General features: G+C 43.3%; 101 protein-coding genes (2 of these 101 running past the window's edge). 62 read left to right on the top strand and 39 right to left on the bottom strand.

Features of this window, described 5'->3' with window-relative positions:
- Positions 1-363, top strand: partial view of an EAL and HDOD domain-containing protein gene (locus GQR89_RS19305; RefSeq protein ID WP_158771681.1) — the final stretch only. 879 nt of this gene lie to the left of the window's left edge; the window shows 363 of its 1,242 coding nt (coding positions 880-1,242); its start codon lies beyond the left edge, outside the window; it ends in the stop codon at positions 361-363.
- Positions 364-421: 58 nt separating this feature from the next.
- Here GQR89_RS19305 and ftsX read toward each other — a convergent pair whose 3' ends face one another.
- The 3 genes from ftsX to ftsY form a co-directional block, all read right to left on the bottom strand.
- Positions 422-1,402, bottom strand: a complete 981-nt coding sequence (ftsX, locus tag GQR89_RS19300; RefSeq protein WP_158771679.1) for a permease-like cell division protein FtsX — start codon at positions 1,400-1,402, stop codon at positions 422-424.
- Between the two features lie 63 nt (positions 1,403-1,465).
- Positions 1,466-2,140, bottom strand: a complete 675-nt coding sequence (gene ftsE, locus GQR89_RS19295; protein WP_158771677.1) for a cell division ATP-binding protein FtsE — start codon at positions 2,138-2,140, stop codon at positions 1,466-1,468.
- A gap of 7 nt (positions 2,141-2,147) precedes the next feature.
- Positions 2,148-3,542 (bottom strand): signal recognition particle-docking protein FtsY, encoded by a 1,395-nt coding sequence (ftsY, locus tag GQR89_RS19290; RefSeq protein WP_158771674.1) that lies wholly within the window; start codon positions 3,540-3,542, stop codon positions 2,148-2,150.
- An 84-nt stretch (positions 3,543-3,626) separates the two neighbouring features.
- On the opposite strand from ftsY, the gene rsmD reads away from it, so the two are divergent.
- On the top strand, positions 3,627-4,214 hold the full coding sequence (gene rsmD / locus GQR89_RS19285) for a 16S rRNA (guanine(966)-N(2))-methyltransferase RsmD (RefSeq protein ID WP_158771672.1): 588 nt from the start codon (positions 3,627-3,629) through the stop codon (positions 4,212-4,214).
- A gap of 74 nt (positions 4,215-4,288) precedes the next feature.
- Here rsmD and GQR89_RS19280 read toward each other — a convergent pair whose 3' ends face one another.
- On the bottom strand, positions 4,289-4,879 hold the full coding sequence (locus GQR89_RS19280; protein WP_158771670.1) for a YjaG family protein: 591 nt from the start codon (positions 4,877-4,879) through the stop codon (positions 4,289-4,291).
- Between the two features lie 22 nt (positions 4,880-4,901).
- On the bottom strand, positions 4,902-5,492 hold the full coding sequence (locus GQR89_RS19275; RefSeq protein ID WP_158771668.1) for a YhgN family NAAT transporter: 591 nt from the start codon (positions 5,490-5,492) through the stop codon (positions 4,902-4,904).
- Between the two features lie 219 nt (positions 5,493-5,711).
- Between GQR89_RS19275 and GQR89_RS19270 the strand changes: the two genes are divergently transcribed.
- Complete coding sequence (locus tag GQR89_RS19270) at positions 5,712-5,894, top strand: helix-turn-helix domain-containing protein (protein ID WP_158771666.1); 183 nt, start codon at positions 5,712-5,714, stop codon at positions 5,892-5,894.
- Between the two features lie 113 nt (positions 5,895-6,007).
- On the opposite strand, the gene pepB is transcribed toward GQR89_RS19270, so the two are convergent.
- Complete coding sequence (pepB, locus tag GQR89_RS19265; protein WP_158771664.1) at positions 6,008-7,291, bottom strand: aminopeptidase PepB; 1,284 nt, start codon at positions 7,289-7,291, stop codon at positions 6,008-6,010.
- A 68-nt stretch (positions 7,292-7,359) separates the two neighbouring features.
- Between pepB and sfsA the strand changes: the two genes are divergently transcribed.
- From sfsA to panC, 7 genes are all read left to right on the top strand, one after another.
- Entirely contained in the window at positions 7,360-8,064 is a 705-nt protein-coding gene (sfsA, locus tag GQR89_RS19260) for a DNA/RNA nuclease SfsA (protein ID WP_158771661.1), read from the top strand.
- A gap of 166 nt (positions 8,065-8,230) precedes the next feature.
- Complete coding sequence (gene dksA / locus GQR89_RS19255) at positions 8,231-8,680, top strand: RNA polymerase-binding protein DksA (protein ID WP_007104228.1); 450 nt, start codon at positions 8,231-8,233, stop codon at positions 8,678-8,680.
- A gap of 56 nt (positions 8,681-8,736) precedes the next feature.
- Positions 8,737-9,666 carry a tRNA glutamyl-Q(34) synthetase GluQRS gene (gene gluQRS / locus GQR89_RS19250; protein ID WP_158771659.1) on the top strand — a complete coding sequence of 310 codons (930 nt, stop codon included), beginning with the start codon at positions 8,737-8,739 and terminating at the stop codon, positions 9,664-9,666.
- 138 nt (positions 9,667-9,804) lie between these two features.
- Positions 9,805-11,106, top strand: coding sequence for a polynucleotide adenylyltransferase PcnB (gene pcnB / locus GQR89_RS19245; RefSeq protein ID WP_158772331.1), 1,302 nt, complete (start codon positions 9,805-9,807; stop codon positions 11,104-11,106).
- On the top strand, positions 11,103-11,591 hold the full coding sequence (folK, locus tag GQR89_RS19240) for a 2-amino-4-hydroxy-6-hydroxymethyldihydropteridine diphosphokinase (protein WP_158771657.1): 489 nt from the start codon (positions 11,103-11,105) through the stop codon (positions 11,589-11,591). The genes pcnB and folK overlap by 4 nt, the downstream gene beginning before the upstream one ends.
- An 86-nt stretch (positions 11,592-11,677) precedes the next feature.
- Positions 11,678-12,475: a 3-methyl-2-oxobutanoate hydroxymethyltransferase gene (gene panB, locus GQR89_RS19235; protein WP_158771655.1), complete on the top strand. Its 798-nt coding sequence runs from the start codon at positions 11,678-11,680 to the stop codon at positions 12,473-12,475.
- Positions 12,476-12,482: 7 nt separating this feature from the next.
- Positions 12,483-13,334 (top strand): pantoate--beta-alanine ligase, encoded by an 852-nt coding sequence (gene panC / locus GQR89_RS19230; protein WP_158772330.1) that lies wholly within the window; start codon positions 12,483-12,485, stop codon positions 13,332-13,334.
- An 87-nt stretch (positions 13,335-13,421) separates the two neighbouring features.
- Here the strand turns inward: panC and panP are convergent, their stop codons facing one another.
- Positions 13,422-15,038, bottom strand: a complete 1,617-nt coding sequence (gene panP, locus GQR89_RS19225; RefSeq protein WP_158771653.1) for a pyridoxal-dependent aspartate 1-decarboxylase PanP — start codon at positions 15,036-15,038, stop codon at positions 13,422-13,424.
- Positions 15,039-15,270: 232 nt separating this feature from the next.
- On the opposite strand from panP, the gene GQR89_RS19220 reads away from it, so the two are divergent.
- Positions 15,271-15,984: an EAL domain-containing protein gene (locus GQR89_RS19220; RefSeq protein ID WP_158771651.1), complete on the top strand. Its 714-nt coding sequence runs from the start codon at positions 15,271-15,273 to the stop codon at positions 15,982-15,984.
- 8 nt (positions 15,985-15,992) lie between these two features.
- Here the strand turns inward: GQR89_RS19220 and GQR89_RS19215 are convergent, their stop codons facing one another.
- Genes GQR89_RS19215 through GQR89_RS19205 form a run of 3 tightly spaced genes read right to left on the bottom strand, consistent with a single transcriptional unit; the run spans position 15,993 to position 18,417 of the window.
- Entirely contained in the window at positions 15,993-16,670 is a 678-nt protein-coding gene (locus GQR89_RS19215) for a tRNA (guanosine(46)-N(7))-methyltransferase TrmB (protein ID WP_158771649.1), read from the bottom strand.
- 18 nt (positions 16,671-16,688) lie between these two features.
- Positions 16,689-17,459 (bottom strand): ABC transporter permease, encoded by a 771-nt coding sequence (locus tag GQR89_RS19210; RefSeq protein WP_158771647.1) that lies wholly within the window; start codon positions 17,457-17,459, stop codon positions 16,689-16,691.
- Positions 17,452-18,417 (bottom strand): ABC transporter ATP-binding protein, encoded by a 966-nt coding sequence (locus GQR89_RS19205; protein WP_158771645.1) that lies wholly within the window; start codon positions 18,415-18,417, stop codon positions 17,452-17,454. Before GQR89_RS19205 ends, GQR89_RS19210 begins: the two co-directional genes overlap by 8 nt.
- 265 nt (positions 18,418-18,682) lie before the next feature.
- Between GQR89_RS19205 and GQR89_RS19200 the strand changes: the two genes are divergently transcribed.
- Both GQR89_RS19200 and GQR89_RS19195 read left to right on the top strand, forming a co-directional pair.
- Positions 18,683-19,273: a carboxymuconolactone decarboxylase family protein gene (locus GQR89_RS19200; protein ID WP_158772329.1), complete on the top strand. Its 591-nt coding sequence runs from the start codon at positions 18,683-18,685 to the stop codon at positions 19,271-19,273.
- Between the two features lie 230 nt (positions 19,274-19,503).
- Positions 19,504-20,304, top strand: coding sequence for an RMD1 family protein (locus GQR89_RS19195; protein ID WP_158771643.1), 801 nt, complete (start codon positions 19,504-19,506; stop codon positions 20,302-20,304).
- 181 nt (positions 20,305-20,485) lie between these two features.
- On the opposite strand, the gene GQR89_RS19190 is transcribed toward GQR89_RS19195, so the two are convergent.
- From GQR89_RS19190 to GQR89_RS19155, 8 genes are all read right to left on the bottom strand, one after another.
- On the bottom strand, positions 20,486-21,133 hold the full coding sequence (locus GQR89_RS19190; RefSeq protein ID WP_158771641.1) for a PolC-type DNA polymerase III: 648 nt from the start codon (positions 21,131-21,133) through the stop codon (positions 20,486-20,488).
- 235 nt (positions 21,134-21,368) lie between these two features.
- Positions 21,369-22,340, bottom strand: coding sequence for a protein translocase subunit SecF (secF, locus tag GQR89_RS19185; protein WP_370460972.1), 972 nt, complete (start codon positions 22,338-22,340; stop codon positions 21,369-21,371).
- Positions 22,341-22,351: 11 nt separating this feature from the next.
- Positions 22,352-24,241 carry a protein translocase subunit SecD gene (gene secD / locus GQR89_RS19180; protein WP_158771637.1) on the bottom strand — a complete coding sequence of 630 codons (1,890 nt, stop codon included), beginning with the start codon at positions 24,239-24,241 and terminating at the stop codon, positions 22,352-22,354.
- A gap of 154 nt (positions 24,242-24,395) precedes the next feature.
- Positions 24,396-24,965 (bottom strand): hypothetical protein, encoded by a 570-nt coding sequence (locus GQR89_RS19175; RefSeq protein WP_158771635.1) that lies wholly within the window; start codon positions 24,963-24,965, stop codon positions 24,396-24,398.
- A 220-nt stretch (positions 24,966-25,185) separates the two neighbouring features.
- The gene (locus tag GQR89_RS19170) at positions 25,186-27,360 is read right to left on the bottom strand and encodes a glutamine synthetase III (RefSeq protein ID WP_158771633.1); all 2,175 of its coding nucleotides are present in this window, start codon (positions 27,358-27,360) and stop codon (positions 25,186-25,188) included.
- A 438-nt stretch (positions 27,361-27,798) separates the two neighbouring features.
- Complete coding sequence (locus GQR89_RS19165; protein ID WP_158771631.1) at positions 27,799-28,230, bottom strand: 3TM-type holin; 432 nt, start codon at positions 28,228-28,230, stop codon at positions 27,799-27,801.
- A 38-nt stretch (positions 28,231-28,268) separates the two neighbouring features.
- Positions 28,269-29,663 (bottom strand): N-acetylmuramidase domain-containing protein, encoded by a 1,395-nt coding sequence (locus GQR89_RS19160; RefSeq protein WP_158771630.1) that lies wholly within the window; start codon positions 29,661-29,663, stop codon positions 28,269-28,271.
- A 248-nt stretch (positions 29,664-29,911) separates the two neighbouring features.
- Positions 29,912-30,802: a LysR family transcriptional regulator gene (locus GQR89_RS19155; RefSeq protein WP_158771628.1), complete on the bottom strand. Its 891-nt coding sequence runs from the start codon at positions 30,800-30,802 to the stop codon at positions 29,912-29,914.
- Between the two features lie 205 nt (positions 30,803-31,007).
- On the opposite strand from GQR89_RS19155, the gene nhaA (GQR89_RS19150) reads away from it, so the two are divergent.
- From nhaA (GQR89_RS19150) to GQR89_RS19125, 6 genes are all read left to right on the top strand, one after another.
- Positions 31,008-32,213 (top strand): Na+/H+ antiporter NhaA, encoded by a 1,206-nt coding sequence (nhaA, locus tag GQR89_RS19150; protein WP_158772328.1) that lies wholly within the window; start codon positions 31,008-31,010, stop codon positions 32,211-32,213.
- A gap of 14 nt (positions 32,214-32,227) precedes the next feature.
- Complete coding sequence (locus GQR89_RS19145) at positions 32,228-32,755, top strand: Rap1a/Tai family immunity protein (protein ID WP_158771626.1); 528 nt, start codon at positions 32,228-32,230, stop codon at positions 32,753-32,755.
- Positions 32,756-32,849: 94 nt separating this feature from the next.
- Entirely contained in the window at positions 32,850-34,022 is a 1,173-nt protein-coding gene (locus tag GQR89_RS19140; protein ID WP_158771624.1) for a lipopolysaccharide assembly protein LapB, read from the top strand.
- Between the two features lie 367 nt (positions 34,023-34,389).
- On the top strand, positions 34,390-34,764 hold the full coding sequence (locus GQR89_RS19135) for a PA2779 family protein (protein WP_158771622.1): 375 nt from the start codon (positions 34,390-34,392) through the stop codon (positions 34,762-34,764).
- A gap of 29 nt (positions 34,765-34,793) precedes the next feature.
- The gene (locus GQR89_RS19130) at positions 34,794-35,783 is read left to right on the top strand and encodes a PA2778 family cysteine peptidase (RefSeq protein WP_158771620.1); all 990 of its coding nucleotides are present in this window, start codon (positions 34,794-34,796) and stop codon (positions 35,781-35,783) included.
- A gap of 144 nt (positions 35,784-35,927) precedes the next feature.
- The gene (locus GQR89_RS19125; protein WP_158771618.1) at positions 35,928-37,058 is read left to right on the top strand and encodes a serine hydrolase domain-containing protein; all 1,131 of its coding nucleotides are present in this window, start codon (positions 35,928-35,930) and stop codon (positions 37,056-37,058) included.
- 487 nt (positions 37,059-37,545) lie between these two features.
- Here the strand turns inward: GQR89_RS19125 and hslU are convergent, their stop codons facing one another.
- The 4 genes from hslU to priA form a co-directional block, all read right to left on the bottom strand.
- Entirely contained in the window at positions 37,546-38,877 is a 1,332-nt protein-coding gene (gene hslU / locus GQR89_RS19120; protein WP_158771616.1) for an HslU--HslV peptidase ATPase subunit, read from the bottom strand.
- Positions 38,878-38,949: 72 nt separating this feature from the next.
- On the bottom strand, positions 38,950-39,474 hold the full coding sequence (gene hslV, locus GQR89_RS19115; RefSeq protein WP_158771614.1) for an ATP-dependent protease subunit HslV: 525 nt from the start codon (positions 39,472-39,474) through the stop codon (positions 38,950-38,952).
- 197 nt (positions 39,475-39,671) lie between these two features.
- Positions 39,672-40,202, bottom strand: a complete 531-nt coding sequence (locus tag GQR89_RS19110; RefSeq protein WP_158771612.1) for an SPOR domain-containing protein — start codon at positions 40,200-40,202, stop codon at positions 39,672-39,674.
- A 144-nt stretch (positions 40,203-40,346) separates the two neighbouring features.
- Positions 40,347-42,524 (bottom strand): primosomal protein N', encoded by a 2,178-nt coding sequence (gene priA / locus GQR89_RS19105; protein WP_158771610.1) that lies wholly within the window; start codon positions 42,522-42,524, stop codon positions 40,347-40,349.
- A 226-nt stretch (positions 42,525-42,750) separates the two neighbouring features.
- Here priA and rpmE point away from each other — a divergent pair, with 226 nt between their 5' ends.
- Positions 42,751-42,966, top strand: a complete 216-nt coding sequence (gene rpmE, locus GQR89_RS19100; protein ID WP_158771608.1) for a 50S ribosomal protein L31 — start codon at positions 42,751-42,753, stop codon at positions 42,964-42,966.
- 321 nt (positions 42,967-43,287) lie between these two features.
- The gene (locus tag GQR89_RS19095; RefSeq protein WP_158771607.1) at positions 43,288-44,535 is read left to right on the top strand and encodes a malic enzyme-like NAD(P)-binding protein; all 1,248 of its coding nucleotides are present in this window, start codon (positions 43,288-43,290) and stop codon (positions 44,533-44,535) included.
- Positions 44,536-44,583: 48 nt separating this feature from the next.
- On the opposite strand, the gene GQR89_RS19090 is transcribed toward GQR89_RS19095, so the two are convergent.
- On the bottom strand, positions 44,584-45,195 hold the full coding sequence (locus GQR89_RS19090; RefSeq protein WP_158771605.1) for a TetR/AcrR family transcriptional regulator: 612 nt from the start codon (positions 45,193-45,195) through the stop codon (positions 44,584-44,586).
- Positions 45,196-45,350: 155 nt separating this feature from the next.
- Here GQR89_RS19090 and GQR89_RS19085 point away from each other — a divergent pair, with 155 nt between their 5' ends.
- The 5 genes from GQR89_RS19085 to GQR89_RS19065 all read left to right on the top strand — a co-directional run bounded on the left by GQR89_RS19085 (position 45,351) and on the right by GQR89_RS19065 (position 52,074).
- Positions 45,351-46,763 (top strand): FAD/NAD(P)-binding protein, encoded by a 1,413-nt coding sequence (locus tag GQR89_RS19085; RefSeq protein WP_158771603.1) that lies wholly within the window; start codon positions 45,351-45,353, stop codon positions 46,761-46,763.
- Position 46,764: 1 nt separating this feature from the next.
- The gene (locus tag GQR89_RS19080) at positions 46,765-47,850 is read left to right on the top strand and encodes a DUF2855 family protein (RefSeq protein ID WP_158771601.1); all 1,086 of its coding nucleotides are present in this window, start codon (positions 46,765-46,767) and stop codon (positions 47,848-47,850) included.
- A gap of 214 nt (positions 47,851-48,064) precedes the next feature.
- A complete protein-coding gene (locus GQR89_RS19075) occupies positions 48,065-48,625 on the top strand; it encodes a DUF6436 domain-containing protein (protein WP_158771599.1) in 561 nt (186 codons plus the stop codon).
- 136 nt (positions 48,626-48,761) lie between these two features.
- The gene (locus GQR89_RS19070; protein WP_158771597.1) at positions 48,762-50,258 is read left to right on the top strand and encodes a methyl-accepting chemotaxis protein; all 1,497 of its coding nucleotides are present in this window, start codon (positions 48,762-48,764) and stop codon (positions 50,256-50,258) included.
- Between the two features lie 211 nt (positions 50,259-50,469).
- Positions 50,470-52,074: an ABC-F family ATPase gene (locus GQR89_RS19065; RefSeq protein WP_158771595.1), complete on the top strand. Its 1,605-nt coding sequence runs from the start codon at positions 50,470-50,472 to the stop codon at positions 52,072-52,074.
- Positions 52,075-52,139: 65 nt separating this feature from the next.
- Here GQR89_RS19065 and GQR89_RS19060 read toward each other — a convergent pair whose 3' ends face one another.
- The gene (locus GQR89_RS19060) at positions 52,140-52,361 is read right to left on the bottom strand and encodes a histidine kinase dimerization/phospho-acceptor domain-containing protein (RefSeq protein ID WP_158771593.1); all 222 of its coding nucleotides are present in this window, start codon (positions 52,359-52,361) and stop codon (positions 52,140-52,142) included.
- A complete protein-coding gene (locus GQR89_RS19055) occupies positions 52,354-53,397 on the bottom strand; it encodes a diguanylate cyclase (RefSeq protein ID WP_158771591.1) in 1,044 nt (347 codons plus the stop codon). The genes GQR89_RS19060 and GQR89_RS19055 overlap by 8 nt, the downstream gene beginning before the upstream one ends.
- 321 nt (positions 53,398-53,718) lie before the next feature.
- Here GQR89_RS19055 and GQR89_RS19050 point away from each other — a divergent pair, with 321 nt between their 5' ends.
- Positions 53,719-54,795: an LD-carboxypeptidase gene (locus GQR89_RS19050; RefSeq protein WP_158771589.1), complete on the top strand. Its 1,077-nt coding sequence runs from the start codon at positions 53,719-53,721 to the stop codon at positions 54,793-54,795.
- Between the two features lie 48 nt (positions 54,796-54,843).
- Here the strand turns inward: GQR89_RS19050 and GQR89_RS19045 are convergent, their stop codons facing one another.
- Genes GQR89_RS19045 through nagB-II form a run of 3 tightly spaced genes read right to left on the bottom strand, consistent with a single transcriptional unit; the run spans position 54,844 to position 58,320 of the window.
- Positions 54,844-56,193: a sugar MFS transporter gene (locus GQR89_RS19045; RefSeq protein WP_158771587.1), complete on the bottom strand. Its 1,350-nt coding sequence runs from the start codon at positions 56,191-56,193 to the stop codon at positions 54,844-54,846.
- Between the two features lie 11 nt (positions 56,194-56,204).
- The gene (gene nagA, locus GQR89_RS19040; RefSeq protein WP_158771585.1) at positions 56,205-57,335 is read right to left on the bottom strand and encodes an N-acetylglucosamine-6-phosphate deacetylase; all 1,131 of its coding nucleotides are present in this window, start codon (positions 57,333-57,335) and stop codon (positions 56,205-56,207) included.
- Position 57,336: 1 nt separating this feature from the next.
- Positions 57,337-58,320, bottom strand: coding sequence for a glucosamine-6-phosphate deaminase NagB-II (nagB-II, locus tag GQR89_RS19035; RefSeq protein ID WP_158772327.1), 984 nt, complete (start codon positions 58,318-58,320; stop codon positions 57,337-57,339).
- Positions 58,321-58,467: 147 nt separating this feature from the next.
- Here nagB-II and GQR89_RS19030 point away from each other — a divergent pair, with 147 nt between their 5' ends.
- The 7 genes from GQR89_RS19030 (at position 58,468) to GQR89_RS19000 (ending at position 66,566) form a co-directional block, all read left to right on the top strand.
- Positions 58,468-59,640, top strand: a complete 1,173-nt coding sequence (locus GQR89_RS19030; protein WP_233269023.1) for a DUF819 domain-containing protein — start codon at positions 58,468-58,470, stop codon at positions 59,638-59,640.
- A gap of 12 nt (positions 59,641-59,652) precedes the next feature.
- Positions 59,653-61,044: an NlpC/P60 family protein gene (locus tag GQR89_RS19025; protein WP_158771583.1), complete on the top strand. Its 1,392-nt coding sequence runs from the start codon at positions 59,653-59,655 to the stop codon at positions 61,042-61,044.
- 6 nt (positions 61,045-61,050) lie between these two features.
- On the top strand, positions 61,051-62,631 hold the full coding sequence (locus GQR89_RS19020; protein ID WP_158771581.1) for a sodium:solute symporter: 1,581 nt from the start codon (positions 61,051-61,053) through the stop codon (positions 62,629-62,631).
- Entirely contained in the window at positions 62,628-63,515 is an 888-nt protein-coding gene (locus tag GQR89_RS19015) for a BadF/BadG/BcrA/BcrD ATPase family protein (protein ID WP_158771579.1), read from the top strand. The genes GQR89_RS19020 and GQR89_RS19015 overlap by 4 nt, the downstream gene beginning before the upstream one ends.
- Positions 63,516-63,531: 16 nt before the next feature.
- Complete coding sequence (gene murQ / locus GQR89_RS19010) at positions 63,532-64,452, top strand: N-acetylmuramic acid 6-phosphate etherase (RefSeq protein WP_158771577.1); 921 nt, start codon at positions 63,532-63,534, stop codon at positions 64,450-64,452.
- A complete protein-coding gene (locus GQR89_RS19005; protein WP_158771576.1) occupies positions 64,452-65,627 on the top strand; it encodes an exo-beta-N-acetylmuramidase NamZ domain-containing protein in 1,176 nt (391 codons plus the stop codon). Before murQ ends, GQR89_RS19005 begins: the two co-directional genes overlap by 1 nt.
- A gap of 420 nt (positions 65,628-66,047) precedes the next feature.
- Positions 66,048-66,566, top strand: coding sequence for a PepSY domain-containing protein (locus GQR89_RS19000; RefSeq protein ID WP_158771574.1), 519 nt, complete (start codon positions 66,048-66,050; stop codon positions 66,564-66,566).
- A 93-nt stretch (positions 66,567-66,659) separates the two neighbouring features.
- Here GQR89_RS19000 and GQR89_RS18995 read toward each other — a convergent pair whose 3' ends face one another.
- The 5 genes from GQR89_RS18995 to GQR89_RS18975 form a co-directional block, all read right to left on the bottom strand.
- Positions 66,660-69,509, bottom strand: coding sequence for a TonB-dependent receptor domain-containing protein (locus GQR89_RS18995; protein ID WP_158771572.1), 2,850 nt, complete (start codon positions 69,507-69,509; stop codon positions 66,660-66,662).
- Positions 69,510-69,854: 345 nt separating this feature from the next.
- Positions 69,855-70,706, bottom strand: a complete 852-nt coding sequence (locus GQR89_RS18990) for an SIS domain-containing protein (RefSeq protein WP_158771570.1) — start codon at positions 70,704-70,706, stop codon at positions 69,855-69,857.
- Positions 70,707-70,934: 228 nt separating this feature from the next.
- On the bottom strand, positions 70,935-71,336 hold the full coding sequence (locus GQR89_RS18985) for an NUDIX hydrolase (protein WP_158771568.1): 402 nt from the start codon (positions 71,334-71,336) through the stop codon (positions 70,935-70,937).
- A gap of 89 nt (positions 71,337-71,425) precedes the next feature.
- Positions 71,426-73,309, bottom strand: coding sequence for a glycoside hydrolase family 3 protein (locus GQR89_RS18980; protein ID WP_158771566.1), 1,884 nt, complete (start codon positions 73,307-73,309; stop codon positions 71,426-71,428).
- Between the two features lie 133 nt (positions 73,310-73,442).
- Positions 73,443-76,469 (bottom strand): TonB-dependent receptor, encoded by a 3,027-nt coding sequence (locus GQR89_RS18975; protein ID WP_233269022.1) that lies wholly within the window; start codon positions 76,467-76,469, stop codon positions 73,443-73,445.
- Positions 76,470-76,952: 483 nt separating this feature from the next.
- On the opposite strand from GQR89_RS18975, the gene pbp4b reads away from it, so the two are divergent.
- From pbp4b to GQR89_RS18930, 9 genes are all read left to right on the top strand, one after another.
- A complete protein-coding gene (gene pbp4b, locus GQR89_RS18970) occupies positions 76,953-79,427 on the top strand; it encodes a penicillin binding protein PBP4B (RefSeq protein WP_158771562.1) in 2,475 nt (824 codons plus the stop codon).
- 53 nt (positions 79,428-79,480) lie between these two features.
- The gene (locus GQR89_RS18965) at positions 79,481-81,112 is read left to right on the top strand and encodes a serine hydrolase (RefSeq protein ID WP_233269021.1); all 1,632 of its coding nucleotides are present in this window, start codon (positions 79,481-79,483) and stop codon (positions 81,110-81,112) included.
- Positions 81,113-81,373: 261 nt separating this feature from the next.
- Positions 81,374-82,840, top strand: coding sequence for a RimK family protein (locus GQR89_RS18960; protein WP_158771560.1), 1,467 nt, complete (start codon positions 81,374-81,376; stop codon positions 82,838-82,840).
- A gap of 1 nt (position 82,841) precedes the next feature.
- Positions 82,842-84,041, top strand: a complete 1,200-nt coding sequence (locus GQR89_RS18955) for a GNAT family N-acetyltransferase/peptidase C39 family protein (protein WP_158771558.1) — start codon at positions 82,842-82,844, stop codon at positions 84,039-84,041.
- Positions 84,042-84,419: 378 nt separating this feature from the next.
- Entirely contained in the window at positions 84,420-85,751 is a 1,332-nt protein-coding gene (locus GQR89_RS18950; protein WP_158771556.1) for a sigma-54 dependent transcriptional regulator, read from the top strand.
- A 3-nt stretch (positions 85,752-85,754) separates the two neighbouring features.
- On the top strand, positions 85,755-85,988 hold the full coding sequence (locus GQR89_RS18945; RefSeq protein ID WP_158771554.1) for a histidine kinase: 234 nt from the start codon (positions 85,755-85,757) through the stop codon (positions 85,986-85,988).
- 54 nt (positions 85,989-86,042) lie between these two features.
- Entirely contained in the window at positions 86,043-87,524 is a 1,482-nt protein-coding gene (locus GQR89_RS18940) for an ATP-binding protein (RefSeq protein WP_158771552.1), read from the top strand.
- A 1-nt stretch (position 87,525) separates the two neighbouring features.
- Positions 87,526-87,984 (top strand): response regulator, encoded by a 459-nt coding sequence (locus GQR89_RS18935; protein WP_158771550.1) that lies wholly within the window; start codon positions 87,526-87,528, stop codon positions 87,982-87,984.
- A 21-nt stretch (positions 87,985-88,005) separates the two neighbouring features.
- A complete protein-coding gene (locus tag GQR89_RS18930; protein WP_158771548.1) occupies positions 88,006-90,003 on the top strand; it encodes a response regulator in 1,998 nt (665 codons plus the stop codon).
- Positions 90,004-90,400: 397 nt separating this feature from the next.
- Here GQR89_RS18930 and GQR89_RS18925 read toward each other — a convergent pair whose 3' ends face one another.
- Positions 90,401-92,830, bottom strand: coding sequence for an RND family transporter (locus tag GQR89_RS18925; RefSeq protein ID WP_158771546.1), 2,430 nt, complete (start codon positions 92,828-92,830; stop codon positions 90,401-90,403).
- Positions 92,831-92,837: 7 nt separating this feature from the next.
- The gene (locus tag GQR89_RS18920; RefSeq protein WP_158771545.1) at positions 92,838-93,794 is read right to left on the bottom strand and encodes a VacJ family lipoprotein; all 957 of its coding nucleotides are present in this window, start codon (positions 93,792-93,794) and stop codon (positions 92,838-92,840) included.
- Positions 93,795-94,159: 365 nt separating this feature from the next.
- Here GQR89_RS18920 and GQR89_RS18915 point away from each other — a divergent pair, with 365 nt between their 5' ends.
- Positions 94,160-94,732, top strand: coding sequence for a YSC84-related protein (locus tag GQR89_RS18915; protein ID WP_158771543.1), 573 nt, complete (start codon positions 94,160-94,162; stop codon positions 94,730-94,732).
- Between the two features lie 28 nt (positions 94,733-94,760).
- Here GQR89_RS18915 and GQR89_RS18910 read toward each other — a convergent pair whose 3' ends face one another.
- Positions 94,761-95,258, bottom strand: coding sequence for a MarR family winged helix-turn-helix transcriptional regulator (locus GQR89_RS18910; protein WP_158771541.1), 498 nt, complete (start codon positions 95,256-95,258; stop codon positions 94,761-94,763).
- 309 nt (positions 95,259-95,567) lie between these two features.
- Here GQR89_RS18910 and GQR89_RS21390 point away from each other — a divergent pair, with 309 nt between their 5' ends.
- From GQR89_RS21390 to GQR89_RS18885, 6 genes are all read left to right on the top strand, one after another.
- Positions 95,568-95,741, top strand: coding sequence for a hypothetical protein (locus tag GQR89_RS21390; RefSeq protein WP_199271342.1), 174 nt, complete (start codon positions 95,568-95,570; stop codon positions 95,739-95,741).
- Between the two features lie 10 nt (positions 95,742-95,751).
- Entirely contained in the window at positions 95,752-97,245 is a 1,494-nt protein-coding gene (putP, locus tag GQR89_RS18905) for a sodium/proline symporter PutP (protein ID WP_158771539.1), read from the top strand.
- An 11-nt stretch (positions 97,246-97,256) separates the two neighbouring features.
- Positions 97,257-98,363: a glutamate 5-kinase gene (gene proB / locus GQR89_RS18900; RefSeq protein WP_158771537.1), complete on the top strand. Its 1,107-nt coding sequence runs from the start codon at positions 97,257-97,259 to the stop codon at positions 98,361-98,363.
- A 2-nt stretch (positions 98,364-98,365) separates the two neighbouring features.
- Complete coding sequence (locus tag GQR89_RS18895) at positions 98,366-99,607, top strand: glutamate-5-semialdehyde dehydrogenase (RefSeq protein ID WP_158771536.1); 1,242 nt, start codon at positions 98,366-98,368, stop codon at positions 99,605-99,607.
- 227 nt (positions 99,608-99,834) lie between these two features.
- Positions 99,835-101,217, top strand: a complete 1,383-nt coding sequence (nhaA, locus tag GQR89_RS18890) for a Na+/H+ antiporter NhaA (RefSeq protein ID WP_158771534.1) — start codon at positions 99,835-99,837, stop codon at positions 101,215-101,217.
- Positions 101,218-101,284: 67 nt separating this feature from the next.
- Positions 101,285-102,478, top strand: a complete 1,194-nt coding sequence (locus tag GQR89_RS18885) for an MFS transporter (protein WP_158771533.1) — start codon at positions 101,285-101,287, stop codon at positions 102,476-102,478.
- Positions 102,479-102,508: 30 nt separating this feature from the next.
- Here GQR89_RS18885 and GQR89_RS18880 read toward each other — a convergent pair whose 3' ends face one another.
- On the bottom strand, positions 102,509-103,675 hold the full coding sequence (locus GQR89_RS18880) for a mechanosensitive ion channel family protein (protein WP_158771531.1): 1,167 nt from the start codon (positions 103,673-103,675) through the stop codon (positions 102,509-102,511).
- A gap of 118 nt (positions 103,676-103,793) precedes the next feature.
- Here GQR89_RS18880 and GQR89_RS18875 point away from each other — a divergent pair, with 118 nt between their 5' ends.
- From GQR89_RS18875 to GQR89_RS18820, 12 genes are all read left to right on the top strand, one after another.
- Positions 103,794-104,753: a YihY/virulence factor BrkB family protein gene (locus GQR89_RS18875; RefSeq protein ID WP_158771529.1), complete on the top strand. Its 960-nt coding sequence runs from the start codon at positions 103,794-103,796 to the stop codon at positions 104,751-104,753.
- A 125-nt stretch (positions 104,754-104,878) separates the two neighbouring features.
- Positions 104,879-105,037, top strand: coding sequence for a YqaE/Pmp3 family membrane protein (locus tag GQR89_RS18870; RefSeq protein ID WP_158771527.1), 159 nt, complete (start codon positions 104,879-104,881; stop codon positions 105,035-105,037).
- 134 nt (positions 105,038-105,171) lie between these two features.
- Complete coding sequence (locus GQR89_RS18865; protein ID WP_158771525.1) at positions 105,172-106,311, top strand: DUF748 domain-containing protein; 1,140 nt, start codon at positions 105,172-105,174, stop codon at positions 106,309-106,311.
- 60 nt (positions 106,312-106,371) lie between these two features.
- Complete coding sequence (locus tag GQR89_RS18860; RefSeq protein ID WP_158771523.1) at positions 106,372-107,349, top strand: endonuclease/exonuclease/phosphatase family protein; 978 nt, start codon at positions 106,372-106,374, stop codon at positions 107,347-107,349.
- 195 nt (positions 107,350-107,544) lie between these two features.
- Positions 107,545-107,721, top strand: a complete 177-nt coding sequence (locus tag GQR89_RS18855; protein WP_006991544.1) for a DUF1328 domain-containing protein — start codon at positions 107,545-107,547, stop codon at positions 107,719-107,721.
- A 46-nt stretch (positions 107,722-107,767) separates the two neighbouring features.
- Positions 107,768-107,962, top strand: a complete 195-nt coding sequence (locus GQR89_RS18850) for a hypothetical protein (RefSeq protein WP_158771521.1) — start codon at positions 107,768-107,770, stop codon at positions 107,960-107,962.
- A 182-nt stretch (positions 107,963-108,144) separates the two neighbouring features.
- The gene (locus GQR89_RS18845) at positions 108,145-108,327 is read left to right on the top strand and encodes a hypothetical protein (protein WP_158771520.1); all 183 of its coding nucleotides are present in this window, start codon (positions 108,145-108,147) and stop codon (positions 108,325-108,327) included.
- A 68-nt stretch (positions 108,328-108,395) separates the two neighbouring features.
- Positions 108,396-109,730, top strand: coding sequence for a DUF2254 domain-containing protein (locus GQR89_RS18840; protein WP_158771518.1), 1,335 nt, complete (start codon positions 108,396-108,398; stop codon positions 109,728-109,730).
- A gap of 184 nt (positions 109,731-109,914) precedes the next feature.
- Entirely contained in the window at positions 109,915-110,721 is an 807-nt protein-coding gene (gene dkgB / locus GQR89_RS18835; RefSeq protein ID WP_158771516.1) for a 2,5-didehydrogluconate reductase DkgB, read from the top strand.
- A 277-nt stretch (positions 110,722-110,998) separates the two neighbouring features.
- On the top strand, positions 110,999-111,565 hold the full coding sequence (locus tag GQR89_RS18830) for a BON domain-containing protein (RefSeq protein ID WP_158771515.1): 567 nt from the start codon (positions 110,999-111,001) through the stop codon (positions 111,563-111,565).
- A 327-nt stretch (positions 111,566-111,892) separates the two neighbouring features.
- Complete coding sequence (locus tag GQR89_RS18825) at positions 111,893-113,053, top strand: iron-containing alcohol dehydrogenase (protein ID WP_158771513.1); 1,161 nt, start codon at positions 111,893-111,895, stop codon at positions 113,051-113,053.
- 92 nt (positions 113,054-113,145) lie between these two features.
- Complete coding sequence (locus tag GQR89_RS18820) at positions 113,146-113,604, top strand: thioesterase family protein (RefSeq protein ID WP_158771511.1); 459 nt, start codon at positions 113,146-113,148, stop codon at positions 113,602-113,604.
- Positions 113,605-113,705: 101 nt separating this feature from the next.
- Here the strand turns inward: GQR89_RS18820 and GQR89_RS18815 are convergent, their stop codons facing one another.
- Positions 113,706-114,896 carry a hydroxymethylglutaryl-CoA reductase gene (locus tag GQR89_RS18815; protein WP_158771509.1) on the bottom strand — a complete coding sequence of 397 codons (1,191 nt, stop codon included), beginning with the start codon at positions 114,894-114,896 and terminating at the stop codon, positions 113,706-113,708.
- A 124-nt stretch (positions 114,897-115,020) separates the two neighbouring features.
- On the bottom strand, positions 115,021-115,343 hold the 3' portion of the coding sequence (fdxA, locus tag GQR89_RS18810; protein ID WP_158771507.1) for a ferredoxin FdxA. 1 nt of this gene lie beyond the right edge of the window; the window shows 323 of its 324 coding nt (coding positions 2-324); only part of the start codon is in view: it crosses the right edge, with 2 bases visible at positions 115,342-115,343; its stop codon occupies positions 115,021-115,023.

The following is a 115,343-nucleotide window of genomic DNA, read 5'->3' as shown; positions in this document are numbered from 1 at the left end:
GCGAAATTTTGTGATTTAGTCGCCTGTGAAGCAAAGAAAGGCGACAATCCCCCGGTTGGCTTTTTGGTTGGGTTATTTTCGTTACTTGATGCCGTTCTTGATCAGCATATGGACACGCTGCTTAATCAATTACCTATTGATGATGAAGTGAAGTTTGCGTTAAGTGGTGGACAGAACGATTTGTCTATTTATTTGGTTTTAGCTAGAGCGTTTGAAAGCGCGAACTGGTTAAAGGTTATCCGGATAGCAGGATTACTAAAAATTGACCAAAAACGACTACACAGTATGTTTAACCAAGCGATAGTTTGGGGGAATGGATTACGTCAATCTGTGTCAGCTCACTTTCCAGAAACGCAACCTTAATTACTTGTACTACAAAGGTGACTAAGATTGGGGCGCGCCCCAATCTTAGTCACCTAGCTTATTTAGGTTCAATGGCGCTCACGTGACGCTTAACCGATATAACAGAGCCCGCTAAGCCCAACAATACAGAGGTAGAAAGCATTACCATTAAGGTGTTGAAATCGACGCCGGTTAAATTGAACTGCTTTTGATATAACTCACTTACTGCCGATACGCTGGCGCTCATCCACCAAAGTAAGCAAATAACTGCGAACCAGGCGAGTAAGCCACCGAGTAAACCATACCAAAAGCCCGTGTACATAAATGGCCTTTGAATAAATGCATCTGTTGCACCGACAAGTTTCATCACTAAAATTTCATCTTTCTTGCTTAAAATATTCAATCGTATTGTGTTGCCAATAATCAATACAACGGCTAAAAACAATAACAGCGCAATGACTGTCACTAATTCTTTGGCTACCGTAAGCATAGCGTCTAAGCGCTTTAACCACTGGACATCAAGCTTTCCTATATCGACTTCGCGTTCTTTACGTAATTTCTCAAGGAGCTGACTGGCGGCAGTAGGACCAGAGTATTTCTCAGTAGGCGACACCAGCACCACCGACGGCAAAGGATTCTTATCAAGATAGGCGATGGCATCGCCAAAGCCAGAAAGCGTCTTAAATTCCGTTAAGGCGTCATCTGCGGGAATATAAGTGACCTTGGCTATCTCAGGCCATGAATTTATGCGAGTGAGTAACTGATCGATATGTTGTTTGGACGTTTCTGTCTTTAGAAATAAGGAAATTTCTGATGCTTGCTCCCAACCTGAGCTGACTTGCTCAACGTTCTTTAGCAGAATATACAAGGTGCTTGGCAATGTAATACTCAACCCTAATACACCTATAGTCATAAGCGAGGCTGCTCCAGCGCGCCACATTTCTCCTAAACTGCCCAGGGCTTGACGCACATGGCTAAGAAAAAACATTTGAATACGCTGAACAATTGAGATCTGACTTAGCTGTGCGCCTTGAGCCCGTCCCTTAAATAATAAACTCATTCTTCAAACTCACTTATCATTGCGTGGCCAGAACGATAGAACTCTGTATAGGCTACGACTGGGTTAAAAATCTTGTGAAAGACCATCAGTGATCATCTGGCCACTTTTTAAGGTGAGCGTGCGATATTTCATCCGAGCGATTAAGCCAAGATCATGAGTAGCGATAAATACTGATACCCCTGCTTGATTGAAATCCTCAAACAAGCGGATGATTTCCATCGATAACTTAGGATCTAAGTTTCCCGTAGGCTCATCGGCTAATAGCAATGGTGGTTTATTAACGACGGCTCGGGCGATACCTACCCGTTGTTGTTCACCACCTGAAAGCATAATGGGCAGGTTCTTAACTTTATCCCGTAAGCCAACCATTTCAAGTGCTGCATGCACCCGTTTACTGGTTTCTTTGTGAGAGTATCCTTCGATAATTAAGGGTAGGGCGACGTTATCGAATATGCTTTTATCCATTAACAATTGATGACTTTGAAATATCATGCCAATGTCACGGCGAATATAGGCTATCTGTCGACGACTAATTTCATTTAAATCGTGACCATTAATTAGAACTCGTCCTACGGTCGGTCGCTCCATCAAGCTGATTAATTTCAGCAAGGTACTTTTCCCTGCGCCAGAGTGCCCAGTTAAGAACGCCATCTCTCCAGGCTCAATATGAAAATCGACCTTGCGCAGAGCTTGCTGACCACCTGGGTAGGTCTTACTGACTTGCTGAAATTTAATCATAGGATAACTATTCGCTTAACCGATTATTATCAACTGACGTGCTCTTTGATGTTTTGGTTTCAGTGTTATTTTCAGAAAATAAGGCCTCTACAAATTCATCACTAACGAAAGGACGAAGATCGTCAATACCTTCTCCCACACCAATATAACGAATAGGAATTTTAAACTGATCGGCCAGTGCGAAAATGACGCCGCCTTTCGCAGTGCCATCAAGTTTAGTCAACGTGATACCCGTTAGGCCTACCGCTTGGTTGAATAGCTTCGTTTGGCTTATCGCGTTTTGGCCGGTCGCCGCATCTAACGTTAACATTATCTCATGTGGGGAAGCAGGATTGATCTTGCGCATCACGCGAACCACTTTTTTAAGCTCTTCCATCAAATGATCTTTGTTCTGAAGGCGCCCAGCGGTATCAGCAATAAGCACATCGACGTTACGGGCTTTGGCTGATTCCAGCGCATCGTAAATAACCGAAGCACTGTCTGAGCCCGTTTTTTGCGCTATCACCGGAATATTATTGCGTTCGCCCCACACTTGCAGTTGCTCTACGGCTGCGGCTCTAAAAGTATCACCTGCAGCCAGCATTACTTTTTTGCCTTGAGCCTGAAATTGCTTCGCCATTTTACCTATTGTGGTCGTTTTACCCACCCCATTTACCCCTACCATCAGGATAACAAATGGGCCATCTTCGCTTTTAGGCTCAAGTGGTTGGCTGACTTCTTGTAAAATATTACTCATTTGTTGTTTAAGCAATTGATATAGGGCATCACCATCTTTCAATTGGTTACGCTTAGCGCCGTCTGTGAGCTTGGCAATAATTTTACTGGTGGTATCAATTCCAACATCGGCGATAAGCAGTTGCGTTTCTAGCTCTTCAAATAATTCATCATCAATCGCTTTGCCGCGAAACAAACTAACAAGACCACTTCCCAAACTTTCTTTAGTACGCGAAAGGCTTTGCTTTAATTTGGCAAACAAGCCTATTTTTGCAGGTTTTTCTTGGTTCTTTTCAGGTTCTGGCTTTATCGCCTCGAGCTGAGGCTCTGGATTATCATCAGTCAGAACTGGCGTTTTAACCTCAGGAGCTTGCGCAGCAGCATCTTGCTCAACTTTTGAGACTAATGGTGTTTCGCTAACCTCTGGGCTGACGATTTCTTCATCAGATCTATTTTCTTCATGTAGCGCAATTTCCACCTCGATAGGTGAATGGGGTAGCGATGATGTTTCTACCTCAGTGGCAACCACATCTGAAACAAGAGTACCTTCTTCACTTCCCTGATGCTGAGCACCTTGGTTTGTGGCCGGTTGGTGCTCTACTTGGGCTTCTTGTGGTGCGCTCTTGGAGGGATCTTGCGGCTCTGACTTGGGCTTGTCTTTTTTGAGCCAACCGAAAAACTTGGACATATTGACTAGAAATCCTTGGAAAATCGTTGAGTTAATTGAGTACACTTACGTATGTTTGCAGCAATCATAACATTTCTAATATAAATGAAGCGAGACGTAAAAAAGACTCAAGCCGCCAATGGCGCAATTCGTATCATAAGTGGCCAGTGGCGTGGGCGTAAATTACCGGTCATGGACGTACAAGGGCTGCGTCCTACAACGGATCGTAATAAAGAAACGCTATTTAATTGGCTAATGGCACATACCCAAAATAGCCGTTGTTTAGATGCTTTCGCCGGAAGTGGCGGTTTAGGGTTTGAAGCACTATCCCGCTACGCTAAGCATGTGACGTTTATTGAGCTGGACAAAAAGGTTGCGGCTAATTTGCGCAATAATCTCGCCCACTTAAAAGTGTCAACACTAAGCGCCGAAGTGATATGCGCAGACTCGTTACGTTATCTAGCAAAACTAGAAGATTCATTTGATTTAATTTTTCTCGACCCTCCGTTTAACAAAAACTTGTTACCAGGGGCTATAGAAAAAATTCAACAGCAAGGTCTACTGAATGAAAATGGTTTGATATACATCGAGTGTGAAACACAGAATGCTCAATATATGGTGCCATCAACTTGGCGGTTATTGAAACAGAATCAAAGTAGTCAGGTTACCGCGAGTTTATACCAAGTCGATTAGACGCTAAATCTAACCCCTTTGAGGTTCAATTTGTCAAAGGGATTAGCAGGGCTTTTAACACGCGGGGCTTATTGTTAGGGAGCGATATCAATACCAATGTTGCTCATGCCTTCCCCGATGGCAATTTCACGTAGATCTTTGCACGTTTGGGCGCTTTTAGGGCTGCTTGCTAAGAGCGTTAATAGTTCCTGCTGAGTCTCGATTTCCCATTGCATCAATGGATGTTGCTTTATTTCTTCATCGCTTAGTTCGACTTCAGAGGTCGCTTCAATAAACGCTTCAACGGTACCTTGTGCAAGCTTACTAACCACAACAGCACCTTGTAAATCTTCTTCCATTAACAATAAAATAATAGCGGACATAGACATGGCTGTATCAATAGCTGGGTAAACACCAATACTGTCGAAATCATTTGGATCAGGCACCGCTGATTCAACTTTTTCTAATTGGGCAGCAAAGTTGATTTTAGTTTTAGGGTGTGCCAACCACTCCCAGATAACGTTCAAACTATTGCGATACTGACTCGGGTCGGCGAACTCTGTAGCTTCACAAAATAGTTGGTAATTTGGCAGCATTCGTTCTAGTAATGCTGCTGAGAAAGCCACTGCCTGCCAGCTTTCTAACTCTCTAACCTGTTGAAAAATAGTTAGTTTATTGTCTTTCATTGTTACCCCATTGTTTCGCAATCTACACTAGCGAATAAAATTGTCCGATGCCATCTAATAGCATTTGAATTGAAATCATGATTAGGATCATACCCATTAACCGTTCGATGGCGATGAGTCCTCGTTCGCCGAGTACGCGATGAAATAAGTTGGAAAACATCAAAATAATGGCCGTCACAAACCAAGCAGCGAGAAGTGCAAGAGACCAGTCAAGCATACGGCTATGGTCTTGATTAGCTAATAAGATCAGCGCAGCAAGAATAGACGGTCCGGCAATCATAGGAATGGCTAGCGGAACAATAAAGGGCTCTTCACCTGCAGGTAAACCCGTAACACCGCCAGGTTGTGGAAAAATCATTTTAAGTGCAATCAAAAATAAAATAATGCCGCCAGCAATGCTTACTGTTTCTTGCTTCACACTGAGAAAATCTAATACCGCTTGACCACTAAATAAAAAGCCCATCATGATGATCAGCGAAAATAACAACTCTCGAATCAATACGACACGACGACGCTTTGGTTCAATGGATTTCAATACTGACATGAATACAGGCAAATTGCCTAAGGGGTCCATGATCAAAAATAATGTAATGGCCGCTGACCAAGTATCCATAGTGTTACTCTGATGGTGGCTGAATGTTGAATATAATATGGTTGTCAGTGTATAACATCTGGTAGGCACAACCCATCTGATTGAAACATTTATCTATTTTTTATTTTGTGGCTTAAAAAAACATTTGGGTAAATTATTTGCTATGGTTGATTGAGTGTCATTTACTGAACGACAGTGCGTTTGCCATTGCTGGCATTTTAATTTAACAAGGAGCAAAAAATGAGTGTGATGACAGTTGACGAGGTCGCTACATTTTTGGGTATTGAAGCCATTAGAGTGGAGCGATTAGAACGTGAACGCCTGCTAATTGCCACTGAAAAGAACGAGCAGGGCAAACCTATTTTTAATTCTGCAGATGTTGAAAAGTACAAAGTGCTCGCTGAGCGATTAGGTGGCTTATAACAAACATAAATCCTGCTGCACACTTTCGTAAGGTATAAACCTAGGGCCGGTTTTAATGGCGCCTAGGTAAAACATAGAAACGTGTGTGTTTTATAGAGATATTCGCTAATGTATTATTCTTCTAACAACGCTTTAGCGATGGTGCGAATTCCCATGGCGGATGCGCCAGCAGGTGAATAAGCATCAGCACTGTCATTAAATGCTGCCGCTAGATCCATATGCAACCAACCTTGACCATCATTCCCTACAAAACGTGACAAGAAACCCGCAGCATTCGATGCTCCACCTGCACCACCACCTTTTTGTACCCGACTGTTCGCCGTATCCGCGTAATTAGAAGGACATTTTTCTTGATGCCATGTTTCTAGCGGTAATGGCCACGCAGGTTCATTTTCGTCTGTTGCGTAACCTAGCATACGTTGCATAAGGTTTTTGTCTAATGCAAAAAATGCGTTGTAATCTCGACCTAGCGCCACACTTGCAGCGCCTGTCAGTGTCGCCGCATTGATGATTAAAGGTGCCTGAGTTTCAGTTGCTGCAATTAAACCATCCGCCAATACTAAACGGCCTTCGGCATCAGTATTGACTATCTCTACTGTGGTACCATTTTTATAGGTGATAATATCCCCTAGTTTGTATGCATGACCGCTAATCAAATTCTCAGCACAGCATAAGTAGAGTTTTACGCGCTTATTCAAGCCTTGCATAATCGCCAAACCAAGACCGCCAGTCACCATGGCCGCCCCGCCCATATCACATTTCATATGCAGCATGCCTTCACTACTTTTAATGCTATAACCACCGCTATCAAATGTAATGCCTTTACCCACTAACGCTGCACTCACTGGTGCGAGCGGATCGCCTGTTGGGTTATAATCCACTTCCAACATCACAGGAGGGCGTGCACTGCCGCGACCTACGTTGTAAAGGCCGTGCCATTGCTGTTCAACTAATTCTTCACCGGTCCATTGCTTCGCACTGACGTAGCTAGGGCTTAAGCTGGTTAACCACTCAGTGCTGCTGCTAGCCAACTTTTCGGGGGATAAATCCTCAGGTGTGGCGTTGGTTTGATTACGGGTGAAAACCAATGCTTGATAGCGCTGCGTTAACGTATTGCTATTATCGTCGTCAGCCCATTGAATACGATGTTGTTTTTTTGTGTTGCTGAAACTGCAGGCAAATGCCCATTGTTGTTCGATATGCCATTTGCCGCATAAAGTAACGAAATCTAACGTCAAACCGTCTAGAATGCGGGCAGCACGGCGAATGATTCGATGTTGAGGATCATCAGATAACAGGTGGATTGTAGCGCTTTCATTGTCGAACGACAGCAAAGCATTCTTGCCCCAATGAGCAGGTGCGGCTGAAGTAGACAGTTGAATAGAAAGTCGAGACATAAAACACTCCTAAGAGAAAGTAAGCCAATATCATAGCAATTTTGTGACGATTAACAGTATGGTGATAAATGCAATTTAATAACAGTTTGATTGAAGGCGTATTAATAAAACGTTACAAACGGTTCTTAACAGACGTGACATTGTTAAATGGTGAAGAGGTAATAGCGCATTGTCCTAACACGGGCGCCATGACCGGCTGCGCTGAGCATAATATGCAAGTTTGGTTATCACCAAGTAATAATCCAAAACGAAAACTAAACTATACTTGGGAGATAGGGGTAACGGCAAAAGGACATTGGATTGGTATTAATACTAATAATGCCAATAAAGTCGTTGGTGAAGCTTTGCAGCGTGAACGGGTCGCCGAACTTGTTGGGTATGATAACATTCGACCTGAAGTTCGTTTTGGCCATGAAAACAGCCGTATCGACTTCTTACTTACCGGGGTGGGACAAAAAGATTGTTACCTTGAAGTGAAGTCAGTGACGTTACTTGAATCGGGTCAGGGATATTTTCCTGATGCCAAGACTGTGCGTGGTCAGAAACATTTGCGTGAATTAGCTGCTATGGTGGAACAAGGTAATCGTGCTGTTTTACTGTTTTGTGTTCAGCACACGGGTATCGATAGTGTCAAAGTCGCGGAGCATATTGATCCTAAATACGCAGAATGCTTCAAACAGGCTATTGCTGCAGGAGTCGAAATTTTGGCATACTCGTGTGTCATCGACGAACAAAATATTACGCTAAATCAACGGCTCTGTGTAATCGACTGAAAATAAAAGTTGATTTTTTCGCCGACATCGCCATATTGCCCGTCGGAAATTGGTTTTTAGCAAGTACAGTAGGTCAGTGCGCAAAATTGCCAGCGGTATTTCTTTCTGTTATACATATCCGCTTGCACAAAATCGTCCTGTGCTCGTAGTTAAGGAGAATTGGCTGATGCCAACAGGAAACACCATGAAAACACTCGGATTATTAGCCTTAGCTGGACTTACTCCCTATCAGGAGAAAGCAGGCGAGGAATACATGAATGACAAACAAATGGAGCATTTCCGTTTGTTGTTAAAAGCATGGCGCGACCAGTTACGTCAAGAAGTAGATCGCACAGTTCATCATATGCAAGATGAAGCGGCAAACTTTCCTGATCCTGTCGACAGGGCAGCTCAGGAAGAAGAGTTCAGTATTGAACTTCGAACACGTGACCGTGAACGTAAATTGATTAAAAAAATCGAAAAAACCCTTAAGCGTATTGAAGAAGATGATTTCGGCTTCTGTGATACCTGTGGTATTGAAATTGGTGTGAGACGTTTAGAAGCGCGCCCCACTGCTGATTTATGTATCGATTGCAAAACATTAGCTGAAATAAAAGAAAAGCAGCTTCAAGGGTAACTCCTCGAATTGCTAAAAAAGCTGCTCAATGCAGCTTTTTTTGTGCATATGAATTAATGAAACTGCCTTTCGCTGAAAATAGCGCCAATCAAAATGAGCGCTATGTGGGGCGGTTTGCACCGTCTCCCTCCGGACCTCTGCATTTAGGTTCTTTAGTGGCCGCACTGGGCAGTTATTTGCGTGCCCGTCAAATGGGTGGCAAGTGGTTACTGCGCATTGAAGACATTGACCCGCCCCGAGAACAAAAGGGCGCGGACACGCTTATTAAAAATACGTTGGAGCAGCATGGGCTTTATTGGGATGATAAGGTCATTTACCAGCACGATAGCCACCAGTACTATGAACAAGCATTAAGCGCATTATTTAACAATGGCCATAGTTACTATTGTCAATGTACGCGAAAGCAGCGTTTAGCTAATCCTAAGGGTCAACCCTGTCCATGTTCAGAATTAACTCTTGCTTCTCAGGGCTGCGCCGCAGTATTGCGCAATACTGTCGGTGTTAGGGAAATGATCGATATAGCGTTAGGGCCAATTGTTTTTAACGATGAGGTGAACGAAGACTTCATTCTGCGTCGAAAAGACGGTTTATATGCATATCAACTTGCCGTTGTGGTGGACGATATTCACGCTGGGATCACCGAAGTAGTGCGAGGTGCAGACATTTTGCCTGCTACAGCCTTTCAGTTAGCGTTGTATAGGATTTTCAAGCTACCTGCGCCGATTTATATGCATCTGCCATTAGTGTTAGGCGAGAATGGCCAAAAATTAAGTAAACAGAATCACGCGCCGGCATTGATAAATGAACGTGCTGCGAGTAATTTATGTTCCGCTTTGGGTATTCTTGGTTTAAATGTGCCGCATAACATGACTAATGCCACTGTAGAAGAAATACTGCGCTGGGCACAAAGCAACTGGAACGAAGCGCTAATTGCCAATAGGGCGAATGCGTTTGACAATAGAATTGACGCGCCAGACAGTATATGATCGCACGCGTCAAAATCCCCAGTATGGGTATTCCTTAATCATGGAGCTGAACTTATTATTTCTCGCGTAATCAACAAGGTTAAAGAGGCGTTTAAAAGCACGCCGAGCACGGCTAAAACCACTCTTGTTGCCAATATTATTCCTCGTGCTGAACATCCGGTATCACGCAGTGATATCAGTGATAATGCGCTAAAGGTTCTATATCGACTGCATAACAATGGCTACCAAGCTTATTTGGTTGGTGGGTGTGTACGTGACATCTTATTGGGTAAGAAACCCAAAGACTTTGATGTGACAACCAACGCAACGCCTGAGCAGGTCAAGGAGTTGTTCAGGAATTGCAGACTAATTGGACGCAGATTCCGGCTTGCTCACGTGGTTTTCGGTCGTGAAATTATTGAGGTGGCGACTTTTCGTGGTCATCATCCTAGCCAAGATGATAACGCTGAAGAGCAACATTTAAGTAAACAAAGCGATCATGGTCAGTTATTACGCGATAACGTCTTTGGCAGTATTGAAGAAGATGCTGAGCGCCGAGATTTCACCGTTAATGCCATGTATTATAATATTGCGGATTTCAGTATCCACGATTTTGCTCAAGGCATGCAGGCCATCAAAAACCGCGAAATAAGTATGATCGGTGACCCTGCAACACGCTATCGTGAAGACCCAGTTCGTATGTTACGGGCCGTACGTTTTGCCGTTAAGCTAGGGATGAAAATCAGCCCTGAGACAGCGAAACCAATGTATGAACTTGCGCCTTTAATGGCAAATATTCCGCCTGCTCGTTTGTTTGAAGAAGTATTAAAATTATTATTATCAGGACAAGGCTTAGAAACATACAAGTTGTTGAATGAATTTAATTTGTTTGAACAATTGTTCCCACAATTAGGGCCTTTGCTGAAGACACAAAACAGCCGCGAATTAGCCTTTATTGAACAAGTGCTGATGAATACCGACAACCGAATCAATTCAGATATGAAAGTGACACCTGCTTTCATCTTTGCAGCTTTGTTGTGGTATCCCCTAGAAGAGCGTTGTCAGCAACATATGGTTGAAGGCGGCTTGAATCATTTTGATGCCTTTAATTTAGCCTTGAGCGATGTACTACATCGCCAAATTCAGCGCATTATGATCCCTAAACGCTTTACCATTACCGTACGTGAGATTTGGCAACTTCAACAGCGCCTACCAAAACGTTACGGACGTAGAGCGTTACAAATGCTTGAACATCCGAAGTTTAGGGCAGCCTACGATTTCTTATTGATCCGTGCGCAGATAGAAGGTGGAGAGTTATTAACGCTTGCTCAGTGGTGGACTGATTTTCAAGATGTTGACCCCGAAGAACGTCAAACTATGATGAAAGCTTTACGTGATAAAGAAGGTGGCGGCCCTAAGCGTAGAAGTCGTTATCGAGGCAAGAAGAAAGCCACGCAATGAGCCGTGTATTCGTTGGGCTAGGTAGTAACCTAGCCGAGCCAGAACAACAAATATCGAACGCCTTGCAAGCAATAGAGGCGATTATTGATACGCATATATCGGCAACATCGAGTTTGTATGTTAGCCGTCCTATGGGTCCGCAGGATCAGCCTAGCTATGTTAATGCCGTGGTCGAGTTGCAAACTGACTTACCTCCTGTAAAATTTCTTCACTGCTTACAAAAAATTGAATTAGACCACGGGCGAGAGCGTAAAGCTGAACGTTGGGGGCCCCGTACTTTGGATCTGGATATCCTACTTTTTTCAGATCAAGTTATTGATTCAAAAGAACTTACTGTTCCGCATTATGGAATGAAGCAAAGAGAATTTGTTTTGTATCCCTTACATGAAATCGCTTCAGATCTAACCTTGCCTTGTGGTACAAAATTGACCTCTATGCTCAATAATTGCCCATTAAATGGGTTGGAAAAATTACCGTATAAATGAGTGTGATAGAAATCCGTTAAAAAATCCGTATAGTGCCTGATTTACTCAAGCTCTATTTAGTGTTCATCGTACTGGAGTGATTCAAAATGAAAAAAGTCACAACTTCCACGTTGTTGAAAATGAAGCAACAAAGCGAAAAAATTAGTGCGCTTACCGCCTATGATGCGAGCTTCTCAAAGTTGTTTGATGAGCAAGGGATAGACGTACTGTTGATTGGTGATTCGTTGGGCATGGTCCTGCAAGGCTGTGACGACACACTAGGCGTAAGTATTGATGATGTGGCTTATCACACACGTGCTGTGCGTAAAGGTGTTGAACGTGCATTTGTTATAGCGGACATGCCTTTTATGTCATATTCCACTCCACAACAAACTTACCTTAATGCAGCAAAGTTAATGGCTGCTGGCGCAAGTATGGTTAAGCTTGAAGGCGGACGTTGGTTGCTTGAAAGTATCAAGGGTTTGAACGAGCGTGGCGTCCCAGTATGTGGTCACTTAGGATTAACGCCACAATCGGTACACGTTTTTGGTGGCTTTAAAGTACAGGGTCGTGACGACTTACAAGCTGAGCAAATGCTTGAGCAAGCCAAAGAAATGGCCGCTGCTGGAATACAGTTGTTGGTACTCGAGTGTGTTCCGACAGAATTAGCCGCTGCGATTTCACAAGCGATCGATATCCCGGTTATTGGTATTGGCGCGGGGCCTGATACGGATGGACAAATCCTTGTCATGCACGATATGTTTGGTATAAGTGCCAACTACATGCCCAAATTCTCCAAAAACTACCTGCAGGAAACGGGCGATATGCGTACCGCAGTTAGCCAATATATTCAAGAAGTGAAGGACGGAAGCTTTCCGTCTGATGCCCACAGTTTTAGTAAGTGAGTTAAATATGCGAGTGATTAGTAATATCGCTAGTTTACGCGACGTGCGTCGCAGCTGGCAGGCTGAGTCTAAGGTTATTGCCTTTGTACCGACCATGGGTAATTTACACCAAGGCCACCTCAATTTAGTTAAAGAAGCCAAATTAAAGGCTGATGTTGTGGTGGTGTCTATCTTTGTTAATCCACTGCAATTTGGTCCTGATGAAGATTTAGAAGCTTATCCGCGCACATTAGAAAATGATCGCAAAGTATTAAGCGAGATGGGCGTAGACGTTTTGTTTACCCCGCAAGTAAAAGACATCTATTCGCGGGGTCTTGAACAGCAAACCTTTGTCGAAGTGCCTGGTATTTCATATATGATTTGCGGTGCTAGCAGGCCAGGTCATTTCCGCGGTGTGGCCACCATTGTCTGTAAGCTGTTTAATATGGTGCAGCCGAACATGGCTTTTTTTGGTGAAAAAGATTTTCAGCAATTACAAGTCATCAAAGCTATGGTCACTGACTTATCGATGAACTTAACGGTTCATGGTGTGATTACGACTCGAGAAGAAAATGGGTTAGCGTTGAGTTCACGTAACCAATATCTTAACGCAGAACAGCGAGTTTTAGCGCCTACCTTGTACCAACGCCTACAAGAGATGCGTCAAAAAATTGAATCCGGAAGACGAGACTTTTCACGTATTACCAGTGAATGTTGCGAGATGCTCGCACAAGCAGGATTTAGTATCGATTACATCGAAATTCGCTCGGCAGATACACTATTACAACCAGGTCATGAAGAGACTAAGGTTGTAATCCTAGCGGCTGCGTTTTTAGGCCGTACCCGCTTGATTGATAATATTCAGGTGTCATTAACCTAGTCGTTATTGGATTTTACTTGAATCATTAAAAAGGCTGTTAGTGAAAACTAACAGCCTTTTTAATTGTTAGCGGTAAAGAGTCTAACGCTAACTAAGAAAAGGATTTTTAGTTAATTCAGCCCAGTCTTCACTCTTGTTAGCGATTTCCATTTGCTCATCAAGAATATTCTGTAAATCTTTCTCTGTGGTTAGCGGATTGGCCAATACCACACGAAAAACCGTCATAGTTTGATCGCCATAAGCTTCTGTTTGTAAGCGTGTACGCGATACAAACGACTTACCTGCTTCACGTTGCTGCTTTTGTACATAAACAGTGAGCTTATCTAATTTCTTATTAAACCCAGGGCTCAATGAAGGATCAGCTTTGATCTGCTGTTGTATTTCTTGTGGATTTATCCGATAGGTAAGCAAAGATAACGTTGGATGTGTGATCAATTCAAAGTCAGGATGCGATTGAATCATACGCGCGAATATCTTAGCTTTTTCTATGCTTTGATCGATCAATAACTCATAGCCCTGTCGACCAAAGATATGCAAAGACGAATATACCATCATAGCCATACCATTGCGCGAACCCTCTAGCGTCGTGGCACCTAAGTCTTTTGAACCTGCCCGCAATATGTAGTTGGCGTGATGTCGTACCGCATTACTATCATTAGGATCTTTAAATAAGACCATGCCAGCACCCATAGGTACGTACATTTGCTTGTGTGCATCTATGGTCACTGAGTCTGCGCGCTGAATACCTTTAAGAATATTTCTATGGGTATTCGAGAAAAGCGTTGCGCCGCCCCAGGCTGCATCAACATGGAAATGGCAACCTAACTCCTCGGCTACATCAGCTAGTTCGTCTAACGGGTCTACATGGCCTGTCTCGGTGGTACCTGCAACCCCAACTATGCTTAAAATTTTGTTACCTTGCTCGGCGTATTGTTTGCCAAACGCTAAGGCTTTCTCTGGTGATAGTCGCTGGGTAGGGCAGTCTAGGGTAATTAATTGCTCTCGGCCTAAGCCGAGTATGTCAACTGATTTGGATAGCGAATAATGGCCCCTACGAGATGACAAAATTGCCATTTTCTTATAACCGTAATGTGTCAGGCCAGCGGCAAGACCTTCACGAGCAACACCTTTAAATTTGCCATCAGCAGCAAGTGCTTTGTTTCGGGCAACCCACAAAGCGGTGACATTGGCGATTGTTCCGCCAGAGCAAAAGGCGCCCAACGCATGATTGGCGCTGTGCAGATAGGTGTTATAAAACTCGGCATTCTGGCCATACACCAATTCGTGCATCATACCCAGCACTTGACGCTCCAAAGGCGTAAAGGCTTTAGATGTTTCAATTTTGACCAAATTTTGATTCAACCCGACTAATAATTTAGCCAGAGATAAATGAAAATAAGGTAAAGCAGACGTCATGTGCCCGATAAATGTTGGCGAATAGGTATTAACGGAATTTGCGACTACTTTTTCAAGTAAGTTCGCCGCGTGCTCAGAAACGAACTCTGGGTGCTCTGGCACATTAAATTCTGCAAAACTTTGCTCTATTTGCTCAAGCGATGTGACTTTGGTCACCACATGTTGAGACAAAAAGTCGGCCAAGTTATCTGACAGATGCTGCTCAATCTGAGCTAACTTAGAATCTTTACCTTCAGGCATAGTAAAAACTCTAAACAAATGCTCTAAACTGACTTCAGCTACAGCCACGCTTGACACCTCATATGAAAACTTTCGGGTCGCGAACTTTACATTAATTTTCCAGCCATACCAACATAAAGACCCATAAAATAGAGGGCTAAGGTAAGATTTCACGACATATTTTTACGTAACAAAGTGTGATATTTGTTTGATCTGCAAGCACAAAGCACAAAAGTTGTTCGATTGTACCTAGCCTTAAAGCGCTAACTTGCTATAGTATAAAGAAAAAACATTACCCATTATGAAAGTTTCTCAGGTCACTGAAAGTTTTAACCTTGATAACGTCGTGCCGTTTTTTCAGCCGATTATGGATTTGTCTAATAATCAGGTTTGGCGTTACGAATGTCTAGCGCGCCTTATTACGTTTGGCGAACATCCTTTTATTCCAACTGAATTTTTGTATTTAGTTGAGCGCCAAGAAAGCCAATCCCAGCTAACGGAGACCATATTTAATCGCAGCGCCCAGTATTTTCGCGAGCTAAATATGCCTTGGAATATCAATATTAGTTTGGCCGATATGCAGGATGAAAGTATCCATCGCTTTTTGGCAGCACAAGTGCAGAATTATCCTAATCCGCAACGCGTTGCATTAGAGGTCACCGCGCAAAATGTTTTTTCTGATACGAATACCTTCGAAGCATTCTCACTATTATGCAAAAAGCTGCGATTAAACCTATTTGTAGATAATGTTGAGCCACAACTTGGCAGTATTGAACATTTATTGGCGTTGCCGATAAGCGGTTTGAAAATGTCGGGCGCAACCCTAGCGACGCTGTCGCAAGATGCTCCGGCTCAATCTGTTGTGAAGCAACTTTGTGAGCAAGGTCGGCGCAAAAATATCGCGTTAGTTGCACAGCATCTTGAGAGCGAAGAGCAATTGGTGTTACTCAAACAATTAAATGTGCGTTATGCCCAAGGTTTCTACTTTAGCCAACCTAAAGCTCAGGCGCACTAGTTTACACGCTATAACTGCGCAATAACCTGCCAGCTATGTTGTCCGCTCGCCCAGTATTTACGCTCAAACGGTGTGATTGCTTGCTTGTCGTGATACTGATGGGTATCGCCGCTGAATCCTGCGATGTCTAACGCCATGGAAAATTCCTGAATATAAATTTGCCAGTTGCTGCGCACCTCAAGCTGCCCTCCCAATTTTAGGATATCTGCAAAGGCCGGACTAGCGTGCCAACGTCTCTGCACATGAGCTGACTTAGGATAGGGATTCGGATAAAGCAAAAAGTGTCTCGCTAAGCGCCAGTTAGCTTGAACGGCTAAGCGCCAAAAGTCATTTAAATCCGCGCGTAATATCAGAGCGTTGTCTTGCTTAAGACTATAATGTTCATGCTTACCAATTCGATGAGCTGATTTGTCAACCCCAATCACTTTTGCTTCAGGATACTTATTGGCAATATGGGTGGTACTTTCACCCACGCCGCAACAGGCATCCAAGATTAGCGGTCCCTGCCAATCATTCAGCCAGTCTTGCGCTTGAGCAAATGCTTGTAGGGTGTGTTCAGTAAACGGACGTTGACTTGTGTGTTGCAGATGACGTGCGACCAGCTCTGGGATCTTCTCGTGGATCCCCGTTTGATTACTGTCAATATGCCTAGAGTTGCCGCCAGATGTTGAATTGCAATTGTTCATTATACTTACCGTTTCCGTCTAACTTCTTATACCTACACCGCGGTTGATAAGCGAGTATGCGAAACTGAGTAAAATGACATTAAAAACAACCAACAAACCTAATGAATACAGGTAATCAACGTCAGACACGCCTAAAAATCCGTAACGAAAGCCATTAACCATATACACAATGGGGTTTATCTTACTGACCCATTGCCAGAATTCAGGTAGCAAAGTCAGCGAATAAAACACCCCGCCTAAATAGGTAAGAGGGGTTAATACGAACGTAGGTACTACACTGATATCATCAAAAGATTTAGCAAATATGGCGTTAATCAAGCCCGCTGTAGCAAATAAAGTTGAGGTTAATAGCAAGGTGATGATGATAATGGGGATGCTATGCAAGGTGATGTCTACAAATAACATGGATACAAAGGTGACGATTATGCCAATTAGAATAGCCCGAGCCACACCGCCTCCAACGAAACCGGCGATGATTACCCAGTTAGGAATAGGGGCCACTAAAAGCTCTTCAATGTTGTGCTGAAATTTAGCACTGTAAAACGACGAAGACACATTGGAGTAAGAGTTGGTGATAACAGCCATCATAATAAGGCCCGGCACAATAAACTCCATGTAGCTAAAGCCTCCCATTTGACCAATGCGACTGCCGATTAAATTACCAAATATGACGAAATACAACGACATAGTAATGGCTGGTGGTACTAGCGTTTGTATCCAAATACGCAAGAAGCGCGTGCATTCTTTTATCAACAGTGTTTGCAGGGCAATTATAGTGCGATTATTCATTGGCTAGCGCCTCTTTCTTTGCTGAGTCATCTTTTACCCGCTGTGCTTCTCGACCTGACTCGACCAAACGCACGAATAACTCTTCTAAGCGATTGGATTTATTACGCATACTCAAAACCTGTATCTGCTGGTTTGAGAGCTGTTCGAATACATTGTTTAGGCTTTCTTCTTTAGCTACATCTACTTCTAGGGTGCGAACATCAAGCAAACGGTGTTCGAATCCTGTTAAGGTGATATTTTGATGCTCACCGGCTAAATCTAGAATAAACGTTTCAATATTTAAAGTGGCTAAAAGTGATTTCATGCTGGTGTTTTGCACGATAATGCCTTTGTCGATAATGGCTATATTACGGCACAACATTTCAGCTTCTTCGAGATAGTGGGTGGTAAGGATGATGGTTATCCCTTGCTCGTTAAGTTCTTTTAGAAATGTCCACATCGAGCGGCGAATTTCAATGTCTACCCCAGCGGTGGGTTCATCCAGAATGAGCATTCTGGGTTCATGCATTAGAGCTCTGGCAATCATCAAGCGGCGTTTCATTCCACCGGATAAATTTCGTGCAGGTTGATTACGTTTTTCCCATAAATCGAGTTGCTTAAGATATTTCTCAGCACGTTCTTTTGCTATGTTGCGCGGCACACCGTAGTAACCCGCTTGGTTAACCACAATTTGCATCAAGGTTTCAAACTGATTGAAATTAAACTCTTGAGGAACCAAACCTATACATGATTTAGCTTCGACGGGTTGGGTATCTAATGAGTACTCGAAAATATCGGCGCTACCGTCTGTCTTATTAACCAATGAGCTAATGATACCAATTGTTGTCGATTTACCCGCCCCGTTGGGGCCGAGTAGGGCGAAAAAGTCACCTTGTTTTACCTGTAAATTGATCCCATTGAGGGCTCGGGTTCCACCTTTATAAACTTTGGTCAAACCTTTGATATTCAGTGCATTCATGCTTGATTTCCGCGCGTGTCTTTGAATTTAGGATATGCAATTTATTGCGTTAGCTGCCAACTTAAAAGGACAAAAATAATGATTAAAGTCGTCGACTGGATGTACTAACACCACAAAATATGCATCATACCATGGCGATGAATGAATAAAATTCAAGGTTTTTAGTTTGTTAGCAAATAACACGCATCACCTCAAAGTTGCTATGCAGATGAAACCTGTTTGTGCTTACCCTAGTCACACAACCCATATCAATAAAGAGAAAATCATGGCCCATATGGCTCCCCTACCAAAAGACACCACTCCCCAATTAGCGGATGATTTTGCTATTTTCGAACAAATTCTCGGGTTCGTACCCAATAGCTTATTAACGATGCAACGGCGTCCAGAGATTGTGCGCGGCTTCGGCGTACTTACCAAAGCCGTTATGGCTCAAGAAGGAATCGTTGATTTAGGATTCAAGCGCCTGTTGGCACACTTTTCAAGCCGTGCTGCTGGCTGCCAATACTGTGAAGCTCATTCGTTAATCGCAGCCAAAATTCACGGTATTACGGATGAGAAAGTTGCAGCTGTTTGGGAATACCAAACCAGCCCGTTGTATTCTGATGCAGAGCGCGTGGCATTAGACTATGCATTAGCAGCTGGTTCAGTGCCTAACGCCGTAGATGAACCGTTAATGGCGCGCATGCGAGTACATTGGGACGAAGATGAAATTGTTGAAATATTAGCAGCCATATGCCTATACGGTTTCTTGAATCGTTGGAATGATTCTATGGCAACTGATTTAGAAGCAGCACCCAAAGCATTGGGCGAAGAGGTATTGGCTCAAGGCGGCTGGACAGGTGGTAAGCACGTTTAGTATCTATCACTAATAAAAAAATTTTTATCCATGAGGGAAGAGCATAGATTTCATGGTAATAAAACGGTGATTTAAGGATTTGATAGGGTGTAATAAAGTAGAGTTTTTTATCGTTTTCAGGTGGTTAAAATTATTTTCAAATTGTGCAAAAATTCTACTGTACAAGTGTTGAATTCGGACTTACATTAGCGCCGATTTTCTCTTACTGGCCGTGGGCCTACCGGATTTTTGTGAATTTTAGTAATAATCGTATTTCAGCTATTTATTTAGGCAATGAAGAGTCTATTTTAAGCTCTGAGCAAGATTGGCTGAATGCGGAGCGCGGTGCTCGTTATCGTGATGCGGTACATATCGCATTACCCGGTGGTGAGGTATGGTTATTTGATTACGGCATCGCAATTTTCTGGGGTGTTGATGAAGATGAACGCCTAGCGTTATTGCACCGTCTTAGTTTGGCTGAAGGTTTGTTGACGTCGGCAAGTCAGGAGCATTTTCGTTTTACGCTTAACGCGCCGGAAGCACGTATTAGTCGGGACAACATTAGTCTGACTCAGGATGATCCGCTGTCCAGGCTAGCTATTAGTCATGCACTTGCTCAGTCTTTGAAGTTAAATGAATATGAAAGCCAAGCACAGCAAACTATCCAAGATCATGCGCATATTCCTCAGGCATTGGCCGATACTGGTAAAATTGAGTTATCTAGACGCAATATAGCGAAAATTCGTGGTCGGTTGTTTAGTACTAAAAGCGACATTATTTTGCATTACGGTTTACTAGATACACCTGAGTTTTTCTGGGAATACCCAGAATACGAAAGCACCTATAACTTGGCTGCCCGCTATTTAGAGATTCACCAACGGGTTGAATTATTATCGAAAAAGCTGGCTACCATCCATGAACTATTTGATATGTTGGCCGATGAGCAAAAACATCAGCATTCTTCATTTTTAGAATGGATTATTATCATTCTGATAGCAGTAGAAATTGTTATGTTCGGTGCGAAAGAGTTACAGATAATGCTCGGTTTGTAGGACCTCTCTTTTTAGGTATGCTTTGCGTTAAAAATGCCCACATCTGTGGGTGTTTGTTTCTCTGTCGGTATACAAAAATAGGCTTAATGATAGCGTAAAACACATAACGAATATTTGTGTCATATCTGTTTAACGATTTACTTTTCTATTTGCACAAGGTAAGTCACAGAGTGATGTTTAATTATGGTAATGGTGTCACTCTCTCGTTCGAGGTTATCGAAGACAATAATCTACTCACCGCTTTTTTCGGCGTTTTACTCAGCTTTTGAATTAATGCAAAAGGCACGTCTACTTGTGCTGTTTGTTGGGCAATATCTTCAAGCATGGCCATCCATAATTTTGCAGTCATCTCGGAGTCGAACAACGCCCTGTGAAAGCCCCCCAGTGAAGGAATGTTTTTGTAGCTAATTAGCGAGCCTAGCTTGTGATTAGGGGCACGTTGATATAAACGTCTTGCGACCAATAAAGAACAAGCAAACGAGCCGTCATATGTTTTAGCAATCCGGCGTAATTCGGCATCTAAAAAACGTTTATCAAAAGATGCATTATGCGCCACAAGGTTACTGTTGCCCATAAAGTTAGCAAATTCCTCCATTACTTCATCACAGGGCGCGGCTTTGCTTAACATTTGGTTAGTGATACCCGTGTAATTTTCAATAAAACCACTGACCCGCTTTCCTGGATTCATTAAAGCTTGAAAGCGATCAACTACCACGCCTTTTTCTAGACGAACGGCCCCTATCTCGATAGCTCTATCGCCCATATCTGGTGACAGTCCAGTGGTTTCGAAATCAAGCACGATAAGTGAGTCGGCGCTGTTTTGTATCATCGATATATTACCTGTTTGTTGGCAGGCTGGCATATTAACAAAAAACTATTGGGCTCAGGTTAAAATAATGGAGGCAGGTTTCTTTGACTGAGAGGTTAAAAAATGGAATTTAGAGCTCTCGCTACATGGATTATTACCGTTCTAAATGGACGAAGATCCGTTGCGTCATATATATCAACAAAACGCCCATTAATATGGGCGTGTTGTATCTTAAGTTAATTAATTATTGTCGTGCTTATGGCTCGTCGTTAACCAATAATTCTTGAGCGCGATGCTGATAGAATTCTGGTTTTAAACCAATCAGTTGCGGAATAGTTGCCGATACCGCGATTGACGATAACGTACCGAACACCACGCCGGCAAAAAGACCGATAGCAAAGCCTTGCAAAGGCTGACCGCCGAATATCCAGATTGCGCCTATGGTCGCCAATGTAGTGCCTGACGTTATAAGCGAACGAGTCAGGGTCGATTTAACAGCAGTATCGACTATATCACTCATGTTCATATTGGTTTTAGCGCGCATAACTTCGCGTAATCTATCGCCGATGACAATAGAATCGTTTAATGAATAACCGATGATCGCCAGCACACTGGCAAGTACGGTTAAATCGAACGGTAAGCCAAGCCAGGCGAACAATCCTAGTACGACCAATACGTCGTGAACTAATGCGACTAATGAGCCACAAGCCAAACGCCACTCGAAGCGCCAGGTCAAATACAGCATCATGGCTATTGCGGCTACAAGTAGCGCTAGACCGCCATTGTCGACTAACTCTGAACCCACTTGCGAGCCTATAAACACCGAGTCTTGGGGTGTAATATCGTAGCCAGTTTGCGTGGCGAAATTATTTAGCCAATCCTTGTTTATTACGTGCGCAGTGTCATCTGCCTGACGGATGGTCCATTGGGTATCAGCAGTGCGGCTATTTAGCTCAAAGTCACCGGTTAAATACGTAGCTAATTGATTTTGCATTTGCCCTTTATCGATACTTTGTGACGTAGTGAACTCGGTCATATAGCCACCGGTAAAATCTAAACCTAAATTTAACCCTTTAAATCCAAGCCCTAATGCAGAGAGTACCATCAAGGTAATGGCAAGATAAAAACCTGCCAAACGATATTTACTGAACGTGGCTAACGGTGCAGCGAGCGCTTCGGTTTTGTTAAGAACATTTGCGTCGTTGCGTATAATTGATTTACTGCTCATAGATCTTCCGTTCATGAGGTTAGCTCCTGATGTTTAACCGTGATTTTCGGTTTAACGATATATGTCAGTACGTGGGCGACAAATACGCCAGTAAACATACTGGTTAGAATGCCTAAACTTAAGGTCATGGCGAACCCTTTGATTGGGCCGTAACCAATGCTAAGTAAAATTAGCGCCGTGATCATTGTGGTCACGTTGGCATCCAAAATAGTGGCGAAGGCTTCTTTGTAGCCAGCCTCAATAGCCATAAAGTTACTCCGACCTCGTGAACGTTCTTCTTTTATTCGCTCAAAAATCAACACGTTGGTATCGACTGCCATGCCAACGGTTAATACCAGTCCGGCTATACCAGGCAGCGTCAGCACAACATTTGGTAATAAGGCCATTAAGCCTAACAAACACACTAGGTTAAGCACCAAGCTGACATTGGCGATAAGGCCAAGTTTGCGGTACCACAAGCCCATGAAAACCAAGGTGATACCCAAGCCAATGGCTAATGCCATGATGCCGTTGCTGACATTTTCTTTACCAAGCGATGCTTGAATTGTACGTTGCTGAACAATGGTAATCGGCGCATCTAACGAGCCAGCACGTAACAATAATGCAAGATCAGAAGCGGCTTGAGGGCTGTCTAAGCCGGTAATGCTAAAGCGATTTCCTAGTTGACTTTGAATCGTCGCTACACTGATCACTCGACTATTTTTAATCATCTCATCAGCATTGTTTTTGTGGTACTCGGAAAAAATAGTCACCATGGGGTTACCAATATTATCTCTGGAAAACTCAGACATCTTTTTACCACCGATACCATCTAGTGACAGATTTACCAGTGCAATACCCATTTCATCCCGCCCTGAGTTAGCGTTTTCAATGTTAGAACCAGTAAAAATAGGTTTTGGAGCGACGCGCAAACGGCGACCGTTTTCATCAGTAAAACTTTTCGCACCTACAGTGCCGCTACTCGCCATTTCGTAAAAATCCAATGAGGCGGTGGCACCAATAATACGTTTGGCCTGTTCAGGGTCTTTTACACCAGGTAATTCGATACGAATTCGGCTTTGCCCTTGACGCTGAGTAACCGCTTCTGTAATACCTAACTCTTCGATACGGCCACGCAAAGTAGTCAGCGCCTGTGCCATAATTTCATGATGAAAGGTACTAATACTCTGTTCTGAAAAAGCTAAAGTAGCGCTGCGATCACCTGTTTGCGCGTATGTAATGCCCGGCAAACGTTGTTGTAATTCACTGACCATCGCTTTTGTTTGGGAGGCTTGATGGCTGAGAAAACTCAGTTCAATTTTGCCGTCAGTATTGGCTTGACTTGCTGGTGGCAGGCTTGCTTTGAGCGAACCGTCAACAACTTTGTTATCGAAGGCGGTGACTTTAACACTCATACCGCGTAGACCTTGGTCATGGATGATCTGTAACGCTTCATCTTTAGCATTACTAAGGCGTTCTTGATCGGCTTTGTTGGTATCAACTTCTAACACAAACAGCACGCCACCGCTTAAGTCTAAGCCTAACTTAATAGGTGACATGCCTAGTCCTTGAAGCCATTTAGGTGCGGCCGATTGGTTGCCTAAGCGTACTTGATAGCCATCACCTAAGCTATTTTTAAGCTGCTGTTGGGCGCGCAAAAGTGCTTCATCATCACCACCGATAACAATCTTACTATCAGCATCGCCATTTATGATTTGCTCGACTTGAATATTTTCTTGCTGCATTAAATTGCGCAGTTGTTGCGTGTTAGGCAGCGATTGAGTTGGGTTAATGCCACTGATTAGCAAGGCATTATTATTGCCGTATAACGTGGGAATGGCATTTAATCCCAGAATGACCACAGTGATAATGATCACCAGTATTTGCCAAGTATGTTTGGGCTTTGTATTAGTTTTACGCATTTTCGTTCTCATATTTACCCATATGACGTAAATGATTAGCTGAAAAGCGTCTCGGTCAAATGGGGAGCGCTGGTGCAGTAATACGCACGCGCAAAATTAAATTCTATATAGGTGTACTAACAAGAAATGTGCACTTTATAAGCGCGAGAACGTACTAACTTGAGTAGGTGAGGGTGCCGGTATACTGAGTATTTCCGTCTTTCCAGCCAGCTAGGCGGCTGTGAGTATTCGGTGCGTCTGGTCGTAGATACCATGGCACTGCATTATTTGCTGTTAATGGCGCTAAGAAATATTTTAGGTCTAAAAATTCAGGCAAAAATTCATGCACTAAGACAAATATAGGCTCACTTTGAAATGTAGATCCAAAGGCACTGGCAGCTTGACGCTCGAAAGGCGGTAAGCTGACATTGTGGTTAAACCTGACTTCATAGACGGGAGTTTTATGGTCGTTTTGGTCACTATCATTTCGATCGTTAGCGCGCTTGACTGGCGTCTTCGTGCATTCAGATAAGCTAAATTCTGACAGCAATGCATGAAACATCTGATCGGGAGATATATGCGCGTTTACACTTTCGTAATCGCTCCCATCCCTATGCACAGTAGTTTTCACGAAAACGGTATAATCTGTGAACTGACCTAGATTTTCTGTTGCGCGGGCAGGACTAATTATCGCTGCAAAAAGAGCAATACTTAAGCTGAAAATAAACGCGCGCCAAACCCACATGGAAATCAATTCAATCCATCAATAAAAGTGACGCTATGATAGTGACGAATGACGTAAATACAAGATAAAGAGTGTGACAAAATAAGAAAAGATCGAACGCATTATCAGAACTGATATTAAAAAAGGAGCCGAAGCTCCTTTTGTTATTTTTTTATCATTTTGCTATTTATAGTCGCCTTTCTTGCTAAAGACACAATGTTTTTAGCGATACAAAGTAAGCTTATTTGATAAATAGCATTTCTTGATACTTAGGTAATGGCCATAAGTCGTCAGCGACCATTGTTTCTAATTTATCTGCGTGCTCACGTACTTTAACTAATAGAGGGCACAGCGTTTTTGCACTGAAGCTCATATGGGCTTCAGTGCTGTCAAAATCGTGTTCCTCCAATGCGGCTTTAAGTTCGTTAACCGCGCTCATCATTGCGTTAGCTTGGGTAACCGCTTCAGCTAAATCTGTATTTTCCAGTGTTAAGCTCAGACCTGAAAGTGTTTGGCTAACATCGGCTAAATGCGTTAGGTGTTGGGTTACCGCAGGATATATTTGTGTGGTTGCCATATCGATGACTAGCTTGGATTCCACTTCAAGGGATAAGATATACTGCTCTGCGTAGACCTCGAAACGACTTAACAGCTCATCTTTTGACAATACACCTGTTTTGATAAATAAATCGACTACCGCTGGGTCTTTAAACTCAGGCAATGCATCAGCGCTGGTAGGTAAGTTTTTAAGTCCGCGCACTTCAACAGCTTCTTTGTGCCACGCTTCGCTGTAACCGTCACCGCCGAAAATTACGTTACCGTGTAATTCCATTAGCTCTTTAAGCACTATGATAACAGCTGCCGTTTTATCGGTGCCGTTAGCTAGAGCTGCTTCAAGTTTTTCAGCTATCCAGTCGAGTGAATCGGCTAGCATAGTGTTCATTGCAACCAAAGGACCTGACACAGATTGAGATGAGCCTACTGCACGGAACTCGAACCGGTTGCCGGTGAAAGCGAACGGTGAAGTACGGTTACGGTCACCCGGATCTCTTTCAAATTTTAAAATTTGCGACAAGCCTAAGTCCATTAAGCCGCCTTTGGCTTTCTCAAGCAATTTGCCAGCTTTGATATCATTAAATACGCTTTCTAATTGGTCGCCTAAATAGACAGACAAAATTGCGGGTGGGGCTTCATTGGCACCCAAACGGTGATCGTTTGATGCAGAGGCAATAACCGCGCGCAGCAAACCACCATGTTTATGTACGCCGCGGATAACAGCACCACAAAATAACAAGAAGTTAAGGTTATCATGGGGGGTACTACCTGGATCAAGCAAGTTACCTTGAGTGGCATTTCCTACTGACCAGTTAACGTGTTTACCTGAGCCATTTACGCCTGCAAATGGTTTTTCATGTAATAAACATAAAAATCCGTGTTCCTTGGCAGTGCTTTTCATCAGAGTCATCATTAATTGTTGATGATCAGCTGCAACGTTAGATGATTCGAAATAAGGTGCTATTTCAAACTGTCCAGGGGCGACTTCGTTATGATGCGTTTTCGCTGGAATGCCTAAGCGATATAGTTTGTCTTCATAAGCTTGCATGAAAACCTGTACACGGGCTGGAATTGCACCGAAGTAATGATCATCGAATTGTTGACCTTTCGCCGGAGGAGCACCGAATAAACTACGTCCAGCAAGTAATAAGTCAGGGCGTAGGTTGGCAAAATGTTCATCAATCAAGAAATACTCTTGCTCGGCGCCACAACTGGCATTAAGCGTGGCGATTTTATCTTCGCCCATGAGGGTGAGTACTTTACGTGCGGCTTTGTCCATTGCCGCATTTGAACGCAAAAGTGGGATTTTTTTATCTAGGGCTTCACCGGTCCAAGAGAGAAAGACACTTGGTATCATCAAGGTTGCACCATTGGCAGTATGCATGATGTATGCAGGGCTCGTAGGATCCCAAGCGGTATAACCTCGAGCTGCATTGGTCATACGTAAACTGCCGTTAGGAAAAGATGACCCGTCGGGTTCGCCCTTAATAAGTAGGCTACCGGTAAATTCTGTGATTGCCGCACCTTCAGGGTTAGTAATAATAAAGCCATCATGCTTCTCAGCGGTGATATTGGTCATAGGGTAAAAAACATGCGAGAAGAACTTTGCACCTTTACTGATTGCCCACGTTTTCATTGCTGACGCCACAACGTCTGCAGTAGCCGGATCAAGAGGAGCACCAGTAATAACGGTGTTTTTAATGGCTTTAAACGCATTCTTGGACAAGTCTTCTTCCATTTTTGCTAAGCCGAAAACGTCCGTTGCCCAAATGTCAGTCAAAGGTGGTGGAACTTCGCACTGTATTGGTGCTCTGTTGGTGATTTGCGTAATAGCGTTTAAGCGTGAAGCGTGACCGGACATAGAGTTTCCTTAGGCGTAAAATAGGTGTTTGTAAGCTGAGTCGCTTTCATAGCGTTGAAGTGCATCCTCAGAATAGATTCTTAACTATTCAATAAGCGCGCCAAAAAATGCTGTTTTTATCACCAATATTGAGAATAGCTTAAAATGTCTTGTTAACGCTCTCATTTACTGACTAAAACCAATGAAAATGACCCTTGTGGGCAAGATTCTATGACATTTTCAACTACCCTCAAACAGCAATCAGATCGAGAATATTGGAACTAAGCGTTCTATTTTGGTGCGAATTTTGATCTTGTTGGTATTTTTGCTTATTTTTGGTGCGACGCCTATCGACAATCAACTATGCGTTCGGGATGCTCGCCTAACGAGTAGGTCCGGCATCATTTTTTGACCTGTGGATGTATAGACCATAAAGGTAGGCCTAGCGAGTTAAAAAGACTATCCTTTAGCCGTTGGTGCTGTTTTACTGTCAGCCGGTCTGGCCTGTAAATACTGCTGAGTGATCTTCTCGGCTGAACGTCCTGCTACATATCCCCCCAAGCCAATCTGAAGTAAAATCCAAGCTTCTTTAGCCAATGGATTAGGTAACCAGCCAAAGCTGTCCATTACAACTAGCGCCAAAAAGGTCAACATAGTAATAGGGCGCCAATTACGCTGTATCCAAGATTGTCCAGTGGCTTCCGCGGTGATAATGGCAGTTTTGCTCTGCAATAATTGACTTTCGTAGTCAATTACCTTGGCAAGCAATTCGTTTTCCACCGCTTTGATCTGACTTTGCAGTTGTAAGCGTTCTTCGTCGCTGGTGTGAAGTTCGTCAACCAACTTCACAGCGGGTTCAAATAAATTACTGATAAAAGAAAATACGTTCATGATCTTGCTCCTAGCATAACTTGATGGGCATAAAGGGGTTAAGCGTTCGGGAGTAACTTATTGAACGCGTGGTAATGATTGGCGATTAGTCGCCCGTACAGCTCTTTTTGTCCGCTGCCGTTATATAGTGCGGCGAAGTTTTCAAAAGCTTGGTCTCGTAAATGTTGGCGCATGGTGTGATTGAAAAATTCAAATAACCCGTCAATATGCGCAGGAATACCTAAAGAGAAAGCATCAAACATTTCTACAACGGACTGATAACCTATGCGTTCAAAATGAAATCCCATGATTTGCGGTGCACCCATGCTTATTGACTGCATTGCGGCGTCTTCATCCAGACTGCGGGCAAATTCAAATACCTGCCACTCTCTAGATTGCTCGCCGTGAAACCCTTGCCAGGGATCAGCAGGATTGGCTCGCCATTGATGCTTAGTCCATACCTTTTTCGAATTGTAAGTGAAATGCTGTCGATATTGCTGAGCGTGGTGTTTTCCCCAAAATTTCCAAAATTTGTGATTCTCGAAACGGATAATAAGTCGGTCGGCATTATTTTGCTCAAAACCCTTACCTCGACTCTCGACGCACAACACGGCGACTGCGCAGGCTACCTCTAACTCTTTCTCAGAGCATAATTGACTAAGTAAAGCACCCCAACGATTCCATGTTGCTGCTACGGCGCGCTGCTCTTTAGTGCCTACTACGGCCAGAATAATATCGGGGGTTAAACGTGGTTGCGGGTCATGCAGTGGTGTCAGTGGGCTTACCTCGTCGTCAATTTGCTCCTGTGCTGTCTCGTCAAATAATTCATCGCCATGATCACTTGAGATTGCAGGATATAGCTCAGAGACTGGGAGAGTGGGCTGCAAGTATGCACCTGCCACATAGCCACGATTTCCGTTAAAACGAATTTGACACCAGTTTTGTTGCTCGCCTTCTACCCAAACGGTACTGTCAGCAGCTAATTGACCAAAAACGCTACCCTGTTGATTGGGCGCACTTCTGACGTTTAATGTGGTAGCCGTTACGATGGCGTAGTAGCCGTTATTTGCGTAAACCAAGTCTACATGTTTTGCCAAGGTATAGGCTTGATGGCCGTTGAACTCTACTTCTAGCCAATCGCCTATGACTGCCAATGTTTTGATCGATGCACCAAGGGCGACAGTCGCTATTACTTTTGCACTAGCATTTGGACCTTGACGTATATTCAATAGGTTTGTATTCACTGTGCCTGTCAGTCGGGTGAGATCGTTAACAGGTTGTAAGTAATGCCCCGCGGCAAATCCAAATGTGCCACTGAATCGAAATTGTACCCAATCATGTTGCATGGGCGTGGCAACAATGACCATTCCCTTGGTTAATTGACCAACAACTGCGCTGGTGATCGTGGGCATGCTGCGCACATTGAGTAAATCTGCACTCACTGCTCCTAACATGATAATGACTCATTACTTAAAACAACGGGCTTTGGCTTGTTGATAAAGCGTAGTGTGTAATTTTGGGGGATTAGCAACGTAACTAAGTGGTGTAGTGCTAAAATAGAGGGTTTTATCCGAAAGAACATGATGTGCCTCCTGCTATCTATTCATTCCTCTTAAATTGATAGCAGGTTTACAGTACTTTACTAGTTTTTTGGTTAAAAAATATACAGCTGGCAACTTTATATCAATGCGCTCGAGGGGCGTTAAATTTTGACAGCCCGGGTCATAAAGGGGGTAAGCAAAGGGTTGCTGACCTTGCGCTCAGGAGAAATGAGATACAAGCGTTCCGTTAGCGAATCAGTTCTGCCGATCACTTTCACTTTATATTGTTTCTCTATATCGATTTCGACGGATGTGGGTGCGCAAAATACGCCATAGCCACGTTGAGCAAATATCTTCATAAGTGCACCATCTTCAAATTCAGCAGATATTTGAGGGGTGATCTTATGTTTGGCAAACCAGGCCAGAATCGATAGTTTTTGTGCAGATTTATCGCCTGGAATTAAAAACGGTTTACTGTCTAAACATTGCGGGAAATTATCGATATATTCATGGGCCTGATTTTGAGCGACAAAAAAGCTTAATCCACTACGCTCCAATAGATGGTTGAAGGCTTTAATATTGCTCGAGCGTGGTAACGGCCTGTCAGACAATATGCCATCAATTTTATTCAATGCCAGTTCCGCGCTGAGACTATTTAAATCGCCTTCTTTACATATTAGCCGCACATCAGGATGTTGAGTAAGACAACGCTGAAACATATCAAAGGCGAGTACTTTTGGTAGCACGTCTGTTACACCAACTGATAACACTAATTGCTGATTTTGCCGTTGGTTTTTCACTGACATTAATAACTCGGTTCCCAAACTAAAAATGTCTTTGGCGAAATTGTAAGTCAATTTTCCCTGACTATTTAATTGCAGACGTTTACCTACTCGGTCAAATAAATCAAAGCCAAAGTAGGCCTCGAGTGTCCGAATTTGCTCACTGATGGTTTGAGGGGTGAGGTGCAAAACACTAGACGCCTTTATTATACTGCCTTGTTTAGCTGTCACGTAAAAATAGTATAAGTGCTGATAATTCAATTGATTCATGGTTGATACCTTGCGAGTTCGTTATCAGGAAATACCTGATTAAAAATCAACAATAAACGACTATACCTAATTTGACTTGGCGCTTATATTAAATACTTGAAACACCTCAGGTAAAGTCTAAAATATTGAGGTGGCATAGGACTAACCCTAAACCAAATATGGAAGAATATGACCGTGCCACCTACTTATAGGGAAGAATATGACCGTGCCAACCTACTTAAGTAAATTAATACAACACGAAGCTGCAGGTGGCGTGATCCTGGTTATTGCCGCTGCGGTTGCAATGATTTTGGCTAACTCTCCAGCGTTTGGTTTTTATAATGGACTGCTGGAAATACCAGTCAGCATTCGCTTTGGTGCATTCGAAATCGCCAAGCCGTTACTGTTATGGGTCAACGATGGACTCATGGCTATATTTTTCTTCTTGGTGGGACTTGAGGTCAAACGAGAAATTCTTGATGGACAACTGTCGTCTATTTCACAGATCACCTTGCCGGCCGTTGCCGCAATAGCAGGAATTGCATTTCCTGCCCTTATCTACGTGTGGTTTAACGCTGACGATCCGGTTGCGGTAAATGGTTGGGCAATTCCATCTGCTACTGATATCGCCTTTGCCGTCGGTGTTTTTACTATATTCGGCAAATTTCTGCCATTGAGCTTAAAGTTGTTTCTGCTCAGCGTCGCTATCTTTGATGATATAGGTGCGATCGTGATTATCGCCCTGTTTTACTCACAGGACTTATCTACCACCTCGCTGATTGTCGCCTTTGTCGGTTTATTTGCGCTGTTCTTACTTAATCATTTCAATGTGCGTCGCCAGGCTGCCTATGTCTTAATTGGCGTGGTGGTTTGGGCTGCGGTACTTAAATCCGGGGTTCACGCAACTTTAGCCGGTTTTGCTCTAGCTTGGTTTATTCCCCTTAAGTTGAGAAACGAAGATGGCCACCCTATGTTGCCGCACCTTGAGCATAAGCTTCATCCTTGGGTCGCCTTTGTGGTGCTGCCAATATTTGCCTTTGCCAATGCGGGAGTATCATTATTTGGAGCAAGTTTGTCTGACTTACTCAACCCTATTACACTGGGGATCGCTGCCGGTCTGTTTGTGGGCAAGCAGCTAGGTATTTTTGGTGTGTGTTGGTTAACCGTAAAAATGGGTTTAGCCAAATTGCCAGATGGGGCCAACTGGGTCCAGTTATATGGTGTGAGTTTGCTGTGTGGTATTGGCTTTACCATGAGTTTATTTATCGGCAGTCTGGCATTCGAGGAGCAAGGTTTAGCGTATCAAACTAGCGTAAAAGTGGGTGTGTTGCTTGGGTCGTTGATCTCTGCCGTGCTGGGGGCTGCTTTGCTGGCCAGAAGTAACGCTAAATCTAAAGAACGTATTGAGCGTGAAGCCGCTCAACAGACTTAACTGTGGAGAATGCTATGCACAATTTATCGATCAAAAATTTTGTAAATAATAAATCTTATCAGGTTATTTTTCTGAGCCTAGGGCTAGCGGTTTTACCCAATGTATCTTCCGCTATGATGGATACCAAAGCCTCGAGAGGCAATGACGCTACGCATGGAGTGTGGCAGAGTTGCCAAGTGCTGAAATCTGAATCCGCTAATCAGCAAAATATAAAGCAATTACCCAGCTCAACTTGTTACCAATTTATTAAGGGCTTCTTACACGGAGCTGTGCTCACAGACACTCAGATAATGCGTGGATTAGAAGACAATAAAGGGATGAGTTCGTTTTCTCAACGAGCTATACGAACCCGAGTAGGTAACTCAAGAGCGACTGATGCCGAAACCTATTTAGCTAAATTTTGCTTGCCCGATGCGGATGTCGATCATGACGTGGTTGTGTCGGTAGTGAATGCTTTACCAAATGAGCTAAACCATAGGCAGACTATGGAAAGTGAGGTATACGAAGCCGTTAAAAAAGCCTACCCATGTGAGGGAAATTAGCAGAAGGAAACTCTGTCATTAGGGGGATTGTGTTTTGTGTGCAAATAGCAAATACTCGTTTTAAGTGTTATCTCCATTGAAAACAGGATGTTAAATGCGGTTTATTTATGACAGGTGTTTAGCTGCGATTATATTAGCCGTTCTTGTATTAGTTGGGTGCAGTAGTCATACACCTAGCAAAGCGGTTTATGTTGAAACAGCTAAGAATACTGATTTAGAAATCCCTAAAGACTACTTCAAACTGCAAAACGTCCCCAGCGTTGTAGATATATTCTCTCTTACTCCTAGTCAGCAACAGAATTTTTTAAATTACTATAACGACCCAGCAAATGCCGATGTGAAAGGTCATGAACGCTTATATGATTATTTGAGTCAATATACGGCTAGCTTTGATTTTCGTGGTGATACTTTCATGGCAGCACAGAGTTTGACTAACCAAGCTGGGAATTGTTTATCGTTGGCTATTTTGACCACGGCTCTTGCTGAACTGGTTGGCGTTGATATCGAATATCAAAAAGTCAACTCAGCGCCTATTTATCAGCGTTATAGCAGCGTAATGACGCTGTCTTCTCATGTGCGGACTGTGTTACATGAGCCGAATTTTGTTAAAGACCCGGATTTCATTTATTTCAGAACTCCCCAGTTAATTGTTGACTACTTTCCTCAACAGGGTGACGTAGTAGGGAGTTCCGTTTCTCGCCAGAATTTTGTTTCGATGTTCTATCAGAATCTAGCCAGTGAAGCACTCATTAACCATGCATATGATCGCGCGTTTTCGCTTTTAAACGCAGCGTTATCTCAGTCAAAATCTAACTCCGCTACGCTTAATACGCTCGCTGTTTTGTATAAGCATGCAGATAACTTTGCGCAAGCAGAAAAAATATATCGGTTCGCCATCGATCATGAGCTTCAGTCGATCGACATGATATGGAATTATGTAAACCTATTGGAAGAAGCGGGACGTTTTGAGGACGCCACTCATTGGCGTGGGCTGATTGAGAATGCAGATGATGACAACCCCTATAGTTGGATTGACCTTGCTGACCAGAACTATCAACAAGGTCATCATAGGAAAGCAGCCCGTTATTACCAAAAGGCCGCTCTTATAGCGCCATACTTACATGAAAGCTTTTTTGGTTTGGCGAAAGCGCAATATCAGCTAGGCGAATTGGGTCATGCCAAAGCATCGCTGAAAACAGCGATGCAGATTTCGTATCTGTCTGACGATAAAAAGCTATATCAAGCGAAAATCAATACACTACATTAGTTAGCCCATAACCTGCGGTCGATTCTGATTGGCCCCTAGCGTGGATTTGTGTACCGTGAACTAATTACATAAGTCACGTAGGCTTTTCTTTTTTCGTTGGTTATTTGCGACAGCCGCTAAACCTGCATATTATTTTAACCTTATTAACTTATTGTTATTTAAACAATTAATCCGTGCGTCTTAATCGCTTACTCTATTGGCACAGTACTTGTAAATGTGCTTGAAGTAGATCAGTCATAACAATGTGTTGTTACCTTACTGACCGACAGGTGTATCCTCACCGATACTGATAAATACAAGTGTTGGAGCCTCGTGAATATGTCACGATCGAATTGGCCCACATTTAATAACTTAAAAAGAGAACACCATGACTAAACTAATCACACTCATTAGCGCATTATTGTTAACTATCAGCCTAGGTACAGCTTCAGCTGGTGTGTATACCTCAAATGACGTACTGAATCAGGCGCAATATCAATTTAGTAAGCAGCAAGTGCTGGCAATGGTTGATAGCCAAGATGTGTTAGCGCAGCTTGAACAACTAGGCGTTAATCCAGTTGATGCCAAAAACCGCATCAATAACATGACACAAGGCGAGTTAAATTCACTGAACGAGCAGATGAATACCATGCCCGCAGGTGGCATCGTCGGCGCCATTATTACGGTGTTAGCCGTGGTTGCTTTACTTGATTTATTCGGTGTGACTGACGTTTATCCCTTCATTCGACCAATTAATTCTTAATATTGGCTTTATCGAGAGACATCAATATTATGCTTAATGGTTGGAGGGCTGGCATCATTGTCAGCCTTTTAGGTATATTGTGCGCGTGTCAAAGCGCCCCACAAACCCAGCAGCTACTCGCTAATGAGCACAACTTTGCTGATAAATATGAAATTGCCAATGTGCCGTTTTATTCCCAGCAAGCGTTCTATTGCGGCCCTACCACATTAGCCGAAGTGTTTAATTTCTATGGTGCGGATTCAACGCCGCAAGACATTGCGCCTAATTTATTTGTACCCGCATTAGAGGGTAGTTTGCAACTTGAAATGGTCTCTGCGAGTCGCCAACAGGGCCTATTGGCTTACGCCAAAAGAGGAAGCTTTCAACAGTTATTGGGGCTTATTCGCGATGATATTCCAGTAGTCGTTTTGCAAAACGTGTCTATTTCTTGGTTACCTATGTGGCACTATGCAGTCGTTATCGGTTACGACATAAGCGCACAAGAAGTCATTCTGCATACAGGGGAAACTAAGCGACATAGACTTAATTTTACTACCTTTGAGCGTACTTGGGCTCGAGGGGATTATTGGCTTTTGGCAGCGGTTCCTCCTGACAAAATAAGCAGTCAATTTACGCCACTTGCTTATACCCAAGCTGCTCAAGATTTGTTAAGTACTGGGCAAAAGCAAGCTGGGCGTACCTCCCTACAAACTGCTATATCGACGTGGCCAGACTATTGGTTAAGTTACTTTTTACTCGCTAATGATTACCTAACGGTTGACCTACAACAAGCTGTCATTTGGTATCAAAAGGGCTATGAATATGCACAAGATAATGTGCCTTATTTGAATAATTACGCTTATGCGTTAGCTCGATTGGGCTGTGTGAGCCAAGCAAAAATTATGATTGATAAAGCGTTAGCTTACCAACCAGATGATGTTAATGCGCTTGATACGCAGCAACAAATTTCTACCTTGACCCATGATGCAGCAATTTTAAGCAACAAAGCGGCGACGCAATGTCCGTTAGTTCGATTGTAGCTAAAGTCGCGGTTCTGCATCTACTGAGCGGCTAATAAATAGACATAAAAAACGCTGATATTACATAAGCATTTAACCGTGTTAAAAAGGTTCAATAGCAAGGTGATTACGCACTGATAGTTGCCATTACAGTGGGAGTATTTTATGTCATCAATTGAAATAAAAGGTATTTGGGAGCCTGAATTTAATTTAGTGGTTGACGCATTCAAAGCTAATTTTGAGCCACAAAGCGCAACGCCCGAGCAAGGTGCGGCATTTACCCTTTTTCATCAAGGAAAGCTTGTCGTTGATATACACGCCGGTACTCGAAACGCAGCGCTCGCTCCTTGGCAACAAGACACCCTAGTCAATGTATTCTCAACGACTAAAGGCATAGCTGCACTGTGTATTGCGCATTTAGTCGAGCTGGGGCGTTTGCGGTACAGTGATTGTATCGCTGCGCACTGGCCTGAATTTGCCAACAACGGCAAGCAAGACATAACTTTAGCGCAAGTGCTGTCACATCAGTCAGGTCTGAACGCATTTGAAACGCCCACCACTTTAGATGATTTACTTGATTGGGAACTATGTTGTACGAAACTTGCGGCTCAAACACCGTTCTTTCCACCGGGTTCTAGAACATGCTATCAAGCGCTTACGTTTGGATTCTTAGTGGGGGAAGTGGTTCGCCGAGTATCGGGATTGACCATAGGCGAATATCTCCAACAAAAAATTTGTCAAACAAATAACATCGACTTTCATATCGGTTTACCGGAAAGTCAACATGCTAGAATCGCTGACTTATTTGCCCCAACGCGTGCTCCTTCAATGCCTAAAAATATGCCTAGTTATGCGCTCGCGAGCATGACGAATCCAGTGTTACGAGCTGATTTTATGCTAAAAAGCCAAACTCGCTGTGCTCAATTACCGGCAGTAAACGGCCATGGCAGCGCAAATGCGGTGGCTAGCCTGTATGAATTATACAGTGCTGATAAAGGCCTAATTAGTGCTGAAATCCTAGCTAAAACTACCGAAGTACAGAGCACCCGCTCGGATGACTTAATTGGCTTGCCTGTACACTGGGCGATGGGTTTGGTCGTTAATTCGTTAGCCAATACTTATGGTAAAGAGCCCAAGACCTTTGGACATAGCGGATGGGGCGGTTCGTTTGGCTGTCATGATCCAATTAACCGTTTATCTATGGGCTATGTGTGTAATCAAATGAGCCCAGATTTAGTTGGTGACGCACGCAGCCAAAACTTGATTAAGCAAGTTTATGCTTGTTTGGGTAAGTAAGCCGCGTAAACGTATTTAGAGGCGCGGTCGCGGTTAGTATTTTGCGGCAATGGATATTTTTTCACCCTCTTGATAAAGAGTAAGTTCTTCTATTTCACCATTGCTCCAACGCACTTTAGCAGAATCTATTTAGTCGCATGTTCCTAAGCCCACATGTAAGTATGTGTTTATACTTTGCGAAAAAGCAGCCGAATTGGAGCCAACTCTGCGCTGATAGATTTGTCTACACGCTTGAATACTAAGTAAAACGCCTTGAGCGCTGGCTATTTGACCTGGTGAATTGCCTACCTCTGTGGACAAAATACCGTGGTTTGCAGCACGCTCGAGACCTTTACCTTGTTGGTTCAAATAAACATAGTATGTTTAATGTTGTGGCTAAATATTCTATTGGTAAAACAGATAGGGCAGGTTCGATGGGCAAAAAAAAGACGGAGCCATTAAGCTGACTTCGTCTTTAGGATTTCTGTTGATAGTTGTTTTAAGTCGATTATAAAATAAAGCGGCTTAAATCTTCGTTTTCAACCAGCATTTCTAGGTGATCATTCACGTATTTCGCATCGACGGTGAGCTGTTCGCCACTTTTTTCAGAGGCATCAAATGAGATATCTTCCATTAGACGCTCCATTACTGTGTGCAAACGACGAGCGCCAATGTTTTCAGTACGTTCATTAACTTGCCATGCAGCCTGAGCAATACGCTCAATACCTTCTTCGGTAAACTCAACGTCAACGCCTTCAGTTTTAAGCAAAGCGATATATTGCTCAGTAAGGGACGCGTTTGGCTCCGTTAAAATACGTATGAAATCATGAGCTGTTAGAGCTTCTAACTCAACACGAATAGGCAAACGGCCCTGCAACTCTGGGATTAAATCAGAAGGCTTGACCATCTGAAATGCACCTGATGCAATGAACAAGATGTGGTCGGTTTTCACCATACCGTGTTTAGTGGATACCGTTGAGCCTTCCACTAAAGGCAACAAGTCACGCTGAACACCTTCGCGAGAAACATCGCCACCACTGGTAGAGCCTTCGCGTTTACAAATTTTGTCGATTTCATCGATAAAAACAATACCGTTTTGTTCAAGGGACTCAATGGCGTTGGCTTTCAAGTCTTCTTGATTGACCAAGCGCGCGGCTTCTTCCTCAATTAATAGTTTGAAGGCCTCCTTGATCTTAAGCTTTTTCTTTTTCTTCTGGGATCCAGATAGATTTTGGAACATGCCTTGTAATTGGTTGGTCATTTCTTCCATGCCTGGAGGGGCCATAATTTCTACGCCGACCTGAGGTAAAGCCACATCGATTTCGATTTCTTTATCGTCTAGCTGACCTTCTCGTAATTTCTTACGGAAAGTCTGGCGGGTGCCTTTATCTTCACTCTTTTCTTTTTCGCCCCACTGATTCTCTGCTGGTGGCAATAATACGTCTAAAATACGCTCTTCAGCGGCTTCTTCAGCGCGGTATTTAACTTTTGTCGTTTCTTGCTCTTTGGCCATTTTCACCGCGATATCAGCAAGATCACGAATAATAGTTTCGACTTCTTTACCGACGTAACCCACTTCGGTAAATTTGGTCGCTTCCACTTTAATAAACGGCGCGTTAGCCAATTTTGCTAAACGACGAGCGATTTCAGTTTTACCCACACCTGTGGGGCCGATCATCAAAATATTTTTTGGCGTGACTTCTTGGCGTAAATCACCGTCTAACTGCATACGTCTCCAGCGGTTACGTAAAGCAACTGATACGGCACGTTTTGCATTTTTTTGGCCAATGATATGGCGGTCCAATTCGTGGACAATTTCTCTTGGGGTCATTTCTGACATAAGTTAACCCTTATATGTTTGGACTTGAACAGCCGCGTGTACGGCGTCTGGCTCGTCTAAAAACAACGAACGTTAGTAATCAATTTTTTCTATGGTTTGGCTATGGTTGGTAAACACGCAAATGTCACCGGCAATAGTTAAGGCTTTTTGGGCTATTTCCTCTGCGGTTAATTCAGTATTTTCTAGTAGGGCACTCGCAGCAGCTTGAGCGTAAGGTCCACCTGAACCGATAGCAATTAGGTCGTTTTCTGGCTGAACAACGTCACCGTTCCCGGTGATAATAAAAGAAGCCGTCTCGTCGGCTACAGCCAATAAAGCCTCGAGTTTGCGCAGCATGCGGTCAGTTCGCCAATCTTTGGCTAATTCGACTGCTGCACGTGTTAGGTTGCCCTGATGCATTTCTAATTTTGACTCGAAACGTTCGAATAAAGTGAAGGCGTCAGCAGTACCGCCAGCAAAGCCAGCAATGACTTTGTCATGATAAAGACGGCGCACTTTCTTTGCGTTGCCTTTCATTACGGTGTTGCCAAGTGAAACTTGGCCATCGCCAGCGATAACAACTTGGTTACCGCGACGTACAGATACGATTGTAGTCACAGAAATTCCTCAATGGTTTAACAGCAATGCACACTAAAATGGGATTGGGCATTACAACAATTGCCTTAGATGTGGGGAGCAATCATAAATTTTCAAGTAACGAAGAATAGTCAAAACGTAAACGCCCCGAACTAAAAAGAGCTACCAAACAGCAGCTCTTTTATCGAGAGGTTACATAAGCGGTATGAAGGATGCGTTTATAAATTCCACAACCAGATTTGGCAGCCGTTTATTTTTGCTCGCTGTAATGTATGACGTTGCTTTTCGGCTAATCGTTTGCTTTCGTATGGACCAATAATAACGCGATACCAGCGTCCTGATGAGCCATCACTGGCACGCACTTGTGCTTCCAAACCTTGAAAGGCAATACGTGCCTTTAATTCCTCTGCCTGGCCTTGTTTTCTAAAGGATCCACACTGCATCAAATAACGTTTTTCTGATGCTTCGCGTTCTTCTACGTCAACTTCAACACTATATTCAGGCAAGGTTTTGATGAATTCCCATTCTTCTTCTGGTGCATCAGGTAAAGGGTCAACTTGTTCACTTTTGGTACTGGCTTTTTTATGGGCAGGATCTTCCGCTTTGTCATTTATTGACCATAAAAAGTAGCCAAAACCGAAGAGCAATGCCAACGTGACGACAATACGAACCCAAGGTAAAGCGCGCTTTTCTGGTTCTGGAGGGGTTTTAGGGTTACGCCCTCGGGCGACATAATCTTTGTGAGCCATCTTTAACATCCGAATACTAAGGCTAGAAGAGTCGCGGATTTTACCCTGCTCAGATTAATCCTCAATCACAATTTAGTATTAAGGTGAAATAACATCAGCTATTGACGGTTGTATTGTTGATTGAAGCGTTTATCCCCAAGGATGTTACATGAAATCTTGTGGGTCGACGTCCAATGCCCAACGTACTTTAGTCGCCAGAGGCAGTTGTTCGATATTAGGCATGGCGTGTGCCAAAGCATGTTGCAGTGCGCCACGATTGTTGCTCATTAATACTAACTGCATGCGAAATTTACCTTGGCGCTTTTCCATCAAAGCAGGCAGCGGGCCGATGCACTGGACATGTTTTGAATAGCTAAATTGAGTCGCGATATCAATTAGCAATTGATTGGCTAAGCGAGCATCAGTTGATTGAGCTCGAAACAGTGCCTGATAAGTATGAGGTGGCAACATTGCTTGCTGGCGTTCAAGTAATGCATAGCGAGCAAAGTGAGAATAACCATTATTGAGCAAATCTTGTAGCAAGGGATGACTAGGGTCATGAGTTTGTAGCCACATTTCGCCGGGTTTTTCAGCACGCCCAGCACGCCCAGCTAATTGCGTGACCAGTTGGGCAAGATGCTCTGCTGCCCGATAATCAGCGCTAAAAAGAGCGCCGTCTACTTCTAAGATTACCACCAACGTAACGTTTGGGAAGTGATGTCCTTTGGACAATATTTGTGTGCCGATAAGAATTTGGTATTCGTTACGATTAATTTTATCCAACATGTCGTTAAGACGGTTTTTACCCCTAGCACTATCACTGTCGATGCGCACACTCTTATATTGCGGGAAAAGCTGTTGTAAACCTTGCTCTAGTTGTTCTGTACCGACACCCATGGCGCCAAGTTCAGTACCACCACAGCTTTGGCAGCGCTTGGGAATCGCTTTGGCGCTGCCACAGTGGTGGCACTGTAATTTGTAAAGCTGCTTGTGCAAGGTATACGGTTTATTACATCCTGGACATTCTTCCACATGACCGCATGTGTGACAGACTAATGCTGGAGCATAACCGCGACGGTTAATAAATAACATTACCTGACTTTCTTGTGCTAAATGCTGACCAATGCGCTCGATAATGCCTTTTGCTAGGCCAAATTCTAAAGGTTGGTTACGGATATCCAGCACTTGCTGTTTTGGGTGCGAGGCATTGCCCGCCCGCTCATTCAAAATAAGATGTTCATATTTACCATTCAGTGCATTGTTGAGTGACTCAAGTGCTGGGGTTGCAGAGCCGAGCACTAGAGGAATATTTTCTTGAACGGCGCGCATAACGGCTAAGTCACGAGCATGATAACGCAGACCATCTTGCTGCTTATAAGATGCGTCGTGCTCTTCATCAACAATTAACATACCTGGGTTGCGCATGGGGGTGAAAATGGCTGAGCGCGTACCAATAATAATGGGAAGCTGACCAGCATAACTTTGTTGCCAAACGAGTAAGCGCTCATTGTCAGTCAGATTTGAATGCAAAATACCCACAGGTACATTAAAACGCTCAGCGAAACGCTGCACTGTTTGTGGGGTCAAACCTATTTCCGGTACTAAAATAAGCACCTGTTGCCCTTTGCTTAACACACTTTCTATGGCTTGCAGATAAACTTCGGTTTTTCCGCTTCCTGTTACCCCCTCAATTAAAAAACTGGCATATTGACCAATTTTTCCAGTGATTTGGCTAATGGCGATGGCTTGTTCAATATTCGGTGTGGGTTTATCGCCAATACTCAAATGCGCCAGCCAATTGGTATCTAGTGACGGTACCCGCTCTAATTGGCTAACAAACCCCTTTTCCACTAGTGCCTTGACGGTAGTGCTAGCATATTCGGACATTACACTGGAATAGCGTATTTCACCTTTTTGTAATTGCACGAGTAATTGTTGTTGTTTGCGTGCTTTCCCCAAGCTTTCTGGGGACGTTTGCTGACCTTCTTCTGTGATGCGCAGATAGCTAACAGGTTTAGGTTGACTTGAGCCGCCCTTACGCAGCGAAACAGGCATGGCGCTATGCAGTACATCACCAATAGGGTGTTGATAGTATTGACTTAGCCATTGGCAAAGCTTGAGCTGAACAGGACTGAAAATTGATTCGCTGTCGAGTACCTCAATGATGGCTTTTATCTTATTGCTTTGCCATTGCGAATGCTCGGTTGTATCGAGTACGACTCCAATTAATTGACGAGGCCCGAATGGCACGCGTACCCGAATACCTGGTTCAAGGGCGCTTGTATGATGGTATTCAAAAAATTGGCGCTTGGGAACAGGAACAGCAACGCAGATAATGGGCATAACAGGCTAATCGTCTTTTAAGTTGGTGGTTTTTAAGGGCATGGGCAGTTGAAGTTTGTATAATTGTCCATATATTCAGCAATAGAGCTTGATCGGGGCAAGGTGTTACATTAATATGCCCGGCTCTTTGCGGCAAGCCGCATTGATCGCATAATTTGAATTTAATTTGCGTATGGTGTTCAACTTCGGGTTGGATAGCGATACGGCCTTACTTTAAGGGTAATCCATGAAACAAGGTATACATCCAGACTACCAAGACATGACTGCAACATGCTCATGTGGAAACAAAATCGTCGTTCGCTCAACTTTGAAGAAAGATATCAACTTGGACGTATGTTCAGCTTGCCATCCTTTCTACACTGGTAAGCAGCGTAACGTTGATACTGGTGGTCGTGTTGACAAGTTCAACAAACGTTTTACCGCACTTAGCACTAAGAAGTAAGCGAAAAAACGTAATAAAAAAGGCGCTTTTAGCGCCTTTTTTTGTGTCTGCAATCTATCAACCTTAATTCTTTTCCATTCTTTGAGACAAACATTATTCATCATTCATAACGGTTATTAGCTTTGGCTATCTTAAGTAAATTATGATGTAGTTGAATTTATCGGGTAGAGATACCTGATAAGTGGATGTTTAGCGGATTTTCGCCATGATAATAATTCTGTGTTCGGACAAATAGTTTCGACAAATTGAAGCTAGGAACATGATAAAGCGAAAACTGAAAACTACTCTGATTCAACCCTACATTTAAGGATCTAGACTAAGATGTCTGATTTTCGTCAACAAGCACTGGATTATCATGCCAAACCTATCCCAGGAAAAATAGCGATTCAGCTAACCAAGTCAGCAGAAACAGTGACAGATTTAGCGTTAGCATACAGCCCAGGCGTAGCTGAACCTGTTCGAGAAATTGCTGCTGATCCAAATGCTGCTTATAAATATACCGCCAAGGGTAATTTAGTGGCGGTTATCACAAACGGTACCGCTATTCTCGGCCTAGGTAACTTAGGCCCTTTGGCCTCTAAACCAGTTATGGAAGGTAAGGCTCTGTTATTTAAGCGTTTTGCCGGTATTGACTCTATTGATATCGAAGTTAATCACACGACAACTGAAGATTTCATCAATACGGTGGCAAACATAGCTGATACGTTCGGTGGCATTAATTTAGAAGATATTAAAGCTCCTGAGTGCTTTGAAATTGAACAAGAGTTGATTAGGCGTTGTAAAGTCCCAGTGTTTCATGACGACCAACACGGTACAGCGATTGTGACTGCAGCGGGTATGCTTAATGCACTGGAAGTACAGGGCAAAGACCTGACAGACGTGACGATTGTGTGTATGGGCGCGGGAGCCGCCGCTATTGCCTGCATGGAGTTATTGATTAAATGTGGCGCCAAGCGCGAGCGTATCTATATGCTGGATACCAAAGGTGTTATTCATACACGTCGAGATAACCTTACGCCGCATAAGAAGTTGTTCGCAAATAATACCGATAAACGCACACTTGAAGATGCGCTTGATGGGGCAGATGTTTTTGTCGGTGTATCTGGGCCAAATGTATTGCCGCCAGAAGCGCTAAAATTAATGGCAGCTAACCCTGTTATTTTTGCCTGTTCAAATCCTGATCCTGAGATTAAGCCAGAGTTAGCCCATGCTGTGCGTGATGACGTTATTATGGCCACAGGGCGTTCTGATTATCCGAATCAGGTGAACAACGTACTGTGTTTCCCCTTTATTTTCCGTGGGGCGCTCGATGTCAGAGCATCAGAAATTAATGATGAGATGAAGATAGCCGCAGTTGAAGCCATTAGAAGTATTACCAAAGAACCCGTGCCACCAGAAGTGCTGGCGGCGAGTAACTTAACGAGCTTAACGTTTGGCCGAGAGTATATTATTCCGAAACCGATGGATCCACGCTTGTTAAAGCGGGTTGCTACCGCAGTTGCTCAAGCAGCTATCGATTCAGGCGTGGCAGTACTTAAAGAGTTACCATCAGGCTACATGCAAGATTAAAGTATTGTTTAGCTATTATAAAAAAGCGCTGAGCGCTTTTTTATAATATCAGAGTGGCCTATCGTTCAATGTTAGGGGCACTGCGTATTTGGCAAGAATAGCATCAATGTGCATTGCCAGTGCTTCTTCAGCCAATGAGTACCAGTTAGGTGTTTGGAATACACTGGCAACAGCATGGTGTTTCAAACTGACATAACCATGCAAAAACGCCCATATTTCTAACGCATTTTTTTGCTTTAAAGCCAAGTTGGCGTCTTGGGGCAATAGTAAGGCTGTGACTTTAATAAGTGTACCAAACGCAGTCTCTGCCACTGCTTTGGCTTCATCAGAGGGGGCGTATCGGCTGTCGCTTTCCCCAAAAATTAATCGGTAATGACCTTCATGGGCTTCGGCCATGGCAAAGTAACCCTTTATGGCTTTAAGTAAAATTTGCTTAGCTGTTAGTTTTTCTTGCTCGAATTGAATGGCCTGCATAACCAGCTCAAACCCTTGAATGTATAACTCATCCAAAATTCCTTCTTTGCCGTTAAAATGACTGTATATGCCTATCGTCGATACGCCTGCCTGTTTTGCAATAGAGCGTACACTCAAGGCCGCAATACCACCGGCTAAAAATAACTCAGATGCAGCGCTCAGTATTTTACGTTTGGTAATATTCAATTAACATTCTCTTGACATCTATAACGCTGTTATTATTTAATATAACAGTGTTATGTACAATTGATATTTTGTCTATGGCTATATCCGAAAAAATATTGCACCTGCGCTTAGACCCGTGTGCAAACGAAATTAACCCGTGAGACACAGGAATAAGAATGACAACTATAACCCATGAAACTGATTATTTAATTGTTGGTGCTGGTGCCATCGGTATGGCTTTTGCCGATGTTTTACTGAGTGAAACTGACGCCAATATTATAATTGTGGACAAGTATCAAAAGCCTGGAGGTCACTGGAATGTGGCATACCCTTTTGTCACATTACATCAACCATCTGCATTTTATGGGGTCAGTTCTACCGAATTGAGCAAAGGTTGCATTGATCAAGTGGGTTTAAATAAAGGCTTAAATGAATTAGCCAGCGGTGCAGAAGTCAGTGCATATTTTGATAATATTATGCGCGAGCGTTTTTTAACATCCGGACGCGTAAGTTACTTCCCTATGTGTGACTATAAGGGTGATGGTAAGTTTATTTCCATGCTAAATGGTGATGAGCATCAAGTCACAATAAAGAATAAAATTGTCGATGCGACGTATCTTAAAACGTCAGTGCCTAGCACCCATAAACCCAGCTTTACTATTGATAATAACGCCCAGTTTATACCTATCAATGATTTAGTGAAAATTACTAACAAACCCGCTGGTTTCGTTATCATTGGTGGCGGTAAAACAGGCATCGATGCGGTGCTGTGGCTATTAGAGAATAACGTTGACCCAGATGATATCCAATGGATTATGCCAAGAGATGCATGGTTAATCGATCGTAAGACCACCCAGCCAACAGTGGAATTCTTTAATGACGCGATTGGCGCTCAGGCGTCGCAAATGGAAGCCATTGCTCAATCTACTTCGGTACACGATATGTTTGAGCGCTTAGAGAAAGCAGGGGTGTTTTTGCGCTTAGATAGTAACGTATGGCCAAAAATGTTCCACGGCGCCACCATCAGTAAGATGGAACTGGCTCAACTACAAAGAATTAAAAATATGGTTCGAATGGGGCGTGTGACCCATGTTGGTCATGACAATATACAACTCGAGCAAGGTGAAATAAAAACCAGTCCAGAACATATACATGTTGATTGTTCAGCCAGTGCAATTACCAACTTAACTGTGAAGCCTATTTTTGCTGGCAATGTTATTACGCCGCAAACCGTACGTTCATATCAACCGGCTTTTAGTTCAGCCTTTATTGCCCATATTGAGGCTGCCTATCCTGATGAAAAAACTAAAAATCATATTTGTGGTGTCGTCCCTTTACCAAATGATGTTATGGATTGGTTGCGCATAACCGTGGCATTTATGCGTAATCAGCATATTTGGTCTCAAGATAAAGAACTTAAAAAGTGGCTGTTAAACAACAGATTAGATGGATTTAGTCAATTAGTGCGTAGCGTTGATAAAACGGACATGGAAAAAATGATGATTTTGAATCGCCTGCGTGAGAACGCTATGCCTGCTATGGGCAAATTGCAGCAATATTTAGCAGCTGATGCTGCACAAGGAGCGTAATGTGAGTGAATTTCAGGTCAAGCAACAAGCATTATTGACCCATAGGTTGGTTGAAACTAGCTCTATAAAAGAGGTCGCAGATGGGCAGATATTGTTAAAAGTTGAAAGCTTTTCATTTACTGCAAATAACATCACATACGGCATGATGGGAGACAGGTTAGGTTATTGGCAGTTTTTCCCGCCAGCGGATGATAACGACAAACAATGGGGTATCATCCCGGTTTGGGGGTTTGCCCAAGTGACGCAGTCTAAGGTTGCGGATGTTGAAGTTGGAGAGCGTTTATTTGGTTATTTCCCTCCTGCTGATCAGTTGGTAATGACGCCAACGAATATCTCATCTCAACGCTTGGTTGATGGCTCAGGGCACCGGATGAAGTTGCCTCCAGGATATAACAATTATAAGCGGGTAAACAACGAAGCGGGTTATAACCCTAATTTCGACAAAGAGCGCATGCTGTTGTTTCCATTGCATATAACTTCTTTCTGTTTATGGGATCGGTTACAGGACAATAATTGGTTTGATGCGAAACAAGTCGTGATCATCAGTGCGTCGAGTAAGACCAGTTTGGGCTTGGGTTATGCGCTAGATGCAGATGATAAGGCGCCCTGCAGCGTGGGGTTAACATCAAGTGGTAATATGTCATTTGTCGAACAAGTTAATGTGTACGACCGAGTGGTTAATTACAATCAGTTGAGTGATATTGATGCGGCTGTACCCACCGTCATTGTGGATATGTCTGGCAGCGCTGACATTTTAGCTAAACTGGGTAAGCATTTGGGTGATAACCTTAAATATTGTATCAATGTTGGGCTGACGCACTGGGATGAATTTTCAGCTGACAGTGCAAAAGAATCCCAATGCAGTGAGTTTTTCTTTGCGCCTGGGCATATTCAAAAACGCTTACAAGACTGGGGCCCTGCTGGGTTTGAACAACGTACCTCGCGCTTTTTATCTGATACAGCGATGAAATGTCGGGATTGGTTAGAGGTTAAAGAACTTAAGGGACTCAAAGAGCTAGATAAAATGTATGAGCAAGTCTGCGCTGGAAAAATCCCCCCCCAACAAGGTTTAATTATTAAGCTTTAAACCTTTGTGTCCGATATCTAGTATAAGTATTAAGGGGCTAAGTGATTTCTTAGCCGCTAACAGACAGTATTTATCAAAAGCATTGCTTCACGGAAAAACTTAATTTCTCAAGCGAACAATAATTATTAGGTTCATTCATTGAAAAATCGATTTCAATTCATTGAATTTACAAGCTTTACGCTCTGGTGAGGTAAATGGGCACAAGGGGGATAAAATGGCAACGCAGTCAAGTTCGTTTCAACGCGTGCTTGTTGTTATCGGGTTAATTAGTTGGGTTGGGCTAACCATTGGTGGTCTTGCATACTGGAGTATGCAGAGCCAGAGGGATTTTGATCCACAACAGACGTTTGCATCTGCGGCCATGGCACCTGAATATCCTCAGGCTATTGTCGCTAGCATGAGTAAGCAATATCCGGGGTTAACAAAGACGGTGGTTCATATACAGCAAGAAGGTTGTAGTTGTAACTTTTCGAATAATATTCATGCAGACCGAATAGACTATAAACTAGATAAATTTCAATATCATTCGCTACATGTGTCCGCCAGTAGTTTACCCAGCAATATTATTCTGCCTTCGTTACCGGCCATTATGATTTTTGATGAACAGGGAGAATTAGGTTATTTCGGGCCTTATTCATCAGGATATTTTTGTTCGACTAATTCAGCTATCGTTGATCGGTTTTTAGATAATATCTTGCTGAATACTCACCTCGGAAGCGCGGTGATCAGTGAAGGTTATGGTTGCTACTGTCAAAATACGCTCGCGGAGTCATAATTGCATGGCAAATAGCTTATTCATTTTGTGTCAATAATCGCTATTTCTCAGTGGAGAAATAATTAAATCCAATTGACGAGTATTAAACTTGGTCAAAATATCGACGTAGGGACTGTGTAATACTGTGGAGAAAATCATGTCAAATCCTAGTTATTCTTGGGTAAGTAGTGCAAATAAGAATATGCAATTTACCTTTATTGCATTAGCTGTGATTAGCCTAGGGTTAGCCAGTGTTAATCAGACGTGGATTGAAGCGCTCTTATTTGGAGGGTCAACCACGGCTATTTGTTTAACGTTCATTCATATGCGCCCTCAATCGACAGTAACCCAGCACGTTGTCGCTATCGGCTTGATGTTATTTAGCGCCCTACATATTCATCAGATGCATGGTTTAGTCGAAATACATTTTGGTATTTTTGTACTACTTTCATTTTTAGCTTATTACCGAAATTGGCAGCTTTATATCACAGCCATAACCGTTGTTGTTGTGCATCATTTAGCATTTTTTGTTATGCAGTCCCAAGGCATGCCGGTTTATGTATTGGCAGACGGCGGCTTGCTATTCTACTTGATTATTGTGCACGCTATTTACGCGTTAGTGCAGGCTTTAATGTTGGCAAAAATGGCCAAAGATACTCGGATGGATTCGCTGTCGGCAGTGGCTATAACCGATAGTATCGACATGATTATGCGTGATAAGACGGCCATTGATTTGAAAATTAGAGCTGATGAATCCCTTGATGCAAAATCGATAGTGGCCTTCAATAGTTTGCTGGGCATGTTTGATAACTTAATCGTTGATATGCGCGGTGCCGCAGAACAAATTGATAGCACATCTAAAATTACGAGTATTAATAGCGCTGAGCTACACGTGACTAAACAAAAAAGTATGACTGAGGTTGAACATATAGATACGTCGTCTGCTGCATTAACCCAATCATCACGTACTATGAATGAAGACACCCAAACGGTAAAGATTGAGTCAGACAAAGCGCAAAATAATGCTCGAGAGGCAGAGCAAACAGTCGAAAAAGCCAAAGAGGATGTGACAAATTTAGGAACCAAGCTCGGCGAAACCAATGATAACGTTAAAAAATTAGCGCAGAACTGCCAAGACATTTCACAAGTACTAGATACCATTAAATCTATCGCTGACCAGACTAATTTACTTGCGTTAAATGCCGCGATTGAAGCCGCTAGAGCAGGGGAACACGGAAGAGGTTTCGCTGTTGTCGCTGATGAAGTCAGAACACTCGCTTCTCGAACAAAAGTGAGCACTGAAGAAATCAACACAATTATTGATAACCTTTTGTCTTCGTCCAAGCTATCTAGCGACTCGATGGCTGATTGTTTAGCCCTAAGCGAAACAACGAACACGAGAACACAAAAGGCAAGAGAGTTGATGGCCCAAGTGCAGACTAATATTTTGCAGGTCACGGAAGCCGTTGATGTCATGGCGCGTTCTTGCGAGCTGCAAACACAAAATAGCGAAGCAATCCAAGACTCTGCAACACGTCTAAAATTAATTAAGCAAGATGAATTATCAATGATTGCTGCGATAGATAACGAGGCTAGTTTACTATCAGGTAGAACAAAAGATCTGAGTGTTCAGCTGTCCAAGTTCTCTGTTTAATTTTCCTTGTGCTTTTGAACAAAATTAAACTTATACCGTCCAATATAGTTAGTGTTTTGAGCACTATTGGCGGTATTTTTGTTGATAAAATAAGCAACTTACCTCGACTTATCCCTCGTGTTTCTTTATAGTGCGCCCCGCTAACCATATATAGCGTTAGTGTGACGCCCTCTTTACTTGAATTACTGACACCATCCCTAGGAATTTTCTTTTGATATCTACCGCAAACATCACCATGCAGTTTGGCGCTGAGCCTTTATTTGAAAACATTTCGGCCAAATTTGGTCACGGAAATCGTTATGGCCTAATCGGTGCCAACGGCTGCGGAAAATCGACATTTATGAAGATTTTAAGCGGTGAATTACAACCTTCATCCGGTAACGTATCAATCACACCTGGTGACAAACTGGGTATTTTAAGCCAAAACCAATTTGCGTTTGAACAATACTCAGTTGTAGATGCGGTCATCATGGGTGATATGGCGCTGTGGAAGGTTAAGCAGCAGCGTGATGCTATTTACGCCAAACCCGAAATGTCAGAAGAAGACGGCATGTTGGTCGCACAACTTGAGACTGAGTTTGCAGAAATGGATGGCTACACGGCTGAATCTCGAGCGGGTGATATTTTACTCGAGGCGGGCATTGGCGAAAGTTATCATTATGGCTTGATGAGTCAGGTAGCGCCGGGCCGTAAGCTACGGGTGTTGCTTGCCCAAGCATTATTTTCTAACCCAGATATTTTGTTATTAGATGAGCCAACCAATAACTTGGACATTTTTACCATTTCTTGGTTGGCCGATGTGCTAAATCAACGAAAATGCACCATGATCATTATTTCTCACGATCGTCATTTCTTGAATTCAGTCTGTACGCATATGGCAGACATCGACTATGGCGAGTTGCGTGTTTATCCTGGAAATTATGAAGCATTTATGGAAGCATCTTCATTGATACAAGAGCAATTATTGACCAGTAATGCTAAGAAAAGCGCAGAAATGGAAGACCTACAAGGCTTTGTGGCGCGCTTCTCGGCAAACGCTTCGAAGGCAAAACAAGCCAGTTCACGTGCTAAGCGCCTAGAAAAAATTCAGCTCGATGAAGTTAAATCATCTAGTCGTCGTACCCCTACGATTACCTTAAAGCAGCACCGTAAATTACATCGCCAGGCGCTGATTCTAGAAAATTTAGGTCATGGCTTTGATGGCCAAACGTTATTCAGTGGCGGTGAACTGATCCTTGAAGCAGGCGCTCGCTTAGCGATCACTGGTGAAAACGGTGTAGGTAAAACCACTTTACTACGTTGCTTGATGGACGAATTAAGCGTCAATGAAGGTAGAATAAAGTGGTCTGAAAATGCGGTTGTCGGTTATTGCCCTCAAGACAGCTCTGCTGACTTTGCGGTTGATATGACATTGTTCGATTGGATGTCACAATGGCGTACACCAAAACATGATGATTTAGCCGTACGTGGCATGTTAGGGCGTTTATTATTCACAGCCGATGATTTTAATAAAAAGGTCAATGTTTGTTCTGGCGGCGAGAAAAACCGTTTGATATTCGGTAAGTTGATGATGTCAGATATCAATATTTTGATTATGGACGAGCCAACCAACCACATGGACATGGAAGCGATTGAAGCCTTGAACAAGGCGCTTAAAAAATTCGATGGGACGTTAATTTTCGTTAGTCACGACAGAGAATTTGTTTCTTCTTTGGCGACCAGGGTGATTGAGATTAAAGACCAAGAAGTGATTAACTTCCAAGGCACCTACGATGAGTACTTTGCTAGTCGCAAAGAAGCCAGCGCTGCCGCGTAAAGCGGCTAAGTAACTAGCTTAAAAACCAAAAGCACCATAATGTTATATTACTAATACGTATCACTTTATGGTGTTTCCAAACTTGCTAATTTACGTATTTCACCCAGTACTCGGTCACATTCTCGGCACTGCTGTAAAATAACAGTGAAAGCGTTTGCAAGTTTGTCACTGCTCGTTTGGCCTTCAAGTAGCATATTGCCTAACTCAGCGTGTAATGCGATGCTGTTTAACGGATTACGCACATCATGGATATGTTGACGTATCAGATTTGCCTCTTTGTTATTCATGCTCGTTATCGGCCTTCGACTGTGATGATAGTTGAGTGGATGGATCATAGCTCACTCTGTTTTTACCGCTACGTTTTGCGATATACAGCTGTTTATCCGCCAATTCAATAAGCGCTTCAACCGAATGGTGGCTAGATTGATCGCCTTTAGCCTCAAATACAATTAAGCCTATACTAATAGTGACTCTATCTGTCTCACTGGCGCCTTGGTGCTCAATATTTAGCACTCTTACCGCTTGCAATAACTTATTAGCGACAACTAGGCCACCTTCTAAGTCGGTATCTGGCAACACCATGGCAAACTCTTCACCGCCATAGCGTCCAACGAAATCAGTTTCTCTGCGTCGCACGGATTGTAGGGCCTTTGCAACCCGCTTTAAACAGTCGTCTCCTTGCATGTGTCCGTACAAATCATTGTAAGGTTTAAAGTCGTCGATATCGATCATCATCAAGGTCATAGAGTGGCCAAAACGGATCGTTGAGGCATAATGCTGGAGTAACACAGTATCTAATTGACGACGATTAGCCACGCCAGTTAAGCCATCTACACTGGATAAAATTTCCAGTTTTTTACGGTAATACACCAGTTCCATATGATTACGCACGCGGGCGCGTAAGATGGTTAAATTGACTGGTTTGGTGATGTAATCTACCGCGCCAAGCAGTAGGCCTCGGGCTTCATCGTCGCTACTGTCTGATGCAGTAACGAATATCACCGGAATATGCGCTGTTAACGGGTTTGACTTTAACTCGGTGCAAGCATCGTAGCCGTGCATATCAGGCATATCTAAATCTAATAGAATCAAATCTACAGAGCCTACTTGCGCGAAGGCTAGCGCCTCTTTGGCGTTATCAAACATAACCACTTGGTACTGAAATTCAAATAAGGCATTCATGGCCTGTAAATTACTTCGGTAATCATCTACTACCATTAGGGTTTGCTTGCGCAGTTCACTGTTTGCCACCGAAGTACCCGCTGTTAATAGTTGCGTTTGAGGTTCGAATTCTCGGTTAGGGCGTAACTCAGATACGCTCATGGTTTTTTCCCCATTTTTTTTAGTTATGCTTTTGCGTAAAAATCGATTGATATAAGCAGCTTAGATGCCAAGTTATAGATTACTAGATAACTTATTGATATATCGTCTATTTTGAATTTACGTTAGCGTAATTTTTTCTACATTCCCTTTTGTGGGTATAGGTAACAGTGGCAAGTTATTTTGTAGTATTTACACTATATTCACTAATTGTGAATATAGAATAGTGATTATATTATTCATATATTATCAATATTTTGTAATAAAAATTTCTTTTTGCTAGCGCCGTTATTTGCTAAGTTAAACAAAAAAGAGAGAGATTACATGTTAGAGCGTCGTTCGTTAATTAAAGCGTTTATTTCTTCAACCTTAGCGGCGGCATTGTTGCCTTCTGTATTGGTTAATGCCCATGCGTCTACGAAGTCTGCCGCTACGGTTAAACTCCGGGGGGTATATAAACCTAAGCGTTTGCAGGCTGGCCAAACCATAGGCTTAATAGCACCGAGCAGCAACACTTGGGAAGATCAGGAAATCTACTTCGCTATGGACATCATTCGTTCTTTTGGTTTCAAAGTAAAAACCGCAGAACACCTGTTTGAGCGCACTGCTTATTTAGCCGGTAGCGATCAAGATAGAGCGAGTGACTTAAACGCCATGTTCGGTGACGACAGTGTCGATGCTATTTTCTGTTTGCGCGGTGGTTATGGTTCGCCACGCATTCTACCCTATCTTGATTATGAGCTTATCCGTAAAAATCCTAAGGTTTTCCTAGGTTACAGTGATGTCACCGCTCTATTAAATGCAATTTATGCTCGTAGTCAAATTATGACTTTTCACGGACCTATTGCCAAACAAAGTTTTACTGATTACACCTTAGCACAGTTTAAAAGTGTACTGTTTGATCCCGTGTCGCATACTGTGTTAGCTGCACCACCTCCTTTTGAAATCGTTGAAGGGCAAGCTGAATTGGCTAATCGCTTAACCACAGTGAGCAAGGGAAAAGCTTCAGGAGTATTGATTGGCGGTAACTTATCTCTGATGGTGAAACTGGTAGGTAGCCCATATGAGCCTGATTACACTGATAAAATCTTGTTTCTAGAGGATGTGGAGGAAGCGCCTTATAGAATAGACGGCATGTTAACGCATCTTAAATTGGCCGGTCGTTTAGACAAAATTGCCGGTCTAGTTTTTGGTAAGTGCACGGATTGTGAAGTAGGCAGCGGCCCATCGTTTAGCGTAGAACATGTGTTAAACGATCGTTTGGGTGATTTAGGTGTGCCAGTACTAAGCGGCGTGATGATCGGGCATATTGAAGATATGGCAACCGTGCCCATTGGTGCAATGGCGACACTTGACGCCACCAATCAGAAACTGACGTTAGATGAACCCGCGGTAGTATAACCACCGCGGTTTAACCTTTATTATTACGCGTTATGTTGGCGGTTAGTCTTAGTTTTTACCGATCCAGTTGCGCATAGTGTGCCCATAAAATGCGTAAAAACCGATGATTAAGTAGCCAGGTAGCAATATCCAATAAGCTTGCTGGTTGCTACTTGATTGCGCAAGGTGACCGTATATTAATGGCATTAACGCACCCCCAGCAATACCCATAATAAGGATTGCAGAGCCCTTGGCTGTATAACGTCCCAGTTCTGCTAACGCCAATGGCCATAGAGTAGGCCAAACCATTGCATTGGCTAAGCCGAGTAAAGCAATCAGTGCCACACTATTTGGTAATGTCGCTATCCCCGTCCAGCCCCATAATAGTTGTGAAATTTGGCTTTGTTCGTTGGATGAAAGCAGTAGCGCGATTGAGATAATAAAACCTATTATCGCACTTAAACGTAGCGCATTAGCTTGAGAAATAAATCGCGGAATACAGACCAGACCAAGTATATAACCGAGTACCATAAAGGCCATAGTATAAGAAGTTAACGTGGTGGCATTAGCCACACCAATACTGGCGCCATATAAACCAATAGTATCTCCGGCGATAACCTCGACACCCACATAAAAAAACAAGGCTATTGCTCCTAGTATTAGTTGAGGGAATTGCCAAATTGTACTTTTATCTATGTATCCTTGATTCGCTTCCCCTGCATAAGCCTCGTTATTTTCAGCGGGTGCTAACAGGGCTAAATCGGGTAAGCTGATGCGTGATAGTCCGCTAGCTAATATTAGTAAAGCAATCGCCATACCTACGTAAGGTGTGATCAACTGATGAGCCATACTTTCAATTTGTAGTTGTTGCTGTTGCGCGGGCATTTCGTCAATCAACGCGAGATTAATATCGCTAAATCCGCCTAATACCCACGCAGTAAATAATACGGGCGCGAGTATTCCTGCCCCTTTATTGAGTAGTCCCATTATCGCAATTCTTGCCGCGGCACTGCTGGTTGGTCCTACATTAACAACGTAAGGATTAGCTGCGGTTTGCAGTATTGTTAAGCCGCTACCGATAACAAACTGGGCCAATAAAAATATCCAAAACTCTTGTAATAACGCTGCAGGAATAAATCCTAATAAGCCAAGAGCGATGATGCTTAGTCCTAATACCATAGAATACTGATAACCGACTTTTTCTAAGATCATCGCCATGGGAAGTGCCATTACTACGTACGCAAAGTAAAAACACGAAGCGATCATCAAAGCTTGCGGATCACTCAGTTGGCACACGACTTGTAAAAAAGGGATCAGCGCGCCGTTAAGCCAAGTGACAAAGCCGAATATAAAAAACAGTAACGCGATAATGCACATAGGCATAAAGCTCGAGCGCGGTGCAGATGTAGCGTGTGTCATAGGGTTGTCCCTTACGTTATTATTATTGGTTGTCCAGACTGCCAAAGCGCAGTGATATTTAAATCGTCGTCGAGCAATACCAAGTCTGCTTGCTGGCCCACAGCAATATCGCCGTGACTGGCTCGTAAGCCCAAATAATTTGCAGGCGTTGTACTGGCCATTGCGATGGCATCTTCAAGGGGCAGATTTAAGTCATTTACCGCATGTTTCACCGCACTTAACATGTCTAAGTGAGAGCCCGCTAAGGTGCCATTATCCGTTGTTAATTTGTTACCTATTCGGGTGATTTTCTGATCGCCAAACATAAAGCTATCATCATCTGTTCCGATTAAGCCCATGGCGTCAGTGACCAGCATTATTTTATTTATCCCTTTGATTTTTATTGCTATTTCACTGCAAATAGGATCGATGTGATAATGATCTAGAATGAGCCCTGCATAGGTTTTAGGTGTATTAAGTGCAACGCCTACCATACCCGGTGCACGAGATTGCATTGCCGACATGGCATTAAATAAATGGGTGAAACCATCAGCACCGGCTTCAATGGCCTTTAGTACGGTATCTGCGTCGGCATTAGAGTGTCCTAAAGACACTTTTATGCCGTTTTCAGACATTAGCGTAATGATATCAGGAGCAACATTTTCAGGGGCGATAGTGACAATGACTCTACCCAAATCTTTGCGCATATAAAGCGCGAGCTCATCGTCGCTTAGGGGGCGAATAAAAGAAGCGTCATGCACGCCTTTCTTAGGTCTACTCAAATGGGGCCCTTCAAAATGAACACCTAAAATACCGGCTGTATTTTGACTAACGGCATCGGCAATCGCTTGGGCTGCTTGGCGCATTACGGGTAATTCGTCGGTTATTAAGGTAGGCATCAATCCTGTGCTACCAAACCGCAGATGAGCTTGACTCATCTGTGTCAATGCAGCCACGCTAGGCTGTTGGTTAAACAATACACCGCCGCCGCCATTAACCTGCACATCAATAAAGCCCGGTACTAATGAACCCTGACAAAGGGGCAGATGGGCATCATTTTCGGTGGTCGGTCGGATGCTGATAATTTTATCGTGTTCGATGCTCAGGGTTTGATTGTTTAACCAAATATTTGATGAGAGTAAGCGCTCACATTTTAGTTGCATTTTAATGGGTCTCGGTTACTTTTTTAAGGCCTTGTGGGCGATCTGGATCTCGTCCGTAGGCTTGGGCAATACGCTCAACATCTACGTAGAAACGCAGTACGACCAACAAAGGTAAGCAGCGAGGATGCACTGTGAGTTGAGAATGCGAAAGCGATACCACACGTCCACCTTGTTGGGCGAAAGTTTGTATTTGACTACTATGCACTGGGGCAGATTCATCTTCAACTTGAACATCAATTACTTGGATGTGATTCGCGAGCATAGCAGAAGGACCATGCATAAACTCCGCGCTACTAAAAGCTTCACAGTGAATGGCGAGCACTTCTTTGAGCTTCAATGCCATCTCGCGACTAATAGCATAACCAAAACCACGCCCAAGCATGACACCGTGCTGCACATTGCGCAGAGTGTCGGGTGTTAGCTGTGCAGGTTCAGCTAACACCTGGTTAAGTGCCTCAGGTAACGAATTCAAGCTGCTAAGCAACGCGCTGTTGTTATTCCAATGTGCAGCTAACTGCAGTAGGGCACTTAAACTGGCTAAGTAACTTTTAGTGGCAGCAACGGATTGTTCTAATCCCGCGTGCATGGGCAACACCCAGTCAGCTGCTTGCGCAAGGGGAGATTGCTGGTCATTCACCAACGCCACACACATTGCACCGCTGGCTCGAGCTGATTTAACTTGATTGACGATATCTGGGCTGCGACCTGACTGTGAAATAGCGATGACGAGGGCATCCTTGTAATCCACTGACTTATGATAGATACCAAACACCGAAGGTGAAGATGCCATGACAGGCATACCTAGTTCAATTTCAAGCAGATATTTGCCAAATACCCCTGCATGATCAGAGGAGCCCCGTCCTATCATCAAAACGTAACGAGGTTTTCTAGCTTTTATTTCAGTGACCAATTGCTGACACAACTGAGCATTGTTGATGAGTTGTTGACGGATCACTGTGGGTGTTTGCGCGGTCTCTTGTGCCATGAAGCTATTCAATGTAATTCCCGTGTGTTGATTATTTGTGCGATGAGACCAGAATAATAAATTATTCTATAATTTTCTATATTTTATAATAGTTATTTACAAATACCCCTCAACTGGTTACTGTTTGACTACTGCAAACTAACCTTAATGTTTATGATCACAACCGCCTTTCCATACGTCAGTGTGTTGCTCTTTATTGCAGGTTCATTAGCGCTTGTTGAAGAGAAAACTCGCTGGAAATTATTCAATTATCTGCCGGCGATTGTACTGCTGTACTTTACCGTTATGTTGTTGTCTACATTAGGGTTGTGGAGTAAAACAAGCGAGATCAATCAAGCTTATTCGTCGTTAAAAGGAAATATCCTGCCAGCGATGATTTTTTTGATGTTGCTGGATGCCGATTTGCGCCAAATCAAGCGTTTAGGGAGCAAGATGCTATTGGCCTTTTTTGCTGCAGCGCTCAGTATTGGGTTTGCGTTCATTATTGGTTTTGCCTTATTCAAAGGCTTTTTGGCACCAGATGCATGGAAAACGTTAGCTGCGTTAAGTGGCAGTTGGATGGGGGGGACTGGCAATATGGCCGCAGTGCAGGCGGCACTAAATGTACCAGACTCAAGCATGGGCTATACCCTATTAATTGACTCAATCGATTACGCCATGTGGGTTATGTTTTTATTGGCCTTAGTTCCGCTAGCGGGTCGTTTCAATAAGTGGACTAAAGCAGACGGTAAAGCATTGGAAGAAGTCAGTGCTAATTTAGCCAGCAAGCAAGGGCAATATAGTGGTAACAAGACCACTTCGATGTTGATTTTATTATCTGGCGCCATGCTGGTATCCGTCGCGTGTCAAACCCTTGCTGACATATTGCCCGTGAGTGAGTTTTTTACGAAAACGGCTTGGACTGTCATGTTGGTCACCATTTTAGGGGTGATTTGTGCGGTGACACCTATTAGTAAAATGTGGGGTGGCAAAGAACTGTCTTCATTGATGCTGTACCTGATCATTGGATTGATTGCCTCTCGAGCAAATTTCAACGAGCTCACTCAAGCGCCAATTTATATCGTGTTAGGTATGTTTATTTTGCTCATTCATGGCGTCTTGATGTTGCTGGTGGCGAAGGTGTTCAAACTGGATCTTTTCACCTGCGGCATTGCTTCTTTAGCCAACATCGGTGGAGTCGCATCGGCACCCATTTTGGCAGCAGCTTATTCTCGTGCATTGATACCTGTGGGCGTCTTAATGGCATTACTGGGTTATATCGTAGGAACCGGCGGCGGTTTACTTGTAGGGCGAGTATTAGCATGGCTAAGCGCAGCGTAAACGGAGAACATTATGAAAAATTTAATACCAATAACGTTGTTAATGATCAGCGCGTTGAGCATAACGATATCGCCTGTCAGGGCTGAGCAACAAAAGTGGGGGTCAGACGTCATGCATGTTTCGCAGACTCAGTTACAGGCTGAGCATTGGCTGAAAAAGCTGCAGGGCTCTGAGCAAGTTCTGATGAGTGGCGCTCAAATTTCGTCGCATAATCGTGCGATGGTTGAGCATAACCGTTTTATAAGCGACCCTTTGTTAACCCATGAGGTACTCAGTGACAAACAACTCAAGGGTAAAATTCATTTAATCAGTAAGGTTCCCACAAGCGCGCGATATTATATTGATGGCCGAAAATTAACACCGAACGATTACGCAACATATCAAGACAATATGCAATTTACGTCCACAGAGCAGGGGCATAAAGTTGAGTACGGCCTTATCGTCAAACGGGCCGCTATGCGCACTTTTCCTACTGATGATCGCGTGCTCAATTCAGGTATGGACGCAGACCTAGACCGATTTCAAGAAAGTGCGTTATTTCCAGGTGATGCAGTCGCAATTTTAACCCGCAGCCAAGACAGCCAATGGGCGTTGGTGCAAGGGTTTAATTACCTAGCCTGGACACGCGTTGAGAACGTTGCCCTAGCCAGCAAGGAACAAGTACAGACATTTACTAAAGCGGCAGATTTTATCGTGGTAACAGGGGCTAAAGTATTCACGCAATATGTACCTGAGCAAGCTGCCGTATCTGAACAGCAATTAGACATGAGTGTACGCCTGCCATTAGTGACACAAAATGAAGTGCCGAACGCGTTGTATGGGCAAAATCCATACGCTAACTACGTGGTTTGGTTGCCTACCCGTACTACACAGGGACAATTAAGTTTACAAAAAGCCTTAATTGGCCGTAGTCAGGACGTCCATTTAGGCTATTTGCCTTTCACCAAAGCCAACGTGATAACCCAGGGATTCAAATTCTTAGGGGAACGTTATGGCTGGGGACATGATTTTAATGGCCGTGACTGCACGGGATTTGTGGGAGAAATATATCGCTCGTTCGGCATACTTATGCCACGCAATTCCGGTGATCAGGGTGGCACGGCTTACGGGATTGATCATCACTTTACCAAAACTACAGCATTGGCAGATAAACTCGCCGCCATCGAGCAACTAGAGGTAGGCGACCTGCTGTATATTCCTGGCCACGTTATGCTGTATTTAGGTGAAGAGAATGGGCAACCATTTGTTATTCATGATGTAAAAGGGTTGGCTTACTTCGACGATAAGAAGAGGCTTTATAAAGGAACATTAAACGGGGTTTCTGTTACGCCATTATTGCCCCTCAGATTATCAGTGAAAAACAGCTATGTTGATCGTCTATATAACATTAAGCGGATACGGTAGTTGTCCATGAGCGCACAATATTCAGGCTTTGATTGGTTGGTGTTTGCCGCATATGGGTTGTTATTGCTGGGGTCTGGTTGGTTTTTTAATCGGCGCTCCGCAAATAGTCAAGATTATTTCCGTGGTGGTAATGCCATGCCAGTGTGGGCGGTTGCTATATCAGTGTTGGCTACCTCGCAATCTGCGGCGACATTTCTAGGTGGACCCGATCAAGGCTATCGGGGGGATTTATCCTACTTAGCCACTAATTTGGGGGCCTTTGTAGCGGCTTTCTTTGTCGCGGCATTTTTGATCCCTAAGTTCTATCAATACAATGTGTATACCGTCTATGAGTTGCTTGAAGTACGTTTTGGGCCGAAAGCTAAGAAACAAGCCGGCTTGATGTACTTATGTGGTCGAGTGTTCGCTAGCGGTGCTCGTTTATATATGGCTGCTATTGCTGTTTCGATGATTTTATTTGCCGATATTCAAGCTTCCCATGTGATCACCGCGACGTGTATTTTAACCATTGCTGGTCTGCTATATACCGTTTATGGAGGCATTAAAACGGTGATTTATAGTGACGTGATCCAGTGCGGCGTATATGTAAGTGCAGCGGTGGCGGTTATTTACTGTTTAGTCAATGCGATACCAAGCGATCTATCTGCAGTCATAAATGTGTTGAATAATCCAGGGCCGGGGGAAGCATCGAAGTTAGCGTTATTCAAATTCGACTGGGATTTCAGTCCTAGTGGCGTTTTTAACATATGGTCGGTATTTACAGGATTTGTGTTGTTGAATATTGCCGCCTTTGGTTTAGATCAAGATATGACGCAACGAGTATTGACGTGTAAAAATGCCAAAGAAGGCAGTAAAGCGATGCTTTATTCCATCGTCATGGTCATCCCCATTATGCTGCTATTCATTGTAATTGGCTTGTTATTGTATATTTATTATCAGCGTCCAGACCTAATGCACAGTGGCGTCACAGGCGAAGTTTTACCTACATTTGAAGGCGAGCCCGTGACTATTTTTATGTACTACGTATTGAATCATATTCCCTCCGGAGTAAGGGCACTAGTAACTGTTGGCATAGTGGCTGCAGCGTTATCAACACTTAATTCCGGGCTGAATTCTATGGCTTCGGTATTGGTACAAGATATTTACGCTCCGTGGCAGAAAAGTAAGGGGAAAAGCCACAGCGATATGCATTATGTGGGAGCTGGTCGAGTCGCTATGGGCTTAGTGGCAGCATCATTAGGCGCCATGGCTTGTTTGTGTTTTTATTGGCAACAGTACACAGACACGCCATTATTACAGTTTGCATTGGGGGTCATGGTGTTCTCATATAGTGGCTTGTTAGGGGTTTACTTCACCGCAATATTTACCAAGCGGGGTAGCCCTGCCACGGTACTAGCAGCGCTTATATGTGGCTTTATGACTACGCTATTATTTCAACCATATGTAATGACACTGTATTTACCACAAGAATGGATTGTGCACATCGGATTCACTTGGCAACTGTGCATTGCTACTTTGGTTGCGACCTTAGTGTGTTTATCGACTAAGGGCAGCGACAACCTGATTTTTCAAGGACAGAAAATATGAATAACACAATTGAATATATTCTTGGTTTAGACGGAGGCGGCACTAAAACAGTGGCTCGCCTTGTCAATTTAAGTACGTCTATGCAATGGCAAGTGAGCGTGGGCCCATCGTCTCTGAGTAATGATTATTCATTAGCGCTAGCGAGTATTACCAATGCCTGTAGACAATTATTAGACGAAGCTGGATGTAAGTCGCAGCATGTTTCGGCAGTTTTTGGTCTCGCAGGAGCAGGTGACAGACAACTTGTTGCAAAGTTAGAACAAGATTTTCCCTTCGACTTTGCTTATCTGGATGTGGTGTCTGATGCTAAAACATCATTGTACGGTGCCAATGCAGGTCAACCCGTTGCAGTTGTTGCCTTAGGTACCGGATCAGTTGGCATGCGTATGGACCTTGATGGCACCGAAAAGATGATAGGTGGATGGGGATTTTGCATTGGAGATGAAGGTGGCGGTGCCAAACTAGGCTACCTAGCGGTGCAAAAATTATTATTAGAAATGGATATTAATGGCGTGGCAAAAAGCACCCTGAGTTTGTACGTAGCCAGTCAAGTTGGCTACAGTCGTCAAACTATCTTACAGTGGTTAGCGATGGCTAAACCTGCAGATTATGCGAAGCTTGCTCCGCATATATTTACCTTAAAAGATGACTGCATTGTAGCGTTAGAAGTGTTGACCGCTCACGCCAACATGATCGAAAAATTGATTAAACGAACCTGTGGTACAAGTAACTTACCCTTAGTCTTGATGGGCGGGTTAGCTGAACCGAGTAACGAATTACTCAGTACCACTTATCGTAATTTAATTATGCCAACTAAGGGGAATTCCCTAGATGGCGCTTGTTTGTTGGCGAAACAACTGTTTTCGCCTTCAGCGACTAACTAAGCGTAAGTAAAACCTTATGACTCAAGCAAATTTACTCAGTGAATTGAACACGATCGCCTCAGAGGGGCGTAACCAGGACACGCTCAATATCGATACCTTATCGACACTGGCGATCTTAGAAAAAATCAACCTTGAAGACTATAAGGTTGCCGCAGCGGTTAATGCTGTGTTGCCTAATATCGCGCTTGGAGTCGATACGATAGTTGAAAGCTTTACGCAAAAGGGACGTTTAATTTATATGGGCGCTGGCACCAGCGGGCGTTTAGGTATTCTAGATGCGGTTGAATGTATGCCGACCTTTAGCGTGCCACAGGGCATGGTAATCGGCCTTATTGCCGGTGGTGAAAAAGCGGTGACACATGCAGTTGAGGGGGCTGAAGATAATCGTGAGATGGCGGTGGATGATTTGAAGGCGATAGAGCTGAATTCAAAAGATGTGCTAGTGGGTATTGCTGCTAGTGGCCGTACACCCTACGTGGCCGCCGGACTTGAATATGCCAAGCAGTGCGGGGCAAAAACTATTGCTCTTAACTGCAGTGCCAAATCGTTAATTGGTCAGATAGCTGATATTGATATTTGCGCCCAGGTAGGCCCTGAAGTACTGACTGGCTCTACCCGCTTGAAATCAGGTACTGCCCAGAAGCTTATTCTCAATATGTTAAGCACGGCTAGTATGATCCGTATCGGTAAAACCTACCAAAACTTGATGGTTGACGTAAAAGCCAGCAATCAAAAGCTGTATGCCAGAGCGATACGTATTGTGATGCAGGCCACGGATTGCGATGAGCAAACCGCATCAGAGGCGCTGGTTCAAGCCAACAAAGAAGTAAAAGTTGCGATTTTGATGATCCTCACCAGTAGCAGCGTAGAGCAGGCCCGTGAGAAGTTGACCCAGCATAATGGCTACTTACGCCATGCTGTGTCTAAAGACAAATGATGAGAATATTACTTTTTATTGCGTTCGGAATATTGCTAAGCGCGTGTGCCAGCCAGTCCAATAAAGCAGTCACTGTTAGCGCCGGTATTAAAGTTGCTGCCGAGCGCCCTGATGCTTACTTAGCTCAGTTAAAAGGTCAGCGCGTAGGGCTACTGGTTAATCAAACATCTATGGTCGGTCAGGCGCACCTAGTGGACTATTTGATAAAGAACAATATAAACGTAGCGCGTATATTTGCCCCTGAGCATGGTTTTCGTGGTGATCATGATGCAGGAGCTCACGTAAACAGTGAGATTGATGCTAAAACGGGGATCCCAATTACCTCGATTTATGGGAAATTTAAAAAACCTCCGATTGAAATGCTGAAACAGCTTGATGTGGTGGTATTTGATATTCAGGACGTAGGGGTGCGTTTTTACACCTACATTAGCTCGATGCATTACATGATGGAAGCAGCTGCAGAGGCAGGTATACGTTTTATGGTATTGGATCGTCCAAATCCAAACGGTCGCTTTACCGATGGGCCGATCCTTGAACCTGAGTTTCGTTCATTTGTGGGCATGCACCCTATCCCTGTCTTGCACGGTATGACGGTGGCTGAACTGGCTCTTATGATTAAAGGTGAAAAGTGGATAAATCAAGCGCAGAGCCTTGATTTAGTGACCATACCTGTGGCCAATTATACGCGAGATATGCCCTATTCATTGCCTGTCGCCCCGAGCCCCAATTTACCTAATGATCAGGCGATAGGTTTGTACCCCAGTTTGTGCTTTTTTGAAGCAACGCCCATTAGTGTTGGGCGAGGGACCGACTTTCCTTTTCAAGTATTTGCTTTCAATGAGATTGCGCTAGGGGCATTTGAATTTAGCCCTGAATCTCGCCCCGGCAGTGCATTGCACCCTAAACTCGAAGGCAAAATACTCCATGGCGTAGATTTACGCGAAAGTCCACAAAGAGGGTTAGATGTAAACTGGCTAATTACGGCCCAAGCACAATTTGCCAAGCGTGGCATGAGGCTGTTTGACCGAGCAAATTTTATGGACAAACTGGCAGGCACCGATCGTATGCGCAAAGCAATTGAAGCAGGTCAAAGCGCAGAGCAAATAAAGCAAAGTTGGCAGGCTGGGCTCGATGAGTTTAAAGTGCAACGTCAGCCTTATTTGCTCTATAAATAAGTGCCCTCCAATGCTTGAAGAGTCTGACACTACTGCGTTTACTGGGGCTGCATACACCCGCTTACCATCGAAAATGGTTTTCATGACTTGTATATCAGCAATCGTCTTAGGTAAAACCTGACGAGGATCCGCTGACAGTTGGAGCATGTCAGCACGCTGATTTCTCCCAAGTGTGCGGTGTCTGTCCATTGCTAGCTGATTTCCTGTGGTATAGAAAAATCACGATCTATTATCGCCTAACTCACAAGTTGTGACGGCGAGCAAAGTGTAAATGCGCTATATCAGGGAGATCGAAAGTCCAATTATGTGCAAACAAAGGTAAAGTTATCAGACAACTACTCTGCTGTGTGGTTAAATACGGCGATTTCACCTGTGTAGCAGGTAAAACTTATTTTGTTAAAACCGATTACCGAGGGCGTCATGGCATCACCCAAATTTCACAATACTTTTAGGCAATATCACAGATGGTTGGGGTTTTTCCTCGCGGGCATTATGTCGGTTTACGCAGTGAGCGGTATTTTACTGATCTTTCGCAGTACTGACTTTATGAAATTCGAGTACACCACGCAGCACACCTTAGCTGCTCAGCTTGATCCTCAGGCATTGGAGAAAGCGTTGCATGTAAAAGGGTTTAAAGTCACCGGCGAAGATGCCAGCGAAGTACGCTTTAATTATGGTGTTTATAATAAAGATACCGGTGAAGCTATGGTGACCAAAGATGATTATCCATTGGTGTTGGGGAAATTAGTCAATTTACACAAAGCCACAACCAACAGCCCTTTATTTATCTTAAATATTACCTTTGGCATCGTGCTGTTGTTTTTTGTGGTATCTGCATTTTTGATGTTTATGCCCAAGGCCAAAGTGTTCAAAAATAGCATTAAAATCGCTGGGATAGGTTTTATATTTGCGTTGTTGGTGGTGGTATTTGGTTCATAGCGCCTAGTGGGGCCGTGAGATGAATTACAGCAATTAAAAAGGCCTCAATTGAGGCCTTTTTAATGTGTTATTTTCTACTGAGATAAAGGGCGATTACATCGCGTATGAAAGCGTTATATAGCCAAAGCGACCAATGTTTTCATAAGCACCTGTCTTCTCGCCTGTTCCGGTTGTTCCGTAAGGAAGTTCACGGTTGAACACGTTATCTACGCCGACTGTTAGTGATAAGCCATTTTCAAATGCATAGCCTACAGTGACGTCAGAAACTGCGTATGAGCCATATTCCATCAAGGTGCTACGGTTAGGATTAACCGCAAGCTCTTGGTTATCAAAGATGCTTACACGCTCTAAATAACGAGTTTTGATACCGGCTTGCCATGCATCAACCATATAGTTCACGCTTACCATACCTTGCCACTCTGATTCGCCTGCAGTACCTGCATATTCAACATAGTCAGAGGTATCTTCTTGGAACGGATATTCTTTACGCTCAATAAGGTAAGTACCGATTAGGTTAGTTTTGAATGACCCGCCAAACGCATCAAAGTCATAACCAAGTTCGAAATCCACACCCGCAGCATCTTGACCTGAAAGGTTAAGGGCAAAGCTTCTGATTTGTGAAATTTCACCGCTTGCATCACGGGAGATAAGCGAGCAGTAATCATTGCTCACACCGCTAGTGTTATCGACACAACGATCAAGAATGGTTTGAGAGTCTACTGAAGAAATGGCGTTAGTCAGCTCAATTTTCCAGTAATCTACTGTGGCAACAAAGCCTTCAAGGTAAGACGGCTGATAAACCACGCCCACAGTGGTACTTTTTGATTCTTCAGCGCGAAGGTTAATGTTTCCGCCTTGCTCGCCTTCAATAGTTGCTTGATCGTAATCTGAATCAAATTCAGTTGGCACACCTAAAGCGGCACAGTTCGTGGTACGTGTCGATGCGTCAGCCAGTTGACCTAACTCAGAGGTTTTACAAGGATCGTCGATGCTGAAAAACGTCTGGCTTGCTTCACCAAACAATTCGCTGATGTTAGGTGCGCGCAGGGCTGATGAGTGGGTAGAACGAATACGTAAGTCATCATACACTTGCCAATCTAGGCCTAACTTCCAGCTTTTTGCATTGCCGATAGTGCTGTAATCTGCAATACGTAGTGCGGTTTCAAAATTCAGATCTTGAATGCCTGGCAAGTCAGCCAACAAGGGGACTGAGAACTCTACATAGGCTTCTTTAACATCGAAATCCCCCTTGTCTTCGCCTAATACGTTGAAGAAAGTTCCTTCGGCGTTGTCTGGCTCTTCAATTTCACTTTCTTCTTTGCGGTATTCAATACCTGCAGCAAAACCCACATAACCTGCTGGTAATTCATAAATACCAGAGTTGTTTACCGAGCCGCCTACAACCGTTTGAGTGATGGTGCTGTTACCAACAGAGGTGGTGTTAACGTAGTTACGAGCGGCTTCGCTTGGCGCGCCGTCACCTAATAAGTTCAATGGTACACAACCTGCTGCTTGAGCTGCCGTGTCACGACACACAATGGAACCGTCATCAGCTGCAACAGCATCTACTGCGTTATAAAAGTTAGCGAGTACTAGGTTGTTCTTGTTTGCACGCGCAAGCTTGGTTTCACCGCGAGTAATGTAAGTTTCAAAACCCCAATCATCGTTGATATAACCTTCAAGACCGGCAACAAATGCTGTGGTTTCACGCTCATCATCTTCTGTACGCCGGCCAACATCGGTCAACATACGGTCGATAGTAATTTTAGTAAGATTATTTGCACCCATTAGAGCGCGTAAGTCCTCGCCTGCGTAAGGGTTATCGTTTTGGATAGTGATCGCATCTGCGTCGCTTTCAAAGAAGAAAAACGCAGGCTGAGCAATATTAGTAGAGCGCGTTCGAGCGTACTTGCCTTCCACATAACCACGAATGTTGTCGGTTAGGTCGTAGCTCAACTTAAGGTTATAGTTAGTACGGTCAAACTCAGGTTGAAGCTCGGTGAACTGATTCAAGTTGATAAAATCACAATCCTCACAGGCAATACCATCAACGTTATCGCCAAGGTATACATCACGTACTGAGCCGTTCGGGTTAAATGAGTAGTAATCATCCCCTATCGCAAAGGTACCTGCGTTGCTGAGTGCGTAAATACCCGCATTTGGGGTATAAATATCATCTGGGAACGCTAAAGAATCTTTATTTTCATCAGTTTGCGCGTTGTTTGTTAAATTACGGTATGAAGTGGACGTCCACGGGTTATCAAGGGCGTTCAGGCTTTCTTGGCTGCTATGCTCAACCGAGAAGGCGATGTTACCGCGATCATCGTTGAAGTTAGTACCGTAAGAGAATGAATACTTATCGTTACTGTAATCATGGTTATCGGCATAGCCTTTAGTGGCGCTGACTTGCAGGCCTTCAATTTTGTCTTTAAGAATAAAGTTAACCACACCGGTTACTGCGTCAGCTCCGTAAACAGCTGATGCGCCGCCAGTGATGATTTCAACGCGTTCGATCCAGCTGGTAGGGATGGTGTTGGTATCTACCGAAGAGGTGCCCGCACTGCTTGCGACGTGGCGCTTGCCATTAACCAATACTAGGGTTCGTTCAGTGCCCATTCCACGTAAATCAAGAAGGCTCAAACCTGCCGTACCAATAAACTGGCCAGAGTTTGATAAAGAGTAAGTACTCGCTAATGCGGGCAGTTCGTTCAACGCTTCACCGATATTCATGGCGCCAGTATTAAGTAAACTTTCGCCACTAAGCACTGTCACAGGTGAAGGGGCAATGGCGCCTTCACGTAAAATGCGAGAACCTGTAATCTGAATTTTTTCTACTGTGTCTGCGTTTTGCGAATTCTCGCTTTGCTGAGCTAAAGCACTGTTGGTCATAGCAATGGTGCTACCTAACAACGCAACCTTAACGGCGTGAGTGATTTTGTTCATAAGTGTCCCTGAAGAGGTATCTATTAGAAAATAAGGAATCTATCTGCTATAAGTGCAGATTGCAGCGGATTGTATTGGTGATAAGGTGATATTTCAAACAAATATAGCGTAAATATTTTGTTAAATAGTGTTAATAACTTTTAAATTGGTTGTGGATTGCCCGTTTATTGTTTGCAGTTTGTACAAATAGAGTGACTTTTGAACGTGTAATACTGACGAGGGTAGCGGTAGATGGGAAATATGTTTAGTTACATCAGTTAGTTATACTAAGCAGGCGAGGGGGCAAGGCTAAGAACTGACTAATTGAAGCGAATAAGCGGCGAAAATATACGTTTTGCGCCGATTTTATTCAGAGGATTGCCGAAAGTCACTGACAACTGAGTTAGTTTTTTCCAATAATTGCCTGCCTTGCCGTGATGACTGGGTAATCGCAATAAATAGTATGTCGATAATAAACTCTTGGGCGGTACGGGCTAAAATTGACGATAAGCGTGCCGATTCTTCTTCAGCCACTGAATACAGTTTAATGTCAGCCAAATCTGATACGGGTGTTGGACCATAGCGCGTTACAGTAATGACTTTGCATTTATTCTGCTTAGCCTGCTTAACTACATTTACAATTTCTCGTGTGCTACCGGATTCACTAATGGCAAACACTAAATCTTGTTCTGATAATGTGGCCGCGAAAGCCAGTTGAGCATGCATATCAGGTTCTTCAATGGCCAACATGCCCAGTTTTTGTAGCTTGTATGAAAAATCTTTACCTACCAACGCTGAACCGCCTAAGCCGCAAATAAGAATGCGTTTAGCTGATTTAAGCAGCTCTACCGCTTGATGAAAGGCGGCTTCTTCATTTAGATTTTTAGTTTCGTTTAATACCGCTACTTTACTGCTTAATAGTTTTTCAGATACTTGGCGAAAGCTGTCATTTAAGGTGATTTTACCGTGTAAGTTAGCGTCGCCTGTATTAGCATTTAAGGCATCAATGACCCCGAGTTTAAAGGCAGGATAACCTTTATACCCTAGCTTTTGCGAAAATTTTACTACGCTTGATTGACTTACGCCGACCACATTGGCCAGTTCTTGAGAGGAGAGATCACGCACCGCATTGGACGAGCTAAGCACGAATTTAGCGAGCTTAAGTTCGCTGTTAGAAAGGGTATCTTTAATGGCTTTTATTTTTGTGAAAGTAGACATTAAGCAACTCTGAGTAATAATTTATTATTTAGTTTACCGTAATTTTAGTAACTTACGTACAAAACCTAACAAAAAGGAAGAGCAATAAGGTTACCGTTAAAGCGAATAATGTTCAATTTAAGGAACATAAATTATTCATATGCTTTTTGCAGTAATTAATATAATAATTATCTTGAAAAAACCGACTATTCTGACATGTTTTTAGAGCAGTTTAGGTCGCTTTGCAACCTAAAATCGATCACTGACTACGGTTCCATCAAACTTAATACACTGTTGAACGCGTTGTTTTTGTACGTCGGACAATGAATCAATGTCGAAATAGGCATATTCACTGTGCTCGTCGCTCAAGGTAATTTTATGCTCAATTAATCGCACCTTAAAAATACAAGCCTGCGAATTAAAGGCACTGTGATAATACACTCCGGACAAATATTCGATGCTCACACTGGCGCCTAATTCTTCATGGCATTCCCGCAACAAAGCCTGATGAATGGTTTCCCCGGGCTCTAATGCACCACCGGGCAAACCCCAAGAGCAGTCTCCATAGGTCGCTTTTAGCAACAATACTTGTCCGGCGTCATTAAAAATAACGCCGTGACTGCTGATACGAAAGGTATCGTTAAATGCCATACCCACCCCTGTTACTCGGTCTCGTTCAACTTAGCGAATATCAGCTCAGGTGTATAAAGACCGTTTATTGATTAAATTATTTCGGGCGTTTAATCGATACTGACCGGTAATGTGCCAGTAGCATGTTTTGGACCCATTAATATGTCCGCTATGGCACGATAAATCGGTCCCTGATAGCTAACATAACTTTGTCCGTTACTATCAACGCTTTCTACAGTTTGCGTGTTATAAGCAAAACTGGCAATGATGCCATCTACATCGCTTGCGTACTGTTTTACCTTGTATGGGGTGCGCATGCTAATTAGCAACGAAGTTTGTTGAGGCAGAGTGCTTTTAATCAACGTGAGCAGCTTTGCATCTAATTGGTCTTTATTGGGACGTAGACGCCAGTCGTTGATGTCGTCCATACCACCCATTTCAACTAAACTTTGCTGGGGGGTAATATCACTAAAAATGACCATTTGAGCGAGATGTTGTAATGCCAAAATGTCTTTTGAGTTGTCGCTGGTTAAGCTAGAGCAAGTGATAGTTTTTGTTGTGTTTAGGGTTTTTATCGTTTGCTGCAGTGCACTGGTTAAGGCAATACACTTACTGTTATCAGGCATGGTGATATGAATTCGTTGAATGCTTTCTCGAATAGGCCAGACATTTTGGTTTTTAATGGCTACGATCGAGTTGTCGGCAAGTGCTTGCTCAGCTTGTAAATTCGCTGGCGCGGCCAAAACCGTTTGTGCGTAATCAATCGCTTTCGTTATATCAATATCAGCAGATTCAGACTGAATATAGCTCTGTTTCAATGTATTAATCCGAGCGACAGATTGCTCCACTTCTTCAATCGATAATTGCCCTTTTTGAATTGCATAGGCAACATCAAATATCAGCTTCTTAAGCTTAGGAATATCGCTCGGTGAGCGAACGGCTATTGGCATAAGCGCAATATCGCTGCCGGCTTTGAATGTTTGTATCACCGCCTCTGTTGGTGCGTAGAAATGAGCGATCGCCGCCATGTCTAACGCGTCAGTGATGATCACGCCTTTGAACGCCATTTTATCGCGCAATAAGTCCGTTAAAATCACGCGAGACATAGTGGCGGGCAAAATGGTGCGGCTACCATCAGTCGCATTAAATACCGCGTTATCGAGGGCTGGGTATTGAATATGAGCGGTCATGATCATACCGGGCTCGCCGTTATCAATGGCATATTGAAATGGCGCTAAATCGACCGCTTCTATCTTACTGATATCATGCTCGACAAGCGGTAAGCCTGAATGACTGTCGGTGCTAGTATCACCATGTCCAGGGAAATGCTTAAGGGCGGAAATAATGCCGTTACTTTGCATAGCCTGCATTTGCGCTAAGCCCAGTTCAGCGACTATCTGCGGATTCTCGCCAAATGAGCGCACATTAATAACAGGATTTTCTGGATTGACGTTTACATCTACTGTTGGCGCAAAATTAAGATTAAAGCCTAATACTGCCAGTTCTTTCGCGATGACTTCTCCGCTGATCTTTGCGAAATGCGTGCCATGTAGCGGGTAGGTTGCTCCGATAGCCATATTACCACTGAAAGCTGTGCTGATATTCTGTGGAATGCGCACCACACGACCGCCTTCCTGATCGATTGAAATAAACAGTGGCTTGTGCCCGCCTTGGGCCGCAGCGGCTTGTAAGTCACGATTTAACCGAATCATCTGCTCGGTATCAACCAAGTTATTGGCAAACAAGATGATGCCGCCCACCCCAGTATCGCTAATCATATTTTTTAGCGATTTTGGTAAAGCAGTGACAGGCGTGGTGCATTTTTTAGCGTGTTTACTATGGGTTACATTAGGGCAAAAGTAACGTATGTCTAACATTAACTTTTGCGCCACTAAGGCTTCAAGTTTAGGGTCGACAGTCGGGTGACTGACGCAGGAAATACAACTGAAAATTAGCAAACTCACTACACTAAAACGCAACGGCTTAACGCCCATGATTCACTCCTGAAAATAAAGAGACGCTCTTAATTTGCGTCCTATAAAATAAAATTAACCCAAAAAAATCCCCGCATAAGCGGGGATAAAAAAACAACTACCTGTATTCGCTAAGGCTAGTCGTTAAGTTGGACTAGTAATTCAAACTAACCGAAAGTTGAATACGGCGAGGATTTATCAAATCTTGCGATTGACCGAAAGTGGCACTAGAAACGATAGGTTGAGTGTTATAACCCGTCTGTCTGTCGAAGACGTTAAATACATCGGCTTTAAACTTCAGCTCCAAATCTTCGGTAATGTTGAAGGCCTGTGCGTAGTTCAAGTCTAACTGCCAATGACTTGATTCACGACGACTACCAGCAGGTTCAGCATAACGAATCGTTGAGCTAGAATAACCGTAAACTCCGCCATCCCATGCTTCCCATACATCGCCTGATTGATATACAAAGTTGAAACCGATGTCAGCATTCCAATCCGTTGTATAGTAACCCAATGCTTTTAATACGTGAGGCTTGTCACCGTTTAAGGTACCTGACTTGCCATCCCACAACATACGTCCACGGCCATCACCTAAGTTAGATGAACCAACAAACAAGTTACCGTCAGAAGCTGTGCTGGTAATGTCTTGGTCATAGTTGCCGAAGTAATGACTCCATACATAAGAAACGTTCAAGTAGAAGTTATCGCCAGTGTAGTCACCTTCAACGCTCCACTCGTAGTAAGTATTTTCTGCACCATCGAGTTCGGCAATTACATAGCTACCATCACTTGCCGACAGTCCCATACTTGCGTATTGCTCCGCTAAGTCTGGAATAAACAGGCCTTTGTCACGTAAGTTCTCTGGCACGCCACCAAAAGGACCATAGTCGCCGTAGGTGCGGGCATTGTTAGGCTGATCTTCCCATGCATGGAAGGCTTTACGTTGACGTACATGAGTACGAACAAAGAATTCATTTGATACGTATTTGGTCATACCAATTGTGATTTCATCGGTACGACGTGCATCCATGTCATCTTGGAATAATTTACCAGATGAGCCATTCGCTTCAGTGTTACCAATAAAGGCACCTTCTGCATCAAAGTAAACTACTTGGGTTGATTGATTGTTACGATCCCATGATGCTGCGCGCGCCAAAGAAGTCGTATCAGGGTTATAGCTAGCGAAGTTGGCAAACACACTATCGCGACCGTTATACGCCCATGTAACACCTAATCTTGGTTGGATCATATCCATAAAATCAAGTTCATACATTTTGTACTTGTTGCCAGGTGCGACTTCGTAGCCAGATGCATTTGCCGAGTTTTCTCTTAAGCCTTGTCCGTACAGCGTATCGTTACTGAACAAGAAACCGACGTTATAAGTGAAATCTCCATGCTCAATCGTATCGTTGACTTCAATGTTGATAACTTCGGATGTTGAAGTAAGTGGGTTTAAGTTTTCATCACCATTTAAGCTATTTGAGTAAACCGTTGCGCTGTAATAAATCGCTTCGTCACTTACAAAATCGGTATCAACGTTTAATCCGCCGTTATAACTGATTGACCCCCAACCATTTGAAAGGCGAGTAAGGACTTCTTCGCTCTCTTTCCACTGACCACCGATATGAATATTATGAACGGTATTACCCAGTTCCATTTCGTGGTCAAGGGCAACTTCAAAGCTCTTACGAGAGAAATCTTGGTTATTGATAAGAGATGCGCCACCGATGTTACCACCGCCTGTAAGCACTCCTGCCTCATCGGTATAGCCGTAAGCGTTGATCAGTGCTTGCGCTGTTTCTGCATCAAAACCTTCATCAGTTTTAATGTTAGGTACAGTGAATAGACCTAGTTGGTCAAGGCTATTCAAATCAATCGATCCACCAATAGACGGAATCACGCCTGAAAAATTGGTGTCAGGACGACTAGAGTTTTCGTTTTTAAAGTCACTGTATTGGAAGGTTAACGTGGTGTAGTCATCAATAATATATGAACCATCAACAGTAAAGATATCTTGCGATACCGAGCTACCTTCAGAAGTGGAGTCTGCGGCCTTTGTATCAACAGAATCACCTACGACATCTTTATCCGATGTTCTGTAGCTGACGTTAAATAAAAGATCTTCAGTGGGAGCCCAGGTTAATTTACCGAAGTATTCATCACGGTCACTTTTATATTGCTTAGTCGGGCCGTAAGCCGTTTCTTTGTTGTCACGTGTTATTTCTGGGCCAAAGTATGAACCGTAGAAATACAATTCATCTTCAATCAAAGCGCCGCTTACATTTGCACTCATCCATGTTTTATCTTCATCGAAGTTTGCATCCGTACCTTCGGTGGTATCACGGTCGGCAGATAAGCTAGCGGGCTCAATACGATATTCTACGCTGGCGTGAAATTCGTTGGTACCTGACTTAGATAAGGTATTGATTGATAAACCGCCAGCGCGATTGAAGCCGATTGCTTTTGCGCCCCCACGATCAATCGATACAAAGGCAATATCTTGAGTTGATGGCTCAGATGCAAGGTTGCCGTACATAGGTAACGATACGTCTACGCCATCATAACCATATTTGTTGTCACGACCTGAACCGCCAGCTGATGGACCAAGGGTGGCATTCTCTGAATACTGCACACCCGGAATGATAGCCAACAAAGAGCGATAGTCTTGACCGATTGGTACGCGAGATAAAACATCCTCGCCCAAAGAATTGGTTAATGAAGAATCCCCTTCACGACTGATACGAGAGCCAATAATTTGAATCACTTCAGTGCTATCGGTAGGAGCGGCCTCGAACGCAACATCCACATTTGATGTCTGATCTAATAATACATCGACCTGAGTTTGTCGAACCGTGCCGTCAGCAGAGGTAAAGGTCAGGGTGTATTTACCGGGTTTAAGTGCAGGTAATACATAACTACCATCTGCTTTTGTTTTAACCGTTCTAGGTTTTGGCATCACGTTACTTGAAGCGGTGACTGTTACATCGTTAACCGAAATATCAGTTGCTTGGGTCTCGACTTTACCCTTGATGCCGCCTGCTTGTTGAGCCATAGCGGCTGGTGCGCAAGCTAATGAGCCCGCCAGTAGTACGGCTGATAATGCTGTAGCACGATTGGTCCATGCACTTTGCATGGCGCGGTGTATACGCTGTTGTATAAAATTAGTAGTTCGTGTTGCCATGTGTTCACCTATTTGTTGCTTGTGCTTTTTTATTTGAGGACGACGACTCATAAGCCTTCATAAAGTTTTTTTATTATTCTTATCTGTGCATTTAACAAACAATATTGGCTAGCGTCAAGAATAATATGTTCTTTAATGTTGCATTCTTAGTAATAATTTATCTATATCTGGTTATATAAATTAACCTTACTTTCCCAGGCAGCCACGCCATTCTTGAGTCTCGACTAGGATGTACTGGTATGTTTTATTACCTCTGTGTAGGTTTGCTAAATTCATATTGATTATTCTGCAGTGGCTTTTTTTCGGTGGTTATTCCTTGAGTACAGGGACGTCCGATGCACAGAAGAAAGCATTAATGGCTTATTGACTAAATTTAGCGCAATAAGTAATGGAATTATTATTCTAATTATTTATCATGACTGTAATTAATTATTCTTTTTGGTGATCTGGTAGATGTTAGGGCAACGGGATATCCTGAGTGTTATGAAAAAACTTATAGTGAATTGGCAGCGTTTTGTATTGATTTGCACCTTAACGGTGGGCATCGTCAGTTGTGCAACCTTGCCGATTAATGCGTTGCCGTCCCATAATTTTGGTTATCGAGTGAAATTCTTAGTAATGCATTTCACTGCTATCGATTATCAAAATTCGGTTGATGCATTAGTCGATGAGGGCGGCCTTAGTGCGCATTATCTTATTCCTGAATCAAACGATGCTAGTTATCCCCATTCTTCTTTGGAAATTTTGAAACTGGTTGACGAGAATAAACGTGCTTGGCATGCGGGCAATAGTTTTTGGCAGGGGCGAAGAGAATTAAATGATTCTTCCATCGGTATTGAAATAGTTAATGTGCCCGAGTGTCACTGGGATAAACAAGCTACTAATAAGACAAAAACAGAACATAGCGATAATCGCCTATGTGTATTTCCTGATTATGATCCTAAACAAATTGAACTGTTGATTGCGCTTAGTAAGGATATTCTCCAGCGTAATCCTGATATTTCACCCACGCGGATTGTTGGCCATTCGGATATTGCCCCTGCGCGCAAGAATGATCCAGGACCGCGGTTTCCTTGGCATGAGCTTTATAAAGCAGGAATAGGGGCTTGGTACGACAACGACACATTGGACGAATATTGGCAACGTTTCACACTATATCAGCCGAATATCGGTCTGGTGCAAAGCGCTTTGCGTACTTACGGTTATGATATTTTAGAGACTGGGATAGTTGATGATCAGACCCATGATGTGGTCAGTGCCTTTCAAATGCATTTTCTACCTTGGCAGGTTACCGGCCAAATCGATAGTAAAACCGCCGCGGCGGTATTTGCTCTACTCGATAAATATTTTGCGTATAAAGCTAAAACATTGATGGCACGTTATATAGAGGAACAATCGTCAGGGGCATCAAATGAAGCATCATTTCAAGACATACCTAAGCACGGTCAGGTTGATCAGATTTTTCCAATGCAAGAACGCAGTACGCGCGTGCTAGTGAATGATCGCGAGCGTTTTAAGAGCTACCAAGGGCGCGGCGATATTATAATCAGTAGCTTGAACGCTAAGCAGGCTGATATATACGTGAACGGCCAAAAGCTGAATATAACCCAGCCTTTTACTAACGATGAGCGTTATCAATATAGCCTTAAACGTCGCACCCAGGACGGTATTAATACCTTGCGGGTAGATAATGTGCTGCCTGAGGGGAGCAATTTACAAGTGACCATACCTTTTCCTCGGTTAGTCGATAACAGTGCTAAATATCAAACGAGTTTTAAGCAGGTTGATGCATTGATCGAGCAAGATGTAGCGGATGACTTTCCAGGAGCCGTGCTATTGGTAGTCAAAGATGGGCAAATTATAAAACGCAGCGCTTATGGATATGCCCGCAAATATGACGACAGTGGCGAATTGCTCAGTCAGCCTGCAAAAATGCGTATTGGTACGCTGTTTGATATTGCTTCTAATACCAAGATGTTTGCCACCAATTTAGCCTTAATGAAACTGGCCAGTGAAGGCAAGTTGAACGTGAATTTAGCAATACAGCATTATTTACCTGATTATAAAGGTGCTGGCCGCGAAACCCGATTAGTACGTGACTTGCTCACGCATACTGCAGGTTATGCCCCTCAGGTGCGTTTTTTCACCCCAGATAATGAACTGGGTAAAAGCCTATATTCACAGGATGCTAAACGAACGGATCAATTGCTGTTAAATCGCGTGCCGTTTGCTATGGGGCGGAACGTGAAGGCCGTATACAGCGATACAGATTATATGTTGCTTGGTATGTTGGTCGAACGCATCACCGGCATGGGATTAGATGCCTATGTTGAGAATCAGATTTACCGACCTTTAGGGTTGAGCAATACCTTGTTTAATCCATTACGCAAAGGACGTGCGAAAGGCGAGTTTGCCGCCACTGAAATTCAGGGCAATAGCCGTGGCGGGCGAGTGAGTTTTAACAATATGCGTCAATACGTTTTACAAGGTGAAGTGCATGATGAAAAAGCCTTTTATTCACTCGATGGTGTTGCTGGGCACGCAGGGTTATTCTCAACCGTTGACGACTTAGCCGTACTCGGACAATTACTTCTTAACGGTGGTGGTTATGGCGAAACAGAGGTATTCGAAGAAGCCGTTTTACAGCAATTCATTAAGCCCGAAGAACATGATGACAGTTTTGGTTTGGGTTGGCGCCGAGCCGGCCATGGTCAGAATAAATGGCACTTTGGACCTTATGCCAGCGCTCAAGCTTATGGGCATACCGGCTGGACCGGTACCGTATCTGTTATCGACCCAGAATATGATTTAGCTATATTTTTGCTGACTAATGCTAGGCACTCAAAAGTACAAGAGGACAGCAATGGGCATTTAGAGTTCGCGGGCAAAACCTTCGAAACAGGTAAGTACGGCAGTGTTATTAGCTTAGTGTATGAAGCGATTCTGAATGGCGAGTAACATAAATGTCGCTGCTTAACCTGATACAAACTGAATTTAAGGCAAACAATACTATGACTTTTTTACGCTGTAGTGGCATCAAATTCATTACCTTACTCGTATGTATGTGGACGGTACCGACAGGGGCGCAAGTGACACAAAATGAACCGCACGAATCAGTGTTAAACAAGTCTAAATTAGATGTACAGGTCGCGCAGATCATGGATAGCTTGCATATCCCCGGCGTTGCCTTAGGCTTGATTAAAGACGGTCAGGTGGTGATTAAGCAAAGCTATGGGGTGAAGGACATTCGCAGTAAGGAGCCTGTTACTGCACAAAGCCTGTTTAAAATCGCCTCGAATACTAAGGCATTCACAGCAGCGGCGTTAGCGATATTGGTCGATGACGGCAAGCTTAACTGGGACGACCCGGTCGTTAAACATTTACCTGATTTTCAGTTACACGATCCGTGGATAAGCGCGCACTTTACGATTACCGATTTACTTACTCATCGCAGTGGTTTGGGACTAGGCGCAGGAGATCTAATGCTTTGGCCCGAGCCGTCAAGCTTTAGCCGAGAAGAAGTGGTGCATAACCTGCGTTTTCTCAAACCTACTGGCCAGTTTCGAGCAGATTATGCCTACGATAATTTGCTTTATATTGTCGCGGGGGAAGTCGTGGCTGCTGCGAGTGGACAAAGTTGGGAGCAATTTGTCGAGCAGCGTTTATTCGCCCCTTTAGGCATGCAGCACTGTTTTGCAGGTCACATACCCAAAGCGCAGCAAACCTCAGCTGCGACACCACATGGCATAGTAAACGGTAAATTAGTGACTGTTTTGCGTGACGTGGACACCAGTAAACCTAATGTTTCCGGTGCTGCTGGTGGCATTCAATGCAGCTTAGAGGACATGCTTATTTGGGCGCAACTGCAGCTCAATCAAGGTGTTACAGCGGATGGAAAACGTTTGTTTTCAATGACCCAGCATCAAGCAATGTGGTCAGCAAAAACCATTATGCCGGTATCAAGCACAGACCAGTATTACAACAACAGCCATTTCAGTGCCTATGGCTTAGGTTGGCGCTTGAATGATGTTGATGGTCAGTTGCGCGTTCACCACAGCGGTAGCTTAACGGGTATGTATTCTTATGTGACGTTTTTTCCTGAATTAGACTTAGGCATGGTGGTACTGACAAATCAACAATCGAGTGCAGCGCGCAGCGCACTTATGTACAGCCTAATGAAACCTTACTTGGGTGACAGTAAAACGGATTGGCTTGATGTGTTCGCACCTAACACGTCGTCTTTAGATAACAAAACCGCAAAAGCACAATCTTCCCATGTTGAGCGGCTAAACGATCAGTTCTCAAAAACCAAACCAGTCTTAATTAGCGACCCTGAACTTCAAACTGCTTTAGGCAACTATCGCGACTATTGGTTAGGGGATTTTTATGTAGAACAGCGAGATGGGCGTATTCAATTGCGTTCTAACCGTGTCGTGAAGTTAATTGGTGGGCTATTTGCAGACAATAAAACAGATCGCTATTTAGTGCGTTGGGACGACAGAAGCTTAGAGGCTGACGTGTACGCACAGTTCCATCGAGATGAGAACGCACGGGTAACGCACATTGAGCTGATCCCTGTATTTTCCGATATCGATTTTAGCTACGATTTTCAAGATCTGAACTTGCGCAAAGTTAAAGAGTAACCATCTGATTTAAATCAATTTTTCATCTATATTCTGGGGCGCATTTTTAGGCCTCAGTTTTCACAAAAATTATTATCATTTTTTTGCAAAAAAATGTTGATTTAATCTACGTAACGCCTATATTCCGCTCCAATATCATTGCCCAGACCATCCTACCGATGTGGCAAGCATGAGCTGTTGATTAATAATTGATTTTGCTTGGCTTGTTGCACTTTTATGTGCCCTAAATACAAGTCAAATTGCTATTTGGAGCGCTATAAAATGTTTAAAACCATAGTTGTTGTAGATAACGCCGATGGCTTCCCAAGTTTGGATGCTACGGTTATCGATTTCGCCCAATATCTTGCTGATTACCCTAAGGTCGGTGAGCCAAAAACACGTATCATTAACTTATGCGATACCGATAAATATTTGAGTCAGGGTTACTACTGCTCTTTACTGGCTGAAGCGCGCCAACATAAAGTGTTGCCAAGCGTAAACACCATCAATGATTTGAGCGAGTCATTAACCGATCAAGCTAATATGCTAACGCCTGTACCAAAGTATATGAGCACAGATTTATATGCACATATCGGTGATGAATTACCGGCGGAAATTTTAGTGTTTTTCGGCTGGTCACAAAATGAACGTCACAAGCGCATTGCTAAGCATATTTTTGAGCGCTTTCCTGCGCCTATTTTGCGTTTGTCGTTTACCCGAGATGAAAAAGGCTTAAGTGTTCAACCTCAAGCGTTAGGTATCCGTGAAATAGATTCTAGCTTATGGCCTTTATTTGCTGAACGTTTGGAGCATTTCACTCAGAAATATTGGCGCAGTCGGAGTAACAAAAAACGGTTCCGTTGGGATATGGCTATTCTGGTGAATCCAGAGGAAAAAACCGCTCCTAGCGACCCTAAGGCGATCCAAAACTTTGTTAAAGCCGCTGAGCAAGTAGGCATCAATGCTGAGGTTATCACCGCAAAACAAGGGCCGATGATCAGTCAGTTCGACGCCTTGTTTATACGAGAAACCACTGCGATTAATCACCATACCTATCAACTTGCCCGAAAAGGCGAGCAAGAAGGGCTTGAAGTAATTGATGATGCGACCTCTATTTTACGTTGTTGCAACAAGGTGTTTTTACATGATGCGTTTAGCTACAACAAGGTGCCGTCCCCTAAGAGCCGATTTGTGTCCAATTCCAGTGACGAAACCTGTGAATTGATGGAAGCTGAGTTTAACTACCCGATGGTGTTGAAGTTGCCTGAAAGCTCGTTTTCAATCGGTGTATTTAAAGTAGAAAACTTGGTTGAATTAAAGCTGAAGTTGGTGGAAATGTTACGCCAATCAGCCTTAGTGTTAATACAAGAATTTGTGTACACAGATTTTGATTGGCGCATTGGGGTATTAAATGGCCGAGCGATATACGCATGCCGTTACTTTATGGCGCGTAACCATTGGCAAATTTATAATCATAGTTCGAAGAAACACTTCTCAGGTGATTTTGAGACGTTACCGACTTTCGAAGTACCTAAGCCTGTGCTCGACGCAGCAGTTAAAGCTAGCGCCATTGTGGGTAAAGGCTTGTATGGCGTAGACATTAAACAAGTTAACAATCAAGTTTACGTGATTGAAGTAAATGACAACCCAAGCTTGGAGTCTAAAGTTGAAGACTTATACTTAGGTAAAGAGTTATATATGTTGGTGATGCAAGAATTCGCTAACCGTCTTGAGTTACGAGGCAAATAAGATGTCCACTGGGCACAAAAAGCAACAAAAAAGCAGCCTACCCACACGTATTGCTCCTACTGGGGGCAATGCAAAAGAAAGTGGTATAAATAAAAAAAGCGAGTTGACTATTCGCGGTGCTGAGCTGGATGATATTGCTCAGCTTGTGGAGTTGGAAAATGCTAGTTTTGAGTCAGACCGATTAAGTCAGCGCCGGTTACTGCATTGGCTTAAAGCAACCGATAGTCACAGAGTGTTTATGGTAGCAACCCATAATGACATTTTGCTCGGGTATGGCTTGGTTATTATGCGCAAAGGTACGCGATTGGCGCGGCTTTATTCAATTGCCGTGAGCAGTCATGCGCAAGGTTTGGGGGTGGGTAAAAAGCTATTGCTTGCACTTGAGGAAAAAACCTTAGAGCAAGATAAGTTATTTATGCGCCTTGAAGTTGCCACCAATAATACGGGGGCAATTAAGCTATACGAGAGCTTGGGATATCGCACTTTTGGTACGTATGCTAATTACTACCAAGGTTCAATCGATGCGTTACGTATGCAAAAACCGATACGCCAGAGTCTGTCATTGCAAACATTGCCAGCTTATCCTTGGTATAAGCAAACTACGGAGTTTACTTGCGGGCCGTCGGCTTTAATGATGGCTATGGCAAACCTGAATAATGAGTTGGATATGTCACAGTCTCTGGAATTGGACATATGGCGCCAGGCGACAACTATATTTATGACGTCAGGTCACGGTGGTTGCCACCCTATTGGGTTAGCACTTGCTGCCCATCAGCGTGGCTATTCGGTTACCGCTTATGTGAATACCAGAGCGCCATTATTTATTGATGGTGTGCGCAGTGAACATAAGAAATACATAATGCAGGCCGTAGATCGGCAATTTTTACAACAAGCTAAGGCCCAGGGGATCAAAATTATCTACTCGGATCCTGACGTAAATGCCTTGCAAAAGGGCTTAGCAAAAGGGGCTGCGGTCATTAGCTTAATTAGCACGTATCAGCTCGATGGGAAAAAAATACCGCATTGGGTAACAGTTACACACATAGATGAGGATTGTTTGTACCTGCACGACCCGGATCCAGACGATTTACACCCACAGCCCATGGACTGTCAGCATATTCCTATTGCCCGTGAAGATTTTTACAGTATGTCTGCATTCGGTAAAAGTAAATTGCGTACTGCGTTGTTAATTTCAAAATAGATAATAAAAACAAAATCTTAAAGCCTGTCCATGACAGGCTTTTTTGGTTTGCGTGGCAAAGCGGTGGGACAAAAATTATTGTTCCTGGGTCACCCAATATATTTATTTTCATGTGAATTTACTTATGGCCTAAGTTTTGCTTTCCTACATCCGTTGTGAAATTTCCCGAGACAGCTTCCTAACGCTACTAATTTCAATGAATCGATGTGATAAAATGGTAGGTACGATGCTACTATTCACATTGCATTTTCGGATGATCACTCAACCAACTCACTGGTGGTTGTTAATAGGTTAGCTAATCACAACGGTCGACAGACCCTAGATAAGAAATAAAGCTAGAAACTGAATTAACAGTTACTCAACAAAAAAGGAAACAACGTGTCTCAAATATTATTAGTCGATGATGATAAGGAATTTACCGACGTAGCCAGTAATATTATCGAGTTTTTAGGCCACGACGTAGAAGTTGCCAACAGCTTGGAAGAAGCTTACAACTGTTTGGAATTCGAACAGTTTGATCATATATTGCTTGATTTTATGCTGCCAGATGGCAGTGCGTTGCATTTAATAGACAAGTTAAATACCAAAGCTAAAGTACCGTTTGTGACCTTGATAACAGGGCATCCGTCGGTTAAAAGTATTATCGCTGGCATGTGCGGGCCCAATGTTAATTACCTCGTTAAGCCGCTGCAGCGTGAAGATCTAGAACAAGTTTTGTCGGGTAAACCTAAAGCCAATAAAAAGACTAAGTCATCGTCCATTACTAAGCACTTTGGTTGCCTAGTGGGTGAGTCTGCGCCGATGCAAGAGCTATATGAGATGATAGAGCGGGTTGGTAAAACCAATGCTAACGTTATGCTTATGGGTGAAAGTGGTGTCGGCAAAGAAGTAGTTGCCCATGCTATTCACACAGCCAGTAATGTCGAGGGCCCATTGGTCGCAACCAACTGTGGCGCATTATCTCGCGAACTTATTGGCAGTGAGTTATTTGGCCATGAAAAGGGGTCATTTACTGGCGCAGTGGGGCGCAAGATAGGCGTGTTTGAACAAGCTCAAGGCGGTACATTATTTCTTGATGAAATCACCGAAATGCCACTAGAAATGCAGCCAAATTTGTTACGAGTACTCGAAAGCAAGCGTGTTACCCGGGTTGGAGCGGTAAAAGACACGCCAGTTGATTGCCGCGTTATATCAGCCACTAATCGTACGGTTGAAGAAATTGCACTGAGTAAAGTACTACGTGAAGATATCTATTTCCGCTTGGCTGTTTTCCCTATCACGATACCGCCGCTGCGTGAACGACTAGCGGATATCCCTTTGTTAGCTACCGCATTTATTGAACAGTTAAACGCCGAAAACGACACTAATTTTGAATGGCAGAATGCTCAGCTCGATCAATTAAAAGCTTATGGTTGGCCTGGCAATATTCGAGAGCTGCGTCATGCGATTCACCGTGCTTTTATTATGAGCGATCCGGCCACGAGTCACATTATGCTACCAAAGAATTTCGAGTCGCCTTTTGCTAAAAGTCAGACTACATCGAATCAAGTTACGGCAGGACAAACCATTGATGATGTTGAAAAAGAGCTTATCCGCGTGACATTAGAGAAAGTTGAGGGCAATAAAACCCTAGCTGCTGAAATGCTCGGCATCAGCACCAAAACCTTATACAACCGCTTAAATGCTTGGGAAAGCCAGGCTCAGGGGTAAGCTATGCAACCAACAACTGACGCACCATTACCGACTACTAATTCGTTAATTCATGACGTGCGTAATCCACTAAACCGTATTTCCATGCAGGCAGAAATGGTTAAGCTTGTCTTGGAAAACGATATGCCGAAAGAAAAGGCCATCGCGGCATTAGATAAAATATTGGTTGCCTGCCAAGACAGCAGCGCAGCCTTGCAAAAATTAGCGGAGCATTCACGTTCTGTTGCAGAGTCGTAATATTCTATTCGTTGACTCATTTGTAACGAATTAAAGTCACATTAAAGGACGAACATGCGCGTTAAACGGTTATTTGGTAACACCACTGCCACTTGGATCATCATCTCTATCATAGTGGTAGGAATTATCGGTATTAATTTATCTATTGCACTTGGTACGGTGAACCAATTGTCTTCAGTGCAAACCAGTCTCGATAAAACCAGTAACATCATTATGCGCTTAGAGAGTCTGCACCTATCCGTCGTGGTCGCGGAATCCGGACAGCGTGGTTACTTGTTGACCGAGTATGAAGAGTATTTGAATCCTTACCATACCGAGTTAAAAAGTTTAGATGAAAAAATAAAGCTGGTGCGAGATATCGAATCAGATATCAGTGGCCAAAAAGAGCTGATAGCAGAGTTGCTTATACTGGTTGATGAGAAAATATCTGAGCTAACAAGTAGTGTCGATTTGGCGCTACGAGAGCGTGAAAAGTCTGCGTTACGGCAAGTTATGACTAATCGGGGTCGTGACTTATATCGAGAAATTCGAAAAAATATCAAACTGCTGGTTGATAAAGAATATGCTCACAGACGCACTTTATACAGTGAGTTAAAAAATATTCAGCGAGACGCAAAGGTTAACTTTGGGGTGTCGGCCATTACCAGTGGCTTGCTTGTCATCGGGATGTTTTTGATGGCTCGTATCAATTTACGTATCAGTACCCGTTACCAAGAGGGGCTGGAAGAACAAAACGAACAGTTGCTGGAAAAAGTTGCTCAGCGCACCCAAGAGCTAACGGTGTATTCCGAGGAGCTTTCTCGCAGTAATCGGGAGCTAGAAGATTTTGCCTTTGTTGCATCCCATGACTTGCAAGAACCGTTACGTAAAATTCAGGCCTTTAGCGATAGGTTGACCACCATTTATAAAGATAAGCTTGATGAACGAGGAGTCGATTATATTAAACGTATGACCACCGCTGCGTTTAGAATGTCGACGCTAATCAACGATTTACTTGAGTTTTCTCGTATTACCACCCGAGGCAAAGATTTTGTTGAGGTTGAGTTAGACGAGGTATTTGAAGAGGTTCTTGGGGATCTCGAAATAGCCATCAAAGAGAGTAATGCCCAGATCAATGTGGCCCCTCTACCAAAAGTGTGTGCTGATCCGAGCCAAATATATCAACTGTTTTTAAATGTACTGTCGAATGGTTTGAAATTTCGTAAAGTTGATCAACCACCACTTATTAATGTGCTGGTCGAGCAAAAAGATATTTATGATGAATTACAGCACATTGATGTGCCCAGTTGTATCATTACGATAAAAGACAATGGAATAGGGTTTGAACAAACCTACGCTGATAAAATATTTTCACCGTTTCAGCGTTTACATGGACGTACAGCATACAAGGGGACAGGTATTGGCTTAGCCATTTGTCGACGAATTGTAGAGCGCCATGGCGGGACGATCGTCGGGCATAGCGCGCCTGATGAGGGCGCAACATTTATCGTTACCTTACCAATTGAAGCGGTCGTTAACAAATACATGGGAGAGTAAAGTGCCTTATTCAAAAGCAAAACCGATAGTAATATTAATGGCCGATGATGATGAAGATGATCGTCTATTGGCGCAAGACGCCCTGCGAGAAAGTCGCGTACTGAACGAGTTACACTGTGTGGAAGACGGTGTGGAGTTATTAGAGTTCTTGCGCCGCGAAGGCAAGTTTAGTGACAAGGATGCCGCGCCGCGCCCAGGCCTTATTTTACTCGATTTAAATATGCCGCGGATGGATGGTAGAGAAGCGTTACAGCAAATTAAACTCGACCCCGAACTGCGTAGTATTCCTATCGTTATTTTGACCACCTCAGTGCAAGAGGAAGATATGGTCAAGGGCTACGACCTAGGCGCCGCATCGTATATTACTAAACCTGTCACATTTGAAGGATTAGTCGCATTAATGAGTGCACTAGGTAAATACTGGGTAGAGTTTGTTGAATTACCCGTGAATAACGGGTGAACCAGAGGCTAGCAGGCAACCATGTCTAATTCAATTTCACGTTTGCTTTTGGTCGAAGACGACGAAGATGATTATATCTTAACGCGAGATTATATAGAGCAATTAAGTACCCTAGAGTTTGAAATTGATTGGGTTACCAATCAGCATGATGCATTAGCTGAAATGGCAAAGAATCGCCATGATATTTGTTTATTAGATTACCAATTAGGCGCGGAAAATGGGCTAAGTGTTCTAACGCTGGGCATTGAGGCGGGTTTTACTTCTCCCATCATCATGTTGACTGGACAAGCTGACGAAGAAGTTGATATGGCTGCACTGGACGCCGGTGCGGTTGACTACATTATTAAAAGTGAATTAAACAGTAGTCGTTTTGCTCGAGCGATCCGTTACGCCCTTGCACGTCGTGAAATAGAAAAAGAGCGAGTAGACCGATTAAAAGCAGAAGCAGAAAATCGCTCAAAAGACCGATTTTTAGCTCATCTTAGTCACGAGCTACGCACACCATTAACGTCTATTTTGGGTTATACCGAGTTGTTGATGGACTCAAAAATTGGTCAAGCAGCCCATGCTGAGCTCGGGATCGTGCTAAGTAATAGTAAGCATTTATTGAGTTTGCTAAATAATATGCTCGATCTGTCAAAAATTGCTGCTGATAAACTTGAGTTGAACATCAGTGAAGTGAATTTAGATGCCCTAGTAGCCGATGTATACGCGTTAATGAGTATACCTGCCGCAGATAAAGATCTTACGCTTACGGTCTGCTCTGAGACGCCCTTACCTTTGAAGATTAATACCGACGCAACCCGTTTCCGCCAGATACTCATTAACCTTATCAGTAATGCCATTAAATTCACCGAGCAAGGTGGCGTGACGCTTACGCTTTGGTATGAAAAGCAACAAGGCGCTGATTTATTATATTTCTCAGTATCTGATACTGGTATTGGTATCCCGAAAGAGCAATTAGGTAGTGTATTTAAACCATTTGAACAAGTGGCTGATGTTGTGTCTCGCAGACAAGGTGGTAGTGGGTTGGGCTTGGCTATTTGTACTGAGCTAGTGGCGAAAATGGGTGGCGACATGAGTTTGGAGTCAATATTTGGTTCGGGTAGTTGTTTCACTGCTCATATTCAGACTGGTGATGTAAGCGACGTCCCCCACGAACTGCTTAAATTTGACGCTAAGCCATTGCTGGTTAAAGACGTAAAGACACCGCGTTACCAAGGCAAAGTGTTAGTGGTAGATGACGTAAATGACATTCGCATGCTGGTCGGGCATATGGTGTCAAGCACTGGGCTGCTGGTGGAGTATGGTAAGAATGGCTTAGAGGCATTAGACAAAATCACTGATGCAAGCAATGACAGCCAGCCTTATGATTTGGTATTGATTGATATACATATGCCGGTGATGGACGGATCCGAAGCAATTAAACAGATACGCCAAAATGGTATTGCAGCGCCGGTGGTTGCTATGACTGCTGCCACGATGAAAGGGGTACGCGATCAATTGATTTCCCAAGGGTTTACTCGTGTTTTAGAAAAACCAATTAACCCTGAAGCATTGATGAGCGTACTCGATACATATTTGCCTGTTGAACCAAATGAATCGCTAAGCCCAAACAGCCATTTTCTCAACGAGTTAACAAGCGACGAATCATCCCTGCGTCAAAGCAGCAAGCAGCAGCATATACTGCTGGTAGAAGATGATGTTGATGCCGCTGATATTACCGCGTTATTGCTCAAAAACTTAGGTGTATCAGTCCATATAGCCCATTCAGGTAAAGAATGTATCGATATTTTCAAGCAACGAAACGACTGGAGTAAGGTATTACTGGATTTAAACTTGCCTGACGCTGATGGCTTGAGCTTAGCAAAAGAATTGCGTCAGAGTGCACCACAAGTCGAAATGGTCATTCTAAGTGGTGAGCAGCCTGACAATGCTAAATTAATAGAAGCTGACATATCCAAATTTATTTTAAAACCAATCAATATGCAGGTATTAACGGACCTCGTTAAAGACTAGTTTGTTAAGTTACTGACAATACGTTCACTTTATCGTCTGTTACTCTCTACTTAGTCGAGCAAATTCAAAGCTTATTTAATCCACTGCACTCAATTTTTGTACATCTGCGTATTAAATCATTATAAAGAGAATTCACTGGGGCTAGATAGTAGCAGTATCAGGGGTTTAACGCCCCAGCCCCAGCGAAAACGGGTGCAAGTTAACAGCGAATCAAAGGCGCTAACTCGGCAAACGGGTTTATGACTAATCCTTTGGCATATCGTTAATTAAATTGAAAAGCAATTTCCGTGCAAATTCGTAACCATCTGAATTTAAATGATTATTTTTATATTCATTTTTCTCTATGCACTAAACTGTGAAATAACACGACAACTTATAGAGCATCAACAAGATGAAATTATCCATTGTTACTCAAAGACGACTTTTTCTGACTTTTAGGATGAACGAATTTTCGTAATAGCACGGGCAGTAAAGTGGTATCGGTTACAAAGGCTAGCAACATGGCCAAACAGGTTAGTAGTCCGAACAATATACTGGGCACGAAGTCGGAAAAGCTAAGTAGTGAGAAGCCAACAGCAATGATGGTGGTGGTATAAATTAGTGCATACCCCACGGACTTGAACGTCCTTTTAATCGCTTTACTGGCGTCAGCATTCTCTTTATTTAATTCTTCAAGATATCGATGCACGAAATGAATGGTGTCATCGACAGCTATCCCCATGGCAATCGCTGAAATCGTGATTGTCATTAAATCTAATGCGATTCCTAACCATCCCATTACGCCTAAAATGACTAAGGTAGTCAGAATGTTGGGGATAACCGCGATAACAGCCACTTTAATAGAACGAAATATCACTAACAAAACCAAAGTGAGCGCGCCGAAGACTAAGCCCAGAGTCATGATCTGAGAGGAAAATAAACGCTGTAAAATGTCCTGATAGAGCACAAACAGGTTGCTTAGGCTGTAGCTGTCAGGTGCGATGTCGAGCATCTCCAAATCGTTTCGCAAAGTATTTAGGAATTCAGCGCGATTGAAATTCTCGGTGCTGTCCTGAATACGGGTACTAATACGTAACTGATTATTTTCAGGGTCGAAATAAGCCCCTAACAACTGATCAGTGAGAGATTCATCAAGCAAGGTATAAATAACCGTTAATTCGTATTCGGTGAGTGGCTTTCCGTTATTTATTTGTTTCGCTAGCTCAGTGAAGTTCACCACTGAGGTGATATTGCCTGTTGCTTTGTATTGACGCATCACGTGCTGAATTTTTTGTAAAGTTTGAACCGTTTTTGCACTCATAACTAAGTCATCACGGCGTTCATTTTCTGGAATGGTGTAAATCAAATCCAATGGTGTGGAGCCGCCAAATTCTCGGTCAATAAACTCTAATTCGGTACGTACTTGTGTCGATTCTTTGAAGTAATTTAAAAAGCTGTTTTCCACATTGAGTTTAAGAATGCCGAATATGGCGCCACTACTGATAATAAGGGTAATCAAAATAATGAATGTGGGGCGTCTTAAGGTGAAATTACTAATAGCGGAGACAACATATTGGCTGAATCGACTTTCGTGACTATCTCCCTTGCGCTTAAACGACGCTAACACGGCAGGGAATAGCAATAGGCTAACGGAGATAGATACACCCATCGCTACTATCATCATCCAGCCAAAGCTAACCACAGGCTGTATGCCGCTAAATAATAACGAGGCAAAGCCAACGCTTGTGGTGATCCCTGCGTACAGGCAAGGCTTGAATTTATTAATAAAGGTTTGACGCAGCAGGCTTTGCTGGCTGGCTTCGCTGTCTTGCTCCTCTAGTTGACGGAACTCCACAATAAGGTGAACTACCACCGCAAGTGTTAGAATTAACTGCAATGCAATAAAGTTTGAAGAGATAACCGTTGCTCTAAAATCAAGCAATCCGAATAAGCCAACGGTTAGAAGTACGCTTAATCCGCAGCACAGTAGTGGCAGTACCACCCAGCGAATCTTTCTAAACAGAACGAACAATATCAAACAAATTGCTAGGCCAATAGCGCTGCCAAACACCAGTAAGTCACTTTGAATTATGTCGATCATTTGCTGACCAAGTACATAAGCACCACCTAGATATAAGTCAGCGTCATCTTTAAATGGCTCAATTATCTGGTATATCTGCTTAATTTCTTGTTGGCGAGTCTTTTTTAGTTGCTCTTCAATGGGCTCAGCCTGTCTCTTGAGCTTTTCAATTCTTTGCTCATCTTGTTCACTTAATTTGCCATCAAGAACCTTTTTTTGAATGCCAATAATCTTGCTCTGTATATCTCTTAACTCTGTGTTTGGCTTGAATACAATTTGCATGGCCGTAGCAGTTTGATCTTTATTCACCAACAGGTCGGTAAACAAAGGGTGATCGGTGAACACCTCACGCATTTTATCCGCGGAGTAATGATTGGCCTGCCAAGTTAATTGCTCAGGTTTAAGATCTGGGTCAAGCTTGCCCGATAAGGACAGCAAAGGCACATTGAGTATATTGGTGACCTCAGATACTCTCGGAATAGTTTTGAGTTCGCTGGATATTTGTTGGATATCATTGAAAGACTGTTGACTGAATACAGGACGATCTTTCGGTTTGTAGGCCACCAAGATAAACTCTTGTGGCGAAAAACGCTCATTCATCACCTGGGTTTCTACAAACATTTTATTGTTTTTTATCAGTAAGGTGTCCGCCGAGGCGTCAATCTTAAATTGCTGAGCTGACCATGCTGCAAGCCCACCACCGATAACGAATAAAAGCAGAATAAGCTTGGCATGACGGATAATCATATTGGCTAAAGATGCACTCATGAATTGCTTACTCCGGTTGCGATGCTGAAGCATCGCCATCTATGTTCTGTTCATTGGCGCTGTTAGCGTTACCCATTTTCTTCGTTTCCTGCTGCCCATTTTTGTTATCTGTGTTTTCGACTGGGAATTGCTGATCGCGCAACATGTTTTGCATATAGAGGTTTCGGAAGAACACATAAGGATCGTTGGTTTCGCTGCGCAATTTCTCATAGGTGGGTGCTTGAGGAGCAAAAGCGTGAAAGCCACCGTAGGACTGGATATAGATAGTTTGCGGGTTTTCAGTAGCGTACTGAATAGGATTGAAAATAGACTCAGTAATGGTAGAGAACCCATTACGTAAATCGGATTGACCCAGAATAGGTAACACCAAATAGCTGCCATATCCCACGTCGTATTTGATTAAAGTGTCGTTAATTGTGGTCACATTTTCGTCTATCTCAAACCACGCGGTCGCTGGGTCAAAAAAGCCGAGTAATCCAACCGTTGTATTGATAAGGAACCGGCCAACGCTTTTACCACTATCACCGACCTCACCTTGGAATAACTGATTTAAGGCATTTAAGGGCTCTCGAATATTGCCAAAAAAATGTCCTACACTGGTTCGTACTGGATCGGGAACTATCTTTGTATAGCCATTTGCTGCAGGAATTAGTATGTACTCAAACAATTTATCGTTGAATGCGAAGATGGGTCGGTTGATAAACTCTAATGGATCTTCAAAAGCGAGGGGGATGTTATCCTGGACTGCCTGCTCGTTGCTAGGCGCTGCATAGCTAACAACGGTTGGCTCAATGGACTGGGTACCGTGAGAGCTCTTTATTACCAACTCACTGCCAGCATTATTTGTTGTTTCAGGTTCGGTTATAGCGTCGGGTGTGGTGTTAGAGCTACAAGCACCTAGAAATAAGGTCGCACAGAAGATGCTGCTGACGAGAATTTTGTTCAGTATATGTGTAGTAGGCAAACCGTTATTCCTCTGCAATTGAAAGTGCGAATACTATAAAAAGTGTTGTTATTTATTTTATATCTCACCCGATATAGCACCCTGCTATTAAGTAAGATACAAGATTTATTCCAGTATTAAATTATTGATTTAAATTGATAAAGTGATTTTTAAGTAGCACAGGGCTACGGCCATCGGAAAAAACTACGCAGTGATTACGACAAAGTTACCGATACGGCTCACCGCCCACAGGTTTAATGACCATTAAAATCACTGCATTCAAAAAATTATTATAATTACCTTTATTTATCATGATGTTGGTGTTGTTGGTTCGGTAATTGCTATGTTCTTTACAATATTCGTAAAAGCTTTTTTAAGGACTACTTATGCAGCATAAATCATTGTTTCTAGTATTTTTTTCCGTATTTTCTCTCATAGTGTTAGGTGGATGTGCCACCACGACCGACGCCACTGTTGCTCAAAAGCGTCAGGCTGTACAAACCATGAAAGACCGAGTGCTTACGGAGTTATTCGCACTTAAGCCCAGTGTGCGCTCACAAATTAATAGCGCCCCAGGGTTCGCGGTGTTTGATAATGCTAATGTGAACCTAATTTTAGCCAGTTTTGGTGGTGGTTACGGTGTGGTAACAGATAATCAAACAGGTAAACAAACTTACATGAAAATGGCTGAAGTAGGATTAGGATTAGGTGCAGGCGTCAAAGACTTTCGTGCCGTATTTGTATTTCATAACGAAGCTGTTATGTCGCGTTTCGTAGACGAAGGTTGGGCGTTTGGTGCCCAAGCTGACGCTGCTGCTAAAGCGGGAGACAAGGGCGTTGCGAAAAGTGGTGAGGTTACTGTTGATAACATCACCATATATCAGCTAACCGAAAGCGGTTTGTCGTTACAGGCGACAGTGAAAGGGACTAAGTACTGGAAAGACGACCAGCTAAACTAATCTACAATTTAAACGTTCGGGAGAGCGCCTACTTAAGGTTCTCCCCACTTGTGTTTTGCGGATGTATTTGGCCAACTTGTAGTAACGGGGCAGCGTCCAAGGCGTCTGCATCCATCATTTTAGCGATGCGCTGCATCGTTGATACCAGCTGAGTTTGCTCCCATTCATCTAAGGCTTCAAAGCGTTTAATGAAATGCTCTTGCAATAACGTTGGCGCGTTATTAAATGCATTGGTACCTGTCGCTGTTAGCCTAACGCCGACTTTACGCTTATCTATGGTCGAACGCTCACGTACCACGTACCCCCGTGCTTCTAAACGGTCCAAAATACTGGTCACGGTGGCAGAACTCAAATTGATGTGATTGGCAATATCTTTAACCATCACATCATCATTGTTGAAAATTTCTTGCATGACGATCAGTTGAGGACTGGTTAAACCAGATTCTTTACTGAGTTTTTTCGAGTAAAGGTCTATCGCTCGTATAACACGGCGTAGTGAAACCAGTAACTCATCGTATTTTCTCATCTTTTTTACCTGCATTGTCAGTAACGGGCGAACCCTAGCAAATTTCCCATCGAATGCAACTTAAAGCACTTCTTCTCTTGTTAAAAATGGTATTTAAAAAATAACGCGTCGGCCTCGGGGAGATCAATGCTGGCGGCTATCTAGCCGACGCTAAACAAGACTGTTTTTCAGTGTTGGGTCAACTTATTAGGCTTAGTGATGCGGATTTAAATTTGATCTTTGGGCAGTAATTGAGCATAATGCTTCGTGCACTAATTAATAGACCTGTAATTATATGTGCACAACTCATTATTCATCTACGGAGATAAAATGCAAATCCTCAAAGCGATTGGCAAGACGCTTAATCAACCTGCCACTTTACTCGTTAATGCAATTTTTCATAAATTGAGCTTTTGGTTATTGACCTGCATTTCCTTGTTCGTCCTCGCTACCGGCAGCCAATCTCGCGCTCGCACCAAAAGCCAAATTTCTACTAGCCACTAGTTAATACAATATGAGTTATATTTCTTTAGCAGTATATTTTATCGCTATGCTGGGAATAGGCGTGTTTGCCTACCGTCGTTCTACCGGTGATATGTCAGGTTACATCCTGGGCGGTCGGCAGGTTAGTCCACAAGTGACCGCCTTATCAGCGGGTGCATCTGACATGAGTGGCTGGATGCTTATGGGTCTACCTGGCGCCATGTTTGTGAGCGGCTTTGATAGCATGTTTATCGCCATTGGTCTGCTTATAGGGGCGCTAGCTAATTATATTTTTGTGGCACCTAAATTGCGTGTCTATACAGAAGTAGCAAACGACGCACTGACCATTCCAGAGTTTTTTGCTAAACGGTTTAACCGTAAAGCTAGCAGCATCAGGATAATCTCTGCGGTTATTATCGTGTTATTTTTTACGTTATACACATCTGCAGGGTTGGTGGCTGGTGGTAAGTTGTTTGAATCGGCATTTGGTTTGGATTATCAACTCGGGTTGTTTATTACCTTGAGTGTAGTGGTTTCTTACACGTTGTTGGGCGGATTCTTAGCGGTCTCACTAACGGACTTTGTACAAGGTTGCATTATGTTTGTCGCCTTGGCGCTAGTGCCAATTGTCGCTTATCAGCAGTTTACTGATGGCAACGAAATGCTCGGGTACGCCTATGAGTCTATTCCGACCTTCTCGCAAACTTGGCGTGATGTGACATGGTTAGGACTGCTGTCTAGCTTAGCATGGGGATTAGGCTATTTCGGTCAACCTCATATTATTGTGCGTTTTATGGCTATTCGGTCTGTATCAGCAGTTAAAACTGCACGCACCATCGGTATGAGCTGGATGACAGTGACGATCATTGGTTCGTTATCCACAGGTTTAGTGGGCGTGGCCTATTCGAATAAATTTGGTTTGGCAGTAGATGACCCTGAGACCATTTTTATTATTTTTTCGGAATTACTGTTTAACCCGTTGATCAGTGGTTTTTTATTGGCAGCTATTTTAGCGGCTATTATGAGTACGATATCGTCGCAGCTTTTGGTTTCAGCTAGCTCTCTTACTGAAGACATATATCGCTTGAAAGCAAAGGGCGAAGTGAGCGACGAGCAAACGGTGAAAATGGGCCGTTACGGTGTAGCGGGTGTAGCAATCGTAGCTTTGTTGTTATCACTAGATAGTAACAATAGCATTTTATCATTGGTCAGTAACGCGTGGGCGGGTTTTGGCGCCGCGTTCGGACCGTTGGTGTTGTTTTGCTTATACAAAGCAAATTTAACCCACAAAGCTGCTGTAGCCGGCATTATTTCAGGCGCCTTGACCGTATTGGTTTGGATTTATGCGCCGCTGCTACCCGACGGACAAACGCTTTCGAGTGTGATGTATGAAATTGTCCCCGGCTTTATTGTTAGTGCCACTGTGATATGGCTCGTTGATCTATTCGGTGACGAACCAAGTGAAGCCACAGTTGCCATGTTCGACGAAACTAATTTAGTTTTAGCTAAACAACATTCAAATTAAGGAAACATTCTATGGATCTTTCACAATGGAAACGCGTTGTAATCAAAGTAGGCAGCGCACTTATCGCACCACATCGCAAAGGGTGTAGCAGTCATTATTTACTCAGTATCGCGCAATTTATCGTGCGTTTAAGAGCCAACGGGGTTCAGGTGGTATTAGTATCATCAGGTTCTGTTGCCGCAGGAGCACATTTGTTCCCAGAAACGGACAACGTCGATATTGCCTTAAAAAAAGCCATGGCAGCTGCTGGGCAAACCGAAATGATGGCGACATGGGATAGACTTTTTGATTTCCCTACCGCGCAAATTCTATTAACTCATGGCGATCTGCGGGACCGTGAACGTTATGTCAGTATTCGCGAAACTATTTTTTCACTGCTAAATAACGGTGTGTTACCCATCATCAACGAAAACGATACGGTAACAACAGACGATCTAAAAGTGGGCGACAACGATAACTTATCAGCGATGGTTGCTGCATCAGCAGACGCCGATGCCTTGATTATTTGCTCAGACGTAGATGGTTTGTATGATAAAAATCCTAACATCCACGACGACGCCGTTTTGTTGCCTGAAGTTACCACTATCGATAGCCGCATTTTTGCTATGGGCGGCGGTGCTACCAGTGCGGTTGGTACAGGTGGGATGAAAACCAAAATTGAAGCAGCAGAAAAGGCTACTTCTCATGGTATCGACACCTTTATCGTCAATGGTTTCAAGTCTGCAAGCTTTAACAGCTTACTTGAGGGTAAAAACCCTGGAACGTTCTTCAGACCTTACGCTAAACCTATGCAAGAACATGATCATTGGATGAGGCATACCGCGTCAGAACAGGGCGAAGTCGTAGTTAATAATGACTTCGATACCGAGTTTTCAGTGCATGGTGAGCAATTGACCAGTGATGAAATTGTTGAAGTGAACGGTAGTTTTGCCGTAGGTGACACCATCTTATTAAGAAAAGATGACGGCACGCGTATCGCAAAAGCACGCTCAAACTACAGCAGTTGCTTGTTAAGTTTTATCGCCGACCAAGACGACCGTGAATTTGCCGGAGAATTCCAAAACAGAACCGGCCCTATTATCTCGAAAAAGAATATCGCGTCATTGGAGAAACAATAAACATGATTAAAGAATTAGCAAAGAACGCAGCACGAGCTGCCAAGGTATTAGCTGTTTTAGATGAAAAAACGAAAAATATTGTATTGCAAGACATGGCAGATGGGCTACGCGCAAATGCTGAAGCAATTTACGCGGCCAACAAAATAGATTTAGCTCAGGCTGAAAAAGACGGTTTGGGTGCAGCCATGATTGACCGATTAACGTTAAACGCCGAACGCGTTGAAAGTATGGCCGTCGGAATTGAAACCATCGTCGCATTACCAGACCCCGCTGGGCAAGAGCGCGTGATTGGTGAACGACCAAATGGCCTTAAAATTAGTAAGATGCGTATTCCGCTTGGAGTCGTTTGTATGATCTATGAAGCGCGTCCTAATGTTACCGCAGATGCCGGTGCATTATGCTTCAAATCAGGCAACGGCGTCATTCTGCGTGGTGGTAAAGAAGCTCTTGGCAGTAGTAAGGCCATTGCCGGCGTACTGCAAGATGTGCTTAAAAAGCACAATTTGCCTGTTGAATTGATTACAGTAGTGCCCAATCCTGACCGTGAGTTGATGATGGAATTGATGCAGCAGAGTGATTACATCGACGTAATCATTCCACGTGGCGGCGAAGGACTTATTCGTTATGTGACCGACAACAGTAAAATCCCTGTTATTCAGCACTTTAAAGGTGTGTGTCATCTTTACATTGATAAAGACGCAGATTTACAAACAGCTATCGATATTTTAGTCAACGGTAAAACCCATCGCACGGGTGTTTGTAATGCCCTTGAAGGACTTATCGTGCATAAAGATATCGCCGATGAGTTCTTACCACTGGCTGCGGCAGCGTTGCAAAGCAAGCAAGTAAAAGTTAACGCCAGTGCAAATGCTGCGACTTACTTTGATAATGCCACTGTAATACAAAATGATGAATTCGGTGTTGAATATCTGGATTTAGAAATAGCTGTAGGCATTGTTGACGGCATAGATGCAGCATTTGATCACATCTCGCGCTTTGGTAGCCACCATACAGAGGTTATCTGTACGACAAATGAAATCACTGCTAAGCGCTTTCAGCGCAGTGTTGATGCCTCAGTGGTCATGGTAAATGCATCATCGCGCTTTTCCGATGGCAGTGAGCTTGGTCTTGGTGCTGAGATTGGTATTGCGACCTCTAAACTCCATGCTTATGGCCCTATGGGGCTCGAGTCACTTACCGCTGAGAAATATTTAGTCAGTGGAACAGGACAAATACGCGCCTAAGTTCAAGCTCGCCATTTCCTCGAACGCAAGGTTCGGGGTTGGCTAGATTCGTGCATATTCACTCAATATTCTATCTAATTGACTATGAGGGTGTATGCTGAACATAGCATCGGTGTTACAACGAAATCGAGTCAATATCGCGGTATTGATTCGATTTTTAGTTTTCGCATATACGTTGACATACTGTAAATCAAAATTCTTTTCTAGGCTATTCAGAGGCTACAGACATGGATAACCTTGAAAACAAAGATCGCGAATTAGCGCCTTTAGAACGCGAGTTTAATCATGTAATTTGCTCCTTCGAGCACTTTTTTAAAAGCCAAGCTACCGCCGGTATTATTCTTCTACTCTGTGCGATCGCAGCGATGATCATCGCTAACTCAGATAGTCATGACTTGTATGAAAAAATTAGTCATATGGCGTTGAGTATTTCTCTGGGCGATTTCACTATAAGTCATTCATTGCACACTTGGGTTAACGACGGGTTGATGGTGATGTTTTTCTTCTTACTCGGACTAGAGATAAAATATGAAACCCTAGTAGGTGATTTGAAAGATTTTCGTGACTCAAGCTTAGTGATTGCTATGGCACTCGGTGGAATGTTGTTGCCAGCGGGTATATACGCGGCCATTGCGTTGACTGGGTCTGAAGCCACAATGAATGGGTGGGGAATACCAATGGCAACCGACACCGCTTTTGCCTTGGGGATCTTAGCTCTGCTTGGCAGTAAAGCACCGCGTTCAGCCGCTGTGACGCTTTCAGCGCTGGCCATTGTCGACGACATGGGTGCCGTGGCTGTTATTGGTTTATTTTACACAGACAGTATTAATCTTGTCTCGCTAGGTTATGCAGGTCTAGCCTTACTCGGTCTGTTTATGTTTAATTTACTCGGCGTACGTAGGCCCATTTTTTATATTTTAGGGGGCGTATTACTTTGGTGGTTTGTGTTGCAATCAGGCGTGCATGCTACCGCAGCAGGTATTTTAGCTGCTCTGGCTGTACCCACTAAACCCTATGCTCAAAGCCGATGGTTTTCGCGTAGAATGCGCGGCATTTTAGATCGTTTTGAAAAGATAGATAAGCAAGACGTATCGATATTGGAGCATCAAGAGCAACACGAGTTAGTCGAAAAAGCGCAGAGTGTAGCGGCCATGACGACTACGCCTATTCAACGTTGGGGGCATGTACTAAATCGGCCTGTCAGTTTGGTTATTTTGCCCATTTTTGCTTTTATCAACGCCGGTGTGGCGTTACCTAGTGACCTAGGGCAAGTTTTCAATTCAGTTGTGCTTGTTGGTATAGCCAGTGCCATGGTGTTAGGCAAAATATGTGGTATTACTCTATTTGCTTGGCTTGCCGTGAAAAGCGGCTTATCACGTTTACCTACGGGCTTAGCTTTCCCGCAAGTTTTTGCCCTATCTTGCTTGGCTGGGGTAGGATTTACCATGTCGTTATTTATTGCCTCGTTAGGTTTCGCGGGGCATCCTGAGTTATTGGCTCAGGCAAAGCTTGGTATCTTGGCCGGCTCTATAATCGCAGCCATATTAGGTACGACCCTGTTCTTAATAATTAACAATGGCAATCAAGCTGGGCCACAAACTGAACAATAATTGATCCCAGCGGCTAACGCTTACATACTTAACCCTTAGTTTCTGTGCGTTAAGGGAAATAGAAAGAATGCAATCGAGCAAATCGTCGAGCACTAGCGCGTTTGTGCGCTTAGTGGTCATTTCAACTATGACCAAGCTAGCGGACATTCTTATTTCAGCTAAAACGACCCTACCTTGGATTATGACCAGCATCGGCGCACCTAGTTGGATGATATCCTTATTGGTGCCCATTCGTGAATCCGGCTCACTTATCCCCCAATGGCCATTGAAACAACGCATTCAAGAATTTATTAAAAGACAACGAGTATGGCGGGTCGGAGTATTCATTCAAGCTTTGGCCATAATGGGAATGATCCCCGCAGTAGCATGGTTTGAGCCATTTTATGCCGGTTTGTCGGTATTGATTTTATTAACTATGTTAAGTCTTGGTCGAGCTTTGTGTTCGCTAACCATGAAAGACATGGAGGGAGTATTAATTGCAAAAGGCCGACGAGGTAAGTTAGTCGGCATAGCGAGCGGCATTTCAGGCTTGCTTTCGTTGCTCAGCGCTGGCGCACTTATATTAGGTAAAGACCAGTTTGACCAAGTCTGGTTGTTATTTATTATCGGTATAGCAAGTTTGCTGTTTATAGCGACACTGCCGGTATCTTTGGCATTAGATGCACAAGTTCAGCCTGAGCATAACAAGCAAAAGCATTCTTTCATTGAAACCCTAAAAGGAGACCGGGCGCTAGCACATTTAATTATTAGTCGCTGTTTGCTGTTGCACAGTGCATTAGTGGCGCCTTTTTTCGTTAGTATTACCTCGAGTCAGGACGACACGTTTCAATTACCGTATTTTATCGCCGCCAGTTCAATGGCTGCTTTTTTGTCGTCGTATTTGTGGGGGACTTGGTCCGATAAAAGCGCAGTATTGACTATACGTATTGCCAGTATGATTTGTGTTGTGGCCAGTGGCGGGTTTTATCTGTGTATTGATATAGCCTCACTGTGGTTAAATGTTGGCTTATTCTTTTTACTTTCAGTGGGATATGCAGGTGTGCGTACAGCACGAAAAACTTATTTACTGGATATCGCCAGTGGTGACACGCGTACCCAATATGTGGCAACGGCTAATACAGTGGTCGGCTATGTATTACTTGCTTTTGGCGGTATATATGCCGTGTTATATCCTATTATAAACGAGCAGATTATTGCGCTTATGAGCGTATTTTTATTCCTCGGTTTAATACAAAGCTATTGGCTGAAAAAAGAAAAGTAGCCAGCTAGAGTGGTGACTATTAGTAGTCAATTATAAAATATTTTGCCCTTGCTCTGGGTCACGAGCTTGTTTAGCCTGTTGACGAATATCATGGTTATCACTTGATAAATCGTCAAAGTGTTCGCCGTCGCGAATATCCCGCTCTATAGTCGAGTCTTTAATTTCCGTTAACTTTTCTGTTTTGTGCATCGCAGCATGATCAGCTGGGCTCTGTGGTGTTAATAGCTGACGAACTGGCACGCCTTGTGGAAATATAATCTCGCGGGCATCGTCTGGCATGCTGATGTTATTTTTCTCAAACTCTCGCATAATTAAACGCATCAGCATAGATGAGACCTTGAGTAAGCTGTACTGCTGGGCATCAATCCAGAAATAGACTTTGAGATTCACTGTTGACGACCCCAGCTCATTTACTAGAACCTGAGGCTCTGGATCCTGAAGAATGGTAGGTTGTGAAGTCAGTACCTTATTCGCTACCTGTTGAGCATGCAAAATACTGGAGTCGTATCCTATGCCGATGGTGAATTTTCCACGCATTTTGGGATTGGCCGTTAAGTTACGTATAATATTTTTATAGATCGTCGCATTGGGGATCTGAATATGATTTCCATCAAAATCCACTAACGTGGTGGCTCTGGCGGTTACCTGTTTAACGATGCCTAGCTGGCCTTGCACCTCTATCACATCGTCAATTTTAAATGGCTTTTGCACGCTTAGTAGTAAACTTGAGATAAAGTTTTCAGCAATATCTCGAAACGCAAACCCCAAAATCAGCCCCATGACGCCTGTACCACTAACAATGGCGATGGCGAACTCACTCAATCCGGCAAAGCGTAGAAAAACATATAGCCCCAGTAAAATAATTAATAAGCTAATGGTGCGTCGGCTGACCAGCTTGATCAGTTGGCTTTGGCTGACGTAGCCGATGGGTCTGACAAGCAGTGTAGATATAGGTCTGGCAAGGACGTAACAGATAACAAAAAATAGTAATCCCAACGAAATCATCGGCAATGCCAAAATAATGCGCTGCCATAAATCAATAACATCAGCCCAAACATCCAGCGGCTTAGCTGATAGGGCTTGCTGAGAGGTGGCTGCTTGGTCTTGTGCCCATATGTTAGGCACAAAAATGGCATAGGTGACAATCGAGAACATAAACGTAATAGTTATTTTATTTAGGCTGGCATGTATTTGCATATAGCACCTTGATAGTGAACAGCGAACGCTTAATTGAATACGTATAGAACAAAATATTACGCAAGATAGATGCCACGCAAGTTTTCACCAGCCTATATCACTAAAAAAGGACAAATAAATGAGCGCCTACAGAGGTCAGCAAGCCAATACGCCCCAAGGTATTCCGTTACGAGGTTGGTGGGATATTTTACGCCGGACCGTGAAAAAAATGCTCGATGACAATTTGTCGTTGATCGCCGCGGGTGTCGGCTTTTATTTCTTGTTAGCGGTATTTCCTTTACTTGCAGCATTTATCTCAGTGTACGGCTTGTTGGTGTCCCCCGATGATGTACAACAGCACTTGAGCTACCTTATTGGTGTTGTGCCCGATCAAGGGAGAGAGCTTATTCAGGGGCAAGTGAGTCGCATTATGGATAAGTCCGAAGCAGCGCTAAGCACCGGCGCTTTACTCAGTACACTATTTGCTATTTGGAGTGCCAGTAAGGGCGCGCAGGCCATGGTTACTGCGAGTAATATTACTTACGGTCAAAAACAAAATCGTGGTTTTTTGATGATGCTGTTTATGCGAGTGGCGTTAACCTTGAGTGCGATTTTAGTACTGTGTGGTGCTTTATTTAGTATTGCTGTACTGCCTATTATTTTATCTTTTGTGGGACTGAAAAATTACAGCAGTCTACTGGTAACGTGGCTGACCTGGCCAATTCTGGCTGTGGTATTCAATATCACCTTGGCATCTTTCTATCGATATGGTCCTCATCGGAGCAAAGCTAAATGGCGCTGGGTTACGCCAGGCTCAGTATTGGCCAGCACGTTATGGATCGCGTTTTCGTTTGGGTTCTCATTTTATCTAGGACAGTTTGGCCAATACGACAAGACCTACGGTTCTTTGGGTAGTGTGGTGGTATTGCTGATGTGGTTTTATTTAACCGCCTACATCATTTTACTTGGTGCAGAGTTTAACGCAGCTATGGAACATCAAACGAAGCAAGACAGTACACATGGGGCTGATAAATCAGTCGGAGAGCGTGGGGCATTTGTAGCAGACACTCGGCCAAGCGATTTAAGCGATAAAGAATAGATTGTAGCGGTTAACTGTAAATATATTTTAAATTGGCAAAAGTAGGAACGCAACTTGCCTAGTTAGATATTAACAACAGACGGTTTTTTAAATTATAACCACATAGATAAAACAGGAGCTTTATTATGGATTTACTCAGAATACTCATTGCTATTTTAATTCCACCGCTAGGTGTTTTCCTTCAAGTGGGCTTAGCTGGCGCGTTTTGGCTGAATATTCTACTCACGTTACTCGGCTATATTCCTGGCATTATTCACGCTGTTTGGATTATAGCTAGACGTTAGTTAGCGTTTAAAGCTAATCGAGTAGAGCTGTAAAATTCACCAGTACGTGTGTAACTTTTACGTTTTCATACTCGTTAATTACTTTCATTCACCCGCGCTCAGCGGGTGAATGCTTTTTATAAAGGGAGTCTCTTATGGCATTTCGTCATCGCACAATCGAGGTCACTGTCATCAGCGTTATAGTGATTATAATTGCGTTGCGACTTGTGGCTCCCTACGCTCTTGAAAAAGCAGTTAACTATGCAATTGATTCGACGCCCGGTTTGAGTGGGCATGTGGGTGACGTAGATATAGCACTCTATCGCGGGGCATATCAGGTAGAGGACATCGAAATAAATCTGATTGACGGGGATTTACCCAGACCATTAATCAAGATTGCTCAATTGGATATCTCTGTACTTTGGTCAGCATTGTTGCGCGGTAGGATCGTTGCAGAGATGACCTTCGTTGAACCTCAACTATATTATGCTGATAATGCCAATCGCCAAGAGCACATTAATGATGATGCACAAGATGAACAAACATGGATCACATTGGCAAATCGTCTCGTGCCGTTTTCAATCGACAGGATTGATATTGTAGATGGCGTGCTAATATTTGAGACGATCAGTGACGAGCTCAAAACTCACACAGAAATTCAAGACGTACACGGGCAAGTTACTAACCTTACCAATAGCAAGGCGCGTACTGGCTCCATGATTACCAATTTGAATCTCAATGCTGAAATTGCAGGTGTTTGTCCTTTGTATATTTCTGGCTCCTATGATCCTTACGCCACGAAAGCGACCTTTAATATCGACGTTGAAATGCAACGTCTACCTGTGAAGCACATTGATCACCTTATTAGTTTCTATACGCCGTTTGATGTTGAAGCGGGCCAGCTTGATTTCGCCATGGAATTTGCTGCCAATCAAGGCCAAGTAAGTGGTTACGTCAAGGCTGGTATTTATGATCTGTCTTTATTTGACTGGCAACAAGACGTAGTAGAAGATGGTGATAACCCATTTCAATGGATATTCGAAGCGGTCACTGGCGGAATATCTGAGTTGTTTGAAGGGGGAAAAAAAGATTTGATCGCAACCCGAATTCCTCTTGAAGGGCAAATTGACGATATCAAAACGCCATTGTGGCCAGCAATAGTTGGTATTGTAAGAAATGCGTTTATCAAATCATTTGATATTAAAGTCGACAAGGTAGTGGTTGCGCCTGAACCTGCTGAGCAAACTAACCAAAATACTCCACTTGCTCCTAGGGGCGATTTTAAAACTAGTTAAGCTGCTGGTCCACGATATAGCCAGTTCTGTCTTAACTTATGACTGATACTGAGAATAAGCATGTTCACAATTTTTATCGTTACTAGCGCATTTCTAGTACTGTTGACGGTGGCTCCGCTTTTACCCAGCGACCACTGGATGGTGAGAGCATGGGAATTTCCGCGCTTACAAATAGCCGGTTTACTGATACTTAATTTGGTGGCGATGGGTGCACTCTACCATCAAAATTTAATGTATATGGCGCTGCTTATTAGCGTTAATCTTGCTGCGCTTGCCTATCAAATTCATTGGATTTTACCTTATACACCTCTCGTGCCTGTCATGGTCAAGAAAATAAAATCGGCTGATCCAAAGCGCAGTATTAAGATCATTAATGCCAATGTACTTATGACCAATCATGATGCGCCAAAATTAATTAAGTTGGTTGAACAAGAACAGCCGCATATTTTAGTCACGTTAGAGAGTAATCAGTGGTGGCAAGACGCTTTGAAACCATTACATGAAGCCTATCCATACCGAGTGAACTACCCGTTGGAAAACTTATACGGGATGCATGTTTTCAGCAGATTACCACTAAGTCAAATTACCACTGCTGAGCGTGTGGAAAAAGGCGTGCCGTCGGTACATTGCGTTGCCCTACTGGAAAGTGGTGAGCAGGTTAAGTGTCACTTTGTTCACCCTGCGCCCCCGAGCCCCACGGAGAATGAAGAGGCGACTGAGCGTGATATTGAATTGCTAGGCTTAGCCAAGGAAATTGCAAAATATGATGGGGAGGGTTCATTGCCTGTCATCGTCAGTGGTGATTTAAATGACGTAGCCTGGTCTCCAACAACGCAAGCATTTTTACGGATAAGTGGTTTGTGCGACCCACGCATCGGACGAGGTGCGTTCAATACGTTTCACGCTCAACATCGGCTGGCTAGGTGGCCACTGGATCATGTTTTTCACAGTGACGACTTTGAGCTCGTCAACTTGTCACGCCTGCCTGAAATTGGTTCGGACCACTTTCCATTATTAACTGAAATTTGTCTTAAATAGTCTAAATGATTTGGGAAAGTTGTTCCGTTTCTAATTGTAAATATTTCAACAAAGGTTTACAAATTCTCACTAACGTTTTCGGAAAAATTTAAAATAATTTAATTATATCAGTATCTTAGGTTGATTTTAATATGCTGGCATGAATAGAGCATTAAGATAATCGTTAATCAATTTAGAACACATTAGGAGAATATTATGTTGGGTTGGGCATTAACATTTTTAATCATCGCAATTTTAGCTGGCGTTATGGGTTTTGGTGGTATAGCCGGAACTGCAGCTGGTATTGCAAAAATCATTTTCTTTGTATTTTTAGTACTACTGGTTCTATCGTTGGTAGCGAATGCTATTCGCGGTAAAGGCCCGAAAGTCTAGATTCACAACACATAATTTCACTTTTATTTAAACACGGAGATACATAATGAACTTACTTAAGAAATTTACACTTTTAGCGATGGTTTTTAGTTCACTTACTTTAGTGACAGCTTGTAACGATAACAATGCTGAAAACGCTGGTGAGAAAGTTGACGAAATGGCAACTGACGCAGGCAACGCAATCGAAGATGCGTGCGAAGATGTGAAAGAAGGTGCAGGTGCTAAAGATTCAGATTGTTAATCTGCTTTAGCAGTAAACAAGCTAAATTATTAAAAAAGGGTGCTTGCACCCTTTTTTAATGTCTAAAATTTTATGGGTCTCATACAATTTAGCTGTCCGAAATACCACAGAGTCAAAGTTGGCTTAGTAAGCTAGGTGGTATAAATTTTTTATTTGGCGTTAAACGCCAAGGAGTGTTTAAGGTGTTATTACAAATCACCATTATCATTTTAATTGTTTCCGTTGGGGCAATCGTAGGCCTAGGTGGTCTGGGCGATGGCAGTTTTCTTATGACATTTTTAGCTGCTTTCGGGGTATTTGTTATTATTGTATTAGGGGCTGCTATGGTTCTTATAAAGAAAAAGAATGCTAAAAAGACCCCATAATATAAAGACTCGCGCTAGCGTTAAAAATAGCAGCTCAAATCAGGCAGCATTCAGGTAAAGGAAGTGACATGAATACAAGGATAATTACTTTATGGGAAACCATCAGAACCAGTTTTTGGTTCGTTCCTTCCATCATGGCGATTATTGCCATTGGTTTGTCTCAAGTCGGCCTAGCGTTTGATCGCTTCGGCGCCGAAAGTGAACTGCCGATTTTCGCTGACTTTTACCAAACGTCGCCCGAGTCTGCTAGGGCTTTACTTACCACTATTGCCTCGTCAATGATCACTGTCACCAGTATTGCATTTTCCATTACTGTGGTGGCGTTAAGCTTGGCATCGTCTCAATTTGGTCCGAGGCTTATTCGTAACTTTATGATGGACACCGGCACCCAATGTGTTTTGGGTTTTTTCGTGTCAACATTCATCTATTGCTTATTGATTATTCAGGCAACGAAATCATTCGATGATCAAAATTTTGTTCCTGGCTTGAGTATTCTCACGTCGGTAATCTTAGCTGTCTTAGGAGTTGGCGTACTCATTTACTTTATTCATCACGTGGCCAGGGCTATCCAGGCAGACAATGTGATCGACAACGTATACCGCGAATTAAATGAAATTATTGAACGTCTATTTCCCAAAGAACACAGCGATAAAAAGCCGCAACTCAGCGGTGATGGCCCGAATTTCAGTCAAGTTTATCCGAATCGACAAACGTTTATTTCTCCAAGCAGTGGCTATGTACAAACATTGGACGTTGCAAACCTGCAAAAATTAGCGCAAGAATGCGATATGGCGCTTGATGTACAGCACATGCCAGGTGATTTTGTAATGCAAAATGCTCCTTTAGGTACCGCATATTTTCACGGTTCTGCACTTGCTTGTGAGCCTGACCAAATAACCGAATTGATCCGTTTAGGTGCGCATCGTACCCCGATTCAAGATACGGAATTTGCTATACGCCAACTAGTGGAAATTGCAGTGCGAGCGCTTTCTCCTGGGATCAATGACCCTTATTCGGCCGTAACTGTGGTCGATAAGTTAAGTGCTGTGTTATGTGGCTTAACAACCAAAACGTTTCCCCCCACTTTGTATGAAGATCCTCTAGGGGTGATAAGACTGCAGTGTAAACCAGTGGTATTCACTGGGCTGGGAGAGGCCGCATTTAACCAAATACGTCAATATTCAAAAACCAGTCTGGCAGTGACTATTCGGTTGTTGGAGGGGCTGATTAGCATTCTGCAATTCAGTCAAACATCTGAGCATCGTCAGTTTGTGCGCCAGCAGACTGCTATGATCGAGCAGATACAAAGTGAATTGCCGTTAGGCGCACAGGATTGGCAAGATATAAAAAAACGGTTAGACAAAATAAAGCGCCAATTAGATAACGACACTCCAGTTATTTAACGTCAGTAATGAGTTCAAATAGCTGTGCAAATATTTCATCAATCTCTTAGTAAGTTTACACAAGGTATAAAAAAGCAATTAATTTCATACAGTTAATATTTGGCACGTTATTCGAATGGAGACTTCTACGTTTGCAACGTACAGGCTGTAATTTGGCCTGTATTCTTAACAAGAGGACTTACATATGCATAATTTTTCACTACCTACTCCAGGATTTGGTACTTATCGTCTCGAAGATGATGAAGCAAAATCAGCTGTGGCGAATGCGCTTGATGTGGGGTATCGACATATAGATACTGCACAAATTTACGAAAATGAAGCCGAGGTAGGTGATGCAATCGCTGGCTCCGGGTTAAAGCGAGATGAAATATTCTTGACCACCAAAGTGTGGTTTGAAAACCTCAGTTCGGCTAAATTCATCACTAGCGTACAAAATAGTCTGACATTACTTAATACCGACTACGTAGACTTACTGCTTATTCATTGGCCTTCACCAGATAATAAGGTGCCAATGTCTGAATATTTGAAAGAGCTAAAAGGTTGTAAAGAACGAGGCCTGACTAAGCATATTGGTGTGTCTAACTTTACCCAAAGTCAATTAGACGAAGCGTTAGCTATTCTTGGTAAAGATCAAATTTTGACCAATCAAATTGAAGTTCATCCCAACTTTCAAAACACCGAGCTAGTGCAATATTGTCAGCGTAACAACATTCAAGTAACAGCGTACATGCCTTTAGGTGTAGGGAAAGTTATGGAGAGTGATGTACTGCAAGCCATAGCGCATGAGCATGACACCACACCTTCGGCAGTCGCCTTAGCTTGGTTAAATCACAAGAAAATCGTTGCAATTCCTTCGTCTACGAATGTAGAGCATATGCGAGATAACCTCACTGCCAAGCAGTTGATGTTAACGGCTGATGAAATAGTAAAAATAGACGCAATAGAGCCGCAGGAGCGAATAGTCGATCCAGATTTTGCACCAGACTGGTAGAAGCGCGGGACATGACCTTTTTTATTAAGTATTTAGAACCTCAGACTGTAATGGTCTGAGGTTTTTTTATATCTCCATTTAATGCCGAGATCGGTAAATTTAAACTTTGTCGAATATCACAACCTCAGTAGAATTATTTACAACGCTCTGGTAATAATTTCCACGCTCACAGCTTTAACTTCCGCAAAGAATCAAAATTAATTCATATTTATCAGTAGCTTATATGGTTGGCATCGAACTGGCATTGATTATATGGAATCTTTAAAAGGAGATATTTATGAAACATTCAATCATTTCAGTTTTAGTAGCCGTATCGTTAGGAACTGCATCATTAGCCGCCAATGCAGAAAATACTTGGAAGGACACCGCAAGCGATGCGTGGATCGACGGCAAAGCCGAAACGACCTTAATGCTAAACGGTAATTTAGATGCCTTCGATATCAACACCGACGTTAAAAATGGCAAAGTAACATTAACCGGTAAAGTTGATCGTGAAGTCGATAAAGCGTTGGCCAGCGAATTGGTCATGTCACTTGATGGTGTTAAAGACGTTGATAATCAATTAACCGTTATCGAAGAATTAGACGAAGACCAAGACGGCGAAGTGATGCAAAGCCTGAACGACGCAAAGATTGAAACAGTGATTAAAACCCGTTTGATGTTTGAATCAGAAGTCAGTGGCTTAGAAATCGAAGTAGAGTCTAAGATGGGTGTTGTGACGCTATCGGGTACGGTCGATGATGACGCAGAACGTCAGTTAGCGCTCAAAATTGCAGAAAATACCAATGACGTGAAGAACGTAGTTGATATGCTGAAGATGACAGAGGAAGGTGGCCAAGCTTAACATCTCGCTTGACTAAAGCTTCATTGAAAACGCCCGCTTCAGCGGGCGTTTTTGTATTTAACAGTCTGTAAGTCAAGCATGACTGTTTTAGCAAATCCGATCGGTAAGTTGGTTGTGCTTTATTGGGTGTTTTGTCGCATGGCTTTGTGGTGGTATTTATCCATGGTGAATTTGACAATACAGCCTCATCTTTAGTTTTACAGCGTTGGATGCTTAAAGCCAATCTATAACAAATTCTGAGCTTGATATATCACTACGATAAAGCTTGGGTGCAAAATTTCTCTGCTAGCATCATTAGTATTCAATCTCAGCCCAAGGTTGGCCGTGATGTACAAAATCAATGACTTCGATTTCAAAACCGTAGCGGATATCCGCTTTGCAGTAAATGCCGCTTTATCATTACCCACGCTATTGATTACCCGTTTTAACGCTAAGTCGATTATATTAATCACTGACAAGGGATTACTTAAGTCGGGTGTACTTGATGACCTATTAAATCAGCTAGAAATTTCAGACCTCAATATACAGATATTTGACGAGGTACTGGCTGATCCGCCTGAAGCCATTATTCGCGCAGCCGGAGAACAAGCGAAACAAGTGGACGTTGTAGTGGGCATTGGTGGAGGTAGCTCTATGGATACTGCAAAATTGGCCGCGGTGCTAGCCATGGAAGAACAAGCGTTGTCCGATATGTATGGCGTGGATCAGGTGCTATCTACCCGTAAACCCTTAGTGCTAGTGCCTACCACTGCTGGAACAGGCTCTGAGGTTACACCTATATCAATTGTGACCACGGGAGAATCAACCAAAGCTGGTGTCGTATCGCCGATTTTATATCCTGATGTGGCACTTCTCGACCCCACATTGTTGCTAGGTTTACCCGCACACATCACCGCAGAAACGGGTATTGATGCCATGGTACACGCCATTGAAGCGTTTACCAGTAAACATAAAAAGAACCCACTGTCGGACAATCTCGCGATTAAAGCGTTGCAGCTTTTAGCAACGCATTTACCCCTTAGTTATAGAAATGGCAAAGACGTAAACCACCGTAGTGGTACGTTGTTAGGTGCGATGCTAGCCGGACAAGCATTTGCAAATGCGCCTGTGGCGGCAGTGCACGCACTGGCATATCCGTTAGGCGGCATTTATCACATGGCTCACGGCTTAAGCAATGCGCTGATGCTGCCCTATGTTATGCGCTTTAATGTAAGTGCGGCTCAGCCCCAATATGCGCAATTAGCGCTTGTGTTAAATCCGAAGCTAGCTGAGCGCACTGAGACAGAACAGGCGTTGGGGTTTATCGAGTATATGGAACAGTTTTGTAAAGCGCTTGGCATTACCAAACGTTTGCGTGATTACGGTATTGACCAACAAGATCTCCCTGCACTTGCTCAAGGGGCTATGCTACAAACGCGGTTGCTAATGAATAACCCGCGCACGGTCGCTTATGAAGACGCGCTAACTTTGTATCAACAGGCTTGGTAAGTCAGCTTGTTTTTAAAATAGCCAGTGTGTTAATTGCTCGCTAAAAGTTTGAGTGAAAAATTTAGTCAACAGCAGAAAGTGGAGATTCATTGATGACAACATCGAAGACAGATACAAAGGTGCCCCCAACACGCAGCGACTTTCGTTACTTTGATACCATAGACACCCGTTGGTCCGATAATGATATTTACGGGCATGTAAACAACGTGGCCTATTATAGTTTTTTCGATACTGTGGTTAATCGTTTATTGATTGACAATGGTTGGTTGCGTTTAGACGGCGAGGGGCCAATCGGCTTAGTTGTTGAAACTCGCTGCCAATATTATGCATCGGTCAGTTATCCAGCGGTATTAGATATAGGTTTAACGGTATTAAAACTAGGCAATAGCTCGGTAGTATATCAGTTGGCGGTTTTCTCAGAAGGAAATGATGACGCAAGCGCCGTTGGACACTTTGTACATGTTTATGTAGATAAACCCACTCATTTACCCATGGCTTTACCTTTGTCTTTGCGAGAAGGATTGAGTCATTATTTGGCAATAGAAGATTAGTGTTAGCTTATAACCAAAGACGACACCAATACGACGCTAGGTCGTATTGGTTTTGCTCGCGTGTTGCTATGCGTATTGTGAACCTTGCTCTTTAGCGATAATTACCGATTTCTGCCGAGGGCATCATGGCTAGTAACCCAATCACCTGCTAACACTGCTGCACTTAATGAAAGCTCCCCAGCCAATACTGTTGCCCCTATAATTTCAGCTAATTTATAAGCTTTGCCTTCACCGAAGCAGTCCATAATTTCAAGACACTCTTTTTGTGTTGCCAGTGCGGTTCCACCGCCATAAGTGGCTACGATAAGTGAGGGTAAGGTAATAGCAATATAGAAATCACCTTGCTCGTCTACGTCCACAAAAGATAACGCTGCTGAGGACTCCGCTACGTTGGCTGCATCTTGGCCGCAGGCAATGAACATAGCGGTAATGCCATTCGCTGAATGGGAGCCGTTATTAATTGAGCCTGCCATAAAGCTGCCCATATTTGACACTTGGCGCATCTTAAATAACATATCAGCCGAAACACCTAGCATCTTTTTCAAAATATCGTTGCTGATCTTTGCTTCTGCTATAACCCGTTTTCCCCGGGTGTGGAGCGTGTTTAATTGGGAATGTTTCTTGTCGGTATCCATGGCACCAGATAAGTTATAGCGCTGTAAACCTTCTCCTGGGTAATGAGCTTTTATCCACTCACATGCAGCAAACGTGGCCTTGCCCACCATGTTTTGCCCTGCGGCGTCACCTGTGGTGAAATTAAAACGTAAATACAACATACGGGCGGCAGCGTATTGTTCAATATTACGCAGCTTTCCTACACTGGTAGTGCTTTGCGCTTCGTTTTTTATAGTTTCAAACTGCTGGTTAACCCATATTCCGAAAGCGTGGGCCTGACGAGCATCCTTAAATATAAACACCGGTGCCCGTTGCATGGCATCGTCCACCACTGTGACTTTAACGCCACCTGCTGCACCCAGTACGCGCATGCCTCGATTATAACTGGCGACCAAGGTGCCTTCAGTTGTCGCAAGAGGGACATAAAACTCTCCCTTTGCATGTTCACCATTGACTTTGATTGGTCCAGCTAGGCCGATTGGCACTTGGGCGACCCCGATGAAGTTCTCGATGTTTCCGGCAGTTTGCTCTGGACTCAATGAGTAGTGTCCTACGTGATTGAGTTCTGTTTGAGTTTGTTTTGTAACAAACTGTCTACGTTGCTCGGCCATGCTTTGGGTATTGTCATTCTCTTTATCGCGAGGAATTAAAGAAGCTGGCGCTTTATTATCTGACATGCGTGTAATCGATTTTGTAGATAGAAGGTGAATCTACAACTATCAACAAATGCATTCATTTTGAAATCGTTATGCCTAATTAATGTGCAGTAGTTCTAATGATAGTTTGTCTGTCTGTTTTATTTTAGGTTTCTAGATACTCAAGTTTGTTCGGTACGCCGTCCCATTCTTGTGCATCGTCAGGGGGCGGTATCACCTCAATAATATTAGGCCACACCTTGGCAAGTTCGGCGTTTAATTCGGTAAACGCCTCTTGACCTGCAGAGAGATCATCATCTTGAAAAATGGCTTTGGCCGGACATTCAGGTTCACACAACGCGCAGTCGATGCAGATATCTGGGTCGATAACTAAAAAATTGGGCCCTTCAAAGAATGCATCCACCGGACAAACGGCGACGCAGTCAGTGTATTTACATTTTATGCAGTTGTCGGTGACTACAAAGGTCA

The organism is Paraglaciecola sp. L1A13 (assembly GCF_009796745.1).
GTDB lineage: Bacteria > Pseudomonadota > Gammaproteobacteria > Enterobacterales > Alteromonadaceae > Paraglaciecola.
The sequence above is the reverse complement of the archived record's forward strand: the minus strand, read 5'-3'. Positions and strand labels throughout refer to the sequence as shown.

Excerpts from the sequence above, each read along its gene's own strand:
- ftsX (WP_158771679.1), bottom strand. The coding sequence starts at position 1,402 with ATGAGTTTATTATTTAAGGGACGGGCTCAAGGCGCACAGCTAAGTCAG.
- ftsE (WP_158771677.1), bottom strand. The coding sequence starts at position 2,140 with ATGATTAAATTTCAGCAAGTCAGTAAGACCTACCCAGGTGGTCAGCAA.
- ftsY (WP_158771674.1), bottom strand. The coding sequence starts at position 3,542 with ATGTCCAAGTTTTTCGGTTGGCTCAAAAAAGACAAGCCCAAGTCAGAG.
- rsmD (WP_158771672.1), top strand. The coding sequence starts at position 3,627 with ATGAAGCGAGACGTAAAAAAGACTCAAGCCGCCAATGGCGCAATTCGT.
- GQR89_RS19280 (WP_158771670.1), bottom strand. The coding sequence starts at position 4,879 with ATGAAAGACAATAAACTAACTATTTTTCAACAGGTTAGAGAGTTAGAA.
- GQR89_RS19275 (WP_158771668.1), bottom strand. The coding sequence starts at position 5,492 with ATGGATACTTGGTCAGCGGCCATTACATTATTTTTGATCATGGACCCC.
- GQR89_RS19270 (WP_158771666.1), top strand. The coding sequence starts at position 5,712 with ATGAGTGTGATGACAGTTGACGAGGTCGCTACATTTTTGGGTATTGAA.
- pepB (WP_158771664.1), bottom strand. The coding sequence starts at position 7,291 with ATGTCTCGACTTTCTATTCAACTGTCTACTTCAGCCGCACCTGCTCAT.
- sfsA (WP_158771661.1), top strand. The coding sequence starts at position 7,360 with ATGCAATTTAATAACAGTTTGATTGAAGGCGTATTAATAAAACGTTAC.
- dksA (WP_007104228.1), top strand. The coding sequence starts at position 8,231 with ATGCCAACAGGAAACACCATGAAAACACTCGGATTATTAGCCTTAGCT.
- gluQRS (WP_158771659.1), top strand. The coding sequence starts at position 8,737 with ATGAAACTGCCTTTCGCTGAAAATAGCGCCAATCAAAATGAGCGCTAT.
- folK (WP_158771657.1), top strand. The coding sequence starts at position 11,103 with ATGAGCCGTGTATTCGTTGGGCTAGGTAGTAACCTAGCCGAGCCAGAA.
- panB (WP_158771655.1), top strand. The coding sequence starts at position 11,678 with ATGAAAAAAGTCACAACTTCCACGTTGTTGAAAATGAAGCAACAAAGC.
- panC (WP_158772330.1), top strand. The coding sequence starts at position 12,483 with ATGCGAGTGATTAGTAATATCGCTAGTTTACGCGACGTGCGTCGCAGC.
- GQR89_RS19220 (WP_158771651.1), top strand. The coding sequence starts at position 15,271 with ATGAAAGTTTCTCAGGTCACTGAAAGTTTTAACCTTGATAACGTCGTG.
- GQR89_RS19215 (WP_158771649.1), bottom strand. The coding sequence starts at position 16,670 with ATGAACAATTGCAATTCAACATCTGGCGGCAACTCTAGGCATATTGAC.
- GQR89_RS19210 (WP_158771647.1), bottom strand. The coding sequence starts at position 17,459 with ATGAATAATCGCACTATAATTGCCCTGCAAACACTGTTGATAAAAGAA.
- GQR89_RS19205 (WP_158771645.1), bottom strand. The coding sequence starts at position 18,417 with ATGAATGCACTGAATATCAAAGGTTTGACCAAAGTTTATAAAGGTGGA.
- GQR89_RS19200 (WP_158772329.1), top strand. The coding sequence starts at position 18,683 with ATGGCCCATATGGCTCCCCTACCAAAAGACACCACTCCCCAATTAGCG.
- GQR89_RS19190 (WP_158771641.1), bottom strand. The coding sequence starts at position 21,133 with ATGATACAAAACAGCGCCGACTCACTTATCGTGCTTGATTTCGAAACC.
- secF (WP_370460972.1), bottom strand. The coding sequence starts at position 22,340 with ATGAGCAGTAAATCAATTATACGCAACGACGCAAATGTTCTTAACAAA.
- secD (WP_158771637.1), bottom strand. The coding sequence starts at position 24,241 with ATGCGTAAAACTAATACAAAGCCCAAACATACTTGGCAAATACTGGTG.
- GQR89_RS19175 (WP_158771635.1), bottom strand. The coding sequence starts at position 24,965 with ATGTGGGTTTGGCGCGCGTTTATTTTCAGCTTAAGTATTGCTCTTTTT.
- GQR89_RS19170 (WP_158771633.1), bottom strand. The coding sequence starts at position 27,360 with ATGTCCGGTCACGCTTCACGCTTAAACGCTATTACGCAAATCACCAAC.
- GQR89_RS19165 (WP_158771631.1), bottom strand. The coding sequence starts at position 28,230 with ATGAACGTATTTTCTTTTATCAGTAATTTATTTGAACCCGCTGTGAAG.
- GQR89_RS19160 (WP_158771630.1), bottom strand. The coding sequence starts at position 29,663 with ATGTTAGGAGCAGTGAGTGCAGATTTACTCAATGTGCGCAGCATGCCC.
- GQR89_RS19155 (WP_158771628.1), bottom strand. The coding sequence starts at position 30,802 with ATGAATCAATTGAATTATCAGCACTTATACTATTTTTACGTGACAGCT.
- GQR89_RS19145 (WP_158771626.1), top strand. The coding sequence starts at position 32,228 with ATGCACAATTTATCGATCAAAAATTTTGTAAATAATAAATCTTATCAG.
- GQR89_RS19140 (WP_158771624.1), top strand. The coding sequence starts at position 32,850 with ATGCGGTTTATTTATGACAGGTGTTTAGCTGCGATTATATTAGCCGTT.
- GQR89_RS19135 (WP_158771622.1), top strand. The coding sequence starts at position 34,390 with ATGACTAAACTAATCACACTCATTAGCGCATTATTGTTAACTATCAGC.
- GQR89_RS19130 (WP_158771620.1), top strand. The coding sequence starts at position 34,794 with ATGCTTAATGGTTGGAGGGCTGGCATCATTGTCAGCCTTTTAGGTATA.
- GQR89_RS19125 (WP_158771618.1), top strand. The coding sequence starts at position 35,928 with ATGTCATCAATTGAAATAAAAGGTATTTGGGAGCCTGAATTTAATTTA.
- hslU (WP_158771616.1), bottom strand. The coding sequence starts at position 38,877 with ATGTCAGAAATGACCCCAAGAGAAATTGTCCACGAATTGGACCGCCAT.
- GQR89_RS19110 (WP_158771612.1), bottom strand. The coding sequence starts at position 40,202 with ATGGCTCACAAAGATTATGTCGCCCGAGGGCGTAACCCTAAAACCCCT.
- priA (WP_158771610.1), bottom strand. The coding sequence starts at position 42,524 with ATGCCCATTATCTGCGTTGCTGTTCCTGTTCCCAAGCGCCAATTTTTT.
- rpmE (WP_158771608.1), top strand. The coding sequence starts at position 42,751 with ATGAAACAAGGTATACATCCAGACTACCAAGACATGACTGCAACATGC.
- GQR89_RS19095 (WP_158771607.1), top strand. The coding sequence starts at position 43,288 with ATGTCTGATTTTCGTCAACAAGCACTGGATTATCATGCCAAACCTATC.
- GQR89_RS19085 (WP_158771603.1), top strand. The coding sequence starts at position 45,351 with ATGACAACTATAACCCATGAAACTGATTATTTAATTGTTGGTGCTGGT.
- GQR89_RS19075 (WP_158771599.1), top strand. The coding sequence starts at position 48,065 with ATGGCAACGCAGTCAAGTTCGTTTCAACGCGTGCTTGTTGTTATCGGG.
- GQR89_RS19070 (WP_158771597.1), top strand. The coding sequence starts at position 48,762 with ATGTCAAATCCTAGTTATTCTTGGGTAAGTAGTGCAAATAAGAATATG.
- GQR89_RS19060 (WP_158771593.1), bottom strand. The coding sequence starts at position 52,361 with ATGAATAACAAAGAGGCAAATCTGATACGTCAACATATCCATGATGTG.
- GQR89_RS19055 (WP_158771591.1), bottom strand. The coding sequence starts at position 53,397 with ATGAGCGTATCTGAGTTACGCCCTAACCGAGAATTCGAACCTCAAACG.
- GQR89_RS19050 (WP_158771589.1), top strand. The coding sequence starts at position 53,719 with ATGTTAGAGCGTCGTTCGTTAATTAAAGCGTTTATTTCTTCAACCTTA.
- GQR89_RS19045 (WP_158771587.1), bottom strand. The coding sequence starts at position 56,193 with ATGACACACGCTACATCTGCACCGCGCTCGAGCTTTATGCCTATGTGC.
- nagA (WP_158771585.1), bottom strand. The coding sequence starts at position 57,335 with ATGCAACTAAAATGTGAGCGCTTACTCTCATCAAATATTTGGTTAAAC.
- nagB-II (WP_158772327.1), bottom strand. The coding sequence starts at position 58,320 with ATGGCACAAGAGACCGCGCAAACACCCACAGTGATCCGTCAACAACTC.
- GQR89_RS19030 (WP_233269023.1), top strand. The coding sequence starts at position 58,468 with ATGTTTATGATCACAACCGCCTTTCCATACGTCAGTGTGTTGCTCTTT.
- GQR89_RS19025 (WP_158771583.1), top strand. The coding sequence starts at position 59,653 with ATGAAAAATTTAATACCAATAACGTTGTTAATGATCAGCGCGTTGAGC.
- GQR89_RS19020 (WP_158771581.1), top strand. The coding sequence starts at position 61,051 with ATGAGCGCACAATATTCAGGCTTTGATTGGTTGGTGTTTGCCGCATAT.
- GQR89_RS19015 (WP_158771579.1), top strand. The coding sequence starts at position 62,628 with ATGAATAACACAATTGAATATATTCTTGGTTTAGACGGAGGCGGCACT.
- murQ (WP_158771577.1), top strand. The coding sequence starts at position 63,532 with ATGACTCAAGCAAATTTACTCAGTGAATTGAACACGATCGCCTCAGAG.
- GQR89_RS19005 (WP_158771576.1), top strand. The coding sequence starts at position 64,452 with ATGAGAATATTACTTTTTATTGCGTTCGGAATATTGCTAAGCGCGTGT.
- GQR89_RS19000 (WP_158771574.1), top strand. The coding sequence starts at position 66,048 with ATGGCATCACCCAAATTTCACAATACTTTTAGGCAATATCACAGATGG.
- GQR89_RS18995 (WP_158771572.1), bottom strand. The coding sequence starts at position 69,509 with ATGAACAAAATCACTCACGCCGTTAAGGTTGCGTTGTTAGGTAGCACC.
- GQR89_RS18990 (WP_158771570.1), bottom strand. The coding sequence starts at position 70,706 with ATGTCTACTTTCACAAAAATAAAAGCCATTAAAGATACCCTTTCTAAC.
- GQR89_RS18985 (WP_158771568.1), bottom strand. The coding sequence starts at position 71,336 with ATGGCATTTAACGATACCTTTCGTATCAGCAGTCACGGCGTTATTTTT.
- GQR89_RS18980 (WP_158771566.1), bottom strand. The coding sequence starts at position 73,309 with ATGGGCGTTAAGCCGTTGCGTTTTAGTGTAGTGAGTTTGCTAATTTTC.
- GQR89_RS18975 (WP_233269022.1), bottom strand. The coding sequence starts at position 76,469 with ATGGCAACACGAACTACTAATTTTATACAACAGCGTATACACCGCGCC.
- pbp4b (WP_158771562.1), top strand. The coding sequence starts at position 76,953 with ATGAAAAAACTTATAGTGAATTGGCAGCGTTTTGTATTGATTTGCACC.
- GQR89_RS18965 (WP_233269021.1), top strand. The coding sequence starts at position 79,481 with ATGACTTTTTTACGCTGTAGTGGCATCAAATTCATTACCTTACTCGTA.
- GQR89_RS18960 (WP_158771560.1), top strand. The coding sequence starts at position 81,374 with ATGTTTAAAACCATAGTTGTTGTAGATAACGCCGATGGCTTCCCAAGT.
- GQR89_RS18955 (WP_158771558.1), top strand. The coding sequence starts at position 82,842 with ATGTCCACTGGGCACAAAAAGCAACAAAAAAGCAGCCTACCCACACGT.
- GQR89_RS18945 (WP_158771554.1), top strand. The coding sequence starts at position 85,755 with ATGCAACCAACAACTGACGCACCATTACCGACTACTAATTCGTTAATT.
- GQR89_RS18940 (WP_158771552.1), top strand. The coding sequence starts at position 86,043 with ATGCGCGTTAAACGGTTATTTGGTAACACCACTGCCACTTGGATCATC.
- GQR89_RS18930 (WP_158771548.1), top strand. The coding sequence starts at position 88,006 with ATGTCTAATTCAATTTCACGTTTGCTTTTGGTCGAAGACGACGAAGAT.
- GQR89_RS18925 (WP_158771546.1), bottom strand. The coding sequence starts at position 92,830 with ATGAGTGCATCTTTAGCCAATATGATTATCCGTCATGCCAAGCTTATT.
- GQR89_RS18915 (WP_158771543.1), top strand. The coding sequence starts at position 94,160 with ATGCAGCATAAATCATTGTTTCTAGTATTTTTTTCCGTATTTTCTCTC.
- GQR89_RS18910 (WP_158771541.1), bottom strand. The coding sequence starts at position 95,258 with ATGAGAAAATACGATGAGTTACTGGTTTCACTACGCCGTGTTATACGA.
- GQR89_RS21390 (WP_199271342.1), top strand. The coding sequence starts at position 95,568 with ATGCAAATCCTCAAAGCGATTGGCAAGACGCTTAATCAACCTGCCACT.
- putP (WP_158771539.1), top strand. The coding sequence starts at position 95,752 with ATGAGTTATATTTCTTTAGCAGTATATTTTATCGCTATGCTGGGAATA.
- proB (WP_158771537.1), top strand. The coding sequence starts at position 97,257 with ATGGATCTTTCACAATGGAAACGCGTTGTAATCAAAGTAGGCAGCGCA.
- GQR89_RS18895 (WP_158771536.1), top strand. The coding sequence starts at position 98,366 with ATGATTAAAGAATTAGCAAAGAACGCAGCACGAGCTGCCAAGGTATTA.
- nhaA (WP_158771534.1), top strand. The coding sequence starts at position 99,835 with ATGGATAACCTTGAAAACAAAGATCGCGAATTAGCGCCTTTAGAACGC.
- GQR89_RS18885 (WP_158771533.1), top strand. The coding sequence starts at position 101,285 with ATGCAATCGAGCAAATCGTCGAGCACTAGCGCGTTTGTGCGCTTAGTG.
- GQR89_RS18880 (WP_158771531.1), bottom strand. The coding sequence starts at position 103,675 with ATGCAAATACATGCCAGCCTAAATAAAATAACTATTACGTTTATGTTC.
- GQR89_RS18875 (WP_158771529.1), top strand. The coding sequence starts at position 103,794 with ATGAGCGCCTACAGAGGTCAGCAAGCCAATACGCCCCAAGGTATTCCG.
- GQR89_RS18870 (WP_158771527.1), top strand. The coding sequence starts at position 104,879 with ATGGATTTACTCAGAATACTCATTGCTATTTTAATTCCACCGCTAGGT.
- GQR89_RS18865 (WP_158771525.1), top strand. The coding sequence starts at position 105,172 with ATGGCATTTCGTCATCGCACAATCGAGGTCACTGTCATCAGCGTTATA.
- GQR89_RS18860 (WP_158771523.1), top strand. The coding sequence starts at position 106,372 with ATGTTCACAATTTTTATCGTTACTAGCGCATTTCTAGTACTGTTGACG.
- GQR89_RS18855 (WP_006991544.1), top strand. The coding sequence starts at position 107,545 with ATGTTGGGTTGGGCATTAACATTTTTAATCATCGCAATTTTAGCTGGC.
- GQR89_RS18850 (WP_158771521.1), top strand. The coding sequence starts at position 107,768 with ATGAACTTACTTAAGAAATTTACACTTTTAGCGATGGTTTTTAGTTCA.
- GQR89_RS18840 (WP_158771518.1), top strand. The coding sequence starts at position 108,396 with ATGAATACAAGGATAATTACTTTATGGGAAACCATCAGAACCAGTTTT.
- dkgB (WP_158771516.1), top strand. The coding sequence starts at position 109,915 with ATGCATAATTTTTCACTACCTACTCCAGGATTTGGTACTTATCGTCTC.
- GQR89_RS18830 (WP_158771515.1), top strand. The coding sequence starts at position 110,999 with ATGAAACATTCAATCATTTCAGTTTTAGTAGCCGTATCGTTAGGAACT.
- GQR89_RS18825 (WP_158771513.1), top strand. The coding sequence starts at position 111,893 with ATGTACAAAATCAATGACTTCGATTTCAAAACCGTAGCGGATATCCGC.
- GQR89_RS18820 (WP_158771511.1), top strand. The coding sequence starts at position 113,146 with ATGACAACATCGAAGACAGATACAAAGGTGCCCCCAACACGCAGCGAC.
- GQR89_RS18815 (WP_158771509.1), bottom strand. The coding sequence starts at position 114,896 with ATGTCAGATAATAAAGCGCCAGCTTCTTTAATTCCTCGCGATAAAGAG.